This window comes from Variovorax sp. Varisp36 (assembly GCF_047304235.1).
In the GTDB taxonomy this organism is placed as follows: Bacteria; Pseudomonadota; Gammaproteobacteria; order Burkholderiales; family Burkholderiaceae_C; genus Variovorax.
Window position 1 is genome coordinate 1 of record NZ_JBGLYU010000015.1, and the last position, 112,527, is coordinate 112,527.

105 protein-coding genes and 1 pseudogene (1 of these 106 only partly in view) are annotated in these 112,527 nt (G+C 64.4%); 68 read left to right on the top strand and 38 right to left on the bottom strand.

What is annotated here, in order from left to right:
- Positions 1-269: hypothetical protein (locus ACCD11_RS11405; protein ID WP_413313928.1), on the top strand; the 269-nt coding region annotated here is incomplete at its 5' end.
- 13 nt (positions 270-282) lie between these two features.
- Here the strand turns inward: ACCD11_RS11405 and ACCD11_RS11410 are convergent.
- Positions 283-1,926 carry an ATP-binding protein gene (locus ACCD11_RS11410; RefSeq protein WP_413313929.1) on the bottom strand — a complete coding sequence of 548 codons (1,644 nt, stop codon included), beginning with the start codon at positions 1,924-1,926 and terminating at the stop codon, positions 283-285.
- A 224-nt stretch (positions 1,927-2,150) separates the two neighbouring features.
- Between ACCD11_RS11410 and ACCD11_RS11415 the strand changes: the two are divergent.
- Together ACCD11_RS11415 and ACCD11_RS11420 are read left to right on the top strand one after the other, a co-directional pair.
- Positions 2,151-2,363 (top strand): annotated as a pseudogene (locus ACCD11_RS11415) (urocanate hydratase); the annotation flags it as partial.
- Between the two features lie 846 nt (positions 2,364-3,209).
- Complete coding sequence (locus ACCD11_RS11420; RefSeq protein ID WP_413313930.1) at positions 3,210-3,995, top strand: L,D-transpeptidase; 786 nt, start codon at positions 3,210-3,212, stop codon at positions 3,993-3,995.
- Between the two features lie 38 nt (positions 3,996-4,033).
- Here ACCD11_RS11420 and ACCD11_RS11425 read toward each other — a convergent pair whose 3' ends face one another.
- Positions 4,034-4,789: a phosphatase PAP2 family protein gene (locus ACCD11_RS11425; protein ID WP_413313931.1), complete on the bottom strand. Its 756-nt coding sequence runs from the start codon at positions 4,787-4,789 to the stop codon at positions 4,034-4,036.
- Positions 4,790-5,042: 253 nt separating this feature from the next.
- Positions 5,043-6,128 (bottom strand): ABC transporter ATP-binding protein, encoded by a 1,086-nt coding sequence (locus ACCD11_RS11430; RefSeq protein ID WP_413314006.1) that lies wholly within the window; start codon positions 6,126-6,128, stop codon positions 5,043-5,045.
- A 264-nt stretch (positions 6,129-6,392) separates the two neighbouring features.
- On the opposite strand from ACCD11_RS11430, the gene ACCD11_RS11435 reads away from it, so the two are divergent.
- The 30 genes from ACCD11_RS11435 (at position 6,393) to ACCD11_RS11580 (ending at position 35,876) form a co-directional block, all read left to right on the top strand.
- Positions 6,393-7,715: an ABC transporter substrate-binding protein gene (locus ACCD11_RS11435; protein WP_413313932.1), complete on the top strand. Its 1,323-nt coding sequence runs from the start codon at positions 6,393-6,395 to the stop codon at positions 7,713-7,715.
- 48 nt (positions 7,716-7,763) lie between these two features.
- Positions 7,764-9,506 (top strand): ABC transporter permease, encoded by a 1,743-nt coding sequence (locus ACCD11_RS11440; protein ID WP_007835748.1) that lies wholly within the window; start codon positions 7,764-7,766, stop codon positions 9,504-9,506.
- 9 nt (positions 9,507-9,515) lie between these two features.
- Positions 9,516-10,601: an ABC transporter ATP-binding protein gene (locus ACCD11_RS11445; protein ID WP_007835747.1), complete on the top strand. Its 1,086-nt coding sequence runs from the start codon at positions 9,516-9,518 to the stop codon at positions 10,599-10,601.
- A gap of 18 nt (positions 10,602-10,619) precedes the next feature.
- On the top strand, positions 10,620-11,501 hold the full coding sequence (locus ACCD11_RS11450) for a LysR family transcriptional regulator (RefSeq protein ID WP_007835746.1): 882 nt from the start codon (positions 10,620-10,622) through the stop codon (positions 11,499-11,501).
- A gap of 1,496 nt (positions 11,502-12,997) precedes the next feature.
- Positions 12,998-13,264, top strand: coding sequence for a flagellar biosynthetic protein FliQ (locus ACCD11_RS11455; protein ID WP_007835744.1), 267 nt, complete (start codon positions 12,998-13,000; stop codon positions 13,262-13,264).
- Between the two features lie 14 nt (positions 13,265-13,278).
- On the top strand, positions 13,279-14,082 hold the full coding sequence (locus tag ACCD11_RS11460; protein WP_413313933.1) for a flagellar biosynthetic protein FliR: 804 nt from the start codon (positions 13,279-13,281) through the stop codon (positions 14,080-14,082).
- Positions 14,082-15,185, top strand: coding sequence for a flagellar biosynthesis protein FlhB (locus ACCD11_RS11465; protein WP_413313934.1), 1,104 nt, complete (start codon positions 14,082-14,084; stop codon positions 15,183-15,185). Before ACCD11_RS11460 ends, ACCD11_RS11465 begins: the two co-directional genes overlap by 1 nt.
- Positions 15,182-17,269 carry a flagellar biosynthesis protein FlhA gene (gene flhA, locus ACCD11_RS11470; protein ID WP_413313935.1) on the top strand — a complete coding sequence of 696 codons (2,088 nt, stop codon included), beginning with the start codon at positions 15,182-15,184 and terminating at the stop codon, positions 17,267-17,269. The genes ACCD11_RS11465 and flhA overlap by 4 nt, the downstream gene beginning before the upstream one ends.
- A gap of 19 nt (positions 17,270-17,288) precedes the next feature.
- Positions 17,289-18,089: a flagellar hook-basal body protein gene (locus ACCD11_RS11475; protein ID WP_007835740.1), complete on the top strand. Its 801-nt coding sequence runs from the start codon at positions 17,289-17,291 to the stop codon at positions 18,087-18,089.
- Between the two features lie 42 nt (positions 18,090-18,131).
- Positions 18,132-18,920: a flagellar basal-body rod protein FlgG gene (flgG, locus tag ACCD11_RS11480; RefSeq protein WP_007835738.1), complete on the top strand. Its 789-nt coding sequence runs from the start codon at positions 18,132-18,134 to the stop codon at positions 18,918-18,920.
- Between the two features lie 364 nt (positions 18,921-19,284).
- Positions 19,285-19,962 carry a flagellar basal body P-ring formation chaperone FlgA gene (flgA, locus tag ACCD11_RS11485; protein WP_413313936.1) on the top strand — a complete coding sequence of 226 codons (678 nt, stop codon included), beginning with the start codon at positions 19,285-19,287 and terminating at the stop codon, positions 19,960-19,962.
- Complete coding sequence (locus ACCD11_RS11490; RefSeq protein WP_413313937.1) at positions 19,959-20,567, top strand: flagellar basal body L-ring protein FlgH; 609 nt, start codon at positions 19,959-19,961, stop codon at positions 20,565-20,567. Before flgA ends, ACCD11_RS11490 begins: the two co-directional genes overlap by 4 nt.
- Positions 20,567-21,715: a flagellar basal body P-ring protein FlgI gene (locus ACCD11_RS11495; protein WP_413313938.1), complete on the top strand. Its 1,149-nt coding sequence runs from the start codon at positions 20,567-20,569 to the stop codon at positions 21,713-21,715. Before ACCD11_RS11490 ends, ACCD11_RS11495 begins: the two co-directional genes overlap by 1 nt.
- Positions 21,716-21,777: 62 nt before the next feature.
- The gene (locus tag ACCD11_RS11500; RefSeq protein WP_413313939.1) at positions 21,778-22,161 is read left to right on the top strand and encodes a flagellar basal body protein; all 384 of its coding nucleotides are present in this window, start codon (positions 21,778-21,780) and stop codon (positions 22,159-22,161) included.
- A gap of 4 nt (positions 22,162-22,165) precedes the next feature.
- Positions 22,166-22,645 carry a flagellar basal body rod protein FlgC gene (flgC, locus tag ACCD11_RS11505; protein ID WP_007835728.1) on the top strand — a complete coding sequence of 160 codons (480 nt, stop codon included), beginning with the start codon at positions 22,166-22,168 and terminating at the stop codon, positions 22,643-22,645.
- Positions 22,642-23,010, top strand: coding sequence for a flagellar hook-basal body complex protein FliE (gene fliE, locus ACCD11_RS11510; protein WP_413313940.1), 369 nt, complete (start codon positions 22,642-22,644; stop codon positions 23,008-23,010). The genes flgC and fliE overlap by 4 nt, the downstream gene beginning before the upstream one ends.
- The gene (fliF, locus tag ACCD11_RS11515) at positions 23,007-24,503 is read left to right on the top strand and encodes a flagellar basal-body MS-ring/collar protein FliF (RefSeq protein ID WP_413313941.1); all 1,497 of its coding nucleotides are present in this window, start codon (positions 23,007-23,009) and stop codon (positions 24,501-24,503) included. Before fliE ends, fliF begins: the two co-directional genes overlap by 4 nt.
- Positions 24,503-25,168 carry a hypothetical protein gene (locus ACCD11_RS11520; protein WP_413313942.1) on the top strand — a complete coding sequence of 222 codons (666 nt, stop codon included), beginning with the start codon at positions 24,503-24,505 and terminating at the stop codon, positions 25,166-25,168. The genes fliF and ACCD11_RS11520 overlap by 1 nt, the downstream gene beginning before the upstream one ends.
- 353 nt (positions 25,169-25,521) lie before the next feature.
- Positions 25,522-26,058, top strand: a complete 537-nt coding sequence (locus ACCD11_RS11525) for a FliH/SctL family protein (RefSeq protein ID WP_413313943.1) — start codon at positions 25,522-25,524, stop codon at positions 26,056-26,058.
- A gap of 1 nt (position 26,059) precedes the next feature.
- Complete coding sequence (locus ACCD11_RS11530; protein ID WP_413313944.1) at positions 26,060-27,463, top strand: FliI/YscN family ATPase; 1,404 nt, start codon at positions 26,060-26,062, stop codon at positions 27,461-27,463.
- A complete protein-coding gene (locus ACCD11_RS11535) occupies positions 27,460-27,984 on the top strand; it encodes a hypothetical protein (RefSeq protein ID WP_413313945.1) in 525 nt (174 codons plus the stop codon). The genes ACCD11_RS11530 and ACCD11_RS11535 overlap by 4 nt, the downstream gene beginning before the upstream one ends.
- Positions 27,981-28,949: a hypothetical protein gene (locus ACCD11_RS11540; RefSeq protein WP_413313946.1), complete on the top strand. Its 969-nt coding sequence runs from the start codon at positions 27,981-27,983 to the stop codon at positions 28,947-28,949. Before ACCD11_RS11535 ends, ACCD11_RS11540 begins: the two co-directional genes overlap by 4 nt.
- Positions 28,949-29,350, top strand: coding sequence for a flagellar hook capping FlgD N-terminal domain-containing protein (locus ACCD11_RS11545; RefSeq protein WP_007835712.1), 402 nt, complete (start codon positions 28,949-28,951; stop codon positions 29,348-29,350). Before ACCD11_RS11540 ends, ACCD11_RS11545 begins: the two co-directional genes overlap by 1 nt.
- A 27-nt stretch (positions 29,351-29,377) precedes the next feature.
- Positions 29,378-30,562, top strand: coding sequence for a flagellar basal-body rod protein FlgF (gene flgF / locus ACCD11_RS11550; RefSeq protein ID WP_007835711.1), 1,185 nt, complete (start codon positions 29,378-29,380; stop codon positions 30,560-30,562).
- Positions 30,559-31,590, top strand: coding sequence for a FliM/FliN family flagellar motor C-terminal domain-containing protein (locus ACCD11_RS11555; RefSeq protein ID WP_413313947.1), 1,032 nt, complete (start codon positions 30,559-30,561; stop codon positions 31,588-31,590). The genes flgF and ACCD11_RS11555 overlap by 4 nt, the downstream gene beginning before the upstream one ends.
- Positions 31,587-32,018: a FliM/FliN family flagellar motor switch protein gene (locus tag ACCD11_RS11560; RefSeq protein ID WP_413313948.1), complete on the top strand. Its 432-nt coding sequence runs from the start codon at positions 31,587-31,589 to the stop codon at positions 32,016-32,018. Before ACCD11_RS11555 ends, ACCD11_RS11560 begins: the two co-directional genes overlap by 4 nt.
- Before the next feature lie 3 nt (positions 32,019-32,021).
- Positions 32,022-32,609, top strand: coding sequence for a flagellar biosynthetic protein FliO (locus ACCD11_RS11565; RefSeq protein WP_413313949.1), 588 nt, complete (start codon positions 32,022-32,024; stop codon positions 32,607-32,609).
- A complete protein-coding gene (gene fliP / locus ACCD11_RS11570) occupies positions 32,606-33,634 on the top strand; it encodes a flagellar type III secretion system pore protein FliP (RefSeq protein WP_413313950.1) in 1,029 nt (342 codons plus the stop codon). The genes ACCD11_RS11565 and fliP overlap by 4 nt, the downstream gene beginning before the upstream one ends.
- A gap of 52 nt (positions 33,635-33,686) precedes the next feature.
- On the top strand, positions 33,687-34,565 hold the full coding sequence (locus ACCD11_RS11575) for a sigma-70 family RNA polymerase sigma factor (RefSeq protein ID WP_413313951.1): 879 nt from the start codon (positions 33,687-33,689) through the stop codon (positions 34,563-34,565).
- Positions 34,566-34,607: 42 nt separating this feature from the next.
- Positions 34,608-35,876, top strand: coding sequence for a tetratricopeptide repeat protein (locus tag ACCD11_RS11580; RefSeq protein WP_413313953.1), 1,269 nt, complete (start codon positions 34,608-34,610; stop codon positions 35,874-35,876).
- 6 nt (positions 35,877-35,882) lie between these two features.
- On the opposite strand, the gene ACCD11_RS11585 is transcribed toward ACCD11_RS11580, so the two are convergent.
- The 7 genes from ACCD11_RS11585 to ACCD11_RS11615 all read right to left on the bottom strand — a co-directional run bounded on the left by ACCD11_RS11585 (position 35,883) and on the right by ACCD11_RS11615 (position 43,677).
- A complete protein-coding gene (locus ACCD11_RS11585) occupies positions 35,883-36,317 on the bottom strand; it encodes a hypothetical protein (protein ID WP_007835697.1) in 435 nt (144 codons plus the stop codon).
- Positions 36,318-36,360: 43 nt separating this feature from the next.
- On the bottom strand, positions 36,361-36,945 hold the full coding sequence (locus tag ACCD11_RS11590; protein WP_413313954.1) for a hypothetical protein: 585 nt from the start codon (positions 36,943-36,945) through the stop codon (positions 36,361-36,363).
- A gap of 323 nt (positions 36,946-37,268) precedes the next feature.
- On the bottom strand, positions 37,269-37,745 hold the full coding sequence (locus ACCD11_RS11595) for an SMI1/KNR4 family protein (protein ID WP_157632222.1): 477 nt from the start codon (positions 37,743-37,745) through the stop codon (positions 37,269-37,271).
- Positions 37,742-39,085: a hypothetical protein gene (locus tag ACCD11_RS11600; protein WP_042673734.1), complete on the bottom strand. Its 1,344-nt coding sequence runs from the start codon at positions 39,083-39,085 to the stop codon at positions 37,742-37,744. Before ACCD11_RS11600 ends, ACCD11_RS11595 begins: the two co-directional genes overlap by 4 nt.
- Before the next feature lie 171 nt (positions 39,086-39,256).
- Entirely contained in the window at positions 39,257-39,802 is a 546-nt protein-coding gene (locus tag ACCD11_RS11605; protein WP_413313956.1) for a hypothetical protein, read from the bottom strand.
- 3 nt (positions 39,803-39,805) lie between these two features.
- Entirely contained in the window at positions 39,806-42,985 is a 3,180-nt protein-coding gene (locus tag ACCD11_RS11610; RefSeq protein ID WP_413313957.1) for a LysM peptidoglycan-binding domain-containing protein, read from the bottom strand.
- A gap of 23 nt (positions 42,986-43,008) precedes the next feature.
- Entirely contained in the window at positions 43,009-43,677 is a 669-nt protein-coding gene (locus tag ACCD11_RS11615) for a hypothetical protein (protein WP_413313958.1), read from the bottom strand.
- A gap of 281 nt (positions 43,678-43,958) precedes the next feature.
- On the opposite strand from ACCD11_RS11615, the gene ACCD11_RS11620 reads away from it, so the two are divergent.
- Positions 43,959-44,138, top strand: a complete 180-nt coding sequence (locus ACCD11_RS11620; protein ID WP_413313959.1) for a hypothetical protein — start codon at positions 43,959-43,961, stop codon at positions 44,136-44,138.
- Here the strand turns inward: ACCD11_RS11620 and ACCD11_RS11625 are convergent.
- Complete coding sequence (locus ACCD11_RS11625; RefSeq protein WP_413313960.1) at positions 44,135-44,422, bottom strand: hypothetical protein; 288 nt, start codon at positions 44,420-44,422, stop codon at positions 44,135-44,137. The genes ACCD11_RS11620 and ACCD11_RS11625 overlap by 4 nt on opposite strands.
- 7 nt (positions 44,423-44,429) lie before the next feature.
- On the bottom strand, positions 44,430-59,438 hold the full coding sequence (locus tag ACCD11_RS11630; RefSeq protein WP_413313961.1) for a LysM peptidoglycan-binding domain-containing protein: 15,009 nt from the start codon (positions 59,436-59,438) through the stop codon (positions 44,430-44,432).
- Between the two features lie 341 nt (positions 59,439-59,779).
- Here ACCD11_RS11630 and ACCD11_RS11635 point away from each other — a divergent pair, with 341 nt between their 5' ends.
- From ACCD11_RS11635 to ACCD11_RS11645, 3 genes are all read left to right on the top strand, one after another.
- Positions 59,780-60,532 carry a Hint domain-containing protein gene (locus tag ACCD11_RS11635; RefSeq protein WP_007828943.1) on the top strand — a complete coding sequence of 251 codons (753 nt, stop codon included), beginning with the start codon at positions 59,780-59,782 and terminating at the stop codon, positions 60,530-60,532.
- A gap of 181 nt (positions 60,533-60,713) precedes the next feature.
- Positions 60,714-62,618 (top strand): YcaO-like family protein, encoded by a 1,905-nt coding sequence (locus ACCD11_RS11640; RefSeq protein WP_413313962.1) that lies wholly within the window; start codon positions 60,714-60,716, stop codon positions 62,616-62,618.
- Between the two features lie 15 nt (positions 62,619-62,633).
- Complete coding sequence (locus tag ACCD11_RS11645; RefSeq protein ID WP_413313963.1) at positions 62,634-63,644, top strand: hypothetical protein; 1,011 nt, start codon at positions 62,634-62,636, stop codon at positions 63,642-63,644.
- Between the two features lie 452 nt (positions 63,645-64,096).
- Here the strand turns inward: ACCD11_RS11645 and ACCD11_RS11650 are convergent, their stop codons facing one another.
- The 3 genes from ACCD11_RS11650 to ACCD11_RS11660 all read right to left on the bottom strand — a co-directional run bounded on the left by ACCD11_RS11650 (position 64,097) and on the right by ACCD11_RS11660 (position 67,805).
- On the bottom strand, positions 64,097-65,545 hold the full coding sequence (locus ACCD11_RS11650) for an aldehyde dehydrogenase family protein (protein ID WP_413313964.1): 1,449 nt from the start codon (positions 65,543-65,545) through the stop codon (positions 64,097-64,099).
- Between the two features lie 52 nt (positions 65,546-65,597).
- A complete protein-coding gene (locus ACCD11_RS11655) occupies positions 65,598-66,620 on the bottom strand; it encodes an alpha/beta fold hydrolase (protein WP_007828951.1) in 1,023 nt (340 codons plus the stop codon).
- A gap of 240 nt (positions 66,621-66,860) precedes the next feature.
- On the bottom strand, positions 66,861-67,805 hold the full coding sequence (locus tag ACCD11_RS11660) for a LysR family transcriptional regulator (RefSeq protein ID WP_413313965.1): 945 nt from the start codon (positions 67,803-67,805) through the stop codon (positions 66,861-66,863).
- Positions 67,806-67,894: 89 nt separating this feature from the next.
- On the opposite strand from ACCD11_RS11660, the gene ACCD11_RS11665 reads away from it, so the two are divergent.
- Genes ACCD11_RS11665 through aroQ form a run of 6 tightly spaced genes read left to right on the top strand, consistent with a single transcriptional unit; the run spans position 67,895 to position 72,221 of the window.
- Positions 67,895-68,824 carry a ketopantoate reductase family protein gene (locus ACCD11_RS11665; protein ID WP_413313966.1) on the top strand — a complete coding sequence of 310 codons (930 nt, stop codon included), beginning with the start codon at positions 67,895-67,897 and terminating at the stop codon, positions 68,822-68,824.
- The gene (locus ACCD11_RS11670) at positions 68,821-69,204 is read left to right on the top strand and encodes a VOC family protein (protein WP_007828955.1); all 384 of its coding nucleotides are present in this window, start codon (positions 68,821-68,823) and stop codon (positions 69,202-69,204) included. Before ACCD11_RS11665 ends, ACCD11_RS11670 begins: the two co-directional genes overlap by 4 nt.
- A gap of 34 nt (positions 69,205-69,238) precedes the next feature.
- Complete coding sequence (locus ACCD11_RS11675) at positions 69,239-69,691, top strand: MaoC family dehydratase (RefSeq protein WP_413314007.1); 453 nt, start codon at positions 69,239-69,241, stop codon at positions 69,689-69,691.
- A complete protein-coding gene (locus tag ACCD11_RS11680) occupies positions 69,688-70,917 on the top strand; it encodes a CaiB/BaiF CoA transferase family protein (RefSeq protein WP_413313967.1) in 1,230 nt (409 codons plus the stop codon). The genes ACCD11_RS11675 and ACCD11_RS11680 overlap by 4 nt, the downstream gene beginning before the upstream one ends.
- Before the next feature lie 13 nt (positions 70,918-70,930).
- Positions 70,931-71,752, top strand: coding sequence for a shikimate dehydrogenase (gene aroE, locus ACCD11_RS11685; protein WP_007828974.1), 822 nt, complete (start codon positions 70,931-70,933; stop codon positions 71,750-71,752).
- Positions 71,753-71,774: 22 nt separating this feature from the next.
- Positions 71,775-72,221, top strand: a complete 447-nt coding sequence (gene aroQ / locus ACCD11_RS11690; protein ID WP_007828976.1) for a type II 3-dehydroquinate dehydratase — start codon at positions 71,775-71,777, stop codon at positions 72,219-72,221.
- A gap of 652 nt (positions 72,222-72,873) precedes the next feature.
- On the opposite strand, the gene ACCD11_RS11695 is transcribed toward aroQ, so the two are convergent.
- A complete protein-coding gene (locus ACCD11_RS11695; RefSeq protein ID WP_413313968.1) occupies positions 72,874-73,146 on the bottom strand; it encodes a hypothetical protein in 273 nt (90 codons plus the stop codon).
- Positions 73,147-73,191: 45 nt separating this feature from the next.
- On the opposite strand from ACCD11_RS11695, the gene ACCD11_RS11700 reads away from it, so the two are divergent.
- A complete protein-coding gene (locus ACCD11_RS11700) occupies positions 73,192-73,782 on the top strand; it encodes a hypothetical protein (protein WP_413313969.1) in 591 nt (196 codons plus the stop codon).
- A gap of 123 nt (positions 73,783-73,905) precedes the next feature.
- Here the strand turns inward: ACCD11_RS11700 and ACCD11_RS11705 are convergent, their stop codons facing one another.
- From ACCD11_RS11705 to gcvA, 3 genes are read right to left on the bottom strand one after another with little or no spacing between them, the layout of a single operon-like run.
- Positions 73,906-75,048 carry a saccharopine dehydrogenase family protein gene (locus ACCD11_RS11705; RefSeq protein ID WP_413313970.1) on the bottom strand — a complete coding sequence of 381 codons (1,143 nt, stop codon included), beginning with the start codon at positions 75,046-75,048 and terminating at the stop codon, positions 73,906-73,908.
- 1 nt (position 75,049) lies between these two features.
- Complete coding sequence (locus ACCD11_RS11710; RefSeq protein WP_042672740.1) at positions 75,050-75,253, bottom strand: hypothetical protein; 204 nt, start codon at positions 75,251-75,253, stop codon at positions 75,050-75,052.
- Positions 75,250-76,197: a transcriptional regulator GcvA gene (gene gcvA, locus ACCD11_RS11715; protein WP_413313971.1), complete on the bottom strand. Its 948-nt coding sequence runs from the start codon at positions 76,195-76,197 to the stop codon at positions 75,250-75,252. The genes ACCD11_RS11710 and gcvA overlap by 4 nt, the downstream gene beginning before the upstream one ends.
- A 208-nt stretch (positions 76,198-76,405) precedes the next feature.
- Here gcvA and ACCD11_RS11720 point away from each other — a divergent pair, with 208 nt between their 5' ends.
- From ACCD11_RS11720 to ACCD11_RS11735, 4 genes are all read left to right on the top strand, one after another.
- Positions 76,406-76,858, top strand: a complete 453-nt coding sequence (locus ACCD11_RS11720; RefSeq protein ID WP_413313972.1) for an Lrp/AsnC family transcriptional regulator — start codon at positions 76,406-76,408, stop codon at positions 76,856-76,858.
- Positions 76,859-76,862: 4 nt separating this feature from the next.
- A complete protein-coding gene (locus tag ACCD11_RS11725) occupies positions 76,863-77,192 on the top strand; it encodes a hypothetical protein (protein WP_413313973.1) in 330 nt (109 codons plus the stop codon).
- A gap of 132 nt (positions 77,193-77,324) precedes the next feature.
- Positions 77,325-78,401: an AraC family transcriptional regulator gene (locus tag ACCD11_RS11730; RefSeq protein ID WP_413313974.1), complete on the top strand. Its 1,077-nt coding sequence runs from the start codon at positions 77,325-77,327 to the stop codon at positions 78,399-78,401.
- A gap of 103 nt (positions 78,402-78,504) precedes the next feature.
- The gene (locus ACCD11_RS11735) at positions 78,505-78,729 is read left to right on the top strand and encodes a hypothetical protein (protein ID WP_007828990.1); all 225 of its coding nucleotides are present in this window, start codon (positions 78,505-78,507) and stop codon (positions 78,727-78,729) included.
- 25 nt (positions 78,730-78,754) lie between these two features.
- Here ACCD11_RS11735 and ACCD11_RS11740 read toward each other — a convergent pair whose 3' ends face one another.
- Both ACCD11_RS11740 and ACCD11_RS11745 read right to left on the bottom strand, forming a co-directional pair.
- A complete protein-coding gene (locus ACCD11_RS11740) occupies positions 78,755-79,201 on the bottom strand; it encodes a universal stress protein (RefSeq protein ID WP_007828992.1) in 447 nt (148 codons plus the stop codon).
- Between the two features lie 80 nt (positions 79,202-79,281).
- Entirely contained in the window at positions 79,282-79,830 is a 549-nt protein-coding gene (locus ACCD11_RS11745) for a MarR family winged helix-turn-helix transcriptional regulator (RefSeq protein WP_413313975.1), read from the bottom strand.
- Positions 79,831-80,026: 196 nt separating this feature from the next.
- Here ACCD11_RS11745 and ACCD11_RS11750 point away from each other — a divergent pair, with 196 nt between their 5' ends.
- On the top strand, positions 80,027-81,010 hold the full coding sequence (locus ACCD11_RS11750) for a tripartite tricarboxylate transporter substrate-binding protein (protein WP_413313976.1): 984 nt from the start codon (positions 80,027-80,029) through the stop codon (positions 81,008-81,010).
- 120 nt (positions 81,011-81,130) lie between these two features.
- Here the strand turns inward: ACCD11_RS11750 and ACCD11_RS11755 are convergent, their stop codons facing one another.
- From ACCD11_RS11755 to ACCD11_RS11770, 4 genes are read right to left on the bottom strand one after another with little or no spacing between them, the layout of a single operon-like run.
- On the bottom strand, positions 81,131-82,297 hold the full coding sequence (locus ACCD11_RS11755; RefSeq protein WP_413313977.1) for a mandelate racemase/muconate lactonizing enzyme family protein: 1,167 nt from the start codon (positions 82,295-82,297) through the stop codon (positions 81,131-81,133).
- Positions 82,298-82,331: 34 nt separating this feature from the next.
- Positions 82,332-83,033, bottom strand: a complete 702-nt coding sequence (locus tag ACCD11_RS11760) for an SDR family NAD(P)-dependent oxidoreductase (protein WP_413313978.1) — start codon at positions 83,031-83,033, stop codon at positions 82,332-82,334.
- Complete coding sequence (locus ACCD11_RS11765; RefSeq protein ID WP_413313979.1) at positions 83,023-83,994, bottom strand: Bug family tripartite tricarboxylate transporter substrate binding protein; 972 nt, start codon at positions 83,992-83,994, stop codon at positions 83,023-83,025. The genes ACCD11_RS11760 and ACCD11_RS11765 overlap by 11 nt, the downstream gene beginning before the upstream one ends.
- A gap of 49 nt (positions 83,995-84,043) precedes the next feature.
- On the bottom strand, positions 84,044-84,982 hold the full coding sequence (locus tag ACCD11_RS11770) for a dihydrodipicolinate synthase family protein (protein ID WP_007829002.1): 939 nt from the start codon (positions 84,980-84,982) through the stop codon (positions 84,044-84,046).
- A gap of 113 nt (positions 84,983-85,095) precedes the next feature.
- Here ACCD11_RS11770 and ACCD11_RS11775 point away from each other — a divergent pair, with 113 nt between their 5' ends.
- On the top strand, positions 85,096-86,031 hold the full coding sequence (locus ACCD11_RS11775; RefSeq protein WP_413313980.1) for a LysR family transcriptional regulator: 936 nt from the start codon (positions 85,096-85,098) through the stop codon (positions 86,029-86,031).
- Positions 86,032-86,170: 139 nt separating this feature from the next.
- On the opposite strand, the gene ACCD11_RS11780 is transcribed toward ACCD11_RS11775, so the two are convergent.
- Both ACCD11_RS11780 and ACCD11_RS11785 read right to left on the bottom strand, forming a co-directional pair.
- Positions 86,171-86,842, bottom strand: a complete 672-nt coding sequence (locus tag ACCD11_RS11780) for an RraA family protein (RefSeq protein WP_007829004.1) — start codon at positions 86,840-86,842, stop codon at positions 86,171-86,173.
- An 18-nt stretch (positions 86,843-86,860) separates the two neighbouring features.
- On the bottom strand, positions 86,861-88,087 hold the full coding sequence (locus ACCD11_RS11785; protein WP_413313981.1) for an aspartate transaminase: 1,227 nt from the start codon (positions 88,085-88,087) through the stop codon (positions 86,861-86,863).
- A 136-nt stretch (positions 88,088-88,223) separates the two neighbouring features.
- On the opposite strand from ACCD11_RS11785, the gene nac reads away from it, so the two are divergent.
- From nac to ACCD11_RS11845, 12 genes are all read left to right on the top strand, one after another.
- Positions 88,224-89,162 (top strand): nitrogen assimilation transcriptional regulator NAC, encoded by a 939-nt coding sequence (nac, locus tag ACCD11_RS11790; protein ID WP_413313983.1) that lies wholly within the window; start codon positions 88,224-88,226, stop codon positions 89,160-89,162.
- 113 nt (positions 89,163-89,275) lie between these two features.
- Complete coding sequence (locus tag ACCD11_RS11795) at positions 89,276-89,710, top strand: acetyl-CoA carboxylase biotin carboxyl carrier protein (protein ID WP_413313984.1); 435 nt, start codon at positions 89,276-89,278, stop codon at positions 89,708-89,710.
- 13 nt (positions 89,711-89,723) lie between these two features.
- Complete coding sequence (gene accC, locus ACCD11_RS11800; RefSeq protein ID WP_413313985.1) at positions 89,724-91,076, top strand: acetyl-CoA carboxylase biotin carboxylase subunit; 1,353 nt, start codon at positions 89,724-89,726, stop codon at positions 91,074-91,076.
- A complete protein-coding gene (gene pxpB / locus ACCD11_RS11805) occupies positions 91,073-91,744 on the top strand; it encodes a 5-oxoprolinase subunit PxpB (protein ID WP_007829010.1) in 672 nt (223 codons plus the stop codon). Before accC ends, pxpB begins: the two co-directional genes overlap by 4 nt.
- Positions 91,741-92,721, top strand: coding sequence for a biotin-dependent carboxyltransferase family protein (locus ACCD11_RS11810; RefSeq protein WP_413313986.1), 981 nt, complete (start codon positions 91,741-91,743; stop codon positions 92,719-92,721). Before pxpB ends, ACCD11_RS11810 begins: the two co-directional genes overlap by 4 nt.
- A 294-nt stretch (positions 92,722-93,015) precedes the next feature.
- On the top strand, positions 93,016-93,414 hold the full coding sequence (locus ACCD11_RS11815) for an acetyl-CoA carboxylase biotin carboxyl carrier protein (protein ID WP_413313987.1): 399 nt from the start codon (positions 93,016-93,018) through the stop codon (positions 93,412-93,414).
- Between the two features lie 21 nt (positions 93,415-93,435).
- The gene (locus tag ACCD11_RS11820; RefSeq protein ID WP_413313988.1) at positions 93,436-94,200 is read left to right on the top strand and encodes a LamB/YcsF family protein; all 765 of its coding nucleotides are present in this window, start codon (positions 93,436-93,438) and stop codon (positions 94,198-94,200) included.
- A 169-nt stretch (positions 94,201-94,369) separates the two neighbouring features.
- Entirely contained in the window at positions 94,370-95,122 is a 753-nt protein-coding gene (locus ACCD11_RS11825) for an SDR family NAD(P)-dependent oxidoreductase (protein WP_042672747.1), read from the top strand.
- A 38-nt stretch (positions 95,123-95,160) separates the two neighbouring features.
- Entirely contained in the window at positions 95,161-95,862 is a 702-nt protein-coding gene (locus ACCD11_RS11830) for an amino acid ABC transporter permease (protein ID WP_007829015.1), read from the top strand.
- Positions 95,863-95,874: 12 nt separating this feature from the next.
- Positions 95,875-96,633, top strand: coding sequence for an amino acid ABC transporter permease (locus ACCD11_RS11835; RefSeq protein ID WP_007829016.1), 759 nt, complete (start codon positions 95,875-95,877; stop codon positions 96,631-96,633).
- 50 nt (positions 96,634-96,683) lie between these two features.
- Positions 96,684-97,418 (top strand): amino acid ABC transporter ATP-binding protein, encoded by a 735-nt coding sequence (locus tag ACCD11_RS11840; protein ID WP_413313989.1) that lies wholly within the window; start codon positions 96,684-96,686, stop codon positions 97,416-97,418.
- A 43-nt stretch (positions 97,419-97,461) separates the two neighbouring features.
- Positions 97,462-98,304 carry an ABC transporter substrate-binding protein gene (locus ACCD11_RS11845; protein WP_413313990.1) on the top strand — a complete coding sequence of 281 codons (843 nt, stop codon included), beginning with the start codon at positions 97,462-97,464 and terminating at the stop codon, positions 98,302-98,304.
- Positions 98,305-98,408: 104 nt separating this feature from the next.
- Here the strand turns inward: ACCD11_RS11845 and ACCD11_RS11850 are convergent, their stop codons facing one another.
- The gene (locus ACCD11_RS11850; RefSeq protein WP_413313991.1) at positions 98,409-98,648 is read right to left on the bottom strand and encodes a hypothetical protein; all 240 of its coding nucleotides are present in this window, start codon (positions 98,646-98,648) and stop codon (positions 98,409-98,411) included.
- Positions 98,649-98,907: 259 nt separating this feature from the next.
- Entirely contained in the window at positions 98,908-99,699 is a 792-nt protein-coding gene (locus ACCD11_RS11855; protein ID WP_413313993.1) for a fumarylacetoacetate hydrolase family protein, read from the bottom strand.
- A 196-nt stretch (positions 99,700-99,895) separates the two neighbouring features.
- Here ACCD11_RS11855 and ACCD11_RS11860 point away from each other — a divergent pair, with 196 nt between their 5' ends.
- Positions 99,896-100,798 (top strand): DMT family transporter, encoded by a 903-nt coding sequence (locus ACCD11_RS11860; RefSeq protein ID WP_413313994.1) that lies wholly within the window; start codon positions 99,896-99,898, stop codon positions 100,796-100,798.
- Positions 100,799-100,821: 23 nt separating this feature from the next.
- Here the strand turns inward: ACCD11_RS11860 and ACCD11_RS11865 are convergent, their stop codons facing one another.
- From ACCD11_RS11865 to ACCD11_RS11885, 5 genes are all read right to left on the bottom strand, one after another.
- Positions 100,822-101,364: an Rrf2 family transcriptional regulator gene (locus ACCD11_RS11865; protein WP_007828037.1), complete on the bottom strand. Its 543-nt coding sequence runs from the start codon at positions 101,362-101,364 to the stop codon at positions 100,822-100,824.
- 22 nt (positions 101,365-101,386) lie between these two features.
- On the bottom strand, positions 101,387-102,085 hold the full coding sequence (locus ACCD11_RS11870) for a Bax inhibitor-1/YccA family protein (RefSeq protein ID WP_413313995.1): 699 nt from the start codon (positions 102,083-102,085) through the stop codon (positions 101,387-101,389).
- A 175-nt stretch (positions 102,086-102,260) separates the two neighbouring features.
- Positions 102,261-102,578, bottom strand: coding sequence for a hypothetical protein (locus ACCD11_RS11875; RefSeq protein WP_413313996.1), 318 nt, complete (start codon positions 102,576-102,578; stop codon positions 102,261-102,263).
- A 113-nt stretch (positions 102,579-102,691) separates the two neighbouring features.
- Positions 102,692-104,902: a YccS family putative transporter gene (gene yccS, locus ACCD11_RS11880; protein WP_413313997.1), complete on the bottom strand. Its 2,211-nt coding sequence runs from the start codon at positions 104,900-104,902 to the stop codon at positions 102,692-102,694.
- Between the two features lie 48 nt (positions 104,903-104,950).
- Positions 104,951-106,285: an NUDIX hydrolase gene (locus ACCD11_RS11885; RefSeq protein ID WP_413313998.1), complete on the bottom strand. Its 1,335-nt coding sequence runs from the start codon at positions 106,283-106,285 to the stop codon at positions 104,951-104,953.
- Positions 106,286-106,413: 128 nt separating this feature from the next.
- Between ACCD11_RS11885 and ACCD11_RS11890 the strand changes: the two genes are divergently transcribed.
- From ACCD11_RS11890 to ACCD11_RS11900, 3 genes are all read left to right on the top strand, one after another.
- Positions 106,414-107,631 carry an acyl-CoA dehydrogenase family protein gene (locus ACCD11_RS11890; RefSeq protein ID WP_413313999.1) on the top strand — a complete coding sequence of 406 codons (1,218 nt, stop codon included), beginning with the start codon at positions 106,414-106,416 and terminating at the stop codon, positions 107,629-107,631.
- A 279-nt stretch (positions 107,632-107,910) separates the two neighbouring features.
- Positions 107,911-108,444: a hypothetical protein gene (locus tag ACCD11_RS11895; protein ID WP_413314000.1), complete on the top strand. Its 534-nt coding sequence runs from the start codon at positions 107,911-107,913 to the stop codon at positions 108,442-108,444.
- Positions 108,445-108,554: 110 nt separating this feature from the next.
- Entirely contained in the window at positions 108,555-108,734 is a 180-nt protein-coding gene (locus tag ACCD11_RS11900) for a DUF3606 domain-containing protein (RefSeq protein ID WP_007833182.1), read from the top strand.
- Positions 108,735-108,755: 21 nt separating this feature from the next.
- Here the strand turns inward: ACCD11_RS11900 and ureG are convergent, their stop codons facing one another.
- The 3 genes from ureG to ureE form a co-directional block, all read right to left on the bottom strand.
- On the bottom strand, positions 108,756-109,406 hold the full coding sequence (gene ureG, locus ACCD11_RS11905) for an urease accessory protein UreG (protein WP_007833183.1): 651 nt from the start codon (positions 109,404-109,406) through the stop codon (positions 108,756-108,758).
- A gap of 16 nt (positions 109,407-109,422) precedes the next feature.
- Entirely contained in the window at positions 109,423-110,103 is a 681-nt protein-coding gene (locus ACCD11_RS11910) for an urease accessory protein UreF (RefSeq protein WP_007833192.1), read from the bottom strand.
- A 98-nt stretch (positions 110,104-110,201) separates the two neighbouring features.
- Positions 110,202-110,774: an urease accessory protein UreE gene (gene ureE, locus ACCD11_RS11915; RefSeq protein ID WP_007833194.1), complete on the bottom strand. Its 573-nt coding sequence runs from the start codon at positions 110,772-110,774 to the stop codon at positions 110,202-110,204.
- Between the two features lie 71 nt (positions 110,775-110,845).
- Here ureE and ACCD11_RS11920 point away from each other — a divergent pair, with 71 nt between their 5' ends.
- Positions 110,846-111,073: an AbrB/MazE/SpoVT family DNA-binding domain-containing protein gene (locus ACCD11_RS11920; protein ID WP_007833196.1), complete on the top strand. Its 228-nt coding sequence runs from the start codon at positions 110,846-110,848 to the stop codon at positions 111,071-111,073.
- Entirely contained in the window at positions 111,070-111,474 is a 405-nt protein-coding gene (locus tag ACCD11_RS11925) for a type II toxin-antitoxin system death-on-curing family toxin (protein ID WP_413314001.1), read from the top strand. The genes ACCD11_RS11920 and ACCD11_RS11925 overlap by 4 nt, the downstream gene beginning before the upstream one ends.
- A gap of 3 nt (positions 111,475-111,477) precedes the next feature.
- On the opposite strand, the gene ureC is transcribed toward ACCD11_RS11925, so the two are convergent.
- Positions 111,478-112,527, bottom strand: partial view of an urease subunit alpha gene (ureC, locus tag ACCD11_RS11930; protein ID WP_413314002.1) — the 3' portion only. It continues 669 nt past the right edge of the window; the window shows 1,050 of its 1,719 coding nt (coding positions 670-1,719); its start codon lies beyond the right edge, outside the window — the gene reads right to left on this strand; the stop codon is at positions 111,478-111,480.

Sequence of the window (112,527 nt, forward strand, 5' to 3'; positions counted from 1 at the left end):
CCCCCGCCCCCACCGCCGCAGGCCGCGAGCGCCGCAGTGGCCAGGAGAGTGACAAGGTGCTTGTATCGTTGGGGCTGGGACATGATTCCTCCACTTCAATGCTGTCCGGGATCGGTGTGTTGTCCGGACGGCAGGCGTCCGGCGAACGGATCTGCAAGTTAGCCAATGGCAGTGGATCGCGCCATGTACCAAAGTACATGCGCTCGAAGTTGGAGACGAAGCGGTGCGGCATATTGCACGCACAGCGGGGTGAGGTTGCGGCGAAATGAATGTGGCCGTGCCCTAGGCGTGCATCCACGCCCGCAACGCGCGGTGCAACGCGTCGGGCTCCACCGGCTTGTGCAGCACGAGGCAGCCGAAGTCGTCGGCCTCGCCGATCTCCGGCGCCGACAGATCGGCACTGATGAGCAGGCAACCCGCGTCGGGGCAACGGGCTGCGAGAGACTGCAGCAGTTGCCAGCCGTTGTCGCCGCCGCGCAGACGCAGGTCGCAGACCAGTGCCTGCGGCCTGAAGCCCTCGTCCAGGTGGCGGTGCGCCATGTCGACGCCGTCGGCGAACCGCGCGGTCGTTCCCCATGCCTCGAACAGCATGCGCCAGGCACGCACGACGTGGGGTTCGTCGTCGACGATCAGGCAGTGCCCGGGCAGGTGGCGCGCTTCGGCCGGGGCACGCTGAGGTGGTCGTGCCGGCGCGGCAGGCGCCTCCGCCAACGGTAGCTGCAGCCAGAAGCATGAGCCGCGGCCGGGCCTCGAGCGCACGCCATACACGGCCCCTATCAGCATGGCGCTGCGCGCCACCACGGCCAGCCCCAGCCCGTGGGCAGCGCCCTGGCCGGGCGCTGCGGTGGCGGGCCCGCGTTCGAACGGCGCAAAGAGGCTAGCCTGCTCCGGGGCGGCGATGCCGACGCCCGTGTCCCACACCTGCAGTTGCAGCGCCGTCCCTCTTCTGCGCGCGGCGACCAGTACACCGCCCCGGGGCGTGTAGCGGATGGCGTTCTGCACCAGGTTGAAGAGTGCCTGGCGCAGCAGCGCCGGATCGGTGCGCACATGGAGCGTTTCACGGCGCGGCGCGCGCAGGCGCAGAGCGAGCCCGTTCGCGCGAGCCGGTGCCGAGAACAGCACCGGGACATCGGCCATCAGCGCGTCGACGGACAGTGTCTGTGGCTGCGCCGTGTGGTGGCCGGATTCCGCGCGGGCCAGATCGAGCAGCGACTCGAGCATGAAATGGATGCTCTGTCCGCATTGCTCCAGGTGCTCGAGCAGAGGGACCAGACGAGCGTCCTGGCCGTGTAGCTGCAGGCCGGCTTCCACGGCCATGCGCATCGCGTGGACCGGCTGGCGGAGGTCGTGGCTGGCGGCATTGAGGAAGTGGTTCTTTTCCAGCAAGGCCTGAGCGGCCCTTTCGCTCATCTCCCGGTAGCCCTCTTCCAGCGCGAGCTGCCGCTCGATGAAACGTCGATTCTGCCGCGCATGTCGCACGGTGACGCCCAAGAACAGCAGGAGCGCGGCGACCATAAACGGCCAGTCTTGCGGAAAGATCCAATAGGCACCGGCCAGGGCCACGGCCATCACGCTGCCGGAAAAGCACAGAAACATGGCGGGCAGCAAGCTCAGGTACATCGCGCCCGAAGAGGTGACCGCGCACAGCGACGCGTACAGCACCAGATGGAACAGCGGTAGGCGCTCGTGCAACGTGATGGGCACCGGTGCCGCCCAGCCCAGTCCAACCAGCACGGCCAGCAGCATCAGCCCGGCGCGCCAACGCCGATCGGCCTTGTCGGTGCCGGGCGGATCGACGCGCAGGTGGTGCAGCACGAGCAGCATCGCGCCCGCCAGCAACCACATCAGGGGAACCCACGCATCCATGAGCGGCGCGCCGCTGTAATGCCTATGCAGCCACCACAGCAGGGTCGGCAGGGTCAGCATCGCGAGCACCGATATCGGCGCATGGCTGGCTGCGTCCGCCAGGAGGCGACGCTGCCGTCGGGTGGCCGGGAGCAAGGATGGGGACGTCATGGGCAGAGACCTGTTTCCGAGACGACGTCATTTTCCACAAGCGCACCGGGGCTTTCGCCTTCTGCGCGGTAGCTGCCAGCAAGAACTCGTCTCGGGCGCTGCTGAGGCTCCATAGCCGTACGGCGGTCGAGCTTCATGGCGGCGGCGTGGGCATGGGCTACTCGCAGCACTCGGGCGTGGTGATTGTGTGCGACGGCTCCGACGCGGCCGCCAAGCGCATCGAGCGCGTGCTGTTCAACGACCCGGCCACCGGCGTGATGCGCCACGCCGACGCGGGCTACGACATCGCGGTCGCCACCGCGAAGAAGCAGGGGCTCAAGCTGCCGATGATTTGCAGAACGCCTTGATCGTGAATCTGTGCGCAGTAAGGAATCGCGCTGCATCAATACGCTGATTGTGTACATGAGCTGGCCCCATGAATGACAAGACACGGTCTATCGCCTATCTTTAAAGATAGGAGCAAAACAGTGAGTGCGACTGGGTATACAGATACCGTCGAAGTGATCCCTTGCAGAGAAACTGGCATGAGCGTGCATCGAACACCGCGTCGCGCGCGCTTTGCTCCACGATGCGGCTGTGCTCCATCACGATCACGCGGCCGCCGATCTGCTCGACGGCCGCGAGGTCATGCTGATGAATAGGCAAGCCAAGTCGCGGTGCGCCTGCAGGTTCTGGAACAGGCGCAGCATGCTCGGAGCGAGCGAGGCGAATGGGTCCTGGTACTTTGCGGCACGAAGCGTGTCAAATCTCACGATCCACCTGAGTCGCCAACTGCGTTCTGTATGTCCCCGCACAGTCCTTGGCGTTCTTGATCTCAGACTGCGCTCTCGTTGGGAATTGTCCCGCGAGGATTGCCTGTCGAAATGAAGCCCAAGGAGATCTAACAATGAAGACTCGACACGCTATGTATCGCATCCTGGTTGCCACCGCCATGGCCTTCGCAATTGCTCCTACGATGGCGCAAGGGGTGGCACCAGCGGCAAAGACAGATATGCCTCCTATTTCTGGCAACGTACAGTTGCCAGCTGGACAACAAAATCAGACTGGCGGTCCCATGGGCGAAACCGGTACGACGCTGCAATCCGGAACACCTGCCGCACGCGCGCAACAACCTGTTCGCGCGGTTGCCCCGGCAGCCGCACCGGCTCGTGTCGTGACGGCAGCGCCGGCCCCTGAGCCCGCACCCGCACCGCGTGTACGCCGCGCTCGCGCCGATCGAGGCTGATCACCTGCAGTCCTCAAACGCGGTCGCCACGTCCGCATGGGCGGCTGCGCATTTTTCTCTTTTCGTTGCTGACTCATCCAGTCGACCTAGCGTTCTCGCCAGACGGTTCCGGCTGCCTATGAAAAATTCGCTGCTCCTGTCCTTCGTCCTGGCTTGTGCTGCGAGCTTCGGTCAAATAGCCGATGCTGCGGAGCCCGCTGGAGGCGTTGCGGTGCCGGTCGAGGTTCGGCGGCTGGCTCGAGCGGCAATCGATGCACGCGATAGCCAGGGTCTTCCTTTTGCGATTGTTGATAAGAAGAGGGCACGCGTTTTCATCTATGGCGTTGAGGGAGGTCTGCGAGGCGCTTCGCCGGTGTTGCTGGGACTCGCGCATGGCGATGAATCGGTGCCGGGGATCGGGGAGCGAAAGATGTCCGAAATACGGCCTGAAGAGCGCACCACGCCGGCCGGGCGTTTCGTCTCGGAACCCGGAGTCAACTTGCAGGGCGAAGACGTCGTTTGGGTCGACTACGACGCAGCAGTGTCCATGCATCGAGTGCGGACAAGCAACAAGGCCGAGCGGCGATTGGAGCGACTTGCATCGACGAACGCAGAAGATCACCGTATCTCCTATGGATGCATCAATGTTCCAGCGCTTTTCTACGACACGCATGTGAAGCCGCTGTTTGGCAATGCGCATGGTGTGATTTACGTTTTGCCAGAGCGAAGGCCGATGCGCGAGTACTTCAAGTTCCTGCCGGATGGCGATAGATGACGCGTCGACCCCGGAGCCTGCCTGGCCGCGCTCAACGATCATCTCTCCAGGTCGAGCAACGCGCGCAGTTCCTTTCGGGCGGCGGCGAAATCGCGTTGATACGCGGGATTCTGCTGAATCAGGACGGCGATCATCGTCGCCAGGCGACGACCCGCTTCGGTATCGCTAGGGTAGTGAACGCCACCGAGGACGCGGTTTTCGCCGAACTCGCTGGCACGCTCAAAGATTCGCGTACGCTTTTCCGGAACCATGTCGGCCAGCACGATCCCGGCGAGGTAGGCAAAGGTCGAGTGACCACTCGGGTAGGAGCCGCTGGAAGAATACCGTGCCACCGGTTGAATGCGCTGATCGAACAGCGGAGGCCGCGTGCGCTGCCATTTTTCCTTTCCCTGCTTGTTGAGACTGCTTTCGGTTCTGTACAGGGTCTCGAACAGCTGGGCGGTCCGCGGCAGGTCTTCCTTCCTGAACCGCTCGCCCATCACATCGGAAAAACGAAAAATACTTTGTTCTAGGTCGGCGATGGATCGTTCCGCCTGCGCCGGCGTGCGCAGCTGCTGCAGCACGAGCATCTGCTCAATTTCGCGTCGAGTGAACGTTTCATCGGGAGGTGGTGCCAGGAAGCGCGTGGTGTCTATCTGCGCTGGATCGAGGTAGGTTTCGTCCTTGACCGGCGAGGCGACGGTCTTCTCGTAGACCCGCGGCACGCCGGCCGGCGGCGGCATTTGCGTCGTGCAGCCGGTGAACAAGAAGGCGACAAGGGATAGCCAGCAAAGCTTGCGGGTGATGATGCGCATTGAGTATCTCCGTTCGTTGTGCGGAGCGACCGCGGATCGGGCGTCCGGCATGGGCAGGACGATCGGGTTCACGGTGCGCGACCGGTGTGATAGCCCTCGTCAACCGTGGTTGGGGCGGCAGGCGACGCAAAAATAGCAGAGCAGGTGGCATCCTTCCAATCACGTCTTCTGATGACGGCCATAAGGCCATCGCGCTCGGTGCGCTCGGGTCGAGATCAAAGACGCATTGGGGGCGCGAATCCGAGACGAAAAGCTAGGCCGCGAATTGCCGGCACCGAGCCAATTCGATTCCGAGCGTGATGTCGGTACCGACAGCCTGGCGCGATGCGCCGCGATGATGCGGCTCGTCCACCAGCACGGCGTGATCGCCTATTCGCACCCGGTAGCGGATGGCCCTGCCCAGGAATTCGACGTTCTCCACCGTGCCTGCGAGCCATGTGTAGCGGGCGTCGTGCACGTCGTCCTGATGGCCGACTTTCACGGCATGCGGGCGGAAGCCGATGGAGAGCCGCGAGGTGGCGGGTGTGTCCGATCGCAGCGGCACGCGCAGTTCGCCGACACCTTCAACGTCGAGCAGCAGCACGCCACCTTGCCGCGAGCGCACCGAGCCGATGAGCAGGTTCCATTGACCAACGGCACGGGCAACGGTCGTGTTGGCCGGGTAGTCGTACAGGCTGGTGGGGCTGCCGACCTGCTGGACGGCGCCGTTGTCCAGCACGGCAATTCGATCTGCCGAGCCGAGTGCCTCGTCCTGATCGTGCGTGACGAGCACGGTCGTGATGCCAAGGTGTTGCTGCAATGTGCGCAGCTGTTGCCGCAGTCCCAGTCTCAGCGTCTTGTCCACGTTGGAGAACGGTTCGTCCAACAACAGCAGTCGGGGCTCGGCGGCAAGGGCCCGTGCCCAGGCGACACGTTGCTGCTGCCCCCCCGAAAGCTGGTTCGGTTCACGATCTCCTTGGCCTTGCAGGCCGATGGCACTCAGCCACCGGGAGACCGCGATGCGAACGATGGGTGCTTCGACCCGGCGTTCGATCAGGCCGAAGGCGATGTTCTCTGCCACTGACATATGAGGCCAGAGGGCGTGATTCTGGAACACCATGGCGACCTGCCGGGCCCAGGCGGGCTCCTCGGACACGTCGCGGCCGTCCAGAAGCACGCGGCCCAGGTCAGGCGCCTCGAGCCCGGCGATGACCCGCATCAGCGTGGATTTTCCCGAGCCCGACGGCCCCAGCAAGGCAAAGAATTCACCCGGTGCGATGTCGAGGCTGACGTCGGTCAGTGTCTTTGCCGGGCCATGAGAGAAGTGAATGTGACGACATTCCACGCGTACCTTCTTCATGAAGATGTCATTTGGCATGAAAGAGTGGTCCGACGGCGAGTGAAGGGCGGTGCGGCTTCGAGAGTCGATGGTGAACCGGGAAAGAGGGGAGTATGCAAGGCAATGATGGCAAAGGGCCAGATGGTGGCGACCTGTCGCAGCAACTTGCACGGGCAAACCCGAGTGAGGCTCCCGGCAATGCCTCGAATCAAAAACTGTGATTGGAATGCGTTCCGCCTCGGCCATAAGCTCGGGCCCACTATCACCAAGACAACGGAGACTTTCATGCGCATTGACTTTCGGCCCTTGCTGACGCTGGCCGCCCTTGCTGGTTGCGCAGCGCTGCACGCCGGCACCGTGTCGGTCGTGACATCGTTTCCCAAGGAGCTGACACAAGCGTACAAGACGGCGTTCGAGAAAGCCAACCCCTCGGTCAAGCTTGAAATCCTGAACAAGAGCACCACGGCAGGCGTCGCCTATGTCCGCGAAATGCCGGCAGGACAACGCCCCGACGTCTTCTGGGCTTCGGCACCCGATGCCTTCGAGGTCCTGGTCAACGGGAAACTGCTGGAGCCCATTGCGGCGCTTGCGAATCCGTCCGTCCCCAAGACCGTGGGCAGCTACCCCCTCAACGAGGCCTCGGGGATGTACCTCGGCCAGGCGCTCGGCGGGTACGGACTGATGTGGAACACGCGGTACCTGTCGGCCAACAAGCTTCCTGCGCCCGCGGAATGGAGCGACCTCACCAAACCAATCTATTTCAGCCACGTGGCGCTGAGCTCGCCCTCGCGTTCCGGCACGACTCACCTGACCGTAGAGACAATTCTTCAGGGAGAGGGGTGGGACAAGGGATGGTCGGAACTGCTTCAGATCACGGGCAACAGCGCGGCCATCACGGAGCGCAGTTTCGGCGTTCCCGACGGTGTCAACAACGGGCAGTTCGGCATCGGCATGGTGATCGATTTCTTCGGCCTCGCAGGCAAGTACTCGGGCTTTCCGGTGGAGTTCGCCTACCCGAGCGTCACGGCCATGGTGCCAGCCAACATTGCATTGATCGCCGGTGCCAAAAACGCCGAGGAAGCCAGGAAGTTCATTGCGTTCTCGCTGTCGAAGGAAGGGCAACAACTGCTCGTTGCTCCGCAGATCTCCCGTCTTCCGGTGTTGCCACCCGAGCAACTGAAAATGCCAGCCGGCTTTCCGAACGCCTATGAGGTTGCCAGGCGCACCAAGGTCAAATTCGACGCGGATCTCTCCGCCACGCGCTACAACGTCGTCTCGTCTCTCTTCGACCAGACCATCACCTTTCGGCACAAGGAGCTGAAGGCCGCGACCAAGGCCATTCATGGGGCCGAGGCGGCGCTGGCCCGCAAACCTCATGCGGAGGCGGCCGCGCTGATCAAAAGGGCTCGCAGCCTCGCGTTCACGCCGTTGGTGAGTGCGTCGATGGTTGCCGACAAGGCCTTCTTGACGATGTTTGCGGCCAACAAGAAGGATGCCGAGGCGAACAAACGGATCACCGGCCTCGAGGGCGACTGGAGCGGCAAGGCGCTGGAAAACTACAACCAGGCGCGGAGCCTGGCCGAGCAGGCCGAGGCCCTCCTCAAGTAACCACAATGTCGTGCAGCGCGGCAATGCCGGGCTGCCATGGAGATCTTCATGCTCGGTCTTTTTCCATCGGATGTGCGGTCAGGCGCGTGGTGCGCCGCAGGTCTGGTTGCCGTCTTCCTGTTGCTGTTCCTCGTCATGCCCGTGGCATGGGTGTTCTACACCGCGTTCGTGAATGCAGACGGAAGTCCGACGATCGGGCACTTCGTCGCATTCTTTTCCCAGCCGCTGATGCAGGAGGCGTTCTTCAACAGCCTCTATGTGGCGGTGATGTCGACCGTGTTCGCCTCGCTGATCGCGGTGCCGCTGGCCTATTTCACGGTTCGCTTCCAGTTCCGCGGCGCCGCCCTGATCCAGACGCTCGGCGTCCTCCCGCTGATCATGCCGCCCTTCGTCGGTGCGGTGGCGCTGCAACTGATCTTCGGGCGCTCGGGCAGCATCAACCTGCTGCTCAACGAGTACCTCGGGTTCTCGATTCCTCTGATGGATGGGCTGAGCGGCGTGATCTTCGTCGAGTCCATCCACTACTTTCCCTTCGTGCTGATGAACCTCACGCTCGCGCTGCGCAACATAGACGGGGCGATGGAGGAGGCTGCAATGAACCTCGGCTGCCGCGGCTGGCGTCTCTTCTGGCGCGTTATTTTCCCGCTGGCGCTGCCGGGGTTCGTGGCGGGGGCGTCGCTGGTGTTCGTCAAGGTCTTCGACGACCTGGGCACACCGTTGGTGCTGGGCACGACCAACATGCTCGCCCCGCAGGCCTACCTGCGCATCACCCAGGTGGGGCTGGAAGATCCGCTAGGCTACGTGACCAGCGTGATCATGATCGCGTTTTCCATCGCCGCCATGTCGCTGTCTGCACGGATGCTCAAGGGCAAGGACTTCTCGACGATCCAGAAGGGTGGCGGGGCCATTCAGCGGCGCGTGCTGTCGCCCGCCGGATCGCTTCTGGCCTATGGGTGGATCGGGCTGGTCATGCTGCTGGTTCTGTCGCCCCACATCGGCGTGCTGCTGCTATCGTTCGGGAACGTGTGGAGCTTCTCTCCCTTGCCGGACGCCTACACCCTCGCGCACTACGCGACGGTATTCCAGGATGCCGGCAGCATGATTGGCAACACAATGCTGTACTGCGGGCTCGCCGCCGGCCTCGACGTGGTGCTCGGCACGACCATCGCCTACCTGCTGCTGCGCACGCGGCTGCCGGTACGCCATTGGCTGGACGTGATAGCAACGGCGTCGCTGGCTGTCCCCGGCCTGGTCCTTGCCATCGGCTATCTGCGCTTTTTCAAGGGTGTGTTGGTCCCTGGTACGGAGGTGCTTCTCACCAGCACCTGGGTCATGATCATGCTGGCTTACGCCGTGCGACGCCTGCCGTATGCGCTGCGGTCGTGCGTGGCGGCATTGCAGCAGATTCACGTCTCGCTCGAGGAGGCTGCCGAAAGCGTGGGGGCGACCAAGGCACGAACCATCCGGCGCGTCGTGGTGCCGTTGATGGCGGGAGGGATTCTGGCGGGCTTCGTCACCAGTTTCATCACGGCTGCCGTCGAGCTGTCGGCCACCATCATGCTGACCACCAGCCAGTCGCAGGCGCCGATGAGCTATGGCATCTACCTGTACATGCAGAGTGTCGCGGGCCGCGGCCCCGGGGCGGCCCTGGGCGTGCTGGCCATCGTCGTTGTTGCGCTGGGTACCTACATATCGCACGTTGTCGTCGAGCGAACCAGCAGCCGGTTCGTCGCGCGACCTGTGGAAGAGGAAGCACCGCTGCCGTTCGGGGCGGTTCCCGCGAAGATCTGAGGAGACATCATGAAAAAAGTAAGTGTCGAGTGCCGCAATCTCCGGCTCGCGTACGGAGCGACGGAAGTCCTGCGGGACGTCAACCTGCTCATCGAGCCTGGCGAGTTCTTTGCGCTGTTGGGACCTTCGGGGTCCGGAAAATCCACTTTGCTGCGGCTCATCGCCGGCTTCAACCAGCATCAGCACGGCGAGCTTCTCGTGGATGGCAAGGACGTCAGCGGCATGCCCCCATGGAAACGCAACATCGGCATGGTGTTCCAGAGCTATGCGCTGTGGCCCCATCTGAACGTGTGGGACAACGTTGCATTCGGACTGGTGGAACGCCGGGTCGGACGGTCGGAAATCAAGCGCAAGGTGGCGGCCGCGCTCGAGACCGTGGACTTGCTGCGCTATGCCAAGCGCAAGCCGAGCCAGCTCTCCGGCGGCCAGCAGCAGCGTGTTGCGCTGGCGCGCACCATCGTCATCGAGCCACAGGTGCTCTTGCTGGACGAGCCGCTCTCCAATCTGGACAAGTCGCTGCGCGTACAGATGCGCCAGGAGCTCCTGGCGTTGCAGAGGCGGCTCGGCATTACCACCATTTTCGTCACCCATGACCAGGAAGAGGCCATGACGACGGCAGACCGCATGGCAATCCTGGATCGCGGCGTGCTGCAGCAAGTAGGCAGTCCCGCGATGCTCTACGACTATCCCGTCAACCCGTTCGTGGCGAATTTCGTGGGGACGATGAACTGCCTCGCCGGCCGCGTCAGCAGTCGCCAGGGCAACACCGTGACGCTCGACATCGACGGCGTGGGAGGGCTGCCGTTCCAGCTCCCGTCGGACGCTCCGGCCTCTGACCGCGTACTGGCAACGTTCAGGCCGCATTCGCTGCGAGTGGATGTCGTCGACGCGGCGCGCGATGCGCGCTTCGTATGGATGCCGGGAACGGTGGAAGCGAGCGAGTTCCTCGGGGAGTTTTCCCGCTATCGCGTGCGGGTCGGAAACCAGGCCGTCGAAGTGGATCAACCGCACTACGCGGGTCTTTCCAAGTTCCCCGCCGGATGCGCGGTGAGTCTCGGGTTGGAGCCCTCCCAAGTGCGTCTTTTCGCAGCCTGACGCGCTTGTTCGTGAACCATGGAGCTCTACCAGATCCGTGCATTCGTCTCTGTGGCCCGGCTGGGCAACGTGACCAAGGCCGCTGATGCACTCCACGTCACCCAGCCGGCCGTGACGGCGCAGATCAAAGGGCTGGAACAGGACCTCGGCATCGCCCTGTTCGTTCGCGCCGGCGGCCGGCTGAGCCTGACCCGGGCGGGGGAGCGCCTGCTTCCCTGTGCGGAGGCCCTGCTGCAGTCCTCGGCCGAGATGCAAGCAACGGCGCAGCGCCTGAAGGGTGAACTCTCAGGGAGCATCGAGTTGGGGGTGCCGGGCGAGACGCCCGAGTTTCTTCGGCTCGGCGCGTTGCTGGGAGGCATGCAGCAGGGGCTGCCTCTGGTAGAGCTTCGTACGCGCAGCCTGCCTTTGCTGCACCTTCTGGATCAGGTGCGGGGCGGTGGATTGTCCTGCGCACTCATCGTGGCACCGAATCCGCCACGCGACGTGCAGTGGCATCCTCTGCGATCGCTCAGCTATCGCGTGGCGATTCCCAATCGGCTGAAGCCCGAGATGCACAGCTGGGGCTGGCGCTTTCTGGCGAGCCTTCCATGGATCGACGGCGCGATCGAATCACATGTCCATCAGATGCTGCGCTCCTTGTTCGAGCAGCAGGGGCTCGATCCCAATGTGGTCCTGCGAAGCGAGGACACCAGCGGACTGGATGATTTTGTTCGCTCAGGCAGCGGCTGCGCGCTCTTGCGGGAGGAGGTTGCCGTGCTGGGAGCCGAGCGGGAAGACTGGATGGTCTGGAGCGCGGCCAGGATCGACGCGCAGTTGTTCTTTGTCACTTCGGCTGAGCGTGCGAGCGATCCGCTGATCGTGGCGATGTCTTCGGTGATCCAGGCAGTCTGGGCTCAATGAAGACGGCGGCCCACCAATATGCACGGGAAGAAGTATGCGCCACTACCTCTGGATGCTCGTTGTCGGAATCAACGTCGCCGCGATCGCACGGCTCTTCATGCCGGGCTCTGAGCACATTGGCAAAATTTGACGATCGGGACGCTGGGGATCGCTGGATCCCTTGTCGGAGGCGTCATTGCCAATCTGTTCAGCAGGCCTGCCGACGGGGCCCTGGTTCATTCCGGAGAATCTGCTCTTTTCAGCGATCGCGCATTGATCTTTCTGTTCGCCTGGAATCACGTCATCCGCTGACCATGCGCAGGGCACTTCGGCTCTTCGTCCGGCACCGGTGGCCGACGGACCCTCTGCATGTGACGAGCCGTTGCATGCGAGACCGGCAAGGCGTGCATGCAGCTGGAAAGCGAGAGCACTGCGGTGGTGTGGCGTACGGTCGAGCGGCCGATGCGGCGCTTGGTGTGCTGCTAGGCGTGATGCGTGACAAGAGGGTGAAGACCACGATCGGAGGGGCGAGAGCACCATGCCCGCTGGATCGGGTCAACCGGCAGTTCTGAGCGCAGCGCCAAAAACCAGCTGTGGGACAGGGACTTAACCTGAGTGTCCACGTGGCGGGGCTGGTTGTACTTGGCCATCGCGATCGATGTGTGCGCCCGGTGCTTCGTGGGCTGGCTCATCGTCTGGGTAGTCGCACGCTGTTAAACGCCGGCCCAGCTGTACCGAGGTACCACCTATTATGTTTGCGCGCATCGGAGGTACAAGTGAGCTGAGCAGAACAGTGCATGGGAGTGCAGACATGTGAGCCCTGAGTTTCTAGCTCGGCTGGCGCTTGGACCATGGCGCTTCCCGTGCGGCCGGCGCTATGTGGCCATGAAGGAAGGCGATTCCCGAATCTTCTTACTGCTTCAGCCAGGCCCAGCACTGCCTCAATCCGCCGCCACAGGTTGCGCAGGGACGGCATATCCAGCAATTCGTGAGTTTGTTTAGCGATTGCCTGATCTCGTCTAAAGGATTAGTTGCATTAGCCGACCCCGTACGAATCGGCAGCCTTACGCTGACGTCCTTGCACGACGTTGAAATCAGGTCCACGATGCGAACTTCGCGAAATCCCCACACGCCGAAATGTCGCGGCGCTGCGACAGTGACGCGTTCTTTTTTTCGTGATCGTACGGACTGTCGTGATAAGAATTAATTAAATAGTGCTCAATAACTGATGTGCATCTTTTACTTAAGTGCACAGTCGAGAAATAGCCTGGAAACATTTGTTCTTCCTTGTAAGCCGAAGGTGTATCCTTCGCGTAGGAGAAGGACTACGAAGCTTTTCGCGTCAAACGCGGGTTTCGCCGGATAGTTGACAAGCCATCACGCTTTTGATCGGCAAGATCTCTGCAAAACAGCAGCCCTCCCAAGTTTCATGTAGCAAAAATTCAGGAGTGTTTCGGGCGAGGCCACGCCGGAACAAGGCTGCGATCAAGCGATTGCGGTCCAGCGGAGAGACTGAGATGCATGCGGATTTAGCGTTGAAGATGATGTCGGACCTGTTTTGGACCGGCCTGCTCATATGCGTGCCGCTGCTCGGCTTAACAATGCTCGTCGGCGTCCTAATCAGCGTGGTCCAGGTGGTTACGCAAGTGCAGGAAATGTCGCTGACATTCGTGCCGAAGCTTTTCACGGCAGCCGCGGTGATGATCGTGGCGGGCCCGTGGATGCTGCGCAAGCTGACCCAATTCACTGTGCAGCTGTGGAGCGGAATTCCCGCTCTGTTCTGAACACCGCGGCGGCCGTGAACATCGCAACATTGCCCGGGGGCGCCGATGCCTCTTGGATCATCCTTGTCGGGCTGATGGCGCTGCGTGTGGCGGCGACCTTCGCCATGACACCTGTCTTCTATGCCGTACCGTTGCCCGCAACGGTGAGGGTGCTTCTGGTCATGGGCCTTTCCGTGGCGCTGTCGTCTGGCATCACAGCGCCGACCAAGCTGCCATTGGAATGGAGCGCACTCCTGCCGGCCGCCTTGAGTGAGCTTGCTCTGGGCGCTGTGCTGGGGTTGGGCATCTTGCTCGCCTTCGGCGCCTTTTCTGTCGCCGGACAAGTACTCGACGCTCAGCTTGGATACAGCATGGCGCAGATCGTCGACCCGGTCACCCGCAGGCCTGTGCCGATTCTCACGACCGCCTTTGCCTATATCTCGGTTGTGGTGTTCTTTCTGGTCAATGGACATCACGCGTTGTTGCGCGGCATCGCGTACAGCGTGGATCGTTTCCCGGTCGGTGCGCCGTGGTCGATTGCGCACGCTGTAGCGCCTGTGCTCAAGCAGGCGGCAGGGTTGTTCAGCCTGGGATTTGCTCTCGCCGCTCCCGTGGTGTTCTGCATCCTGCTGGTGGAGTTCGCGCTGGGGGTGATCGGGCGGAACCTTCCGCAAATGAACATGTTTGCGATGGGCATCCCCGTCAAGATCATCGTTGGACTTGTGGCGCTGTCGCTCTGGTTTACGGGTGTTGGTAGTGTGATGACGCGGGTGTACGCCAGCATCGCAACGAGCTGGGACGAGATCTTCACCTCGGCGCCACAGCGGGGAGTACGTTGATGGCCGAACAGGATTTGGATCGCAACGAGGCGGCAACGCCTTATAAGCTTCAGCGCGCACGTGAGCGTGGGCAGGCGGCGAAGAGCGCTGATGTTGTCAGTGCGCTGGTCTTTGCCGTAGCTGCTGTGTATCTGACATGGCGCGGGTTGGGCTCCGTCACAGCGCAGTTTCGATTTGATCAAGCTGTGTTGATTCAGGCGGGGCGCATGGACCCTTCGGGCGCAGGGCTGTGGCCCCTGATTGAGCGCGCCCTGCGTGCGGCCGTCGTGCTGTCTGCACCATTCTTTGCCGCAATGATGTTGGCCGCAGTCGTCGCCAACATGATGCAGACCGGGCCAATCATGTCTTTCGACCCCGTCAAGATCGACTTCGACCGCATCAATCCCGTCAACGGATTGAAAAAGCTGTTCTCAATGCGCGTGCTGTTTGACGCTGCTCGCGCGCTGATCAAGCTCTTCCTCTTGGGCTTCGTGGCTATCTTGGCTCTCAAAGCGCTCTTGGGGCAGTTTTACGCGCTGGCGTCTCTTTCCCCCGTGGGCTATCTGCGCACGCTGCTGGACGATCTGTCGAGTGTGGCGCTGAAGATGGCCCTTGTGCTCGGGCTGATCGCGCTGCTGGACCTGATATACACGCGACGCGAGTTCGCCAAGAAGATGCGCATGAGCCAGCGCGAGAGAAAAGAAGAGGCAAAGCAGCGCGAAGGCGATCCTCGCATTCGCGCCCGCTTGCGCGAGCTTCGCCGAGAAACCTTCAAGCGCAGCATGGCGCTGAGGCAGACGCGCAATGCAGATGTCGTGATCACAAACCCGACTCACATCGCTGTGGCGCTCAAGTACGAACACGGCCGCATGGTGTCTCCGCAGCTGCTCGCCAAGGGCGCCGGCCACATGGCGGCGGCAATGCGCGAGATCGCTGCGCGCCATCAGATTCCTGTCGTTCAGAACCCGCCGCTGGCGCGACGGCTTTACAAGGAGCTGGCCGTAGATCATGTGGTGCCGCCCGATCTGTACGCGCAAGTGGCCCGAATCATCGTCTGGGTTTTTGCTATGCGCGAGCAGCGCCAAGGACGCAGTGTCAACGCAACGGTGAGGAGCGCGTCGTGAACGCCATCGGCCGCGTGCTGGGAAAGCACAGCGATATTGGGCTCGTCGTGCTCGTCCTTGGCGTGCTCGTCGTGTTGTTCGCGCCCATCCCTAGCGGGCTGCTCGACTTCCTGATTCTGAGCAATTTTGGATTTGCGTTCCTGGTGTTGCTGCTGACGTTTTACATGGCGCGGCCCGTGGAGTTCTCGACCTTCCCGTCGCTGTTGCTGATCGCGACATTGTTCCGCCTGTCCCTCAACGTTGCTGCCACTCGACTGATCCTCTCGGACGGCGACGCAGGCCGGGTCATCGGTGCCATCGGTGCCTTTGTGGTGGGCGGAAACTACGTCATCGGCCTCATCGTCTTCTTGATCCTCATCGTGGTGCAGTACGTGGTCGTGACCAGCGGTGCACAGCGCGTGTCGGAAGTTGCGGCGCGGTTCACGCTCGACAGCATGCCTGGTCAGCAGATGAGCATCGATGCGGATCTCAACATGGGCTTCATCGATCAGGCAGAGGCTCAGCGACGTCGCAAAAACATCGAGAAGGAAGCTGGCTTCTATGGCGCGATGGACGGCGCCAGCAAGTTCGTCAAGGGAGACGCGATTGCCGGCATCATCATCTTGCTGATCAACATCATCGGCGGACTGGTGATCGGTGTGATGCAGCATGGCCTTCCCTGGGCTCAGGCGCTGCAGACCTATACCTTGCTGACCATTGGCGACGGCATCGTCACCCAGGTGCCCGCGCTGGTGATCGCGGTGGGCACCGGCATCATCGTCACGCGCTCATCATCGGATGTCAATTTGAGCCGTGAAGCACTGCGTCAGGTGAGCTCGTTTCCGAAGACTTTGCTTCTGGTCGCCATGGCATTGGGCGGGCTGATCCTGTTGCCAGGCATCCCAGCCGTGCCCACGCTTGTGCTGTCTCTGTGCTTCTTGTTTGCCGCGATCATGCTCTACCGCAGCGCGCGTCTGAAGGCCTCTGAAAGCGAGCCGACCTCAGATGTCGATGGCGAGAGCGCATCTGAAGGAATTGATGGAGTCGCGAACGTCAAGGGCGACGACCCGTACGCCCAACTGCACGTCGAGCCGATCGAAGTCCACCTAGGCAGCAACTGGGTGCCCGTGGTCAACCAGCCGGGCAGTGTCTTCATGGAGCGGGTTGCTACCTTCCGTAAGCAGCATGCTCAGGAATTCGGCCTTGTACTGCCGCGTGTGCGTTTCAAGGACTCCGCGCGCTTGTCCTCCGACCGATACGAGATACATCTGGATGGCGTCATGGTGGGCAAAGGAGAGGCGCGCGCGGACAGGCTGCTCGCAATCCATCCGTCCGGCGATACCAAGTCCGTGCCCGGAGAACCAACGCGAGATCCCACGTATGGCCTGCCAGCGCTGTGGATCGAGGAGAACCAACGGGAAGCGGCGACCCTGGCGCGCTACACGCTCGTGGACGCCCCCACGGTCTTTATGACGCACCTCACCGAGATGCTGCGTCGGGAATCCGCCACGCTGCTCACCCGCGCGGAGGTTGACCGACTCCTTGCGCGCGTGCGTCAAAGCCAGCCCGGTTTGGTTGAGGAACTGATTCCAACAGTCCTGTCATCAAGCGATGTGCAAAAGGTCCTGCAGAACCTGCTGCGTGAAAAAGTGTCGATCCGCCACATCGATGCAATCCTTGAAACGCTTGCAGACGCCGGTCGTACCACGCGCGAGGCGGGGCATTTGACGGAGATTGTCCGCCAGCGGCTTGGGCACGCGATTTGTCAAGGCCTGCTGGGCGAGGCTACTGCGCTGCAGGTCTTGACGCTCGACCCCTCTATCGAAAGCCAGTTCTTGCAGAGCATTCATGTCGCCACCGCTGATGGCGGGGCACAACCGTTCGTGCTTGATCCACGTATGTCGGAGCAGCTCATGAAGCGTCTGGTGCAGCAAGCCGAACGCATGATGAAAAGCAACCTCTTGCCGGTGCTGCTTTGCGCGCCCGAGTTGCGACGGCATGTTCGGGCCCTCGCTGAACGCGTGATGCCGCACCTCAGGGTGCTCTCGATGGCCGAAGTGCCCCACACAGTCGAGCTGAAGTCGTTCGGCATCGTTCAACTTTAAAGATTATGAGAGACAAGCGATGAGCGACGTACTCGCGATCACTCTGAACGGAATGCAGCAGGACATGGCGCGCGTGGAGCGTGTCAGCATGAACATGGCCAACGCCACAACGCCGGGCTACAAGCGTGAGGTCGCTAGCAGCCTGCCTGTGGGTGCTACAGCGTTCGCCGACGCAATGCGCGGTGTCGATGCTGCACGAGGTGCCGCGCGCTCGACATCCCCGGGGTTGCCGTCTGCGAGCTTGGCTGCAGCTGGCAGCTTGCTGATCCAGACGGATGATCGGGCGGGTACGCTGAAGACCACAGGCCAGAACTTGGACGTCGCGCTGGCCACACCGGGCTTCTTCGAAGTCTCCACCGACGCGGGTTTGGGATACACACGGCTCGGTAGTTGGCAGCTCGACGGGCGCGGCAGGCTCGTTACTGCGCAAGGTAACCCTGTGATGGGCATCGGCGGCGAAATCGTGCTGACCCGACCCAATCCGGTGATCGACGCGTCGGGGCAAGTTTTCGAAAGCAAGCCCGGCGGCGGGACCGAAGCGACGCCGGTCGGGCAACTGAAGGTGGTTCGCTTTGACAAGGGCTCGAACCTCGAACACCTCGGCAACGGCCTATTGCGCACCGACGCAGCGCCGCTGCAGCTGACTGACGCTGAGATTCAGCTGCGCCAGGGGTTCATCGAAAACTCGAACGTCAACTCCATGCAGGAGATGACGCAGTTGATCCAGTCCATGCGCCACTTCGAGTCGATGCAGCGCGTTGCACTCGGCTACGACGAAATGATTGGTGGTGCGGTGCGCAAGCTCGGCGATCTCTCATGAACTGCTGCCCGACAAACGTCCAATCTCTAAAGGCTTTTTCTCATGTTTGATGCTCTCTACATCAGTGCGACTGGCATGCAGGCGCAGCAACTCAACGTCGACACCATCGCGAACAATCTGGCCAACGTCAACACAGCAGGGTTCAAGAAGGGCAAAGTGGGTTTTTCAGACCTGATGGTTCGTGAAGCCGGCCGGCTGCTTCCCTCCCAGGAAGATGCCGGCATCCTGGCTGCAGAGAACCGATTGGGTGCGGGCGTTGGGATTGCAGCTGTCTCCAAGCTCTTCGACATGGGCGAGTTGAAGAAGACCGAGTCTGCCTATGACCTGGCGATCCAGGGTGAAGGTTTTCTCGAGGTGACCATGCCTGATGGATCCAGTGCCTATACCCGGGGTGGCACCTTCAAGATCAACAAAGATGGATTACTGGCCACGTCCGGCGGTTTCCCGCTGAAGGCCAACGTGGCCGTTCCCGACAACGCGCAGAACCTGCAGATTGATGGCGATGGGCGTGTGCGCGTCCAGGTGGCGGGGCAGAGCGCACCCGTGGAGGTGGGTCAGCTCGATCTGGTGCGGTTCACGAGCCCTTCGGCGCTGTCGCCTCAGGGCGATGGTCTTTACCGGTCAAGTACCGGATCGGGCGATGCAATTGCCGGCAAGGCGAGCGAGGATGGCATGGGCAGCTTCGCGCAAGGCTTTCTCGAGGGGTCGAACGTAAAGCTCAACGAAGAGATGGTCAATCTCATGGTGGCTCAGCGTGTGTACGAGGCCAACGTGAAAGTCATGCAGGCGTCGGATGAAATGCTCGGGATGATCAATGGCCTGCGCAAGTAGTCTGCGGCGAATCTGCGGAGGCCTCCTCGGCATGGCGACGGTCACGACGGTCACAGTGGTCGCCGCTGCCGGCGCACCGTCTGTCCCTGCCTCATCGATCCGCGATGTGCCGGTGTCGATTGAACTACGGCCGCGGGTCCAGGTAGAGGGGGCCAGCGTCCGGCTCGGAGATATTGCGTTCCTTACAACGCGGGATCTTGGCACTCTGCGCAAGCTCATGGCAGTCCCTATTGGCGCGGCCCCACGTGCGGGCGCGCCCATTGCCGTAGATCGCAATACTGTCATGCGCTGGGTGGAATCTCGGAGCGCCGTCCAAGCGGGAGATGCAGTCCCGTCGCTCCGTTGGAGCGGCGCCGGCGAAACATTGATCGAAACCGCCGCGCAGGATTTGGCGGGCGAAACCGTGGTTGATGCTGCGCGCTCAGCACTGTTGAAGTGGCTGCAGCTGCGCAGCTTGCATGCGGACGTGCAATCGGTTTCAACGGTTCGTGACCTTGTCCTCCCGGCGGGTCAACCGGTGCTGCGCGTTCGTCCTATTGCTGACCAGACTCAGCCTGCGCGGCGGATGCTGGTCTGGGTCGATGCCTGGGTGGGCGACAGATTCGTTCGCACGACGGCTGTGGCGTTCGAAGTCAACGCCTGGGCACAAGCCACGGTCGCGACGTCGCCGATGACCGCCGGTGCTCAAGTGGACGGTGTGGTACTCCGTGGCGCAACTGAAACCCGCGAAGTGGACCTGACGGCGCTTCCAAGCGGACGCCCAGCTCGCCTCGAAATCGCCGACGGCGGCTCACAACGGCTTCGCAAGCCGCTTAAGCCTGGTGAGGTGCTTACCGACGCGCATCTTCAATCGACCCCGTCAGTGACTCGTGGAAACTGGGCGCAGCTTCTGGCCCGCAGTGGTGACGTGTCAGTGGAGAGCCGCGTGGAGGTGCTCCAGGACGGGCGTCCTGGGCAGTTCGTGCGCGTGAAGGTGCCGGGTTCAAGTGGTGAAGTGCTGGCACGGGTGACGGGTCCTGGGCAAGTCGAGGTGCAACCATGAAGTTGTCGCCACTGCTTCGGCGATCGCAATGCACGCTTCTTGCCGTGCTTTGCATCGCCAGCGCATGTGCTGCGGTGCCGACATTCGCTGAGAGCTTGTACCAAGAGGGCAGCTTCAGGCCCCTGACGGCGGACAACAAGGCCTTCCGCGTCGGCGATTCACTGACCATTCAGGTCTTTGAGAACTCGTCAGCCACCACCAGCGCAAATACCGGAACGCGCCGTGCGAACGACATCGCAGGTTCGGTCACGCAGACGGGAAACCGCATTGTCGGCCAGCTCGGTATTGGCGTGAGCGGCGATTTCGATGGGGGAGGGCGCACGCAGCGAACCAACAAGTTGCTCGCGACGCTGACGGTGACTGTGAAGGACGTGCTCCCGAACGGTGAGCTGCGTGTGGCCGGAGAGCAGTTGCTCACGGTCAATGACGAACTGCAGAAGGTGAACCTGGAGGGACGCGTGCGGCCTCAGGACATCTCTGACGGGAACGTCGTGCTTTCCACAAGGCTGGCGGACGCGCACATCACCTATGTGGGTGAGGGCGACGTCTCCGACCGCGCACGCCGCAGCGCGTGGCGAAAGATTTTCGATTGGCTGGGACTGTGATGCATCGTTCAACTTCCTGGTTCCCAGCGCGTTTGCTGTGCGGCCTATTTGCAGTTGCACTTGGCCTTGGCCCTGCGGTAGCGCAGGCCGCAGCACCCGACACGGTCCGGGTGAAGGACCTGGGCAAGCTCAAGGGGTGGCGCGACAACGCGCTCTTCGGCACCGGCATCGTGACGGGCTTGGCGGGTACGGGAGATTCGCCATCGAACCGGACGACCCGCCAGTCGCTGGCCAATGTGTTGTCGCAGTTCAACCTGACCATCGCGCCGGAGGCCGTCCAAAGCCGCAACGTCGCAGTCGTCATGGTGAGTGCTTCGCTGCCGACATTTGCACGCGAAGGTGACACGCTCGATGTCACCGTGAGCTCGGCTGGCGACGCGCGAAGCCTCGTTGGTGGCACCTTGCTAGTGACGGCACTGAAGGGTGCGAACGGACGTGTCTACGCGTTGGCGCAGGGCGGCCTGTCGGTCGGCGGCTACCGCTACGACGCGAACGGCAATGTCGTTCAGAAGAACCACCCGACCAGTGGAGCGATTCCCAACGGTGCAACCGTGGAGGTCGGCGTGAACGCTTCGATGCTCGATGAGCGCCAGAACGTGACTTTTGTGCTCTCCGAGCCGGACTACACCACGGCAAGTCGCGTGGCGGATGCGATCAACAGGCAGCTGGGCACCGGCATGGCGAAGGCCCGCGACGCCTCCGGCATCGAGATCGCTGTGCCGCCCGCACAGCGTGACGAGCTCGTGACCTTGTTCACGCGCATCGAGAACGTCACGGTCGAGCCGGATCGACGCGCCAAGGTGGTCATCAACGAGCGCACAGGAACGGTTGTCTCAGGCGGCGATGTGCGCATCTCGCGCGTCGCGATCTCGCACGGTGACATCAAGATCGCGATCTCGAGCCAGAACTCGGCCTCTCAGCCCTACAACGTGATCAACGGCGGGCCGGACATTCGAACGGCCATCGTGACCAACACGCGGGTCGATGTCGACGAATCCAACGGCACAGGGTTCGTGACCGGAAGCAACACCGTGTCCGATCTTGTTCAGTCGTTGGCTCGGATGAAGACGAGCACACGAGATGTGATTTCGATTCTGCGTGCTGTCAAAGCGGCGGGTGCCTTGCACGGCGAGCTCGTCGTGCAGTAGCCGCGACAACGCCAGATCCTACTTAGACGTTCAACGCATTTTCCAAGCATGTGGAGACAAGAATGACGGATGGAATTGAGGCCGTGACCCGATCGGCGCTGGCCCTGGCGCTCGATGCAGCCAGCATGCGCCAGCAAGCGATCGCGGCGAACATTGCCAACGCAAACGTCGTGGGCTATGTGCCCCAGAGAGTCAGCTTCGAGGCCCAGATGGTCGAGGTGCAGCGCAGCATGGAGCAGTCCGGACGCATCGACGCATTTGCACTCGCGCAAGTGCGTCCAAATATCGAGCCGGCGGTTGACGATGCTGGCGTGCCCAGACAGGTTCAGCTCGACGTCGAGGCTGCCGACATGGCACGCAACGCCGTGCACTACCAAGCGCTGGTCAAGGGTCTCTCGCGTCATTTTTCACTACTCTCAATGGCTGCCAGCGACGGCAGGAAATAAGGCCATGGACTATTCCCGATCCTTTGCCATCAGCGCCATCGGCATGAACATCGAGCGCACCCGCGTCGACGTGGCGGCGTTGAACTTGGCCAACGCCAACACCGTACAGGGTGTCGGTGGAGTGAACTACCAACCGCTGCGCGTCATCGCCGAGTCACGTGCCGCTTCAGCCGCTGCGACAGGCTCGCGTGACAGCGCGGCCTTTGGCGCGCTGGTCTCCCAGGGACTTGGCGTGCAGGACCTGGCAGCCAGTGGTGCGCCTTTTGTGCAGGTCGTGCCAACCAACGCACCACCGCGGCTGGTCTACGAGCCCGGTCACCCGCTGGCGAACGACAAAGGCTATGTTTCGTATGTCGCCGTTGATACCGCAACCGAGATGGTCAGCATGATGAGCGCGACGCGAGCCTACGAGGCCAACGTGTCGGCGATGAATACGACGCGCATGCTGGCTCTGCGCGCGCTTGATATCGGGAGTAATGCATGAGCGCGTTTCTGCCGGTTGAAGCCCTTTCGGCACTGTCACCGCAGGCGCAATCCATGGTCGTCATCGCGCAAGCCGGCTCGCCCATGCAAGCCGCGGGCGCGACCGACCCTGCGCATTTGGCGAACGCGGCGGACGTATCCGCGACGGGATCTTTTGGAAACATGGTCTCCGAAGGACTCTCGCAGATCAACAGCAAGATGGTGGACAGCGAAGTCGGACTGCAGAAACTTGCGATCGGGGACGCGCAGAACCTGCACCAACTCATGATCAACCTTGAGGAAAGTCGCTTGTCCTTCCAGGTGATGATGCAAGTGCGCAGCCGGCTGCTTGAGGCCTATCAAGACATCATGAAGATGCCGATATGAAATTTTGGCAAGGATTGACACAGCGCGCCCGCGCCGGATTGATTGGTGGCGTTCTGATCATTGTGTTGGGCGTCGCGCTGGCTGCGTGGTGGGTGTTCCGCACTGAGTACCAGGTTCTCTTTTCGGAGCTCAAGCCGCAGGACGCGCAAGCGATGACGACCGAACTGGAGCGTCTGAAGATTCCTTACCGTCTCGGCGACAACGGCACCGCGATTCTGGTGGACAAGACCACCGTGCACGCGACGCGCATCAAACTGATGGGCAAGGAGTTGCCGCTGCAGGGCGCAGTGGGTCTGGAGCTGTTCAACAACACGGACTTCGGCATGACCGAGTTCGCTCAGAAGATCAACTACCAGCGCGCGCTTCAAGGCGAGCTTACGCGCACCATTCAGTCGCTGGCAGAAGTGCGCGAGGTCCGTGTGCTGCTGGCATTGCCCGAGCAGGGGTTATTTAAGCAGGCGACTGCGAAAGCGAAAGCCTCGATCACATTGACGATGCGCCAAGGGCAAATGCTGCGCCCGGAGCAGGTGGCCGGCGTTCAGCGCCTGGTCGCTGCGGCGGTACCGGGCATGGCGACGCAGGACGTCACCATCGTGGATGGTCACGGCGTCGCACTCACACGCGCGGATGCAGGCAACGGCGACGTCGACGCCAATGCTGCGCGGCTGGATCTGAAACGCGACACCGAGGCATATCTGGTGCGTAAGGTGTCGGCAGTACTGGATCGCAGCTTTGGCCAAGGACAGGCGCTTGCCAGCGTTGATGTAACGCTAAACATGGATCAGATACGCACGACAACGGAGGATGTGCTGCCTGCGGCCTCACGCTCAGGCCTGCAGGCAACGGGTGTGGTCGTGCGCGAGCGCGAGGTGCTTCGTGATGGCGGCGGCGCCGACACGCGTGCGATCGATACTGCCGCACCGCGCGCAGGCAGCGCGCAGCGCGACGTGGAGTACGCGGTGGGTCGGCGCGTCGAGCAGGTGGTCAGCCAGCCGGGCTCCATTCGTCGTGTGCAAGTCGTCGCGGTGGTCCGAAAAGCATTGGACGTCGCGCAGGAAGAACAACTGCGAAAGGTGCTCGCGGCGGCCGTTGGAGCTTCGATAGAGCGCGGCGACACCGTGGTCGTCCAATCGCTTTCGTCGCAGGCGATCGCGCTACCGGAGTCTGGCGTGCCCGCAGCTGGTGGCAACCCCGAATCGCCGGCAACGGAGGGAGCGAGTACGGCCACAACCGTCTCACAAGCGCCGGATACAGGTGAGCTGGGCTGGCTTCGGTGGCTTCTGGCCGTTGCGTTGGCCGTTGTGGCAATCGCCTGGATTGTGCGCGCTGCGTGGCGCGACCGGCTGCATGGTGCCGTTGGTGGAGCAGGAGCACCGAGTGCGGCGCTCAGCGACGCCGAACGTGCTGCAGCATTGAGCCGCGTGCGTGATTGGCTGAATGAACCAAGTCCTGCATCCGCCGGCACTGCGGGCAACACGCGAAGGAACGGCTGATGGCTTCGCTGGTTGGTGGCTCGGTCGTTGGAGCGGATATGCCTGCCGGGATATCGGGCTATGGGGCCGCTATGGCGTCGTTGCCTCAGGAAACCGGCGGCGCGCGCCATGCGGCGCTGCTGCTGCACGCGATGACGCCCTTGGACCGCGGATGGATGTTGAATGCGCTTCCGGTTTGCGAGCGCGAAGAAATGCGCAGGCTGCTCGCGGAATTGGAGGCATTGGGCATCGAGCGGGACGCTACGCTTATCGCGGAGGCCACAGCGCACGTACAGGCAGGCTCTGCCGTGTCTGACGAATCCATGCTCATGACGCTCGACGAGTCGGGGGTTCAACGTGCCGTCGAGTATCTTCGCGCAGAGCCCGTGGGGCTCATTGCCCATTGGCTGCAGATAGCAGCCTGGCCTTGGCGCGATGCGCTTCTGCGCGCAATGGAGCCTGTTCAGCGCCGACGCTTGGAGGGCGCAATGGCGGAACAGTCGTCTGCAATGGACGGTTTTGCAGTTCCGTCGGGCTTGCGAGCGGCGCTGATCGAGGGCGTGGCCCAGCATGTCCGTTCAGCACCAGCGGCTGCAAAGTTGCCCCCAGCGCCGTGGAAAAGAATCAGACAGTCGTTCTCGCGCCTTTGGGGCCACGGCGCGTCCGCAAGGAGCACTCGGAAATGACGGCAGTACTACCTCAGCGGGAGGGACCGCCAAGCGGCAGCGAAGAGCTGTCGTCGGTGCGAGTCCTTCGCGATGTTGTATTGCAGGGCCAGGTCTCGCCGGGGCGCCCACGCCCTGCCATCACGCAACCACCTCGCGCGACTACGGAGGCTCCGGTGCGTTTGCCCGCACAGCGAGCACCAGTTGCCGGCGAGGCGGCAGCGTCCGTCCCTGTGTCGGTCTCAGTCGCCGCTAACGCAGTGCCCGCGAGAGACCAAGAGGCCGGATACCGGCGTGGTCACGAAGAAGGGCTCGCCAAGGGGCTGGCCGAAGGAAGAGAGCGAGCGGCAGACGAGGCCCGACAAGCCGGTGAGTTGGCCACTCGCAAGGCACAGCGCGAATTGGCCGAGCGCACTGAAAGCCTCAACCGGGAGCTCACGCAGCAAGCACAGGTCGCTTATCAGGCGCGGGTCAAGGTCCTCGCCCAACTGATCGAGGCGCTGCCTCAGCAAGTCGAGGCACGGCTCGCGGCCGCCGAGGAAGACATGCTTGCGTTGTCCTTCGAGGCGGTCTGTCGGGTGCTCGGCGACCACGTCGTCACAGCCAACGGTCTTCGCGCGCAACTGTTGCAGTCGGTGCGCGCGATGCGCGGGCGCCGGCTGGTGGCTGTGCACCTTCATCCCGACGACTTGGCGACTTTGCAAAGAGAACCCGATGCGGCAGCTGACCTCCTGGCGAACGAGGCCATCGAATGGGTGGCGGATGCAGAGATGACGCTGGGTGGGTGCATCGTGCGCTCTCCGGAAGGCGGCCTTGACGCGCGCCTTGACACGCAGCTGGGCGCTCTGCGCGATCTGTTGCTGCGGTCAAGGGCCGCACCGCCTAGCACTCCTTCGAGCGGGACTGCCTGACATGGATGCACTTGCTGTCAGTCGCCTAGCGCTTCGGGACGTCGATCTGCGTCGTCGGGTCGGCTGGGTGCGTGAGATGCAGGGTCTGGCCATCGATGCGCTGGGTCCGGACGCGTCCGTTGGCGAGCTTTGCCGCATCATGGTCAGGCCAAGCGGGCAAGACCGGATGAATGGTACGCCCGGGCGTGACAGCACCACGGCGCCCAGTGTGCTGGCCGAAGTTGTCGGCTTGAAGCCGGGTCGCGTGACGCTGATGCCTTACGGTTCTGTGGAGGGAATCGCCGCAGGGTGCGAGGTTCATGCGCTCGGCGCCGATTCGCAAATCGGTGTCGGCGACGCGCTGCTCGGGCGCGTAATCGACGGATTTGGCGAGCCGTTCGATGGCAGGCCCAAGCCGGTGGTTGCCGCCCGCCGGTCGTTGAAGGCCTCGCCGATCAATCCGATGCGCCGTCCGCCCATCAATCGGGTGCTGGAGACGGGCATCCGCAGTATCGACGGCCTTCTCACGCTGGGCCTTGGTCAGCGCGTGGGAATATTCGCGGGCAGCGGCGTTGGAAAAAGCACGTTGCTCGGCCTGCTGGCTCGCCATGTCAAGGCACAGGGTGACGCAGAGCAGGGCGGTATCAACGTGATCGCCTTGATCGGCGAACGCGGGCGCGAAGTTCGCGAGTTCATTGAAAAGCAACTTGGACCCGAAGGCCTTGCAAGGTCGGTGGTCGTCGTGGCCACCTCGGATCAGCCGGCATTGGCAAGGTTGCGCGCAGCCTACGCTGCGCTGTCGATCGCAGAACACTTCAGGGATGAAGGTCGTCATGTCCTGCTGACGATGGATTCGATCACGCGCTTTGCGATGGCGCGTCGCGAAGTTGGTCTTTCTGCGGGTGAACCACCCACGGCACGTGGCTATACGCCATCGGTCTTCGCCGAGTTGCCCGAACTGTGCGAGCGCTGCGGCATGGCGCCCGGAGGTGGTTCGATCACGGCGTTGCTCACCGTCTTGGTGGAAGGCGACGACTTCAATGAGCCGGTATCGGACGCCTTGCGCGCGATCCTGGACGGCCACATTGTGCTGTCGCGACAGCTTGCCCACCGCGGCCACTACCCCGCAATCGATGTTCTTAAAAGTGTGAGCCGCCTGATGCCTGACCTGGCCGATGCGGCCCAGCGAGCGCTGGCGGTCGCTGCTGTGCAGCAGTTGGCATTGCTGGAGCGCAACCGGCAGATGATCGACATCGGCGCGTACGAGCGAGGCTCCAACGCCGAGCTTGACCGCGCATTGGACATCGAACCCGCGCTGCAGGCCTGGTTGCGTCAGAGCACTGGTGGCGCGAGCCGTGTCGAAGCCATACAGGCCCTGCGCGGTGCTTTGGCGTCAACCGCCAAGTCGGGCGGGGCGGCTGCATGATGAGTTCGACGGCAACATCATCGACCTCAGGTGCTCGGGATTTCGACGCGCGGGGTTTTGTCTATGCGCTCGAGCCCGTTCGTCAGCGTCAGCAGTGGAATCTGGACAAGGCCATGGCCGCGTTGGCTCAGGCGCAAAAGCAACTGTGGGAGACCGAAGCGAGGCTGGTGCAGCTGATGGCATCGCATGATGAACAGGCTGAGCTGCTTGGCAAAGCTTTGCAGCAACGCCTCGACCCGATTGCGCACCGTCGCAATCTGGCGTACCTGGCGAACCTTCGCGATCAATGGCACGTGCTGGATCGAGCGCGCGAAGAGCAACGCAATCATCGCGACTCACTGCGCGATCAATGCATTCGCCAACAGGTGAAGCTGGATGGTCTCGCGCAACACAAAGAGGACGCGCTTGCGCAGTACGGCGATGAGATGCGCAAGCGCGATCTCAACGAGAAGGACCGTGATTGGCTTGCTCGTTCGGTCACCGCGCGCACGCCTGCCAACGTACAGGAGCAGACTCTATGAGTGCGACGAACCCCGCAGGTGCGGCACCAGGCTTGCCGAGTCTGGTCAGCCGATCATCACAGAACGGCTCCCATCAAGGCGACAACGCCGAGCGTCAACTCGCATGGGCGCGTGAGATGGAACGGGCTCAAATGAACAGTTGGTTCAAGCCCGTGAATACAGCGCGAAGTGGCTCCGGCTCCGGCGGGACTGCCCACGGGCAGCAGCGCACCGAAGACGCTGTTGCAACAGCGCGCGCCCCTCAACTTGGGAAGATGCGCCAAGCGACGTCCATTGCGAAATCCGGGCCGCCCAAGGGGCCAGTTCCGGAGCGTGAGATCTCCGATCGCGGGCAGGGCGCAGAGCAGTTCCTCGCCGATCAATCGGCCGAAGCTGGGGTGGCCGGTGTGCCGAATGGTGTTCGGGCCACAACCGGCGTTGTCACTGGCACTGTGCTCTCTGCACTGCAGGCGACCAACAGCATCTCTTCCCAGGTGCTGCTCACCGCAGGCATGCAAGCATTGATGCCGTCTGCTTCTGCTGCTGTGACGCTCGTATCCACCCCGGTGGGTTTGCGGTCGTCGGACGATGCTGCATCGACGGCTGTGTCTGAGCAGACGAGAGGAGATGAGGCGCAGGGTCAGATGGATTCTGTCGGCGCAGGGACAGAGCCAGGTGCAGGGGCGGGGCGGGCCGTGTCCGGGACCGAAGCGCCGGTCAGGTTGCATGAGGAAAGCACTCCGCGCGGACAGGCGGTCTGGATCGCGATGCGAGCCGACGATGCCACGCTTGCTGCAATGTTGCCGCAGTGGGTCGCCGATTTGCAGCGCGGCATGCGCATACGAGGGGAGCGTCTGCATCAGGTCGTTTGCAATGGCCAGGTTGTCTGGCGTGACGACGTAGCGACCTCGTCGCACATCGCTTCTGCCGCGGGTGGCGATGCCAACTCAAACATGTTCGATTCAATTGATTCCAAGGAGGCGTGATGGCCATTGATGCAGTGAGCGGTTCGGGCGCGACCAACCTACAGGCCAACAGCCTGGGTATGGAAGACTTTCTCAAGATTCTTCTGACGCAACTGACGTATCAGGATCCGCTGAAGCCCATGGACAACCAGCAGTTCATGGCGCAAATGGCGCAGTTCACCAGTCTCGAACAAACGCAGCAGCTCAACACCAAGATCGAAACCCTGATCACGAATCAGGCAGCGCTTCAGTCGGTTGGCCTGATCGGCAAGACGGTCGATGTGAACACGGCAACGGGCCTTGTGACAGGCACGGTCAGTGCCCTGTCGCTCTCGGGTGACGCTCCGCTGCTGACGGTGCAGACACTCGCGGGCGGGACGATGAACAGGGTGTCGCTCAGCCAACTTGCTGCGGTGCGCTGAGCGCGATATCGCTTCGAAGGAAATCCAATGCTTGATTCAATTTACGTTGGCATGACTGGTTTGCTGGGTTACTCGCAGGGGTTGCGCGTCATCGCGAACAACACTGCGAACCTGAATACGCCCGGTTTCAAGAGCTCAAGCTTGCAGTTTGCAGACATGTTCTACACCGGAGGAAATCTCAGCGGTGGCAACGCCGATCATCGCGAGCAGATGGGCTTCGGGCTTAACACTGCAGGAACGTCGATCTCGTTCAAACAGGGCGAGCTTCGCCAGACTGGCAACGATTTGGACATGGCCATCGACGGTCAAGGGCTCTTCGTTCTGCAGGACGAGCAGGGAAAGCTGGCCTACACGCGAGCTGGGCAGTTCAAGTTCGACAACGATGGCATCCTGGTCAGTCGGACCAACGGCGAAAAGGTCATGTCCATGGACGAGAACGGGGGCTTCGTGCCTGTCTCTCTGGCCGGCAAGATGATGAACCTTGGCAAGCCGACATCGCGCGTGGAATTTTCGGGCAATTTGTCCAACACCGTCGCGGAGCAAACAATCGGTGGCATCACAGTCATCGATGCTGGAGGGGCCAGTCACGCACTCACGATGAAATTCTCGGTCAAGTCCGCGGGCGAGTCGGGCACGACCATGAAGCTCGAGTTGATGGACGGCACCACTGTCGTCAACACAAGTGAGATGGTGTTCGTCAACGGCAAGCCGACGCCCGCCACGTCAACGGTCCAGGTCGCCTACACCCCGAGCGGCAAACCGGCGATGGCGCTGTCTTTGGACTTCAGTTCCGATGTCGTGCTTTTCGCCGGACAGACGACGCTCAAGGTCGACTCCCAGAACGGTGTGGGGCCCGGTGCACTCAGTGCCACTGCGTTCGACACGACGGGCACGCTGGTCATGAGCTATTCGAACGGACAGACCCTTAAAGGAGCGAGGCTGGCGCTGGCGCGATTCGATTCGCCTGGCGCAGTGGCTTCGATTGGCAACAACCAGTTCGAAGCACTGGACCAGAACGCCTGGCACTACGGCGGCGCGACCGAGGGCGCCTTCGGCACGGTGCAATCCGGCCGGGTGGAGATCTCCAACGTCGACCTGTCGCAGGAGTTCAGCGATCTGGTCATCATGCAGCGCGGCTACCAGGCCAGTTCGCAGGTCATCTCGACCGCCAACGACATGCTGCAGGAACTCTTTTCGATGAAAAGCAGATGACAGCTGCCGTTTCTCACGAAGGGGAGCCTTCGATGCTGTTGGATGGCAGCGCGTCCGAGCGAAAAGCTCGCGCCTTGCGCAGCTGGTCGCTTGCACAGCGGAACGCGCTGGCACTGCGATTCGTCAATGTTGTTGCGGCATGGCGGGACGAGTGGCTTCCTGCACAGGTCGGTGAAATCTCCAAGCCCAGCGTCGAGGTTTTCGAGCCCAACGGCATGTGGCGGCTTGCATCCGAAGCTTCCGCTTGCTGGTCGTTTGAAGAGCCGCGCCGTGCCTCTTCCGGGGTGCTGCCAGCGCTTGATGGCGCGTCGGCGATCAGCGTCGATGAAAGGACGCCTGCGATGCGCGCGATTGCTGATCGCATGTTTGCGATCGACACGGGGTCTGGTTCGAGCGTCCAAGCAAAAGCTGGCTCGCTCAGCCAGAGCTTGGCGGGGGCATCGGCACGCAAGGCCTGGGACGACTGGATGCGCCGCATCGACATCTTTCTTGATGGCTTTGACCTTGACGCGCGATCCGGTGCGGGCGTTCGGAATCAAGCACCGCCTGCAGCTGCCTGGTCGGGTGCGCTGTGTGTCCGTGCTGCCTGGTGTGGCGGTGAATGGACGCTTGCACTGCCTTGGGAGGCCGTGGTCGCAGCAATCGGACCCGACGCCAAGAGTGCATCCCGGGTGGACACAGGTGCGCCTTCAACGCCGCAGGCGAAGACACGCCTGGATCACGCGCTTGCTGACCGGCGCGTGACTTTGCGCGTGATGCTGGAGGGCGCACAACTCAACCTCGGCCAGATTCAGGCGCTGCGTGTTGGTGATGTCGTCCCGCTATCTCATCGTCTTGACGCGCCCACGTTGGTGGTGGGCTCTGATGGCCACCAAGTGTGCGATGGCTGGCTCGGACAAAGTGGGGGCCATCTGGCAGTGGAACTCTCGGCCCCTTTGTCGTCCGCTCAGGCTGCAACTCTCGCATCGCCACCAATTGGCAACGGCAGCAAACCAAACATTCATTCATCTAAGGGAAGTTTCAAATGACAAAGGCCGTGGAAGGGATCGTGACCGACAACCGCATCGGTGCGACAGAAAGCAGAACTCGTGCAGGACTGGGGCAGGCCGCTTACCCAACCGCCCAGATCATCGCGTTACCGGATCTGCACGCGGGGTCTGATGGCGACACGCTTCAGTCTGATGGCAGCAGTCCCGTTCTCAAGGACTGGAATCCGCTTCACCAGATCAAGGCCAAACTGCAGGTGATGGTTGGCGAGGCCAGCATTTCTGTGGGCGAGCTCCTCGGGGCCAAAGAGCATCAGGTGCTGCGGCTAGACCGGGAAATCGACCAGGCCGTTGATCTCACGATCGAAGGAAAGGTTGTTGCGCGTGGACAGCTGGTGGCAGTGGACGGGCACTTTGCAGTACGAATCACGGAACTGCCCATTGCGTTGGGGCTGACAGCAGGAAACTGACGGATGTACGACGTGGTGCAGCGGATGCAAGTGGAAGATCGAAAGCGTGCCGGGAGCATCTTTGGGCGATGCGATGCGGGACGCATGGCGTTGGCTGCAATCGCATTTGTCGGCGTGACTTTCACCGTCACGGCATGGCCGCAGTCCGTCCTGCCCGCGGCTGATCCGGCGTCCCAGCCTGCTGCGCCTCACGCTAGCGGTGCTCCGCTTCCGTCGAGCATCCCCGTACGGCGCGATGCTACGAGCAGCGAAGGTGAAGGTGCTGGCGACCGCTGGTGGGTTGCAACTCTGTTTGTGGGTGGGCTGTTGGTGTGTGGCGTCATCGCAGCACGTCGTAAGCAAGTAAAAGCCGATGCAGGCGCCAGATCTGTCATGTCGTGGTTTCGGCTAGGTGGTTTGATCGACACAGCGTCTTCGCGCGAGATCGAGCGCGTCTCGAGCGCCCGACTGTCACCGCGCCATAGCCTTCATGTGGTGGTCTGGAACGGCAAGCGGTTGCTGCTAGGCTGCACGGATCAATCGATCCAGGTGCTGTCGGAGGCGCTGGCGCCTGAGTCAGTGGCCCCGAAGTCCGAGCAGGGGCAAGAATGAAGCGGCACGGAACTGCAGGCCCACAGCAGGCGTGGCTTTTCGCATTGATTCAGATCGTCGTCCTTGTGGCGCTCTCAGCTTTCTTCGGCAAGGCGCAGGCCCAAGAAGCCGAGGGGGCGGGTGCACCTGCCATGACGCCACCGAATACCGAACGGGTACGTGACGCAGAGCCAGCATCGGAGGTTGCGCCCCTGCTCAAGCGCGAAGCTGGACCGCAACTGGCGCCGTCGGCAGCGCCTACCGCCGCGGCTGCGTCTGCGCAAGCGCAACCTTCAACCAGCGCGCAAAGCCGATCGGCAGTGGCTCGTCAGTCAACGACCGCGAGCTCTTTGCGTGCGAAACCTGCGAATCTTGGCACGTCCACAAGTGGAACGAACACTGCTATCACTCCCGCTACCGAGACAGCCCAAGCGCTTCGGATTGTCCTTGGGCTCACCGTGCTGGCTGTGTTGCCTGCGTTGCTGGTGTGCTTGACGAGCTTCTTGCGCATCATCGTCGTGCTGTCGATGTTGAGGCATGCGATCGGCATGAACGAGACGCCGCCCAACACGGTGTTGATCGGCTTGGCGTTGTTCCTGACGCTTTTCACGATGTCACCCGTGCTCCAGAAGGTCAACCAGGACGCGTTCGAGCCTTTCATGGCAGGCAAGCTGACCATGGAAGACGGGTACGGCAAAGGCGTGGCGCCGCTACGGGAATTCATGGTGCGGCAAACGCGAGAGGCGGACCTGGCGCTCATGGTCGAGTTGTCGAAAGCGCCGACGCCGAAGTCGATGGACGACATCAGCAACGTTCAGCTCATTCCGTCGTTCATGCTTTCGGAGCTGCGTGCCGCATTTCAGATCGGCTTTGTCATCTTCTTGCCGTTCCTGCTGATCGACCTGATCGTCTCGAGCATTCTCATGGCTCTGGGCATGATGATGATGCCGCCGACGACGATCGCCTTGCCACTGAAGATCCTGATGTTCATCCTCGTAGATGGCTGGAGCCTCGTGCTCAAGGCGCTGGTAGGCAGCTTTCACTGAGTCATGGCCCTCATTTCGCATTGAGACACTCATGGCACGCTTGAGCTCCGCATTGACTTCCACGCTCGTTCGGTTTTCCGGCGCTGCGGTGGATGTTGCTGCGCCGCGTGATGTCCCGGACGCTTCATCGGAGAGTCTGGACCTTGTTGCGCCACTCTGGGCTCGCTGGCGCGCCGACAGCGACGAGGCAGCGCGCGACCTGCTGATCCGGCACTATCTGCCCTATGCGCGGATGATGGCCGCCACCGTCTATGGCCGCCGCACGCATGACGACGTCGAGTTTGAGGACTACCTGCAGCTTGCGAGGATTGGGCTGGTAGAGGCCGTGGATCGTTTCGATCCGTCCCAAGGCGCTCAATTCAAGACCTTCGCATCCAAGCGGGTGCAAGGCTCGATCCTGAACGGTCTCGTTCGCTTGACGGAGAAGAATCAGCAGATCAGCGTGCGCACTCGGCTCCAGCAAGAGCGGATGGCGGCCATCAAGGAAGCCGCAGCTCAAGGCAGCATCGAAGGATCCGAGGGAGAACGGCACTCAGCCGCATCTGATGCGCGTAGCGCCGAAAAATTGTTCAAGTACCTTGCCGAGGTTGGTATCGGCATCGCGCTAGGCGTGTTGTTGGAGGATACCGGCATGGTCGATGCGGAAGCCTTCGACAGCGAAGCTGGCGCGCATGCAATCTCGCCTGAGGTGAGCTACTTCCGCAAGACGGAGATTCGCCAGTTGGGTGCTGTCTTGCGGGGCCTGGTGGATCAGCTGAGTGACCAGCAAAAGACGGTGATCCGTCACCATTACCTGCAAGAGATTCCGTTTGACGAGATCGCCGCGCGAATGAACGTCACGCGCGGTCGCATTTCTCAGTTGCATCGCCAGGGGCTCCTGCGCCTGCGCGAACTTCTGGACAAGGACTCCAGGCTCGATGTGTCTCTATGACACGCGAGTCACTCATCCACTTCTTGACATCGCATTGCTGCCATGACCGATACCTCTGAAACCCAAGCCAAAACCACGGCCGAACCTTCGCAGCGCGACGATCCGCGCGTGGTCGACTCACTGCAGCGCCTCGACCGTATGGAGAGATTTCTTCGTGAGGATCCCTCGAACAACTCACTGCTCATCACCGCCTTCGAGGCGGCGCTGTCGTGTGGCGAGTGGGAGCGAGCAGAGCTGCATCTGCGCCGAGCCCACTCACTGTCCGAAGATGTGCTGGGTTGGCGGCTGCGAGAGGGTGATTTTTGGCTGGCGCAACAGCGCTACGACGAAGCACTGTCGGTGCTTGATGCGCTCACTGACACGCAGGATCCGCCTCCCGGCTTCCTCGATGTCTTGATGCACAACATCGCCTTCATCGAACTGCGACGCGGCCGGCATGCTGAATGCGTGGCACGACTGGCGTCAGTGCTCGAAGCGGGTAGCGCAGCATCCGCGTCCCAGACGGCGACGGGTCAGCCGCCGGTCGCTGCACGTGCGTTGCAGCAGCTCTGGCTGCGCGCGCTGCACCACGACAGACAGCTCGACCGGGCGATGGAGTGGACCCTTGGCGCAGAGCAGCAACGAACGCTTGACCCACAAGCTGCCGGTGTTGCCAGCCTGATCGCGATCGACGCATCGAATTTCGAGGCGGCACAGCGTTGGTGCGTGCTGAGCCTGAGCAACGGCACGCCGCCCGAGCAACCGGTTGAAGCGTTCGTGACGCGCGCGACCTTGGCTTTGGCGCAACGTGACGCGGCTGCGGCAGGTCAATTTGCGGATGCAGCGCTTCAACGTCACCCTGGAGATGGCCGAGCCTGGTCGACGCGTGGCTTCGCGTCTCTGCTGGCGGGCGATCTGGGGAACGCATTCAGAGCGTTTCGACAGGCCCTCTCGGTCATGGGGCAGCACATTGGTACGTGGCATGGCCTCGGGTGGACGCAGATCCTTCAAGGCGACCTCGCGGGCGCGCATGAAAGCTTCGAAACAGCGCTCGCGTTGGATCGGAACTTTGCCGAGAGCCACGGTGGCTTGGCTGTGGTTTTGGCGATGCAGGGACGTCCGGGCGAAGCGGGCGAACACGCGGAACTGGCCTTGAGGCTCGACCGGGCCAACATGTCCGGTCGCTATGCGCAGGCGCTGCTGACGGGGGACGTGAAGGATGCCAGCGACGTGCAACGTTTCGCGCGCCGAATTCTGGGTGGCATCGCCGCGCCACTCGGGGGCGATCTTGCCGATCTGGTTGTTGCGCCAGGCGCGAAAGCCAACGGCTGAAACGCGTCAGCGCTTGGCGGCAATGGTCGGCTGCGAGTCGGCCAGCAGGAGGTCGCCGGCTTCGCGCAGCGCTGCGTGGAGTTCCTCGTCACCTTCCATGCGCTGCATCACGGCATCGACCATCTGATCGAAGGCGATGCCGTCGATGCGCTCGCGGCCGAAGGTCTGCATGAGCACCGACTCGAGGAACAGGCGGAAAGCTTTTCGTTGGCGCTGCGGATCATCAGGCGATAGTGCCCGCACACGCAATGCGACCATCTGCTGGATTTGAGCATCCGTGCTGCCGGCGACATGGGCGTCAGGCTCACCCTTTGGTTTGGCGAGTCGGCCATCGCTTGGTGTTTCACGCGCTGCCAGGCCGCGGGCTTTGGCCTGCGCCTGAAATTGCGCGCTGAACTGCGCGCGAATCATGGCGGCGAGCTGCGTGGTCGAATCGATCATGAAGGCGGCGGTATCTGGCTATCAGGCGAGTTCGGGCCTCGGGTCAGTGCGCGTGGCCCTGCTGCTGATAGTTTGCCAACAGGATGTGTGCTGACGAATCCTCGGGCACGTCCGCGGCACTGTCGGATGGCACTGTGGAGTGCTTCAATGAGCGAATGCCGTCGATCACCTTTTGGATGTCGCCTGAAAGGGCGGCGTTCGTCGTATTTAGCGTGAGGCCGTGTTCGTAGTGGGCCAGTGCCTCGTCGAACTGATCCTGTGCGAGCGCCGCGAACCCCTGGATGAAGTGGGGCAGGGGATCCGTCTGTGGGAGTTCCAGAAGCGGTTGCCAGGTCAACAAAGCTACAGCTGCGCGCCCTGAGCTGAACTGCAGCAGTCCCAGTTGGTAGCGTGCCATCGGGAAATCAGGTGCCAGGCGCGTGGCGTTCGCAAATGCAGTCTCGGCTTGGCTCATGTCGCCCAACGCGGCGAACTCGGCGCCGAGCATGAACTGGGGCAGTGCTGCATTGGGCTGGACGGCACTGGCTCGCTGAAAGCCCTCGATTGCGCGGTTTGCCTCGTCGGCCCGGCTGGCGGCCATGGCAACGGCCATGAGCGCATCAAACGAATCGGAATCGGAGGTTGGCATGGTTTGCTTTCAAGCGCGTGGCTCTGTGAGCGATGTTGAGCAGAGTCGACATTGTCGTTGGCTGGAGTCGGTGCGGAAATAGGCGTCCTTGTGCGCCCGTGGGACATGAGGGAACCGTGCTAAACGGATCAGTACTCGGCCGGATATGTTGCCAAAGGCATTTATCTTGGCGAGACGAGAACGATTTCCCAATGCCCCAAGCAATCAACGGCGTCGCGCTGCTCCGTCTACAAAAGGGCCTGTGAGATTCTTGGTGTGCTGCTTCTACAAGCCATGCACTCGCATCCTAAAAAGATCTTGAGTACCACACCTGTCCACCAACCTCAGGCAATCCCAGAAGCCCTCAGGTCTTCGAGCCACTGATCCCCCATGAATTCAGCGGCATCTTTCCCAAAGACCAGTCTTGTAAAAAAATCATCAATGTTTCTCGCCTTTTCCTCCACTTCCCCCGAACTGGAGTCAATCGATAAGACCTCCCCATTTTGAGCTTCAGCATAGAGAAATCCCGTAGGATCATCTGCAAACACAATGGCGTCAGGCGCGGGAGAAAATGACTGCGATGTAATTATTTTTTTTACGCCCAAAACATTGGACGTCACCCCATAAATCCTGATTACATCAAGATTAATTCCATCCCATTTTTTGAGAATTTGCTCATGCATCATCGATAGAGATCGATTTAATCGCGCAGACAGCTCCTTCAGAGCATCATTATCAGCGCCCACTGTAGGCAGGTGAACTAACGCCTTGGTTAAAACACCAGATGCAAGAACGTTTTCTATTACCTCCACCGAAGTCATCGATTTTTCACCTCAAGGTTTGTGATTGGGATTTTAGCATTTCTTGGGATTTGCCGCGAGAATTGGCGGCCAAGCTCCTGATTTACATCAGAGTCCAATGATTTAAAGTTTCGCCGCACATTCTTCCCGCTCAATTGAAGGTCTCGAATATGGTCCATGTCCGTGGTGGCCAGCCTATTGAGAGCATTGGCCTTTGCCTCGGGATTGTTTTCGTACATGCGCTCAATACGCTCAACTACTGCTTTTCTGTATGCGCGCGTTTCTGCCCTGCGAGCAGCATCGCTTACTCCATGTGGGATATTGCTCGTCAACTCGCCATTGTTGATGGCATTTTTTATGCGATTCACCTTTCGATCAAATTCTTTTGTATTCAATCCTTCTTTGTACTCGGCCGTCAAGGATTGAGTACTCTCAAGATTTGAGCCAATCACCGGCGTAGTGACCTTGCGCGAACGGCCTGCCATCCCCATCGCGTTTCCGAGCCCATCGCCGATGCGCTTGCCAATCCCCCGCACAAGGGCTGACCCAACATCAGCGTGAGCGGCCGGGGTGTTTGCCTCTATCCCGACACCTGCAACCTGATCCCAGATCCCACGATTGTTATTACCAGCCTCGATGTCAAGCTGAGCACCCTTGGTCCACAGCCCGTTGTAGACGCTGTCACGCGAGAACCCGGTCCCCATGTACTTCTTGAAGTTGCTCGCCTCGCTCTTCCATTGCTCGGCGGTGTATGCCCCTGCCGGCTGGTTCGACATGTCGATCCATCGCGACATGGGCGAAGTCGCGTAGTTCGACAACCTTCTCGCCTCGTTAGCGTAGTCGTCGGCCTGCGCGGCTTGCTCCGCGGCATTCGAGCGATCACCCGCGAACGCCCCCGGCATCGCGCCGTTGTTGCTCAGGTTGAAGCCGATATCTGCCCGAACGACGCCAGTATTGGCATCCCAGCTCGTGCGCGCACTCCACGGACTTGCGCTTTCCGCAGCAGCCTGCGTTGCCAGACGTTGCGCACGCGCAAGGTTGTCCTCGCGCATCGATTCAATCTCCGTGCCGCTAAAGCCATCCGTACCCTGCGAATCGAAGGGCGACTTGGAAGCCTCTACGACGAATTCCCCTCCCCTGCTGTAGCTGCGCTCATAGTCAAAACCGCCGTTATCCGCCCCAGCGGCGCCGGCATCCGTCATCACGCCGGTGCGCAGCACCTGTGCATTTGCGTACTGCGCGCCCCCGCCGTAGACGGGCTGGTCACCCATACCGAGATCCGACAAGAGTTGGTCTGCCGTGGTCGCCGAAATGTCCGGACGGAAGGCGGCGGAGCCATAGTCCGACCCATCGGCAAACATCCCTAGGATGCTGGCCCGCTCGTCTGCGCCAACCGGCCCCGGAACGTTGCCGAAGCCACTACCCTGCCCATTGGCTGCTGCGACGGAATCCCCCAATGCATTGCCAAAGGCATCTGTCGCTGTCGGAGTAACGTCAATCCAAGCAGCATCCCTCCTCTGGCCAGCAATTTCTTACTGGTTCGCAAAGGCAGGCCGATCCTGCATCAAATAAGCCGCGGCAAAATGCAAGGAGAGTTCTCGAATCAGGTGAAGATCTTGCTCAGAGATTTCGGGGTCAGCCCACTGGACAAGGATCATTAAAGGGCGATCATCAATGGAGAAAATTTCCTCAAAAGGCTCTGAAGATTTTGCGCTATTTTTTACAATTTCAATTCTTCTGAGCGAATTGGCAAACATCTTCAAAACTAGAAGCTCGGCTTCTTTTGAGAATCCTGTGCTTAGTGCAATTGAGCTTGCAATCTTTCCATCAACACTAAATGTAGCCAGCGCCGCACCAGCCTCGGATGTGAATTTTGTACGAATATGCGAGAGATTTCCACTCCATGGCACATCAAAATCTTCCCCATAATGCCTTAAATAATCTCTGCAAATATAAATCCACTTATCCGACAGCGAATCCAAGCTCTCTTTTTTTATCCCGACAAATTCTCCATCTATGCCAAATGCAGCAACAAAAAAACTCGTCGCAATGAAAGGCTCTTTATTTTTTTCAGTCATTTTTTAATCAAATTTAGGTATGAGCCGATGCTCTCTACCCGGGACAATCTGCTCAACCCTAGTGCGCCACAACGCTCCGATTCGTTGTTGAACAGGATCTCTAAATCCTGCAAATTCATGAATATATCCACCCGCAACAGAGTCCAAGCGATGCGCGGCATCCATGCCCCGGCCAGAACCTTCTAGAGTCGCTCTCGCCAATCGTCTCGCTGCGTCAACTTGTGGCTTGACATTCTGATAGTTTGCGAGGTTTAGCTCAAGATCACTGGTACGGGTAATCGATAGCCGATTCAACGTCATCTCTTGCTCAGCGAGGTGCGCGGCAAATCGCCCTTGCTTTACCGGAGACAAGCCCGCCGCAGGAAATTCGATCTCGATGGGCCGCAGAATCAGTCTTTGTCCCTGCGGCACAGTATCAAACCTTTCGACTACAGTCCGCGCCCCTGCATCCACAGGCGCCGCCCCTGGCGCTCTCAACTCGAACGGTAGTGGATTCGAGTACAACGTCCCCGGCGTTGAAGCCCGCAGTCCTACGGTGTAGTTGCCAAACCGCGCCGCGCTGTAGCCAATCGCCAAATCGCCAAGGAACGCCCCACCGATCTGCGCATCGTTGTCATACGTGAACAGCGGCGTGACGTGATACGGCGCCTCCCCGGTAAGGCTGCGACTGATCGTGTTGATCAGCCCAGTGATAGGCATGACCTCCATCACGAGGTTGTAAGCCTCCGGCCCGAAGTTCGCGATCTTCTTGCCAACCCCTACCGCTGCTTGGCCCGGGTTTTCGATCACTGCAGTGCCGATGTCGACCGCACGCATCGTGGCGCCTGCGATTGACCGCGCAACGCCTGCCACGACCGGATTGCCCAAGCCCGCTGCCATGTAGGGATCGTCCACAAACATTGGCACGCCTGCGCCACCACCGGAGGCGATGGCGATGGCTAAGCCACGCTGACTCGCCGCAGTCTCGGCCTGGCTTCGCGCGATGTAGGCATCGCTCGTGGCCATGAGCCGTTGGTCGTAGCCCACGTTTTGATATGCCGCGTAGTCGTCTGCGTTGTAGTTGACAACCCCTCGACCGGCGCCAACACCCGCGTACGTGTTGCTGGCCGCCTGCGCCGCTTGTGCCTGCCTCAATGCCACACGCCGGCTGTCGATGCTGCTCTCCGTGCTGGTCATCTGACGGCCGGCTTGGTCAAGCTGTGCAATCTGGTCTGCACTCAGGCCCGACAGATCGCCGTTGTAGGTCTGCCCCGCTGTCGTGATCCAGCGATTGGCGCTGGCGCTGTACGAAGCCTGCCCGGAGCCTGCAATCAACGCCGCAATCGCGTAACGGTTGGTCGGGTCGATTCCATCGGCAATCGCCAGCGGTCCATCGCCCGCTTGGGCCGTGTAGCTCGTCGGTGGCGCACCTGCAGGCATGCCCCCACTGGCGTACCAATTGGCTGAAGCCTGCCTGTTGGCCGCCCGCTGCGCCATGGCGATGATGCCGTCTTCAGATCCTGTGTAGCTGTAGCCGGATCGGCCGTTGCTCGACGCTGCGTCGCTGCTGTCCAGCACCCAATCAGCGTTCGAGCCCGGGGCGACCTCCATGGCGAGAGTCAGCGGATCGGCCTGCGGCGTGCTGTAGCTGCTCTGACCATTGGCCGCTGCCAGGGAGTCCCCCAACGCATTGCCAAACGCATCAGTTGCCACCTGAGTCACGCTGACCTTGCCGCCTCTGAGCGCTGCCGTTGCCAAGCCTCCGGCAAATCCAGCCACCGTGCCAGCAGCAAACTTGCCACCAAAGGCCCCGAGGCCTTCAAAGGCCTTTGTGCTGCCTAGTGCGTCGCCGACGGCGTTGCCTACCGCAGAGCCTGCCGCGGCCGATGCAACACTGCGCCAGTTGAAGCTCTTCTGCAAGCCTGTCGCGATAGCAACGCCTTGAGTCATGGCGTTAGAGGCAGCGGAACGCACAGCAAAGGCGCCGAGCTTTTGCGGGGCGTCGAGTTCGCTGAGGTCGCCAAAGGCGCCGCCTACCCCAGAAGACACGCCCGCGCTCAGCGCGCTCAATGCAACGCCCTTCCAGCTGAAGCTGTTTTGTGCACCGATCGCAATGCCTACACCCTGGCTGAGGATGGAGCCCACGGCGCCGCCAACCACTGCAGCGCCGATTGCCGATGCTGCACCAATACCTGTCAGCGCGACAGCGCCCCCCATGCCGGTAGCGCCAGCGGCAACGCCGCCAGCCATAGCCGCGCCACCTGCGGACATGATGCCGGCCAGGCCGGCGTCCGCCAGCGCCACACCAGCTCCCACTCCAGCCTCGACTCCAGCCATCGCGACAGCTGCAGCCCCGGCGGTGAAGACTGCCGCGACCACAGCCACGACAGCCACAATGATTTGTCCCAGACCACCACAGCCACCGCCTTGAGCCTGCGGCATCGCCATCATGGTCGCCGAGTCATTGGCGATCTTGCTGGGGTCGTAGGGCTTGAAGGAGTTGACGTTGTTCGCGCCGCTGGTCGCCGCTGGAATGCGCAGCACCTGACCCGCACGCAGGTCCGCATTGCTGCTCAGCCCGTTGGCATCCGCGATCAGGTACCACAGGCTCGAGTCCCCGTAGGCACCCTTGGCAATGGTCTGCAGCGTGTCATTCACGCCCACCGAGTAGCTGCCCGGCGTGCCGGCAGGGTAGTTGCCGTTGATCGGCTGATACCCGAAGCTGAAATCGCTCTGAGCGGTGAAGATCGGCCCGTTCTGCGCCAGCGGTGTGCCGTCGAAGCGGTTGTCCGTCAGCAGGCCATAGCGCCCGAGGACTTCACCGTTGACCACCATCTGGCGCTGCGCGTTCACGCGCTTGTCCGGGGTCCCTTCGTAGGCGTAGTAGGCATACAGCGCGTTGCCGTTGGCGTCGCTCACGTAGTTGTGGGTGCGCAGGTCCAGCTGGTTGACCTGGCCGGCGTCGCCGGTGGACTTCAGGTGTCCGTTGGCGTCGTAGTTGTAGGCCAGGATGCCTTGGGACAGGATCTGAGTGGTGCCGGCGCGCGCGGTCACGCTGAAACTCGAGCCGGTGCGATAGCCCTCGGCGCGCTCCACGGTGACGGCGGTGTTCGTGAAAGTGCCGTTGAGCGTGTCAGCCACCAGGTACGAGGTCGCGTTGCCCACGGCGTCATAGGTGTAGTCGACCGCGCTCGCGGAGACCATGTACTCGGCGGTCGTCTGGTGGATCAGGCGGCCGTTGGCGTCGTACTGGCTGCTGCGCCCCTGCAGGCGTCGGTGCCGTTGAGGCCGCGATACATCCGGTGCAGGTTGACGTAGTCCACGCCGAGCGCGCCGGGCGTGCTCGAGACGACACGGCCCGCGCCGTCATAGCCGCGCGCCTCCACGAGGGCGCCGTCGCGCACCGTGGTGGCCAGGCGGTTGAGGTTGTCGTAGCCGTAGTCCTCGACGATGTTGCCGCCCACGGCCGTCCACTGACCGTTCGCCTGCACGATCCGCACGCCGGCGTGCTCGTCGCGCGTGCGGTTGCCGTTCTTGTCGTAGCTCAGCCGGTGCCCTTCGGTGCCCAGCACGCTGCCGTCGGCCGTGGCCGAGTCGACCAGCGTCTGGCGGTTCATCTGGTCGTAGGCGAAGTAGCGGTCGGACTCTTCTGCCTGCTCCACCTGGCCGGCCTGGACACTCAAGCCGCTGTAGTTCAGCTTGGTGGGGATGTGGGTGCGGTTGCCGGCCTTGTCGTAGTCGATGGAGATGTACGCGTTGGTGTCGGCCACCCAGCGCAGGCGGCCCAGCGCGTCGTACGCCATCTGGTTGTCCTGGTAGGCGACGCCGCCTTGCGTCGTGGTCTCGCGCACGTGGCGGCCTGCCAGGTCATAGGCGTAGGTCGTGACCTTGCCCACGGCCGCATCGTCGATGCGAAGGAGCTGGCCGGCACTGTCGTACGAAAATTGGAATCTGACCCCGAGTTATGACCCCGAGTTATGTGATCGAGTTGTGTGCGCTCAATCACGTTGGGCGTTTTGCAGCCCACGGTGAACGCCTGCGAGCTGGGGCAGCGACGCGTTCCGGTGTCGGCGTTGCCGCTGTTGGCACGCACGTTGGGGGTGAGCGTGGAAGAGTTGATTGGCGAGCCGCAGACGGTGGCGCGCAAGCGCGGGCCGGCACCCAACTGATGCAGCACGTGGAGCGCATCAGCGCACTGCCCAAGGCGCAGCAGCGCACCGTGATGAATGTGATCGAGGCCATGCTGGCTCAGCAGGAGCGCTGGCTGACAGCGACGAACGCGTCAACGAAGAAGCCCTCACGAACCTCCGCTTCAGCAGCTAGGGTGGTGAGGAGTTTTTTGAAATACGAGGCCTAGCTCGGAGCACGTTGCCACTCTGAGTCCTGCGAATCACGCCAAGCCTTCCACCCCAGTGGCAAATCAGCGAGGTCCGTTAAGGAGTCATCAAGCTGAAGAGCTTCATCCAAACGAATCATCATCACATCATCAGATTCATCAGATTCGCTCGATGCACCATGAAACTGCCATGCCCCATCATCGGCATCGTGGAATGCGTACGCAATCCAGTTCATTTTCTCGACCACAGTACGGGTCGTGAAGACGGCTGCGGCAGGAGGATCAACAAACTTCCATTCAGACATAGTTCACCTACTTATTAGATTTAGCTCTATTCTCTCCGCTCGTGAGAATAGCCAAATTCTTGTAGCTGTTACTCCCCGGAGACACGCTGGGATCTGCAGGACGACGAGGAGTCTTGTGGTCGAACTGTGCGGCATTGACTGGTGTTGTCACTCCAGATTGGCTTTTTAGACTCCTGTCGACCAACTTACCGCTCCCATCAGAGCGTAGTAACCCATCGTTGATGATCCTATTTTGTTCTTCGGCTTTTAGCTTTTGCGCCGCTGTAAAGGGCTTTCCTGATCCAACCTTTGGCCCGTCCTTCAAGAGAGATCCATAGTCAATAGGCCCCTTCCAAGGCGGGAGCTGTGGTCCGATCAACTCTGGTGACGGTCCGACAAGTTCGGGATTGGGTTGAACATTGGCGCCGATTGCCACAGCTCCAACTCGGTTCTTCCGCCCCGCCATGCCCACGACGTTGCCGAGCCCGTTGCCGATGCCTTGCCCGATCCCGCGCCCAACTGCCAATCCCACATCCGCATGCGCCCCTGCCGCACTGGCAACGCCAGCCATCTCATCGAAGATCCCTCGATTCGTGTTGCCAGCTGCAATGTCCAACTGCGCCCCCTTGGTCCACAGCCCGTTGTAGAAGCTGTCACGCGTGAAGTTGGAGCCCTGGATCGCTTTGTACTCCGCAGCGAACCCCTTCCACTGCGCCGCACTGAAGTCCGAAGCCTGTTGGTTCGAGTAACCCACCAACTGCATCTCTCGCGAGGGATAGTTCGACAGCCTTCTTGCCTCATTCGGCGAGTCGTTGCCTAGCGGCTCCCAATGTCCCACAGCAAAGGAGCCGTTGATCATTGCAGGGTTGACCCATCGGTCCGGGAAAGGCGCCAATGGTGTGCCGGCTGCACGACCTTCGTTGCCCATCACTCCGCTGCTGTATGCCGTGGCGTCTTGCGCAGCAAGAGCTTGACCACGCGCCAGGTTTTCAGCGCGCATCAAAACGACTTCAGCATCCGTAAAGGCAGGTGACTCATCAGCCACCCCGTTGATTTGCACTCGGTATGTGCCATCCGGCTGGCGCAGCGACTCGACCGATCCAGGATTGATGCCCCCGCTTCCGGCGTCCGTCATCACGCCCGTGCGCAGCACTCTCGATGAATCGGCGTACTGGGTACCCGGTTGACTTGTGCCGCCAGCAGCTTGACTAAAGGCCCCCACCACTTGCTGGTAATTCGCATACCGCTGGTCCCAAGCTCCTTGGCTCTGCGAAATGAAGTCGCCCAGACGGTCTTCTTGCTGTCCCCCGCTGTTGCCACCGCTCTGTCCGTTGGCCGCAGCCAGCGAGTCACCGATCACATTGCCAAAGGCGTCGGCGGCCAACGTTGCAGCACTCACCTTGCCGCCGCGCAGCGTCTGCCCCACCACGCTGCCCCCGATGCCCGACACCAGGCTCATGCCCAGGTTGAAATTGGTGGTTGCTCCAAGCGGTAGATTGGCGATGTTGGCCTGCTGGCCCGGGTAGTAGTCCATGGCTGCATTCAGCCCCTGGGCCACCCCCGCACTCAGCGCACTGGCCGCCACGCTCTTCCAGTTGAACTTGTTCTGAAGGCCAGTGACCACCGCGATGCCTTGCGACGCGGCATTGGCAATGGCTCCGCGCACGATGGCATTGCCCACCACGTTGCCCGTGAAATCCACCCCGGAAAGCCCCGCCGTCACGCCGCCTCCGATGGCCGCAAGCCCCACCTGCTTCCAGCTGAAACTGTCCTGCGCTCCAATGGCAATGCCCACAGCCTGGCTGGCAATCGAGCCCACCGCTCCGGCAGCTGCATAGCCCGCGACGCTCTCTGCGCCGATGTACACCCCCGTGTAGTAAGCCACCACGACCGCGACCACGGCCATGATGACCTGTCCAAGCCCGCCGCACCCACCGCCTTGGCTCTGCGGCATGGCCGTCATCGTCGCCGAGTCATTGGCGATCTTGCTCGGGTCGTAGGGCTTGAAGGAGTTGACGTTGTTCGCGCCGCTGGTCGCCGCTGGAATGCGCAGCACCTGACCCGCACGCAGGTCCGCATTGCTGCTCAGCCCGTTGGCATCCGCGATCAGGTACCACAGGCTCGAGTCCCCGTAGGCACCCTTGGCAATGGTCTGCAGCGTGTCGTTCACGCCCACCGAGTAGCTGCCCGGCGTGCCGGCAGGGTAGTTGCCGTTGATCGGCTGATACCCGAAGCTGAAATCGCTCTGAGCGGTGAAGATCGGCCCGTTCTGCGCCAGCGGTGTGCCGTCGAAGCGGTTGTCCGTCAGCAGGCCATAGCGCCCGAGGACTTCACCGTTGACCACCATCTGGCGCTGCGCGTTCACGCGCTTGTCCGGGGTCCCTTCGTAGGCGTAGTAGGCATACAGCGCGTTGCCGTTGGCGTCGCTCACGTAGTTGTGGGTGCGCAGGTCCAGCTGGTTGACCTGGCCGGCGTCGCCGGTGGACTTCAGGTGTCCGTTGGCGTCGTAGTTGTAGGCCAGGATGCCTTGGGACAGGATCTGAGTGGTGCCGGCGCGCGCGGTCACGCTGAAACTCGAGCCGGTGCGATAGCCCTCGGCGCGCTCCACGGTGACGGCGGTGTTCGTGAAAGTGCCGTTGAGCGTGTCAGCCACCAGGTACGAGGTCGCGTTGCCCACGGCGTCATAGGTGTAGTCGACCACGCTCGCGGCGGCCATGTACTCGACCGTGCTCTGGTGGGTCAGACGGCCGTTCGCGTCATACTGGCTGCTCCGACCCTGCAGGGCGTCGGTGCCATTGACGGCGCGGTACTGGCGGTGTAGGTTGACGTAGTCCACACCCAGCCCATCGGGCATGGACTGGATGACGCGGCTTGCGCCGTCATAGCCACGCGTCTCCACCCGCGCGCCGTCGCGCCAGGTGGTGGTCAGGCGGTTGAGATTGTCGTAGTCGTACGTCTCCACCACATTGCCGCCCACGGCCGTCCACTGGCCGTTCTGCTGGATGATGCGCACACCGGCGTGCTCATCGCGCTTGCGGTTGCCGTTCTTGTCGTAGCTAAGGCGGTGGCCGTCTGCGCCCAGCACGCTGCCGTCGCCGGTGGCGGAATCCACGAGCGTCTGGCGGTTCATCTGGTCGTAGGCGAAGTAGCGGTCGCTCTCTTCGGCTTGCTCGATCTGTCCCACCAGGCTGCTCACGCCGCTGTAGTTCAGCTTGGTGTGGATGTGCGTGCGGTTACCGACCTTGTCGTAGTCGATGGAGATGTACGCGTTGGTGTCGGCCACCCAGCGCAGGCGACCGAGGGCGTCATACGCCATCTGGTTGTCCTGGTAGGCGACGCCTCCTTGCGTGGTGGTCTCACGGACGTGACGGCCTGCCAGATCGTAGGCATAGGTAGTGACCTTGCCCACGCCCGCGTCGTCGATACGCAGGAGCTGGCCGGCCCTGTCGTACGAGTACTTGAGGTTCTGGCCCCGAGAGTTGGTCTGCTGCGTGAGCTGCCGCGCATTGTCGTAGGTGTAGCTGTAGCTTGCCCCGCCGATGTCGACGTGACCCGTGAGCTGCCCGAAGTAGTTGTAGCTCCAGGTGGCCAGCGCGCCGTTGGCGTCGTATTCGCCGACCTTGCGGTTCATCGAATCGAAAGCAGCGCGCGTCACCTGCCCCAGAGGCTGGGTGGTGCTGATGACGTTGCCGCGCAGGTCGTAGGCATAGCGCAGGATTTCGCCCGCGCCATTCATCTGGGTGAGTTTGCGTCCCGCTTGATCCCACGTATTCGCCTCGATGATCGCCGTCGTCGAGGTCACCGATGGGCCGAACGGGCTTGCCCATCCCCAGATGTCGGCGGCCATGTGCGTGGTCGTCAACAGCCGGCCCAGGTTGTCGTAGGTAAAGCTCGTCGAGCGCCCCTCGGCGTCCACCGTGCCCACCTTGTCGCCGAAGACGTTGTAGTTGTTGTTGATCACACCGCCGTCGGCGTGCACTTCCTGAATCAGGTTGCCGCGCGCGTCGTAGACCTGGCCTTGCACATTGCCATTGGCATCCTTGACCGCCACCTGGCGGCCGAGCTTGTCGTAGAACAGCTGAGTGGTCGCGGCACCCGCTGTATCTTGGGCGCCGTTGGCGTCGGGTTGCTTCTGCTCGACGAGCTGATTGTTGGCGTTGTAGCGGTAGGTGGTGACCCAGGCGGCCGAGCGAGGGTCGCTGATCGAGACTACGTTGCCCCAGCGGTCCACGTTCTGGTTGACCGCCGGGCGCGTGGTGGTGCTCGCGCCCTGGATCGTTGGCGTCTGAGTTGCCGCCGCACTATCGGTGTTGTTTTCACTGGCTGCGGCGCTGCCGGCTCCGGTGGTGTTCTGCGAGGCGAACAGCGGCGGAATGGCCGGCGTCCAGTACCCCGGCGTGTAAGGCGGCGTGGTGTCCTGGACCGAGATCGGCGTGGTCCCGACCTGCACTTGGTAGGAGTAGGGCACATAGTTGTAGCGCCACTCGTACACCGGCTGATATCCCGTGATGACGGGACGCTGCACCGGCACCTGCACTGGAACGGTTGTCGGCTGCCAGCCGACAACCGTCCAGACGTTGTCGTAGACCACGCGGTATTGCGTCTGATAGACCGTCTCGTACTGGATGTTGCCCCAGGCGTCGCGCACATAGATGGGGTTGTTCGACTCGTCGTAGCCGGAAATCATGGGGCCGCCCTGGACAGCGACTTGATAGGCCTCCACCCGTGGCACTTGTACCCATCCCCACACGGGCACTTGCTGCGTCTGGTACTGCGTCTCGTAGACGGTCTCGTAGATGATGTTGCCGCCTTCGTCCCTCGCGTAGATCGGGGTGGAGCCCACCTGGACCTGATAGGGAATCACGTTGACGCCCGAGCGCGTCTCCATGATGGGGGTGCGGGTGTTGTCCAGGATCCCCGTGGCCTGAGCAACCGATTGCGTGGTGCCCAGGGAGGTGTAGGTCGCCAGGATCTGGAACTCATAGCGTCCCGCTGGCAGGCTGGTGACATCGACGTTTTGCGTGCCAAGCGGCTGGCTTGACTCGTCGCTGCCGGCAACACCCTGAATAGGCAGTGTGCTCCAGGCACTGTTGCTGCCTTGGACACGGTACCGGAACGTGACCGCGTTGCCTGCGCCGTCCGAGGCGACGTAGGGCCACTGGATCTTTGTCAGCGGGGTGCCGATGGGATTGTTGGACTCGTCGACTCCACCGGTACCAACGATCTGGACAGAGACCCCGGTGATTACAGGCAGGTTGACCGGCGGGACCCACTGAGGAAGCACCCAGCCCGTCGAACTGATCGGGCCCGTGGCGTGCGCATACGGCACGCCTTCGCCCGAACGGGTCCACAGCAACTCGTACTCGTAGTTGCCTGCGGCGATGGCCGACAGGTCGATCCCGTCGCGGCCGTTGCCGCGGTCGGAGACTGCCACCGTGGTCCAGGCACCGTTGCCGCCTGCGGCGCGGAAGCGGAACGTCTGCTCCACCGAGGCGCCTGGCGAGGGCCAGGTGAACAGCCCGCCCGTGTACAGGCTCGTCTGGTAGAAGCCCATGGGCACGCTGATCGTGGCCAGGGGAGGGGAGGTCAGCACCACCGTGCCGCGAGCGGTCACCGTCGCGACGCCCGCACTGGTCGTCTGGGTGACGCGGTACTCGTAGTTGCCCGGCGGCAAAGCGCTGGCGTTGTAGCGCAGCATGTCGCCGAAATTGACCATTGGCGCGTCGCTCCAGCCGGTCTCGCCGGTGCTGCCTGCGGCGCGGATCTGCAAGCGCATCGAACTGGACGGATCGGTCGGTGCGTCGATGTCGATCACCTGACCGCTGTAGCCCACCGTGCCGTCGGCGATCACGGGCTGCCAGTTGCCGTAGGTGTCCTTCTTGTAGATCGTGATCTTGGTGACTCGCCCGACGCCGCCATTCGCATCGTTCGCGGCGTCGTCCCAGCGCATCGTGAGGCTGTTGGTGTTCTCCGCCAGGTTGGTGACGATCTGCGTGCGGCTGCGCGGCTGGCCCGCGACCATTTGTGGCGGCGGCAAAGGCTGACCGTTCTCATCGGTCATGACGGGATTGCCGTTGGCGTCCAGCGGGACGGGCGTGACGGAGTACGGCTTTGTCGTGTACTCCATGACGACCTTGATGTCGCCGCTGCCGAGATTGCGCAGCGCCGACCAGGCCAGATTCACGACGTTCGTTCCAACGCTGCCGTTGGCCATGCCGCTTTCGTCGCGGGTGGGTGCGCTGGATCCGGCAATCGTGCCTTGGGTGAACAGACGGCTGACCTGCGCGCCACCGGTGGCGTCGCTGCGCTGCGGCGCGATGGTCGACGCCAGGTGACCCAGCAGGTCATAGACCATGTCGGTGCGGCGCAGATCGGCTGCCGCCACGGCGTCAGGCGTCGAGTAGCTGTTGAGCAGGTTGACATCGCCAGCTGTGCTGCCGTAGCTGGTGATGTTGGCCGTCTGGTTGCCTACGAGGTCGTACAAAGCGACCTTGTCGACCCCGTCGCCCGAGTTGGTGCGCCAGATGTGCCCGGCGTTGTCGTAGTTGAAATACTCCTGGCGCCCGCCGTTGACGCCCTTGCGGGTGACCTCGCCGAAGCCGTTGTATTCAAGCGCCGTGTCCACCAACCCAGCTTGGGCTTGCGTGACGGTCGTGACAGTGCCGCCGCTGACCTGACTGCGGGAGGCCGGGTCAATGACGTGCGTCTGCTGGCCCAACTTGTCGTACTGGTACGCCCGGAACAGCGTGCTCGAGGCGTTGTTTCCGTCGGTCACCAACTGCCATTCCTTGGCAATGTTGCCGCGCGCGTCGTACGAGCTGTAGTGGCTGTAGCCCGCAGCGTCTGTGCTCTGTGTGGCATGCCCAAGCTTGTCGTACTGCGTGTAGGTCACGCGGTCGGCATTGATTGCGGCATTGTTGTCGCCCCCTGTGTACCAAACTGCCGCACCGGCTGCGGTGTAGAGGACCAGGTTGCCATCGCCCTGCATGACCAGGCTGGCGCCACCCTTGGTAGCGGTCCCGGAGGACCAGATGGTTCCGCTCGGCCCGCTCAGAACCAGGTTGCCATCGGTTTGGAAAGTGAAACTGGTGGCAACCCTTCCGGAGGTCTGCGAATTCCAGACCGCCTGGTTGTTGTCGTGGCGATCGTAGACCACCAGGTTGCCGTCGGTCTGAAGCGTGAAGTTGTAGCGGCCGTCGGGCGAATAGATGCTCTGTCCTGGCGTCAGACTCTGACCTGGGGCCAGCGTCGTGGCGCCAACCGATGCATATGCGTCTGCGGAGGCGCTTGACTTGTAGACGTGCGTCTCGGTCTTGACGACGACGTTCCCATACGCATCACGCTGAAATCTCGTGCCGGCCACGAGGTTGCCGTTGGAGGTGGACGGCGAGACCGTCGCGCTCACTCGTCCGAGCGCGTCGTAGTAGCTGTAAGTGGCTCCGCCGTTCGCATCGGTGGTGCGCGTGAGGTTGCCGACCGCGTCGTACGCGTAGCTGGTCACCAGGTCCGCCCGTGAGGTGGTGCCGTTGCTGCTTGCGCTGTACTCCACATTGGCACGCGTCTCGCTGAGCTTCTGGCCCATGCGGTCGTACGCGTAGCTGGTCTTGCGGTCGTTGAGCACATCCGCGGTGGTTGTGGGCGGCGTCGCAGGCGCGCTGGCGGCGTTCCAGTTTGCGACCGCATTGGCGAACTCGGTGTGGACGCTGACCTTGCCGAAGGAATCAAAGGACTGGGTGGTCAGATAGCCCAGCGCGTCGACGCTGGCGATCTGCTGCCCGTTGAGGTTGTAGTAGTTGTTTGTGTAGATCCAGGTGTTCTGGGTCGCGTTCTTGAGCAGGCCGACGCGGGTGAGGTCGCCGAAGGCGTTGTACGTGTTGACCGTGGTGCGACCAGCACTGGCGTACTGCGACCCTGCCGGGGCGGAGGAGTCGTAGGTGTAGGTCTGAGGCTCAACGACCTTGGTCGCCCGCCCGGCACGGTCATAGGTCGTCGTGATCTTGCGGTCGGGGCCATGGTCGATGCCAGCCGCGTTCACTGCGGTGGTGACCTGTGTCGCAGTCAGGCTCGCTGGTGAACTGTCGGCCAGGGTGGTGGCGTTGGCGAAGCGCGTCAGCTCGATGACTTGCCCCCAGGTGTTGTAGACGTACCCGGTGACGAAGCCCAGCGCGTCGACGTCGTACTTGACGCGGCCCAGCACATCGTACGTCTTGTAGCTATAGCTGCCAGCCACGTCGCGGTTCGTGATGGCGTTGCCGAACACGTCGTATGTCGTGCGTGTCTCCAGCGTCGTAGCCACTTCGGTGCGCGAAGCAAGGCCGCCCGCGCCGTTCGTGGCGAGCGAATCGCCGGCGGGGCTGTACACGTTGACCGTCGGGAAAACCGTACGGACCTGATGTCCCACCGCGTCGTACTCATAGCTGGTGACGCGCTGCTCGGGGCGCCCCACAGCTTCTGTGCGCGACTTGAGGTTGCCCAGTGCGTCGTAAGTCAACTGGGTGATGACGCCCACGGTGGCGGAGTTCGCGGCATCGACGACCAGGTTGCCGTTGGCGTCCAGCTTGACCGCCGTCACTTCGACGGCTGGCGCGGTCTCCGTGGTCATATGACCCGCCGCGTCGTACACGTACGACCACACCGAGCTCTTCTTGTTGGTGAAGGTGACCTTCTGGCCCAGGCCGTTGTAGGTGTAGCTCTCGGTGTAGCCGAGTGCGTCGGTGGTGCTCAGCAGACGACCTGCGGCGTCATAGCTGAAGCTGGTGGTTCGGTCCGAAGTGGCTTGCGGCACGATGGCCGCAGCCACGGCGGCGGTCGTGCTGGCCGTGGCCGCCGGGATGGCATACCAGTAGTTGACCGTCTGGGTGATGCGATCGACGCCGTCGTAGACGTTCTTGCTCACGAAGCCCATCGGGTCGACGGTATAGACCAGGCGGCTGGCACTGTCGTACGTGCGTTTGACCGTGCGATCGTTGGCCGTATCGAGCGCGAGTAGTGCCTTGAGTGTGGCGTAGCTGGCGGTCCAGTTGTTCTGCAGCGTCGTCAGAACGATCGGCTTGGCATAGCTTGTCGTCTTGATCGCGTTGCCCGCGGCGTCGTAGAAGGTCTCCACCATCGCGCCTGTGGCGTCGACGTTCAGGATGAGGCGATTGGCGGCGTCGTAGGCAGCACGCGTGACGCGATCGCCGCCCGCGTAGTCGTAGACGCGCGCAGTTCTGGCCTGCGCGTCGGTCAGCTTGCTGGTCGTCGTAGGCACGGCCACCGGCTTCGAGTACGCATAGCGCGTGGTGACGTTGCCGTTCTTGTCGTAGACCGTCTCGGTTAGCGTGCCGAGTGCGTCCGTGACGAATGTTTGGCGGTTTGCCGTGTCGTAAACCGAGTCCGTGATCCGGTCGCCTGCAGTTGTAGTAACCGTCGTGAGCGACGCCGCGCCGGTGATGGCCGTCGCGTACTGAATGGTCTTCAGTACATTGCCGTTCTTGTCGTAGACCAACTGCGTGACCGCGCCGACGCCATCGGCGCGCCAGGTCAGGCGATTGGCACGGTCATAGACGAAGCGTTCGCGCACGCCGGTCGCCACTTGAACCACCGCTGCCGTGGTGGTGGTCGTGTAGCGGCTGGCAACTTCGGCCTGTTCCACCTGGAAGCCCGAGACGCGGAAGGCGCGAGCGTCATTCCCCGTGTACTTGACTACGCCAAAATATGCATTCGCAGCCGGTGGCGCCACGCCAGTCACGGACACACGATAGCGCCCGCCCCCGAGGTCCTGGACCACGTATTTCAGCGGATTGGTTGCACCCGAGAACAACGCCAGCCCGAAAGAATTCGTGGCTGTGCTAACACTGGCACTGCCGAAGGAGGGCGGCAAACCGTCTTCCATTTCCACGATCACCGACAGCGTGTAGCTCAATCCTGAGATCGGCGCTGGAGTCAGTGACTTGTAGGCGTAGGTGCTAACGCTCGGGTCCTTGTCAAGCCTGATGGCACCCGCCAGCCCGGTCATTGTCGCCGTCGTTACAGCGCCGCCCTTGGCTTGCAGATCGGTCACGCCATTTGCGAACTCGCTCTGCGTCAGGAGGTTGGTGCCTGCTTGCTGAGGATTGGTCGCCAGCAGAACGGCCGCGGCAAGAGCGCTGGCGGTGGCTGCGGTCGCGACAGGGACCGGGGTCGCGTACGCAAGGTGCTCGACGACATTGCCGTTGGCATCATAGATATTGCGCGTAACGGCGCCCGTGCCGTCGATCGTGTAAATGGCCCGATTGAGCTGGTCGTACACCGTGCGCAGGCGTAGATCTCTCGTGGCATCGGCCGTGGGGGCGGGCACGCTGCCCACTGTCCAGCTCGCAAGCGTGATCCTGTTGGCGTAGGCCGTGCGGTCAATGACGTTGCCATTGCCGTCATAGACGAACTTGACGACCTCGCCCAAGCCGTTCACCGTCGCGACGATGCGCCCGTTCTTGTCGAGAACACGGTATTCGATCGCATCCTTGGCCGTGTTGACGATCGCGGCGACCTTGGCTTCGATCTGTGCGACCGTCGGCGCTGCTCCGAGCCCGGTGACGTCTATGGGGGCTGCGTAGCCGACGGTCTGGATGACGCGCCCCTCGGCGTCATACTTGGTCCGTTGCAGGTTGCCTAGCGGGTCCAGCGTGAAGATCAGTTGATCTTCTGCGTCATACGCGTAGCGCGTGACTTGTAGATTGGGATCCGTGCGACTCGTGACATTGCCATTCTTGTCGTACGCATAGGCCGTCGTCAGGTTCAAGCCGGCGGGGTCCACGCGCGTCTGCGTGCGGCGACCGAGCTTGTCGTAGACGTACTGGGTCGTCACGCCGTTCGGATCGATGACGGTGAGGGTGTTGCCCACACCGTCATAGGTGTACTGCGTGAGAAGGTTAAGCCCTGCGGGGTCGACCGCACGGCTGAGGACCTGACCCTTGAGGTCGTAGGTGATGCGCGTGACGACACCGTTGGGGTCCGTCACCGTGTATTGCTGGCCCTTGGGGTCGTACGCGTACGTGGTGATCAGATTCAACCCGGTCGCGTCGACGGTGCGCGTGAGCACTCGGCTGGCGGCGTCATACCCCAGCGTGACAACCGTGCCATTGGCGTCCTTGGTGGTCGCTAGGCGACCGGCACGGTCGTAGGTGTTTGCGGTGGTCGTCAGCGCCGTCACCGCGGTGAGCTGATTGCCGTTCTTGTCGTACGTGTAGGTAGTGGTGTTGCCGTTGCCATCCACCACGCTCTGGGTCTGGCCCAGCCGGGTGTACACGGTAGTGACCGTGATGTTCTCGGGCGTCTTCACCGCCACGCTGCGCAGTGTCTGGTTGTAGGTGAAGGTGGTGACCTGGTTGAGCGCGTCGGTCTGCGTCATCACGCGCCCGAATGCGTCATAGGTGCTGGAGCGCACAGCAGCGAGCGCGTCGGTCGTGCTGACGGTACGCCCGAGCCGGTCGAAGCTTTGCTGGCGCACGTTGCCATTGGCGTCGGTGCTGCTCTTGACGCGTCCAAACGCGTCGTAGACGGCGCTCGTGATCGCGTTGATTCCAGAGGCATCGGAGACCGTGCCGGTGACCAGCCCGCGGCGGTCCACCGTCATCGACTGAACCAATTGCTGTCCGCTGCCCAGGGCTTGCGTACGGCCCGTCAGTTCGCCGAAGGCGTTATAGCTCGACTGGGTGACGTTGCCGAGGGCGTCCGCGGCGCTCGCGACCTGACCGGCCAGCTTGTAGCTGAAGGTCTGTGTGGTGTCGAGCGTGGTGTTCTTGATGCCGGTGACGGCCGTGGTCAAGGCCAGGGTGACGAGCCCGCCGCTCAGGTCCGTCAGGCTGGCCAGCCGGGTGCCATAGCGTGTAGTTGAATCGAGCTGGCCGAGCGCGTTGTAGTGCTGCTCCGTGACCTCGCCCAGGGCGTTGATCGTGTGGGTGAGCCGGCTGTCCTTGTCATAGAAGTACAGCGTTCTGTTCCCGTACGCATCCGTCGTGCTGACGCGGCGGCCGGCCGCGTCGTAGGCGTGGGTGAGGCCGTACTGCGACCAGATCGCGTCAATTTGTGCTTGCGTCTGCCCGGCCACCAGCAATGCGCCGCCTTCGGCCGTCAGCTCGCCCGTGAGCCGTCCCTGCAGGTCGTAGCGCGCATTGACTGTTTGCACTTCGGCCGTGCCCACGGCATTCGTCGTCTTCACGAGGTTGCCGACGTTGTCGTACTCGTATTGGAAGACGGTGCCTTCGTAGTTCGTGCGCTGGGTGACGCGGTTGAGCTTGTCGTAGACGCTGGCGGTTGTGCGTACGCCGCCAGCCGTGGCCGGCCGCAGGGTCGCCACGGTGGTGGCCGTCGTCATCTGTGACAGCAACGTGGCGTTGACCTGCGTGGCGTAGCGAGTGGACGTCGTGACGTTGCCGTTGGCGTCGTACACGAATTCCGTCATGTAGCCTTCGGCGTCGATCTGCGCCAGCACGCGGCCCTGATCGTCATACAACCAACGCGAGGTCTGATCCTGCGCGTTGCTGCCCGGAATCAGCTGCGCGATGCTTCCGTTTGCACGCAAGGATGCCGTCGTCGCGGTCGCGTAGGCAATCTGGGTGATCAGGCGCCCCTTGCCGTCGTAGCGCGATTCGGTGAGATAGCCTTCTGCGTCCAGCGTGCCCAGCAGCAGGCCATCGTTGTCGTAAAAGCGCCGCGTGACCCGGTCCTTGTTGGCGTCCGCAGTAGGTGTCGTGTTCTCGAGCGCAGGCGCGCTGGTCAGCGCACCTGTGGCGATGACCTGATCGTACTGTGTCGTGCCAGTCAGACGGGATGCCCCGTCGTAGCGCAGATCCGTGACGGCGCCAGCGGCATCGACGGTTCGTACCAGGCGTCCGGCGCTGTCGTAGATGCGCCAGGACTTTTGGTCGGCGGTAGTGCTTGCCGGGCGGATGTTGTTCAGGTTGCTCGCCGGCACCGAACTCGGGTCTGAGTAGTAGTTGCTGACAGCGGTCGCGTTGGCGGCCGTCGCATAAACGATCTTCTGCGTAAGTTGGTTGTTCCTGTCGTAGAAGTACTCGGTGACGCGGTTCGTTCCGTCAATCTCTGCGACCAAGCGACCGGCGAGGTCATACACGCGGCCTGTCACAACGCCAGTTGCATCGATTTGCTGGATCAAGCGACCGGCGTCGTCATAAGTGTTGGAGGCCGTGCCGAGGTTGGTCGACTGCGCCGAGCTCTGCGTGATGCTGGTCAGGCGCCCGTTCTTGTCGTAGGCGCTAGTTGTAATCAGCCCGTTGGCGAGCGTGACGACGGTCTTGTTGTTCGCGTCGTCATAGCTCGTGAGGGTGGTCTGCCCTAGCGCGTTTTGGCTCGAGAGCTGGCGACCTTTGCCGTCGTAGGTGAACTGGGTCGTGCCATTGGTGGCGCTGATGCTGCTCAGCAGCAGGCCTGCGCGGTCGTAGACATACTGGGTGATCGATTGGGTGGCGTCGGCCACGCCGTTGCCGCTGACGTCGACCGTGCCGAACACCGTCACCTTCTGCACCTGGCCGCGCGCGTCGTAGACCGTGTCGGTGCGGCTGGCCTGTGTGCGGTCCTGGGTGCCGCTCCAGGTGACCAGTTGCGCCTCTGTCGGCACGGCGGTCGTGGTCAGGGCAGAAACGTCGTATTTGCCGCCGGCATACTGCAAGGCCGACGTGCGCTGGCCGTAGCTGTCGTAGCGATACTCGGTGACTCGGCCTTCTGCGCTTACGACAAAACGCAACTGGTTCTTGCCCGCGGCGTCGTAAATGTAGCGCGTCGTCAGCGGTTGAGTGGGCGGCGCGGCGCCTGCACCGTCGGGATCGGGTGTCAGGTAGACCGTCTCGGTCAGCAGCTGATTGCGCGCGTCGAACGTCCGGGTGATCGTGTTGCCCGCGGCGTCGCGCTGCAGCGTCTGGTTGCCGTATGCGTCGTACTGCATCGTCACCGTGAAACCTTGGGGATCGGTGACGGAGGTGATGTTGCCGGCGGCGTCGTAGCTGAACAGCGTCGTCTGCGAGACGCCACCCACTGTGGGCGCCTGGATCTGCGTGAGTTGGCCCGCGGCGTCGTAGGTGTAGACCGTTTGAAGACCCATGGGGTCGATCACGGTCGTTGCACGGTTGGTGGTGTCGTACGAATAGAGCGTGGTCCGCCCGTCACCGGTCTTGACGCTGGAGACGCGGTAGTCAGCGCCGACCAGTGTGTACTTGAAAGCCAGGCTGGTGCCGTCGCTTTGCGTGACGGATGCCACGCGCTTGCTTGTGCCGTCGTAGGTGTAAGTCGTGACGTAGGTCTTTTCATCCGCCACGACGTTATCGTCCGGCGTGAGGTCCACGGTTACGCTCGTCAGCCGATTGGACGCGTCGTAGGCGTAACGCACCCGGGTGAGGACGACGTTGCCGGTTGCCTCGGTGCGGATCTGCGTGAGGTTGGTTCCGGTGTAGTCGAAGTAGGTGGTCTCGCCGTTGGCGTCGGCGATCTTCTGCAGGGTGCCGTTGGCGTTGTAGGTATAGCTGAGCGTGTTGCCGGCAGGATCCTTGGCCGTCAGCAGGCGCCCAAGGGACGTCGACTCGTAGCTCTCCTGCAAGCCGGTGTCGCCGTCGGTCCAGTTCAAGCGCTGGGCAGTGGCGTCATAGGCGATCGTGTCGAACGCCCCCGCGCCCGCGGAGCTGACGTAAAGACTTCGCGCTGCGTCCCAGGTGTAGGTTGCCGCGGCGCCATCTCGGTCCACGCGCACCAGCGTGCTGCTCGCGGCGCCCAGCGTGCCGCTGAGCAGTTTGACGCTCTGACCGTAGGCGCCAACCACCCAGTTGTCGCCGTTATCGTCGTTGAGCAGCCCCTGGCTGTTGTAGGTCCGCGCGGCGCTGATGTCCAGGCCGCGCCCGACTAGCTTGTCGTCGAAGTCCTGCAGGACCAGGTTGCCGTTCGTAAGGTTGACGAACGCCTGCTCGCCGTTGCGCCCTTGGCCGGCTGCACCTTGCGTGCCGCGCTGCCCAAGGGTTGCCAAAGACGTCAAACTCAGGCCGAGACTGTTGCCGCTGACGATCGCTACCATTTTTATACCCGTGTCTTGGATGGATCCACTCCGCGCGCATTCGGCCTGCCTTGCGCCCGCTGCCTGGCAGATCGGATGCAATATCCAGGGCTATGTCCCTGGTGGCTGCCCATCCGACCTGCAGGTCGAGGATCGGCGCACGGTTCCTGGCAATACATCCACGCGCCGTGACATTTGTTTAGCGGGCGCCAAAGTGTTCGGCGCCGCTGGGTCACTAAACAACTTTGCGAAGCGACGGATAAGCTCCATGCAAGCCACATCGACTGGGGCTGCACAGGTCGCGAGGACGGTCGGGCTCGCGGATGTCCGTTGCGATTCGAATGAATACGAAAGGCTGAAAAATGGGATCGATTCAAAAGGAAATGCCGCTGTTCGTTGATGGTGCGGAAAGCTGTGTGAGCAGCAGAGCGCCAGAGCAAGATGCCAAGGAGGGCTGGTCGGTCACGGTTCGCCCCTACCGCAGCAAGCCTGCCGAAGATCTGCTGACCGATTACTCGTGCAACAGCTGCACTTGCTTCCTGGCCGGCAACCGTGTGCTCATGGCCGACGGTTCGCAAAAAGCGGTGGAAGACGTGCAGGTGGGCGACATGGTCATGACCATGTCGGGGCCCGATCGCGTTCGCATGCTTGAGCGCCCGGTGCTGGGCATGACACGCCGCGTACTGGAAATCCGCGGCGTGGGCGACGAGTGCCTGTTTGTGACCGACGAGCACCCGCTGTGGACGAGTCGCCGCACAGACGATGGAACAGTCGAGAACTGGGGTGTGTACAACCTGAGCCACTACCTCTACGAGCAGCGCAATGCCGTGGAGCCCAAGATCGAAGGTGCGCCCCATGCACTGGCCTTCGATCTGCCGGAGCAGGTGGCACATACGACGGGCTGGCTGCACGTGCGTCCGATCTACCATCACATGGAGCCGTCGACGCAGCTGTACAACATCGTGACCACGAACGCGTGCAGCGTGTTCGTCGAAGGCTTTGCTGCCTATTCGCACGGAACGGGCAGGCAACGGCCTGAAGCAGGCTGGACCGGAATGCAGGCCGACTCGCACGCTGAATCGTTCGTGCGCAAGTTCAGCCTGCAGAGTGCCTGACTGCGGTTCCTTGAAACCACGGGAGAAAGATGCGGCCGGACATCCGCGGCCGTGTCTTGCTGGCTGCGTGCAGATTCGAGGCGGCCTCCTTCGGTTGCGCAGCCAGGGGGGCGAGCTAGAGGTAAAAGCGCCCGGACGATTCCTCAAAGGGTTGGTCGACTGGTGCGACGGTGATCGCTCCTTGAGCGAGGTTGAAGCGTTGGCGCAGAGGAAGTGGGGCGCCAGCTCGTTCGCAGGGTTCCTGCGCGCAATGCTCTCGTCGGGGGTGTTGGTCGACGCCTCGACGGTCGCATTGCGTGCGCTGGCCTCATCTTCGGCGGCAGCAGTTCAAACTTCCGCAGGCGAAAACGAGCTTGATTGGCAGGCGGTCAGCGAGCCGGCTCGATGGCCCAAGTCGCGCGTTGCTGGTCTGGAAGAGGCGCTGGAGCTCGTCGCGCATGCGCTTGCGCCCTACATTGCTGAAGGCTCAGCCGCGATGCGTGTGGCAGCCGTTCGATCCTTCATTTTTGCTCCTGAGGGCTCTCGAGGTGAGTCATTGACTGGCGCCGACTTGGCCCGGATCGCAGGGCGAGAGGTGGAGGTGCATGCGCGCTCGTCGTCCTTGATGTGGCGCGACATTTATCGCGCCATTGCGAATCCAGAAAGCCTGCAACATGCGCACGCTTTAGTGGTTGTTGCTGCGATTCGTTCTGAGGAGCACGATGAAGACTCTCGATCGCGTACACGTCGGCAGTTGCTCACCACCGGAGCGGCTTTGCAGCGCGCAGAAGATGCACTGCGGCAGGTGCCCTTTGAGCTCTCGCAAGATCTCGAATTCGAGTCAAGTCGCCTGAGCCTTCTCTGCGGCGTCGAGGCGCACGAAATCATCGGTTGCGCCACCATTCGGTCACGTGTGCCGCAGCGTTCGGCACCCGAGCCCTCGTTAAAACTCCGCTGGATGCCTGCGGCCCCTGTTCACGGCAGCGAACAGGTCACCCATGTCGTACGCGCAGAGCTTTTGGGCGCCAATACAGCAGGCATTGTCGGCTGGGGTCGCTCTCCTGATGCGAAGACAGCATGTGACATCGCTGTGTCCGAAATCGTGGAGCGCTACAGCTATCGAAGAGTGAGCCTGCCGTTGACCCGCGCGACTGGCATGGCGATGAGGCTAACGGTGGATCCGCGCCGCTGGGGATGCTTTGCGTCTGAGCAGTACGCGAATGCTGTGCTGGGCGTCGCAGCATACGACCCCAATGAGGAGCGACATTGGGTCAAAGGGCGGAGTTTGGAGAAGGCCGGTGACGTCTGGCTGCCCGCGGAATGCGTCTTCAGCATTGGCAGCTTGCCCGCAAAAGCGCGTATTTCGCCGTTGATGAAGGTGACATCCTCGGGCTGCGCAAGCGACGTCGACGTTGCCGTGGCGCGCGAGCGCGCCGCGTATGAAATCATCGAGCGAGACGCGTTTCTGCGCCATTGGTTGGCGCAGCGACCGTGCTCTGAAGTCTCTCCAACTTCGCTTTCGGTTGACCTCGCTGCGCGAGTTTCTTCCTTGTCCAAACTGGGTCTGCGGGTCGTTCTCGGGGCGGTACAAGGTGATTTGGGGCCTGTGGCGATCGCAGGGGTGATCTCGCCAAAGCAAGGCTTTTTCGTTTTGGGCTCTGCCTGTGCTGGCAGTGCTGAAGAGTCGCTCGGCAGAGCTTTGACGGAAGCATCTGTGGCTGCGAATGCGCGCCTGCTCGGTACGCCGCGTCGGCCCATCAGTCCAAGCGCCATCCATTCACCAAGCGACCATGGTGACCTCTACGCGCAGCGCAGGTATTTTGAGAAAGCGCTAGCGCTCTTTGCGGACGCAAGCAGCGAAACTATGGAGGCGCTGGAAGCCAGGTGGCCACGCAGTGTGAAGCAGCGGCTACGCAGTGCCGGCAAGCCCGCATGCTGGGTTGATCTCAGCGCAAGCGAAGCTCCTGCGTCTTTGGATGGACGGCGAATTCATACGGTGCGTGTGCTGATCGCCGATACGATTCCGATCGCGTTCGGACGAGACGCCGTGCCTCGCGGCATGGCGCACTTTGTGAAACGTGGTCTCTTTCCCCATCCTCTGGCCTGATAGCAGGTCCCTCTCATGGCGATTTCGACTGTTCTTGATCACTTCCGCACTGTCATGCAGTGGGCGACGGCAAACGATGCTGAAGCGCAACTGGACATGCGCACATTCGAATTACGTCTGCAACGCCAAGGCGCTGGATTTCGGCTTCACCCCATGTTTCCGGCACGGGTGGGCGGCCAATTCGTTCACTCGCAGGTTCTCACGGAGCATGCAGTAGGGTTCGGTGGCTGGTTGCCGTATCGGCCCTACACGTCTCGCTGGTCCACAGACAAGCTGTTGTTCAAGCGGGATGCCGCGGCTCAGGGAATTCGAGTTCCGACTCAATGGAAGCTTGGCGAGCAGCCCGATGCCGACTTCATCCTGAAGCGATCGGAAGGTTCGTTCGGCTATGACATCAGTGGTCCGTATCAGGCAGGCACACCGATCACCGATGCGGTGCAGCCGAATCTCGCCGCCGGTCGAGGTCAGGCGTTCCCCGAGCAGTTCATAGCTGGCCGCATGGCCAAGATTTGGTTTTGGGGTTCACAACCATTCTTTGCGCATGTGCAGGACTATCCGGTTGTTCAGGCCGACGGCGTTCATACAGCCATAGCTTTGGCGAAAGCAAGAATTGCTCAAGACATCGGCGCGGCGGGACTGGTGAGCGATGAGATCGTGCGCTCGACGTTAAGGTTCCAGAGCATCGACCCGGATGGCGTTCCAGAGAACGGCCGAGCCTTTTGGATCGACTTCCGCTACGGGCGTACCTTTGAAGATCGGCGAAAGAGCGTCGACGTGAACGGCTTGCCGGATCTTCTGCAGTCAAGTTCCTCTCAGCTGAATGAAATGGGGGAGTTTGCGGCTCAGATACTGCAGCAAACCGCGAGCGTGCCGTTGATGTGCAGCGTGGACGCGGTTGTTGACGCGGAGCAAAGACTTTGGTGGCTCGAGATGAACACAAATTCGATTCTTCCGCACCAAGGTTATGAGCTAATACTCTCGACTCTTTTCGAACTCCGAGCAGATCGCTCGACTGCACCGAGTTGACGTCGATAAGAGGATTGCCGTCCTGGGCGTGATCCTCACCCTGAAGGAAGTTGGTCATCCAGGCGCGGGAAATGGAGCTGTGGGTTCTAGGATCGGCGTGCTCCAAGGCATTTAGCGGTCCATTTCCTGGATAGAAAGTTTGACGTGGTTCAATTGGTTATGCGGCACCGTGGGTTGAGTTCTCATCGAGGACCGCCGTAAATAGGAATTGACGGAGTCGCGTGCGGGAGGCGATTTCGTCATGCAATAGGGTGTTCGGGCGGCTTTAGCTATCGCGAGTCTGGATCTGAGATGTAAACGTACGGTCTGGGCTCGCGGGCGTCCTCGCTCGCTACACCGAAGGCTTCGAGACTGCAGATCTGCAAGCAGCCCAACGGTTGCTGGGAGACTCGGCGGCGTAGGGCGTGCCCCCGGCGCGCGGGGCCGTGAACCCAACCGGCGAGCGATCGTGCTCAAGCTGCCTGACGGGGCAGCACAAGGCCGTTCGGGATGGCAATGGTCTTGGGCTCCAGGAATGCTTCCATGCCGAAGATGCCAAATTCTCTGCCGATGCCCGACTGCTTGACGCCGCCGAATGGCGCGATCAATTCGGGCGTGATGCGATTGACCAGCACCGTGCCGGCGCGCAGCCGCGAGGCCACACCGAGGGCGCGCATCGGCTGCGACGAGAAGACGTAGGCCTGCAAGCCGTACACGGAGTCGTTCGCGATGGCAACGGCTTCATCCTCGTCGTCATAGCCGATCACCGAGAGCACCGGCCCGAAGATTTCCTCGCGTGCGATGTCCATGTCGTTGCGCACGCCGGCGAATACGGTGGGCCGCACGAACCAGCCCTTGTCAAGACCGTCCGGGCGGCCTTCGCCGCCGGCCACGAGCGTCGCGCCCTGCGCCAGACCGCGGCGGATGAAATGCTGCACGCGCTCGAACTGCGCCTTGCTCGCGAGCGGCCCGACGGCGGTGGCGGCGTCGCGCGGATCGCCCACGCGCATGGCGGCCACCGTGGCCTGCAGGCGTTCGATCGCCTGCGTCATGTGCACGTTCGGGATCAGCAGTCGCGTGCCGGCCACGCAGGCCTGGCCGTTGTTCGTGAAGGCCGCGTTCAGCGCCATGGGCAACACGGCGACCAGGTCGGCGTCGTCCAGTATCACGGTGGCCGACTTGCCCGAAAGCGCCAGGCTCACGCGCTTCATGGTATCCAGGCCCGCGCGCGCAATGAGCTTGCCGGTCTGCGTGGAACCGGTGAATGAAATCTTTGCGATTCCCGGGTTGGTAGAGATCTCGTCGCCGACATCGCCGCCGCGCCCGAGCAGTACATTGACGACGCCGGCCGGCAGGCCCGCGTCATGCAATGCCTCGGTCACGACCTGCGCCTGCAGCGGGCCCAACTCGCTGGGCTTGACGACCGAGGCACAGCCCGCGGCGATGGCCGATGCCAACTTGCTGCAAATGCTTCCGGCCGTGCTGTTCCAGGGGGCGATGAGGCCGGCGACGCCGACGGGCTCCATCACCACAGTGGCGTCGCCCAAGCGGCGTTCGAAGACGTAGTCTTGCAGCATCCGTGCCGTGCTCGCGAAGCACTGCGAGGCGTAGTTGCTGACCCATTGCGAGCGGGCCAAAGGGCCGCCGTACTCCTCGATCGTGGCCTCGCAGATCTGGTCGGTGCGCGCCAGCACGGCCGCCTCGAGGCGCTTGAGCATCTCGATGCGCTGTGCCTTGGTGCTGCCGGCCAGCCCCGGCTGTGCCCGATTGGCCGCATCGATCGCTCGCTTCGCATCGTCGCGGTTCGCCAAGGTCACTGTGCCGATGACCTGCTCGGTTGCGGGGTTGACGATCTCCAGCCGCTCGCTGCCCTGTACGGGCACGAAGGTCCCATCGATGTATGCCTGATGGATGTTCCACATGGCTTGTATTCCTGTGCCTTGGGGGTGATTGCTCGACGACGGCGGACGCGACTCACCCGCGCGCGACGTCGATCACGGCCTTTGCGAAGGCCTCGGGTGCTTCCTGCGGCAGGTTATGGCCGATGCCGCCGCTCACCAGCCGATGCTCGTAGCGCCCCGAGAACTTCTTCGCATAGGCGCTGGGCTCGGGGTGCGGCGCGCCGTTGGCGTCGCCCTCCAGCGTGATGGTCGGCACGCCGATCACGGGCGCCTTGGCGAGCCGGTCTTCCAGTGCCTGGTACTTCGCCTCGCCGTCGGCCAGGCCCAGGCGCCAGCGGTAGTTGTGCACGGTGATGGCCACGTGATCGGGGTTCTCGAACGCGACGGCGCTGCGATCGAAGGTGGCCGCATCGAAGTTCCACTTGGGCGATGCGATCTGCCAGATGAGCTTGGCGAAGTCGTGGCGGTTCTTCTCGTAGCCCGCGCGGCCACGCTCGGTCGCGAAGTAGTACTGGTACCACCATTGCAACTCGGCCTGCGGGGGCAGGGGGATCTTGCCGGCCTCCTGGCTGCCGATGAGGTAGCCGCTGACCGACACCAGCGCCTTCACGCGCTCCGGCCACAGCGCGGCCATGATGCATGCCGTGCGTGCGCCCCAGTCGCAGCCGGCAACGGTGGCTGACTGAATTTTCAGCGCATCCATCAGCGCGATGATGTCGACGGCGACGACCGACTGCTGGCCGTTGCGCGGGGTGTCGACCGACAGGAACCGGGTGGTGCCATAGCCGCGCAGGTACGGCACGATCACGCGGAAGCCCGCGGCGGCCAGTTGTGGTGCGACGTCGACGAACATGTGGATGTCGTAGGGCCAGCCGTGCAGAAGAATCACAGGCGCGCCGTTGGCCGGACCTGCTTCGAAATATCCGATGCTGAGGCTGCCGGCGTCGATGCTCTTGAGCGGCTCGAGGCGTCTGACGGCGCCTGTGCCGGCAGATTGGGCGAAGGCGGGCACGATCGAAGTCAGCTGGACGGCAGCTACGCCGAGCGCCGCCTTGGCCAGGAAAGAGCGACGGGGCAACTGAGAGGAATCGGTCATTTGAAATTTCCTTGAATCCGAAGTGATTGATGAGCACCGGAATGGTGGTCAGCCGGATCCGCATGCGCCTTCCGGACTGATGGGAAGATTGTTCGGCGCGCGGAGCGTCTGGAGCCCGGTTTGCGTATGCCTCTGTATCTGGGCCGGCTTCGTCAACACTAAATTTCAATCGGAGCATTCGCGCAGGCCAGTCGTTTGCAAAGTAAGCGGGTACTCGTTGCCACCAGGCGCGCACGGTCTTCACCGAGCCTTTCGCAAATTTCGCGCGAACAGGTGCTCGCACAGGCCTCGCAGCCAGCGGTTTGCCGGATCCTGGTTGTATCGGGCGTGCCAGTGCTGCTTGACTGTGAAAGGCGGCACGGGCACGGGGCAATCGAACACCGAAAGGCCGGTTGTCCGTGCCAGCGTCTCGCCGATCTGTCGCGGCACCGTGGCGATCAAGTCGGTGGTCGACACGATCGCGGCCAGACCGAGAAATCCCGGGAGTTCCAGCAGGATGCGTCGCACCACGCGGTGACGCTGCAGCGCGGCTTCCAGCAACTGAACGCCAGTTCCACCGGAGATGCCGATGTGCGCTTCGGCCCGGTATTCGCGCAAGCCCATGCGCTTGCCGTTCACACGCGGATGCTTGGCGTTGACCAGGCACACCCAGTCCTGCGGATAGAGCACCTGTTGGAAGAAACCTGACTCGAGCCAAGGCACAAGGCCGATGGCCAGGTCGGCTTGGCCCGATTGCAACGCCGGCCCGGTCTGCTCGTCGATGCGTGCGGCCTCCAGGACGATGCCCGGCGCAGCCGCGCGCACGTGCGCCAGCAGTTGCGGCAGCAATGTGATGTGGCTCGCATCGGTCATGCAGATGCGGAAGCGCCGCGTGGCGCTGGCCGGCTCGAAGGCCGGCTCGGGCGCAGCGACACGACGCAATGCCGCCAAGGCTTCGCGTACAGGAACGATGAGTTCCGTCGCGCGCGGCGTTGGCTGCATGCCGTCGACCGTGCGCACGAAGAGTTCGTCCCCGAGTTGCTTTCTCAAGCGGCCGAGCCAATTGCTCACGGTCGGCTGGCTCTGCCCCATCTGCTCACCCGCGCGCGTCACGCTGCGTGTGCTGTAGACGAGGTCGAACAGGCACAGCAGCTTGACGCTCACCATGCCGGTCCCCGTATCCGTCGGATAGTCGTTCGCTTCCATTTCAAAACGGAATGTAGACCATTTCATCCATGTCATTGGCGACATGGCCTGAAAAAACTATCGTTGTGTCATTCCATCAGGAGACACGCATGAAGATCTACTTTCTGGGCGCAGGCGCCCTCGGATGCGCCATCGGGGGCACCCTCGCGGCGGGTGGCTCCGATGTGACGCTCATCGATCCGTTCCAGGCCCACGTCGACGCCATCCGACGCGATGGCCTGCGCATGAAGGACGGCGACAACGAGCGCATGGTGAAGGTGCGTGCCGTCACCAGCGTCGAAGGTTTGCCTCCGGCCGATCTGGTGATCGTGCTGGTCAAGTCCTTCCATACGCGTGCAGCCATCGAGGGCGCGTTGTCCGTCGTCGGTCCGGACACCGCCGTGATGTCGTTGCAGAACGGAATGGGGCATGAAGACATCCTGGCGGAGGTCGCCGGCGCGGAGCATGTGCTGGCCGGCAAGACCTATGTCGGCGGCGTGTTCCTCGGGCCGGGCCATATCATCGCGGGCACACGCAACAAGCGCACGGTGATCGGCGAACTCGATGGCCGCATCAGTGCACGGGCTGCGGCCATTGCCGCCGAATTCGAACGCGCTGCGCTGCCGTGCGAGGTCAGCGACAACATCATGGGCGTGATCTGGGACAAGCTCCTCATCAACGTCTCCACGGGTGCATTGAGTGCGATCACGGGGCAGGTGTACGGCAGCCTCTACGCAGTGCCGGAGATCGAGACAGCGGCCCTTGCAGCAGTGGGCGAAGCAATGGCTGTTGCCGAAGCGGGTGGCGTGAAATTGTCCATCGGCTCGCCGCGCGACGCCTGGATGATGGCTGCCGAAGGGCTTCCTTACGAGTTCAAGACCTCGATGCTGCAAAGCCTGGAGAAGGGTTCCATCACCGAGATCGACTTCATCAACGGCGCCGTTGTGCGCGCGGGCCTGAAACACGGCGTGCCGACCCCCGTGAATCAGACGCTGGTCGCTGCCATCAAGGGCATCGAACGCCGTATGGAGGCGAAATGACCCGTCCGCGCGCTTACGTCGAACATGTCGCCATCTGGGTGGCAGACATCCATTGGCACATCCGGTTCTTTCACGATGTCTGCGGCATGACGATGCGCGAGGTGCAAGGCACCGTCGAGGAGCCCATCCAATACTGGACGCTCGGCGGCATGCAGTTCATGGCCAAGCCTGACTACGCCGGACCCGAGGGCCGCCTCGGCCACATCGGCGTGATGTGCGAAGACCTCGAGGCCGCACTCGCCGCTGCACAAGCCTTCGGCGTCACCGAGATGCCGCAAGGCCGCAACTGGCTGCGCCTGCCGGATGGCCTGGCCGTCGAATTCATCCAGGCCAGCGCAGGCACCGTGGCCCGCGCGCTTGCCATCGATCCACGCGCCTGAACCTTTCAATCCAGGAGAGACACCCATGACATCACTGACCATCGAAGACAAGTATTGGGACGACGCCGTCGTCGGCGCCACCTGCGTCAGCCCGCCCTACGAAGTGACGGAGGCGCGCGTGATGGCTTACGCCGACCTCAGCGGCGACCACACCCCCGTGCACACAGACGAGGCTTATGCCCGCACGACGCCGTTTGGCACCCGCGTGGCACACGGCCTGTTCGGCCTGTCGATCGCCGACGGGTTGAAGACCAGGAGCGACATGCGCTTCATGCCCGGCATGTCGCTGGGCTGGGAATGGAGCTTCGTTGGCCCGATCAAGCTGGGCGACACGGTGCGAGTGAGGTTCCACGTGGGCACCAAGCGCGAATCGAAGAGCAAGCCGGGCTGGGGCATCCTCGTGCTGCCGTCCGAACTGATCAACCAGCGCGATGAGGTCGTGCAGAGGGGCGAGCACCGTGTGATGGTGCCAAGGAGGCCGGCATGAGCGCGTCATCGCAACAAGCGCTGCCGCTGGCCGGCATGCGCGTCATCGACTACAGCCACTTCCTGGCCGGTCCGTATGTGGGGCGCTGCCTCGCTGCACTGGGTGCGGAAGTCATCAAGGTCGAGCGCCCGGGGTCGGGCGACGCAGGCCGCCAGCATGCCTGGTTCGTCGGTGACCACAGCGGCTACTTCCTGCAGCAGAACATGGGCAAGAAGGGGTTGAGCGTCAACACCAAGGATCCCCGCGGCCGCGCACTGATGAAGAAGCTCGTCGACAGTGCCGACGTGTTCGTCGAGAACTACCGGCCCGGAGCACTCGACAAGCTCGGCCTGGGGTATGCCGAACTGGCCGAGACCAACCCCGGCCTCGTCTACTGCTCGATTTCGGCCTACGGCCATACCGGCCCCGACTCGCACCGCGCCGGTTTCGGCCTCATCGCCGAAGCCAAGAGCGGGATCATGCAGATGGTCGGCAATCCCGGTGAAGCGCCGCCTCTGCTGCGGATCTCGCTAGGCGACATGTACACCGGCATCCATGCGGTGGCGGCCATCAATGCGGCCCTCCTCGGTCGGGTGAAGTCCGGGCGCGGGCAGCACATCGACATGGCGCTGTACGACACGTTGGTGTCGATGCACGAATACGCGGTGCAGTGCTACACGCTGTCGGGAGGCAAGGAAGTACCGGTGCAGACAGGGCACGACATGCCCAACTCGACGCTCTACGGCGTGTTCCGCGCGCAGGACGGCGACGTCGTCATCGCGGCGCAAGTCGACGACGCCTGGAAGAGGTTCGCTGCGTTGGTGGAACAGACAGGTGGCCCGGCAGGCTTCGGCACCGACACGATGTTGCATACCTCGGCGGGTCGCAACGCACAGCGCACCGGCATCCTCGAAGTGGTGAAGCCCTGGGTATCGGCAAGACCGGTGGCGGCACTTCTGAAGATGCTGGACGGCATCGACGTGCCGGCCGCGAAGGTCCAGCGCATCGACGAAGTGCTGGCCGACCCACAGATCCAGGCGCGCGGAATGGTGGTCGAGCAGGACCACCCGGTGCTCGGAAAGATCCGCCTGCCGAACCTGCCTTTCCGCATGTCGGGCGGCGATACCTCGATCACGCAGGTCGCGCCCGAGTTGGGCGAGCACAACGCGGAAATCGCAGCCAGCCTGGGTTTCGACGCCGCACAGATCGCAGACATGCAGGCCGACGGCGTGCTTTACAGCGCATAAGGAGTTTCTCGAGATGACCGACAAGTACGCCGTCATCGGCAACCCCATTGGGCACACGAAGTCGCCCTACATCCACGGCAGTTTTGCAGCCTCGACCGGACAGGACATCGACTACAGCGCGATCGAAGGATCTCTCGATCACTTCGCCGACGATCTGCATGCATTTCGCAGCGCTGGCGGACGCGGCATGAACGTGACGGCGCCGTTCAAGCTTCAGGCCTTTGCCTTGGCCACGGAAAGGCTTGAACGCGCGCAACTTGCAGGCGCGACCAATGCACTCAAGTTCGAGGGTGACCGTATCGTGGCCGACAACTTCGATGGCCTGGGGCTCACCAATGACATCCAACGCAACCTTGGCTTCGCGCTCAAGGGGGCGCGCATGTTGGTGCTCGGCGCCGGTGGTGCGGTCCGTGGCGCACTGCTTCCGTTTCTCGAACAGCAACCTGCGGTGCTGGTGCTCGCAAACCGTACGCAGGGCAAGGCGGACGATCTTGCAAGGCAGTTCGCGGCTCACGGCAAGGTCGAGGGATGCGCCTACGGTGATCTTTCGGGCGAAAAATTCGACATCGTCATCAACGGCACCTCGGCCAGTCTCAGGGGCGAGTTGCCGCCCTTGCCGGTCGAGGCCCTGCAGGGCGCGCGCCTGGCGTATGAACTGGCCTACGGCAAAGGGCTCACTCCCTTCCTGCGTTTGGCGCAAAACGCCGGCGTGCCAAGGCTGGCCGATGGTGTCGGCATGCTGGTCGAGCAAGCCGCGGAAGCCTTCGCATGGTGGCGCGGCGTGCGCCCCGACACCCGCGCCGTGATCGACCGCATGACCATTCCCTTGGTCTGACAGCTCATTTCGGAGACGCATCATGAAGATCCTCATGCTTCACGGCATCAACCACAACATGTTCGGCAAGCGCGATCCGAAGCAGTACGGCACGACAACCCTCGAGGAAATCGACCAGCGGCTGCAAGCTCTGGGCAAGGAGCTGGGTGCCGGGATCGAGAGCTTTCAGACCAACAGCGAGGGCGAGATGTGCGAGCGCATCCATCGCGCCTTCTCGGAGGGCGTGGACGCAGTGCTCATCAATGCCGGTGCATGGACGCACTACAGCTACGGAATCCGCGATGCGCTGGCCATTCTGACGGTGCCCGTGGTGGAGGTGCACATGTCGAACATCCATGCGCGGGAGAAGTTCCGCCACCACTCGGTCTTCGCAGAGATCGTGCGGGGGCAGATCTGCGGTTTCGGCGTAGACAGTTATGAGTTGGGGTTGCGCGCAGCCGTTTCCGCCGCGACGCCAGCGCAGAACTGATCCTCAGCTTGTGTGGGAAGCGGAGGTCGGCTTTGCAGCGGAAGCCGACCTCCGACCGCCTGCGGCGAGTGCCCGGTACCGCGCGTGCAGGAGCTGAACGGCCTTGCCGAAAGCGGTTCTGCACGAAGGCAGACTACCCAGCGAGTACGCTCCAGCGACAAGGATGCGCGCCGATGCGCGGCCCATCCCCAGGCCCCTCGGGAATCCGTCGATCCAGGCCCCTGCGCCGTGTGCGCGGCACTGGCGCGCAGCGGTGGCGCAGCTTCAGGGCGCCAGGCGGATGTTCGCGTCCTTGATGATCTTCGCGTAGATGGCGGCGTCCGCCCGTACCACCTTCTGGAACGCTTCGGGCTTGCCGCCGGCCACCTGCAGGCCCAGCGCCTCGATCTTGGCACACCACGGGTGCCTCGCGGCAATGGCAGCAGTACTCCCGGCGATTGGCGAAAAGCGTCAGGCGGCTGCGTTGCACGGCCTCGGGAGGTCGCTGAGATATTCGACTCCGACCAGGGCAGCCAGATCATGAGTGCTACAAGCGCAGTACATGCGACACAACGAAATACAAGCAGGATCGAAGTTGCCTTCACAGTGCATTCCCGCGATCTCCGGCGTCTTGCGAAGTCGCCTCCGACCGCCATCTCAGACCGCTCTTCGGTCACTCACCGAAGGGCAATCGGAGCACCGTTGTGTCATTGCTGAAATCGAACACCGCCTTTGTCGATCCGCTTTCTGGCCACAACCGCCCCGAGAGGCCGTGGAAAGCAGAAAAAAGCAAGCCATATTCCTGCGCATGGGTCTTACCCAATGCACCGGACAAGGGTACTTTTTGGTTAATGCCCTGTAACGCCATTGAAGTCGATGGCTCGCATCGCGATGCGTGCCGGCTTCCTGGAATGCTGGCGGCAAAACGAGAACGTTCATTGATCAAGCGGTGCACGCACCGAGGGGCGCCGGCTCCCGCATGCAACCGTACATGGATGCATTCACGCATGCGTTCAAGCGAACCTGGCTGGATGACAGCCGACCACTACTAGAGGAAATGATTCAACTGAGCAGACTTGTCGAAGAACAACTTCGCCACCGCGCGCACCTCAGCGCGACGGGCCAACATTTTGGCCGAGCTTGCCCCCTCCGAATGACGTTTTCGGCGACGTCAGAAGGGCATGTCATGTTCACACGTTACGCCATCCGCACGCTGCTTTGCATTGCTGCCGTCCCCGCCATCTCCGATGAGTCGGCGCCCACTCATGATCGCGTGTTTCTGAGCAAGACCGAGATCGAGAGCACCTTGATCGGCAAACCCATCGTTTCAAACAATCTCGCGACCGGCATGGTCTCGAGCTGGCAGTTCTACGCCGACGGCCGCGTGGACTTCGCCAACCGGAGCGGCCCCGGCCGAGCGTCGGGCAAATGGTTTCTCAACCCCGATGGTGCGATGTGCGTGACGATGATTTCGCGAACCGGGTGCCGCTACTGGTTCAGGATCGAAAAGGACGGCGCCCTCGCGAACGCCAACACCAGGGAACCGAATGCGCCTACGGTGGCCGAGATACGGTTCGAGTAACGGTACGAAGCGACAAACCCCAAGCCAGGTACGCGACGTCTCCGGGCCTCGGCGCCAGCGGATCGAGCTCCTTGCTGGCGAGCCAGGAACACACCGGCAGCACGCGGTTGGCCAGAGAGGCGGTCAGGCGTGCGCGGGCTCGCCCTTGGGCCTGGGCGCAGGTGCGGAAGACGCCACGCCGAGCCCCTGGTAGTAGTGGCCGACCTTGGTGGCGAGGAACTGCCCGAGCGGCACCTGCTCCTGGCCGACGAAGCCGAGCGCGGGAAGCTTGCCTTGCCGCAGCAGCTCGAACACGCCGACGACGCCGGCGGCGGTGGTCAGCTCGATGGCGGTGCGGTCCTTGCCGCGCAGCGGCGCTCCGAACACCCGCGCGACGCGCGTCTCCTGCTCGAAGCGGCCGTCGCGACGGCCCGAGGCCGAGGCGAACAGGATCACCACGTCTTCGCGGCTGTGCGGAACGGCATGCTCCAGCACCTGGCGCAGCAGGTCGCGGCGCTCGATCAGGCGCAGGTCGTGCAGCAGGAAATTCATCGCGTCGCAATGGCCGGGATAGCGGATCGTCTTGTAGTCGAGGTTGCGCACCTTGCCCGCGAGCGTCTCGCACAGCGTGCCCAGGCCGCCGGAGGTGTTGAAGGCTTCGAAGGCCTCGGCGTCGAGCGTGAAGGTCTCGTGCCCTTCCATCGGCTGCACCGACACCAGCTGGCCGTTCACGATGGCGTCGCACGGGTTGCAGTACTCGTTGATGACGCCGTCGATGCTCCAGGTGAAGTTGTAGCGCAGGCTGTTGGTGGCATTGCGCGTGAGGGCGCCCACGCGCAGGCGCAGGTCGTAGAGTTCGTCGAAGCGGCTGGCAAGATAGCCGCCGAGCATGCCGATCACGCCGGGCGCCAGGCCGCTCTGGGGCATGAGGACCGAGGTGGCCGTCTTCGATATGTCGCGGATGGCTTTCGTTGCCGCCACGTCCTCGGTGAGGTCGAAGTAGTGGACGCCGCATGCCGCCGCTTCGGTGGCCACGCGCTGCGCGAGGAAGAACGGCAGGCAGTTGATCACCACCGAGTGCGCGCGCAGCGCGGTGCGCAGGTCTTCGTTGTTTTCGACGTCGAGCGCAATGCGCCGCACCAGCGGGTCGTTTTCATCATTGCGGCCCGGTCTCACGTCGGCCAGCGTCACGGGCAGGCGGTGGTACTCCGCGATCATGTCGGCCACGGTGCTGCCGACCTTGCCGGCGCCCAGGACCAGCACATTTTCGATCTTCACTTTCGTCATTTCATTTCTCCTGCGGGGCACCGTTGCCCTGTGAAAAGAACTGTAGAAGCGAGTCTTGACGGATGGTAGAGAGCAGATCGGCGAAAGGGCTGAACGCTTCGTCGTTTCGACGACGCGGTTCGTCAGGTTGGGCGCTTCCAATCTCGATCTCGAATGAGTGCTCCTTGTGATCCTGCTTGCCCAGCCGCTGCTCGAGGCGATTCAACGTCCGGCGGCCGCAGGCGGAGTCGATTTCGACGAGGCACCCGACGGCCGCGACGCGGCCGCCTCGGCCACCAGCCAATCGCGAAACGCCAGCACCAGGCGATTTTCGGCGGCGACTTCCGGCACCACCACGTAGTAGGCCCGCTGCGTCAGCAGCGCCTCGCGGAACAGCACCACCAGCCGGTCGGAGGCCAGCTCTTCTTCGATGAGGAACTTCGGCACCAGCGCAACGCCGAGGCCATTCGCCGCCGCTTGCGCGAGCATGGCGAAGTGCTCGAAGCGCGGGCCGCGCATCGCATGCGCGGCGCTCACCTTGACCTGCTCGAACCACTCCGACCACTGCATGGGGCGCGACGACTGATGAAGAAGGCACTGGCCCGCAAGGTCCTCGCGCGTGTGGATGCCACTGCGGCGCTTGAACTCGGGGCTGCACACCGGGACCACGCTTTCCCCGAGCAGATAGTCGCAAGAAGCGCCCGGCCAGAAATCGGCGCCGAAGTGAATCGCCGCGTCGAAGGGCTCGCGCGCGAAATCGAAGGGCTCGGTCCGCGCTGCGAAGTTGACCGTCACGCCTGGATGCAGCGCGGCAAAACGCTTCATGCGCGGGATCAGCCATCGCGTTGCGAATGTCGGGAGCACCGCGAGGTTGAGCACCTCTCCCATCCCGCCCATGGTCACCACGCGCTGGGTGGCGTTGGACACGCTGTCCAGGCCGCCGCGAAGCTCGGCCGCATACACGCGGCCGGCTTCGGTGAGCACCACGCGCTGCCGTACGCGATGAAAAAGCGCCGTGCCCAGTTGCTCTTCCAGCAGCTTGATCTGCCGCGAAATGGCGCTCTGCGTCAGGTGGAGTTCCTGCGCGGCTCGCGAGATGCTGGCGTGGCGCGCCGCGCTTTCGAAGGCCAGCAGCTGGCCCATGGGGGGAAGAAATTCGCGTCTGAACATGATGACTAAAACGTAAGATCGCTGGCGTCATTCTCTAATAAAGCGTGGCAGATGACGGCCCGCGTTGATTCCAGTTTGACATGAAATTGTTCCGGCTTCTCGCTGTCCATCGACCGCTGCGTTGACGATGGTGATGCTCCGGACACCGGCGCCCGGGCATTCGCTTCGCGCGGGTCACAATCCACTCATTTCCGCTGCAGGGGCCGCCATGGACCTACGACTCGACGACCTGGACCGCCATCTGTTGACGCTGCTCCAAGCCAACGCCCGCGAGCCTGCCGCCAACCTCGCGCGCAAGCTCAAGATCGCACGGACCACCGTGGTCGCACGCATTGCCCGGCTGGAGCGCGAGGGCATCGTCTCGGGATACGGCGTGCGCCTTGGCCAGCGGCTCGAACAGGCCGCGGTGCGAGCCTTCTGCGGCCTCAGCGTCAATGCGAAGGGCGCCCCCGCGACCATCAAGGCGCTTGAGCGGCTGCCCGAGGTGGAGGAGGTATGGGCCGTGAGCGGCCAGTTCGACTACATGGTCCTGCTGCGCTGCGGCACTCCCGAACAGCTCGACAAGCTCCTCGACCAGATGGGGCAGATCGACGGCATCAACCAGACGCACACCTCCATCGTGCTGAGCCGCAAGATCGACCGCCGCAGCACGGTGGAATGAATGAATGGCCAGCCCCACGGACAGGACCCAAAATGCCGGCGCCTTCCTCGGCGTGCTGATGCTCGACACGCGCTTTTCGCGGCCGACGGGCGACATCGGCAATCCCGAGACCTTTTTCCGCCATGGCATTCCGGTCCGGTTCCATGTGGTCACTGGCACATCGCCCGAGGGCATCGTGAAGCAGGCCGACCCTGCGCCGCAGGGCGCCGCGTACACGACATCGAGACGCTGCTGGCTACGCGATGGGCGAGCCGGGCTGGAGGGTGAACTGCGCCAGGGGTCAATTTTTCCTGCGCTTATAGACAAGTCCATCGCGGAAAAATCGATTTTGTGATTATTCTCTCGCCCGAAAACCGAGTGAAGGGAGGGCGGGGCGAAAGAGGAAATATCGGGCACACCCTGCAATGGCCGTGATTCCGATGCCGGATCGAAAACAGATCGCGGACCTCGATCGCCCTGCTGCGCGATGATTTTCAACCGATGGTCGACGCTGCACATCGAGCCGAAGCGCCGAGCGGAATTCTGGCGCGAGGCGGGCCAGAAGGCGAAGACGCCGGTGACCCCGAACGTGCCGTGGCCCGACGATTTCGAAGCCACGCTCACGACGCGCGGCTTCGAGGAGCTGGCGCTCAACCATGTGCAGGTCTGCTCGCCGCATGACGTCGAGTGCACGGCCTCGGACCTGGCACGCCTCGAACGGCCGTTTCTCTTCATCGATCTCTATACCTCGGGGAAATGCGACGTCCTGCAACTCGAACGAGGCATGCAGGCGGCGCCCGGGCAGCCATTCCTGATCGACGGCAGGCGTGAATACCGGCTCGACCATCGGCAGTCGGTCAGCATGCTCGCATTGGCCATACCCTTTGCGGCGCTGGGTCCTCACGCGAGTGCCGTTGAAAGCCTGATTGCGCGCCCCCAGCCACAAAACGCCGCACTCCACCTTCTGGCCGGCCAGATGCGCATGCTCAGCGCGTGGCCGCATGCGTTCGAAAAGGCCGAATCCGAGAGGCTGTCCGACCTGCTCGTTGGAGCCGTGCACGCTGTTCTTCTTGGCGCAAGGGAAGGGGAGCTGACGACGGTTCGCAGGGAGCGCAGCTTCTTCAGGCGCAAGGTGCGGCAGGTCGTCGAACAGATGTATGCCGATCCCGCCCTGAATCCCCAGGTCGTCGCCGAGAAGCTGGGCATCTCGGTGCGCAGCCTGCATGCGCGGATGGCCCAGGACGGAATGACTTTCGGCGCCGAGCTGATGGCGCACAGGCTGGAGCGGGCCCATGGCCTGTTGCGAGGAGCCCGGCGCGGCAGCGCCACGATCGGCGAGATCTGCGCCCGCTGCGGCTTTGTATCGGCTGCGCATTTCTCAAGGCGTTTTCGAGCTCGTTTCGGCATGGCGCCGAGCGCGGTCAGGGCCGATGGCGGGCGTGAATGCGCGGTCGGGCACGCGGAATGCGCTGCCGAGCATGAGGAGCCGGTGGCTCAGCCTCAAACGTATTCATGCTCGAGTCCTCCCCGCGACCCATCGTCTGCGGAACCCAATCCGGGATGACGCATCCGCGATGCAGCCTCCGGCTGCTTGCCCCCTACGAAATGACCAGACCACACAACCATCACCGCGGTTCTCCGGCCAACTGCTCACAGGAACCCCTGCGATGAATATCAAGGAAATCTACGCCCAGTTCAGGGCCCCCGTCCGAAGAGGGGCGCGGGTGGAGTTTCAGGGGAAGCCGGGAACGATCACCAAGGTGTATGGCCTGGCCGTGCGCGTCCGGCTGGACGGAATGACTCTTTCCAGGCCGTACCTCCTGAGTGAATTGCAATGGCTGGATCAGGAGGCTCAGCAGCCCCAGGCAGGCGGCGAACCGAGCCTGGCCTGAACGGGCGCCGCCAGCGGCGAGCTGCCTATCGCAGCACCAGCACCGGAACGTGCGAGTGCGTCAGCACATGCAGCGTCTCGCTGCCCATCAGCAGGCGCGCCAGGCTGCGCCGCCCGTGCGAGGCCATCACGATCAGGTCGCACTGCTGGTTCTTCGCGGTCGCGATGATGGCTTCGGCGACCTGGTTCGACTTCATGACGATGGCCTGCGCGTTGCGAACCCCCTTGCCGAGCGCGAGGGCTGCGACCCTGTCGACCAGGTGCTGCGCGGCCTGGTCCGTCTGCGCCTGAGAGGCCTGGATGTCCCGCTGGCTCAGCATCATCGAGCCTTCGAAGTAGCCGACGGGCTCGATGTGCGCGACGGTGACGCCCACCAGTTCCGCATTGGTCAGCAAGGCCAGCTCGATGGCGGTGTTGACCGCTTGCTCCGAGAGCGCGGAGCCGTCGGTCGGGACAAGAACACGCTTGTACATGGCACGCTCCTTGGCCCCCGGCACCGCGGGTGCCCTCATGCTTCAGTCTAGTTCGCGATTGCGGCCATGCAAGGGCGCCGTCAGCTCCCGCGCTCCGGCCACCGATGCCGCGTCCCCCCCGAACGGCGGTCCGCCTTCTCCGCGACCACCCCTTGTGCAAGCAACTGCACTCCACGCTGTTCCAGATGCCGCAGGCACCGCAGGAAGATGTCGAGGTGCGCAGGTTCGATGCCTTCCAGCAGTTCCGTGTTCAGCTCTGCGATCCGCGGAAACAACCGGTCGAACAGTTGCCGGCCCGAAGCGCTCAGCTGCACATGCACCTCGCGCCGGTCCTGCGAGTCCTGCCGCCGCTCCACCAGCTTCTTCTCGACCAGGCTGCGCAGTCCGCGCGAGGTGCGCACCCGGTCCAGGTGCAGGTGTGTGGCGAGCGTCGACGAGGTCATCTCGCCCTCCTGCGCGAGCGTGGCGACCATGCCCCACTCGCGGCGCGTGATGCCGAAGCCCCCTTCGACCAGGCGGGTCGCCATGCCGCTGCCTGCGCGCACGGCACGCGACAGCCGGTACAGCAGCAGATCGTCCAGGGAGCGGGGCGAGCGCAACGCTGCTGCATCGGGAAAAGCTTGTTGCATAGGAATGACGGAAGGGAGAAGGGGCAGGAAATGTGGTTCGCCCGCCTCGGCGGACGGATAGTGAATTAGATCAACTGTTTGTGTATGCGTATAAACCGGTAACAAATTTGAACGAATGGAAACAGTCCGGGCACGCGATTTTCGCCGTGAAAGCCGTGCGTGCCCCCGTTCACGACAACTGCCCGCAGGAGAACCGATGCCCGTATTTCTTTCCAGGCGCAAGCTCATGGCGTGGGGCGTCGCCCTGGCCGCTTGCGCCCCCTTGGCCCATGCCCAGGCGCCCGCCGCGCTCGAGGGCGGACCGCTCACGCTCGTGGTCGGCTACGCCGCGGGCGGCAGCACTGACCGCATCGCGCGACTGATCGCCGAGCGGCTGACGCCGAAGCTCGGCATCCAGGTGAGCGTGGAAAACCGTCCGGGCGAGGGCGGCCGGCTCGCGGCCAGGGAAGTGAAGCGCGCCCCCGCGGGGCAGAACGTGCTGATGCTCGGCAACCCCGCCGTGATGGTGGTCGCGCCGCTGGTGTTCAAGGACGCGGGCTACGATCCCGACAAGGACTTCGTGCCCGTCTCGCAAGTCAGCAGCTACGACTTTGCGCTGGCGGTCGGCAACAAGCTCCAGCTCGACCGCGCGATGTTCCTCGTGGGCCGGCTCTGGGCGCACCCTGAAGAAGCGGTCTTCGGCGTGCCGGCCACGGGCAGCCTGCCCCACTTCTTCGGCCTGATGGTGGGCGATGCACTGAGCGTGCAGCCGGAGATCAAGGGCTATGGCGGCTCGGCGCCGCTGTCGGCCGACCTGAGCGGCGGCAGCCTGCCGATCGCGATCGACACGCTCGACTCGCTCTATCCGCAGCACGTAGCCGGCAAGATCCGCATCCTGGCCACGTCAGGCAAGAAGCGCGCGAGCTTCGCGCCCAACGTCCCCACCTTCCGCGAAGCCGGCATGAAGATCGATGCCGACGGCTGGAACACCTTCTTCGCGCCCAGCACGATGGCGCCCGCCAAGGTGCAAGTGCTGTCCAACGCGATTCGCGACGTCATGAAAGACCCGGGACTGCAGAAGGCGGCCGACGCGCTCTACATCACGTCCGTGGTCAGCAACGCGTCCGAGACCGCGCAGATGCTCAAGAACTATCGCCAGCAATGGGAGCCGGTCGTGCGCCGCTCCGGCTTTCATCCTTGATACTCCCCCAGGCTTCGCGCACTTCGTGTCGCTTCGCCTGCCCCCTCGCCGGGGGCGACACCTGCGGCCCGGCAAAGCCGGTTCCGCGGTGCCCCACGAACAGACCGGCCGTGCTTGCTTTCAGGCTGCTAGTGCGCGCATCTCGGTGATCAGGTCGGCCTTGCCCTCGAAGCCGATGCCCGGCAGCGGCGGCAGCGTGACGTAGCCGTTCTGTACCTTCACGCCGTCGGGGAATCCGCCGTAGGGCTGGAACAGGTCGGGGTAGCTCTCGTTGCCGCCGAGCCCGAGGCCGGCCGCGATGGCCAGCGACATCTGGTGGCCGCCGTGGGGAATGCAGCGCGAGGGCGACCAGCCGTGTGCCTTCAGCATCTCGAGCGTGCGCAGGTACTCCACCAGCCCGTAGCTCAGCGCGCAGTCGAACTGCAGCCAGTCGCGGTCGGGCCGCATGCCGCCGTGGCGGATGAGGTTGCGCGCGTCCTGCATGGAGAACAGGTTCTCGCCCGTGGCCATGGGGCCGGCGTACACCTCGCCGAGCTTGGCCTGCAGTTCGTAGTCGAGCGGGTCACCGGCCTCCTCGTACCAGAACAGCGGGTACTGCGACAGCGCGCGGCCGTAGTCGACGGCCGTCTGCAAATCGAAGCGACCGTTGGCGTCCACCGCGAGCTGCTGGCCGGGGCCGAGGATCTTCAGCACCGACTCGACGCGCTCGCAATCTTCGGCCAGCGTGGCGCCGCCGATCTTCATCTTCACCACCGAGTAGCCGCGCTCCAGGTAGCTGGTCATCTCGCGCTGCAGGCCTTCCAGGCCCTTGCCGGGGTAGTAGTAGCCGCCGGCCGCGTACACGAACACGCGCGGGTCCGGCGTGCCGGTGCCGTAGCGCTCCGCGAGCAATTGGTACAGCGGTTTGCCGGCGATCTTGGCGGTGGCGTCCCACACGGCCATGTCGATGGTGCCCACGGCCACCGAGCGCTCGCCGTGGCCGCCGGGCTTCTCGTTGATCATCATGCGGGCCCAGATCCTGTGCGGATCGAGGTTGTCGCCGGTCTCGTCGAGCAGCGATGCCGGCTCGGCCTCCAGCAGGCGCGGCAGGAAGCGCTCGCGGATCAGCCCGCCCTGGCCGTAGCGGCCGTTGGAGTTGAAGCCGTAGCCGATGACCGGCTTGCCGTCGCGGATCACGTCGGTGACCACGGCAACGAGGCTCAGGGTCATCTTCGAGAAGTCGATGTAGGCGTTGCGGATGTCCGACTTGATGGGGCGGGTGGACTCGAGGATGTTGACGATTTTCATGGTCGGTGGTTCTGGAGAAAAGAAGGAGGAAAGTTCAGCGGTGCAGCGACGATCCGCCGCAGATGGCGATGTCCTGCCCCGTGATGGCCGCCGCGTTCGGCGACAGCAGGAAGCCCGCGAGCGCGGCGATTTCCTCGGGCTGTATCAGCCGGCCGATGGGCGGCAGGCGCGGTGCGCTGCCTGCGCGGGCCGGGTCCTGCAGCATCGAGGTCTGCGTGGCGCCGGGCGACACCACGTTGACGGTCACGCCCTGCGCCGCGACCTCCGCGGCCCAGCTGCGCGCGAGCGCGATCAGTGCTGCCTTGGTGGCTGCGTACTGGCCGCGGCCGGGCAGGCCCTGCGCGACGCGGCTGCCGACGAACACGACGCGGCCGCGGCCGCGCGCGGCCATCGCGGGCACGAGCGCGTCGGCCAGCCGCGTGGCCGCGTCGACATGCAGGCGCCACATCAGCTCGCCGCCTGCGTGGTCGAGCGCGCCCAGCGGGCCGACGCGCAGCACGCCCGCTGCATGCACCAGCGCATCCGCGTCCTGGAGCGCGGCGGCCGTGCGCGCGATGGCGTCGGCATCGCACAGGTCGACGGCTACATGCACGAAGCGCGCGTGAGACAGCGTCGGCGCGGCGAGGTCGAGTCCGCTCACGTGCCAACCCGCCTCCAGCAGGTGGGACGCAATGGCGCGGCCGATGCCGCCGCTGCTGCCCGTTACCACTGCGTGCGGGGCAGCTTCATTCGACATGGATGTTGCCCTCCACGATGATCTTCTTCGAGCGCGCCATGTCGTCGGCCTGGAACTTCACGAAGTCTTCGACGCTGCCCGGCGTCAGCAGCAGGCCCTGCGCATTCAGCGTCTCGCGCATGTCGGTGCCCAGCGCCTTGTTGACCTCGGTGTTCAGCCGCTGCGTGACGGCGGCCGGCAGCTTCGCCGGACCCCACAGGCCGTACCAGCTGTAGAACTCGTAGCCCGGGATGCTCTCGCCCACCGTGGGCACGTTCGGCAGGCTCGCGGCGCGCGCGGCCGAGGTGACGGCGATCACCTTCAGCATGCCGCTCTTGTGGTACTGCAGCGAACCGAGGATAGGGTCGATGAAGCCGTCGATCTGCCCGCCGATCAGGTCCTGGAACGCGGGCGCGGTGCCCTTGTACGGCACGATCAGGTAGTCGAGCCCGCCGCCCGCGCGCTTGAGCAGCTCGGTCGACAGATGGCCCGCCGATCCGATCGAACCCACCGCGAAGGTCATCTTGCCGGGGTGCGCCTTGGCATACGCGATGAGCGACTTCACGTCGCTCACCGGCAGGTTCTTGTTCACGGCCACCGACAGCGGCGCCTTCGCCACCAGCGCCACCGGCGTGAAGTCCTTCACCACGTCGTAGGGCACGGACTTCATGGTCATCGGCGCGGTGGTGAAGGTCGAGGCGTTGAACAGCAGCGTGTACCCGTCGGCCGGCGCCTTCGACACCACGTCGGCACCGATGATGCCGTTGCCCCCGGCGCGGTTCTCCACGATGAAGCTCTGGCCCGTCTGCTCGCCGAGCTTCTGCGCCAGCAGGCGGCCGATGGTGTCGAGCGTGCCGCCCGGCGGAAACGGGATCACCATGCGTACCGGGCGGCTGGGCCAGGTCTGCGCGAAGCCGGTGGTGGACGCGGCGGCCAGCGCGAGGGCGGCCAGCGCGGTGCGCAGGAAATGATTGCGTTGCATGTCTCTTGTCTCCTTGTGTTTTTCATCGGGGCACCGCGGCCCCGTGGGCTCAGCGCTTCGAGAGGCCTGCCTGCTCGACGGCGGCGCGCAGCGCATCCATCTCGCGTGCATTCGGCGCCTCGGTGGGCGGGCGCACGGTGGCGTTGTCGAGCACGCCGGCCAGGAACATGCCGCCCTTCATGCGCGCATGCGCCTCGCCGGTCGGCTCGCCGCCGCCGTACACCGCGTCCTTCAGCGGCGTGATGAGTGCCTGCACCGCCATCGCCTTCTTCAGGTCGCCGGCCTTCACGGCGTTCCACAGGTCGATGATGAGTTGCGGTATGAAGGTCGCGAAGCCGACCAGCGCGCCGTCCACGCCTTGCACCATCGAGGCCAGCAGGTATTCGTCGTGGCAGGTCAGGATGGCCTTGGACGCATCGGCTTCGCGGATCGCCTGGATGTCGCGGGCGTACTTGTTCATGTCGCGCTGGCCCACCTTGAAGGCCTGCAGGTAGGGCAGGCGAGCCAGCTCCGCCAGCAGCTGCGACGAGTACGAGGCGCGCGTCCAGGCCGGATACACGTGGCAGACCAGGTCCAGCTCCGGCGCGGCGCGGTGGATGGCCTCGAAGTACTGCAGCGCATGGCCGGGCGTGAAGCCGAAGCGCAGCCAGTGGTGCGGCGGCATCACGTCGAGCGCCACCGCGCCTGCGGCCTGGGCGGCGCGGGCATGCTCGGCGGCCTCGGCCAGGCCTTCGCACACGATGGACGAGATCACCGGCATGCGGCCGCGCAGCTCGTCGGCCACGATGCGCGTCACCTCGGCGCGTTCGGAAGGCGTCAGCGAGAACACTTCGCCGGTGTGGCCGTTGGTCATGATTGCCACCACGCCGTCGTGCCCCGCGAGCCACGAGGCCAGCTTGCGCAGCGCGGGTTCGTCGATGCGGTGGTCGGCCGTGAAGGGGCAGGAAATGGCGGGAATGATCCCGCGATAATTCGCGATGGAAGGCATGCTGTGTCTCCGTGGTGGTTCAAGGTGCAGGAATGGGGTGCATCTTTTGCCGGCGGGGCATGGGCCGTCCAATACTCGAATCGCATACAACTATTCAACCGACCGCGCTGCGCATGGGCCCTGGCAACCGACCGCTCGACCTGGAATGGCTGGAAGATTTCATGGCCCTGGCCGAGTCCGGCAATTTCTCGCGTGCGGCACAGGCGCGCTCCATCGCGCAGCCCGCGTTCAGCCGGCACATCCGTTCGCTGGAGGAGTGGGTCGGCGTCGATCTGTTCGACCGCAGCGCACACCCGACGGCGCTCACGGCGGCGGGCAAGCGCTTCCAGCCCCTGCTGCAGGAAGTGCTGGCCGGCCTGCAGGCCGCGCGCATCAAGGCCCGCGCCGCGCACGACCTCGACGCAGCCAGCCTGAGCTTCGCAGCCACGCACGTGCTGTCGCTGACCTTCTTCCCGCGCTGGCTCGGCACTGTCGAATCGCGCCTGCACACGGGCCCGATCCAGACCGTCTCCGACAGTTCGTACGCCTGCGAAGACCTGATGCTGCAGCGCCGCGTGCAGTTCGTGCTGTGCCACGGCCATGCGGGCGCACCGGGGCGGCTCGACGAGGCGCAGTACCCGGTGCAGCGGTTGAGCGAAGACGTGCTGGTGCCGGTGTCCGCGGCGGACGCGAAGGGCGCGCCGCTGCACGTGCTCGGCACGGGCCGGTCGCCCGCCGTGCTGGCCTACAGCGAGGCCTCGGGCCTGGGGCGGATCATGCGGGCGATCCAGGACAGCGAGTTCGGCAAGGACTTCGCCGCGTCGCTGTCGGTGGTCTTCACGGCCCACCATGCCGCGCTGCTGCGCACCATGGCACTCGAGGGCCGCGGCCTCGCTTGGCTGCCGATGAGCCTGGTGGCGGAAGACCTGCGCAGCGGCGCGCTGGCCGATGCCGGTGCGGGCGGCTGGCGCGTGCCGGTGGACATCCGCCTGTACCGCCAGCAGGCGCAGATGGCGCCGGTGGCCGAGGCGCTGTGGAAGCTGGTCAGCGAGGGTGCCTCAGCTACCTGAGCCGCTGCTGCCAGCAACGCTTGAGACTGGCATGGCTTGTTCGGGGGACACCGTGGATCCGGCTTTGCCGGGCCACCGGTGTCGCCCCCGGTGAGGGGGGTGGCGCAGCGACACGAAGTGCGCAAAGCCTGGGGGAGGTCTAGTTCGCGCAGCGCGCTTCCAGCACGTCGAGGAACGAGCGGTCCCAGCGGCCCTCCTTCATCGCTAGGATCGTGCGCGCTTCCGTCTCCAGGTGCGCACGGGCCTTCTCGATCAGCAGCTCGGCCTCGTCGGGCGAGAAGGCCATCAGGCCGTCCTGGTCGCCCACCACGATGTCGCCCGGGTTCACGATCATGCCGCCCACCGACACCGGCACGTTGATCTCGCCGGGGCCGTCCTTGTACGGGCCGCGGTGGTTCACGCCGCGCGCGTACACCGGGTAGTCGCGCTCGCGGATCTCGGCCACGTCGCGCACGGCGCCGTCGAGCACCAGGCCCACGGTGCCGATGGTCGCGGCATAGAACGACAGGATGCCGCCGATGACCGCGTTCGTGACATCGCCGCCCGCGTCGATCACCAGCACGTCGCCGGGCCGGCAGAACTCGAAGGCGCGCATCGGCGTGAGGTTGTCGCCGCCGCGCGTCTTCACGGTCACGGCCGTGCCCGCCATGGTCTTGTGCCCGGGGCGGTGGTACGGCTGCAGGCCCACGCTGCCGATGTTGCGGTGCATGTTGTCGCTGAGCGCAGCCACCGGGATGTCGTGCAGCGCGGCGATGATGTGCGGCGCAGCCTGCGGGGCCGACGGGTTCTTGCGGATGGCTTTGTAGGGCATGGGTTCGTCCTTGTGAATTCAGTGCAGTGCAGCCACGGCGCGCGCGATGCGCTTGCAGCCTTCTTCGAGCGTCTCGATCGACGTGGCGATGGACAGGCGGAAGTACGGCGACAGGCCGTATGCGGTGCCCGCGACCAGGGCCACGCCCTCGCTTTCGAGCAGGTACATCACCACGTCGCCGTCTTCTACCAGGCGCTTGCCCTCGGGCGTGGTCTTGCCGATCAGGCCGCCGCAGTTGATGTAGAGGTAGAAGGCGCCGGGCGGCGTGGCGCAGCACAGGCCGGGAATGGCGTTGATGAGCGCCAGCGTGCGGTCGCGCCGCTGCCTGTACACGGCCACGCTCTCGGCCACGAAGCTCTGGTCGCCGTTCAGCGCGGCCGCGGCGGCTGCCTGGCTCACCGAGCAGCAGTTGCCGGTGGATTGCGACAGCAGCGTGTCCAGCGCCTTGATCAGGTCCACCGGCCCGGCCGCATAGCCGATGCGCCAGCCCGTCATCGCGTATGTCTTGGAGACGCCGTTCACGATCAGCGTGCGGTCGCGCAGCGCGGGCGCCTCCACGAGGATGTGGGGCGTCGTCTCGCCGTCGAAGCGGATGTGCTCGTAGATCTCGTCGGTCATCACCATCACGTGTGGATGGCGTTGCAGCACCTCGGCCAGTGCGCCGTATTCGGCCGCCGTGTAGCTGGCGCCGGTCGGGTTGCTCGGCGAGTTGATCAGCAGCCAGCGCGTGCGCGGCGTGATGGCCGCCTCCAGCTGCGCGGGCGTCAGCTTGAAGCCGTTCGCCTCGGGGCAGGCCGCGGTGACGGGCGTGCCCTCGCAGGCCAGCACCATGTCGGGGTACGACACCCAGTAGGGCGCGGGAATGATCACCTCGTCGCCCGGCTCCAGCGTGATGGCGAAGGCGTTGTAGATCGCGCTCTTCGCACCGCTGGTCGCGATGATCTCGTTCATCGCGTAGCGCAGGCCGTTCTCGCGCTCGAGCTTGGCGGCGATGGCTTCGCGCAGCTCCACCGTGCCCGCCATCAGCGTGTAGCGCGTGGCGCCGCGCTCGATGGCGGCGGCCGCGGCCTGGCGGATGTGGGGTGGCGTGTCGAAGTCGGGCTCGCCCACCACGAGGTTCACGATCGACTTGCCCTGCCTGCGCAGTTCGTTGGCGCGGTCGGCGGCCGAGGTGCTGGGCGAGGGCTTGATGCGCCGCACGCGGGCGGCAATGCGGGAGGCAACGTGGGAGGTGGTGGCTTGCATGGACCGAACGGTACGCACATCGATCGGGCGAGGCCAAGACGACTTTTCACTGGTCGTATAGGCGCAGCTTATGGTGAGTCCCCCTACCGGCCGCGCAGGGGCGGTGCTAGGCTTGGCTTTTGCTTGGGGACAAGGCGTGAACCTGCGACGCCTCAAATATTTCGTGAAGATCGTGGACATCGGCAGCCTCACGCAGGCCGCCGAAGTCCTTTTCATTGCCCAGCCCGCGCTGAGCCAGCAGCTGGCCACGCTCGAAGGCGAGGTGCGCCAGCAACTGCTGGTGCGCACCAAGCGCGGCGTGACACCTACCGAGGCCGGCAAGGTGCTGTACCGCCATGCGCAGATCATCCTGCGCCAGTGCGAGCAGGCCCGCGTCGACATGGAGGCGGCCGGCGAGGGGCTCTCGGGCCAGGTGTCGGTGGGCCTGGCGCCCGGCACAGCCGCATCGGCGCTGTCGCTGCCGCTGCTGCGCACCGTGCGCGCGCGCCACCCCGGCATCCTGCTGTACCTGAACGAGAACTACGGCACCACGCTGAGCGAACTCATCATGAACGGCCGCATGGACCTGGCCGTGCTCTATGGCGACAAGGCCATCCATGGCCTCACCTTCGTGCCGCTGCTCAAGGAGCCGCTGTTCCTGGTCGGGCCGGCCTCGATGCCGGTGCCCGCGCAGCCGGTGAAGCTGGCCGACCTGCGCGACATCGAGCTCTTTCTGCCGCGCCCGTACAACGTGGTGCGCAAGCTGGTCGACGCGGCCTTCGTGCGCGCCGGCATGGTGCCGCGCGTGGTGGCGGAGATCGAATCGGCCTTCACGCTCACGGCCGCCATTGCCGACGGGCTGGGCGCCACCATCCTGCCCGCGTCGATGGCGCGCGAGGTGGTCGCGAGCTGCGGAGCCTGGCAATTCCCCATCGTCGACCCGGTCATCGAGGCGCCGCTGGCGCTGTGCCAGTCCGACCACCTGCCGCTGTCCGAGCCCGCGCAGGCCGTGAAGGACATCCTGCTCGAACTCGTGGTCGACCTGGCCGGCAAGGTTGCGTCGACGCCCGAACCCGAGCTTGCCGCGCTGTCATAAGCCGGCCTTATCCCGGCACAGCCATTCCGTCTTGGGCTTTGTGTCCATGGCCCGTTACCTTTCATGCATGCCGTCACGCGTTCGCGGAACGCGTCGGCCACCACAGCCCCGGCATGAAGCAGGAACAGATCAAGACGCTCATCGACGCTTTGGCCGCATCGGACCTGGCGGAACTGGAGTTCAGCGAGAACGGCAGCACGCTGCGGCTGGTGAAGCTGTCGGCGCTGGCGGGCGCGTCCACTGCGCCGAGGCAGCCTGCCGCGCGCAGGGCGCCAAGGCACTCCCCCGAAGAAGCAGCGCCGATCGACGCTGCCGCTGCCGAATGCCTCGCCCCATTGCACGGCGTGGTGCACCTGCAGCCCGCGCCCGGCGAGCCGCCTTTCGTGCAGCCTGGGCAGGCCGTGGAAGCCGGCCAGCTGCTGTGCGTGATCGAGGCGATGAAGATGTTCAACGAGGTCCGCGCGGAGCGCGAGGGCACCGTGCGCCAGGTGCTCGTGCAATCGGGCCAGGAAGTGGAAGCGGGGCAGCCCCTGTTCCGCTTCGCATGAGGAGGCACGCGCGATGTTCGATACCGTGCTCATTGCCAACCGCGGCGAGATCGCCCTGCGCATCCAGCGCGCCTGCCGCGGGCTCGGCCTGCGCACCGTGGCCGTGCACTCCGAGGCCGACCGCGACGCGATGTACGTCGCGCAGGCCGACCAGGCGCTGTGCATCGGGCCGGCAGCGCCGGGCCTGAGCTACCTGAACCAGTCCGCGCTGCTGTTCGCCGCCGAGGTGAGCGGCGCGCAGGCGATCCATCCCGGCTACGGCTTTCTTTCGGAGAACGCGGGCTTCGCCGCACGCGTCGAGGAAGCGGGCCTCGTGTTCGTCGGGCCCAGTGCCGCCTGCATCCGCACGATGGGCGACAAGGTCTCGGCCAAGCGTGCGATGCGCAAGGCCGGCGTGCCCTGCGTGCCCGGTCCCGACGAAGGGCTGCCCGAGGACCCGGCCGCCGTGCTCGCCCTGGCGCGCGGCATTGGCTACCCGGTGATCGTGAAGGCCGCGGGCGGCGGCGGCGGGCGCGGCATGCGCGTGGTGCACGAGGAGGCCGCGCTGCTCGACGCCATGGCCCTTACGCGCGAGGAAGCGCGCCAGGCCTTCGGCAACCCCGAGGTCTACATCGAGAAGTTTTTGCTGCACCCGCGCCACGTCGAGATCCAGGTGCTGGCCGACAGCCATGGCAACGCCGTTTGGTTGGGCAGCCGGGACTGCTCGCTTCAGCGCCGCCACCAGAAGGTGATCGAAGAGGCGCCCGCGCCCGGCATCGACGACGCGCTGATGGCCGAAGTGGGCGAGCGCTGCGCGGCCGCGTGCCGCCAGATCGGCTACTGCGGCGTGGGCACCTTCGAGTTTCTCTACGAGAAGGGCGCCTTCTATTTCATCGAGATGAACACCCGCCTGCAGGTCGAGCATCCGGTGACCGAGATGACCACCGGCATCGACATCGTGCAGCAGCAGCTGCGCATGGCGCGCGGCGAGCGCCTCTTGCTCGCGCAGGCCGACGTGCGCTGCCAGGGCCACGCCATCGAGTGCCGCATCAATGCCGAGAACCCCGACACCTTCGCGCCCGCGCCCGGCCGCATCACCGGCTGGCAGGTGCCCGGTGGCTTCGGCGTGCGCGTCGATTCGCACGCGGGCACCGGCTACCGCGTGCCGCCGTACTACGACTCGATGATCGCCAAGCTCATCGTGCACGGCGACACCCGCGCCGATGCGCTCGACCGCATGCGCCTTGCGCTGGCCGAGACGCGCATCGAAGGCATTGCCACCAACGTGCCGCTGCACCGCGCGCTACTGCGCGACGAGGGCTTTGCCGCGGGCGGTGTCGACATCCACCACCTCGAACGCTGGCTGCAGCAAAGGAGCGCGGCGTGAGCGCACAGACATCTTCGACCTCGCCGTCCACCAGCCTGCTGGGCACCACCGCGCTGCTGTTCGAAGCGCCCGGCGACATGAGCCTGCCTTCGCAACAGCGCATCTGGGCGCTGGCCCGCGAGGCCGAGACCTGGCCCGAAGTGCGGGAGGCCGTGCCGGGCATGAACAACCTGATGCTCACCTTCACGCGTGCGCCGCGCCACCTCGATGCGCTGCGCACGCGCCTGTGCGACGCCTGGGACTCTGCTACTGCCTTGCCGCGCGAAGGCCGCGTGGTCGAGCTCCCGGTGGTCTACGGCGGCGAAGGCGGCCCGCACATGGCCGACGTGATGGCGCACACGGGCCTGGGCATCGATGCCGTCGTCGAGCTGCACAGCGCGCCGCTCTACCCGGTGTATGCGCTCGGCAGCCATCCCGGCTACTGCTACCTGGGCGGCATGGACCCGCGCATCGCGACGCCGCGGCGCAAGGTGCCCGTGCTGAGCATCCCGGGCGGTGCGGTGTCGATCGGCGGCGCGCAGACCGGCGTGTCGGCCTCGGCCGGCCCCAGCGGCTGGAACACCATCGGCAGCACCTCGATGGTGTTCTTCGATCCGGCGCAGGACCCGCCCGCCATGCTGCAGCCGGGCGACATGATCCGCTTCCGTGTGGAGGGCATCGTCCGATGATCGAGATCCTTTCCTCGGCCGCGCTCGCCACCGTGCAGGACCTGGGGCGCACCGGCAGCCTGCGCTGGGGCGTCGGCACCTCCGGCGCCATGGACAACCTCGCGCTGGCCGCGGGCAACCTGCTGCTGGGCAACGAACTGGGTGCCGCCGCGGTCGAGGTGCCGGTGTTCCCGTTCAAGGTCCGTTTCGCCGAGGATTGCGCGTTCGCACTCACGGGCGCCGACTGCGCCGCCCGCCTCGACGACCAACCGCTGCTGCCCTGGTGGGTGCACCAGGCGCGCGCCGGCCAGGTGCTCACGCTGGGCCTGCCGCAAGGCGGCGCGCAGCGCGGCAGCCGCGCCGTGCTGTGCGTGGCTGGAGGCATCGACGTGCCCGAGGTACTGGGCTCGCGCAGCACGCAACTGCGCGGTGCCTTCGGCGGGCACGAGGGACGCGCGCTGCGCCGAGGCGATGTGCTTCGCGCAGCGGCCACGGGCAGCACTTTCCGTACCGGCTTCGGCCTGGTGCCGCCTGCGATCGCGCTGCCGCTGGAGCGCGACGGCGTCGCGGCCGTGCGCGTGCTGCCCGCCGCCGAGTACATGGCTTTCGAGCCGGCCTCGCGCGAGGCCTTCTGGGCCGGCGAATGGAAAATCACCCCGCAAAGCGACCGCTACGGCTACCGCCTCGAAGGCGAGCCGCTGCGTCCCATCGCGCCGATGGAACTGCGCTCGCACGGCATCGTCCCCGGCGTCATCCAGGTGCCTCACAGCGGCCAGCCGATCATCCAGATGCGCGACGCCCAACCGTCAGGCGGCTACCCCAAGTTCGGCACCGTGATCGAGGCCGACATGTGGCGCCTCGGCCAGGCGCCCATCGGCAGCCGCATGCGCTTCATCGAAACCACGTGGGACGAGGCGCTGGACGCGCTCGACGAAGTGCGCGCCTGGCTCGACAAGGTGGCGCGCGTGGTGGAGCTGCATCGGAGTGCGCCTCGATGAAAAGCTGTCTTTCTGTTCGTCGTGCTGCTTGTTCGGGGCGCGCTCACGCCGACGGGGTACCTTGCTCCGCGAATGTCCCCCGCCCTTCGGGCTCCTCCTTTATTTCGCTGCGCAAGGCCCCCCGCCGGCGTGAGCGTTCGGCAGAGCGGTTGAACGGCCAGCACAAGCAGAGCGCCCATCGTGCACAGGGCACCGGGTGCTCCCCGCAGCGAAATAAAGGAGGAGCCGAAGGCGGGGGACATTCGCGGAGGGGAGTGCCCGGTGGCCTGTGCACGCACCCCCGAAGGAACTGACATGCAGGACACCGCACTCCGCATCCCGCAACTGGCCGCTTGGCTGTCCGGCACCGACATCGGCCTGCTCGAACTGCGTACGCCCGAGGGCACGCTGCGCCTCGGCCGGCTGGGCGACAGCATCGTTGAACTGCCGGTGGAAGAAGCAGAGGAGCCGGAACTCCTGCCGATCCATGCCCCCTCGCTCGGCGTGTTCCTGCACAGCCACCCGCTGGCCGCCGCACCGCTGGTGCGCATCGGCCAGCGCGTGGAGGTCGGCCAAACCCTCGGCCTGCTGAAGATCGGCCCATTGCTGCTCTCCGTGACCGCACCGCAGCCCGGCATCGTCGAAAACATCCCTGTGGACGATGGCGCCACGGTCGGCTACGGCACGCCGCTGGTCGACCTGCACCCCCTCTGAAAAGACGTGAAGGACACTCCCATGGACATCGACCTGAACGCCGACCTTGGCGAAGGCTTCGGCCCCTGGCGCATGGGCGAGGACGAAGCCCTGCTGGACATCGTCTCCTCCGCCAACGTGGCCTGCGGCTTCCACGCGGGCGACCCGGTCATCATGGACCGCACCGTTCGCATGGCGCTCCAGCGTGGCGTCGATGTGGGCGCGCACGTGGGCTTTCCCGACCTGATGGGTTTCGGCCGCCGGCAGATGCAGATCGAGACGAAGGAACTGGTGGCCTGCGTGCTCTACCAGCTCAGCGCACTCGATGGCATGGCCCGCACCGCCGGCCACCGCATGACGCACATGAGCTTCCACGGCGCGCTCGGCAACATGGCCGCCGCCGACGCCGCGCTGGCCGATCCGCTGGTGCGCGCCGTGGCCGACTTCGACCCCACGCTCACCGTCAGCACCTCGGCCAGCCGTGCCATCGAAGGGGCCGCCGAACGCTGCGGCCTGCGCGTGCGCACCACCTTCCTGGCCGACCGCGCCTGTGGCGACGACGGCCTGCTGGTGCCGCGCAAGCTGCCCGGCGCCGTGATCCACGACCGCGACGCGGTGCTGGCGCGCGTGCGCCAGCTGCTCGAAGAAGGCATCGTCACCAGCGTCACCGGCAAGAAGATCCCGATGCGCGTGCATTCGATCCTGCTGCACGGCGATACCCCCGGCGCGGTGGAGCTGGCGCGCGCCGTGCGCGGCGTGGTCGAGCAGGCGGGGCGCGTGGTGCCGATCTCCAGGCAATCGATCTGACGAGGCGCAAGGGCACGAACATGGTGCTTACCCTTAGTCATATGCACGGATGCCGGGCGACATAAGGGCGGCTTATCTCTCCACAGCCATTCCGTCTTGGCGCCGCGCACGGGCGCTGGCTACAGTGAATTCCAGGCAGACGTCTGCCGTCTCAATGAAAGAACACAACATGCCGTTTTCCGACTACAAGACCGCGCTGGTGACGGGAGCCTCGTCGGGCATCGGCGCCGCCGTGGTCGAGCGCCTCAGCAAGGAAGGCCTGCAGGTGCATGCACTCGCGCGCAGCGCCGACAAGCTGGCCGACCTGGCCGCGCGCACCGGCTGCGTGCCGCACGCCATCGATGTGAGCGATCTCGCGGGCGTCACGCGTCTCGCGCAGGAGATCGAGTTCGACGTGCTGGTCAACAACGCCGGCGTGGACCGCCCGGGTTCCATCCTCAAGGCCGACGCCGAAGGCATCGACCTGCTGGTAGACGTCAACCTGCGCGCCGTATTGCACCTGTGCCGGCTCGTGGTGCCCGGCATGGCCGCGCGCGACCGCGGCCACGTGGTCAACATCAGCTCCATCGCCGCGGCCTACAACTTCGGCGGCAACAGCACCTACCACGCGACCAAGGCGGCGGTGAGCATGCTGTCGCGCCAGCTGCGCATCGACTGCTTCGGCAAGCGCGTGCGCGTCACCGAGATCTGCCCGGGGCGCGTGGCCACCGACATCTTCGCGCACGTGCACGGCGACTCCGAGGACACCTACAAGCGCTTCGTCGAGGGCTTCGAGCTGCCGCAGGCCGAGGACATCGCCAACGCCATCGCCTTCGCCATTGCGGCGCCCATCGCGGTGAACGTGGGCCACATGGAAATCACGCCCACGCTGCAGGTGCCCGGCGGCCTGTCGACCACCCGGCCGGAAGCGCCGCAGGCCTGAGCGGCAGCAGCCCCGGCAGCCACGCAAAGGAACAGCCCATGAAGGACTTCGACCTGCTGGCGATCCTGCTGAAACCGGAGTTCGGCGCCATGCTGCTGCACGGCCTGCAGGAGACGCTGAAGATCGCCGCGGGCTCGTGGCTGCTCGCCATGACCATGGCCATCGTGCTGCTGGTGGTGCGGCTCACGCCGAACCGCATCGCAGAGCGCGTGGTGGCCGGCTACGTCTCCTACCACCGCAACGTGCCCACGCTGGTGCAGCTCATGTTCTGGTACTTCGGCATCTTCAGCCTGCTGCCCGATGCGCTGCAGGGCTGGCTGTCGGTGCACAACGCCGAGCGGCTGCTGTCGATCGTCGCGCTCGGGCTGTGCCAGGCCGCGTATTTCAGCGAAGACATGCGCTCCGGCCTGCGCGCCATTCCCGCCGGGCAGGCCGAGGCGGCGCGTGCGCTGGGCCATGGCTACATCGGCTCGATGCGCCACGTGATGCTGCCGCAGGCCATCCGCAACGCGGTGCCGGCGCTGGTCAACCACAGCGTGTCGCTCTTCAAGAACAGCAGCCTGGCCATGGCCATCGGCGTGGCCGAGCTGACGCATGCGGTGAAGGAGATCGAGAGCCAGAGCTTTCGCACCTTCGAGGCCTACAGCGTCGCGACGGTGCTGTACCTGCTGTGCTCGCTGATCATCATGGCCGTGGGCGGATGGCTGGCGCGGCGCTACCGCATCGCCGGCGCAAGGTAAGCGAGGACCCCGATGTACAGCGTCTACGAAATTCTTCGCGACAACTGGCTGCTGTTGCTGGTCGGGCAGTACCCCACCGGCCCGCTCGGCGGCATCGTCGCCACGCTGATCCTGTCGGTGCTCGGCATCGTGCTGGCCTTTCCGCTGTCGGTGCTGCTCGCGCTGGCGCGGCTGTCGCCCTGGCGGTTGCTGAACTGGCCCGCTGCGGTGCTGGTGTACGTCGTGCGCGGCGTGCCGCTGCTGATGGTGATCCTGTGGGTCTACTTTCTCGTGCCGATCCTTATCGGGCGGGACGTGTCGGGCTTCACCACCATGCTGTGCACGCTGGTGATCTACGAAGGCGCCTACCTCTCGGAGGTGGTGCGCGCCGGCATCCAGTCGCTGCCCAAGGGCCAGGGCGAGGCGGCGCGCGCACTGGGCCACAGCCACCTGGGCACCATGTGGTACGTGATCCTGCCGCAGGCGCTCTACAACATGCTGCCGAGCATGCTGAGCCAGTTCATCTCCACCATCAAGGAGACCACGCTGGGCTACGTGATCAACGTGCAGGAGCTCACCTTCGCGGCCAACCAGATCAACAACCAACTGCTGACCAAGCCGTTCCAGGTGTTCTTCATCCTGGCGATGACCTACTACGTCGTGTGCTTCAGCCTCACGCAGCTTGCGCAATGGCTGGAGCGGCGCATTGCGCACAAGCGGCTCGGCGCCGTGGCGGTGAAGTCCACCGAAGACGGCGCGCCGCTCCCGACCCCGGTGGTGACGCAGCCATGACGCCCGTTCCACACCCCGCAGGGCAACCAGTGCCCGCCAAGGACGACACCATGATCCTGTTCTCAGACATCAACAAGTGGTACGGCGACTACCAGGCGCTGGCCGACATCAACGCCGAGGTGAAGAAGGGCGAGGTCGTGGTGGTCTGCGGACCCTCGGGCTCCGGCAAGTCCACGCTGATCCGCACCGTGAACCGGCTGGAGGAAGTGAAGTCGGGGAAGCTGCTGTTCGACGGCCACGACATCCATGCGCCCATGAGCAGCAAGGCCCTGAACAAGCTGCGCAGCCGCATCGGCTTCGTGTTTCAGAGCTTCAACCTGTTCCCGCACCTGTCGGTGCTGGAGAACATCATGCTCTCGCCGATGCGCGTGCTCGGCGTGAAGCGCGCCGACGCGAAGGCCAAGGCCGGGCAGCTGCTCGAACGCGTCGGCCTGTCGAACAAGGCGGGCGCGTACCCGGCGCAGCTGTCGGGGGGGCAGCAGCAGCGCGTGGCGATTGCCCGCGCGCTGGCGATGGAGCCGCCCGCCATGCTGTTCGACGAGCCCACCAGCGCGCTCGACCCCGAGATGGTCGGCGAGGTGCTGTCGGTGATGCGCGGGCTGGCGCACGACGGCATGACGATGATGTGCGTCACGCACGAAATGAACTTCGCCCGCGAGGTGGCCGACCGCGTCTGGTTCATGGACGCGGGGCGCATCCTCGAGAAGGCCGACCCCGTCACTTTCTTCGGCAGTCCGCAGCATCCGCGCGCGCAGCGCTTCCTGTCGGACCTGCGTGCGCACTGAGCCCCCACCCGCGTTTCCCTTCGCAATCTCCCAGGAGTCCACCATGTCGAACAAGACCGTCTTCCGCCTCGCCGCCATCGGCGCCTGCCTCGCCGCGTCGTCCCTGCTGGCGCATGCCGACCAGTGGAGCGACATTGCCCAGCGCAAGGAGCTCAAGTGCGGCACTTTCGCCGACGTTCCCCCGTTCGCCGCACCCGACCCGAAGACGCGCGAGATGGTGGGCCACGACGTCGACCTGTGCAATGCGCTCGCCAAGGAGCTCGGCCTCACCGCCAAGGTCACGCCGCTGTCGGTGGAGGCGCGTGTCCCTGAAGTGAAGCTCGGCCGCGTCGACGTGACCATCGCCAACCTGGCCTACACCAAGAGCCGCGGCGAGCAGATCCAGTTCAGCGACCCGTACTACGTGGCCAAGGAAATGCTGGCCGTCAAGGCCTCCGATCCCGGCACGGCCAAGGCCGACTTCAAGGGCAAGCGCCTGAGCTCGACCAAGGGCTCCACCTCCGAGCTGTCGATCAAGATGAACGGCTCGGAACCGGTCACGTTCCAGGACACGGGCTCGGCCTTCATGGCGGTACAGCAGAACAAGTCGGTCGGCATGGTCGCCAACACCATGACCATCACCAAGCTGGTCAACCAGTCGAAGACCGAAGGCGTAGCGCTGAAGATGATCAAGGACCCGATGGTGCTGCAGCCCATCGGCATCGGCATGAAGAAGGACGAGCCCGCGCTGCTGGCCAAGGTGAACGGCGCGCTCTATGCGCTGGAGAAGTCGGGCGAACTCGACCGGATCTGGGCCAAGTGGCTGGGACCGAACACCGAATACAAGATGGTGCGCGAGGAGAAGGTCACGCCGCTGGCTGACCTGAAATTCGAACTTCTGCCTTGATCTAAGCTGTGAGGGTTCAGGGAGCGCTCACGCCGATGGGGACATTCGCGAAGGGGAGTACCCGGTGGCCTGTGCACGCGTCCTGAACAAGAGCACAAGAGCACTCAGTCGCAGTTGGTGAAACGGCTGGGTTGCTGCGTCTGCGGATTCCGCGGCTGGTAGCCCTGTATGTTCTGCAGCAGCGTGCTCGTCGGGTTCGAGCCGACGTTGCCGAAGCCGTTGAACTGGATCTGGAACATCAGCCGCGTGTCCGGCGTCGTGCGGCCCGATACCGAGCGCTCGAGCACGACGCGCCCGACCCAGCAGCAGGCGTTGTACTCAGCGCCGATCAGGCTGTCCGACATCGCGCGGTCGTGCAGGCTGTAGCTCAGCCGCCCCACCGCATACCAGCGCCCGGGGTCGCCGTCTCGGACAGGAACGCGGCGCGGTGAGCGGTCGATAGCTGCCGAAGCGCGGCGCGGTCCATGCGGCCAGTCGCCGCTCAGGTGGCTTGCGGAGGCTGGGACATGGCGGCTCGGGAGATGCGGGAACCCCGATGATCCGCATCGATCCGGCAGGAAAAATGGTCCCGCGGCTCCCGCGCCGGCACCTCTCCCGCAGCCCTCAGACGATCCGCACCGACAGCTCCGGCAGTCGGTCGATGTGGATCTCGATCAGGTCGCCGCGCACCACCGGCCCGACGTTCTCCGGCGTGCCCGAGTAGATGATGTCGCCCGGCTTGAGCTCGAAGGCTTGCGACAGCCGGCTGATCTGCTCGGCCACCGACCAGATCATGTGCCTGAGCGTGGCGTTCTGCTTCGTCTGCCCGTTCACCTTGAGCCAGATCGCGCCATCGGTGAAGTGCCCGACCTTCGTCACCGGGTGGATCGGGCCGACGGGCTCCGAGTGGTCGAAGCTCTTGCCGATTTCCCAGGGCTTCTTCTGGTCGCCCATCTCGCGCTGCAGGTCGCGGCGCGTCATGTCGAGGCCGAGCGAATAGCCGTACACGTGGTCCAGCGCCGAGCTCGCCGGGATGTTGCGCCCGCCCTTGCCCAGCGCCACCACCAGCTCCACTTCGTAGTGGTAGTTCTTCGTGAGCGTGGGGTAGGGGTGGTCGGCCACCACGCCCGGCGTCACGACCTGGATCGCGTCGGCCGGTTTCTGGAAGAAGAAGGGTGGCTCGCGGCTCGGGTCCGAACCCATCTCGCGCGCATGCGCCTCGTAGTTGCGGCCGATGCAGTAGATGCGGCGCACCGGAAAGACCTGCTCGCTGCCGACGATCGGGATGGTCGATGCGGCGATGTCGAACGGCGTTGCCGCCGCGCGGCCGGCCCCGGCGGGCAGCGCGCAACCTGCGATGGCGCCCGTGGCCATGGCAGCAGAACCGGCCAGCAGGCCGCGACGGGAAGTGATCATGAGCGTCTCCTTGGTTTTATGGAATGCGGGTGCCGTGCCCGTCTGTTGCGTCGAGCATTTCCGATCTCCGGTGACGAATGGGCGTTGACGGTTTTTTTTCAAAGGCGGCTGGCAACTGTTTCCTTGTTAAAAGCATATCCAATCCGCGCGGGACGTGGCACGCTTGCTCCTTCTTTCTACCGTTCGGAACCGAGACATGCAGACGCAGTTGCGCGGCGCGCTGGAGATGAGCGTGGCCATGGTGATTTCCGGAACCATCGGATGGTTCGTCGTGCGCTCGGGCCAGCCATTGCCCGACCTGCTGTTCTGGCGCTGCGTGTTCGGCGCGGCGACGCTGCTGGTCGTGTGCCTCGCGCTGGGCCTGCTGCGGCGCGGCCTGACGGTGCGCAGCTTTGCTCTGGCCGCACTCGGCGGCGTGGCGCTGGTCGTCAACTGGGTGCTGATCTTCGCGGCCTTCTCGCATGCGTCGATCTCGATCGCCACGGCGGTCTACAACACGCAGCCCTTCATGCTGGTCGCGCTCGGCGCGCTGCTGCTGTCGGAGCGGCTGACCGCGATGAAGGCCATCTGGCTGTGCATCGCGTTCGCCGGCGTGGTGCTGGTGGCGCAGGCCAAGTCCGGCGGTGGTGCCGACGGTTCCTCTTACTTGATCGGCGTGCTCATGGCGCTGGGCGCGGCCTTCTGCTACGCGGTGGCCGCCATCGTCGCGAAGAAGCTCGACGGCATCGCGCCGCACCTCATCGCACTGATCCAGGTCTGCGTGGGCATCGTGCTGCTCGCGCCCTTCGCGCACCTGAAGACGCTGCCCGCCGACGCCGCCACCTGGGGCGTGCACCTGACGATGGGCGTGGTCTACACGGGGTTGGTGTTCGTGCTGCTGTACGGCGCACTGCAGAAGCTCTCGACGCCGGTGGCGGGCGCGCTGTCGTTCATCTATCCGCTGGTGGCCATTGGCGTCGACTACGTCGCCTTCGGCCAGCGGCTGGGCGCGCTGCAGCTGGTGGGCGCAGCGGCCATTTTGATCGCGGCGGCGGGCATGACCTTCGGATGGACCCTGCCGGGCCTGCCGCGGCGCTTGCCAGCTGCCGAAGAGCGCTGAACCGGGAAGCCGCCGCGACGCCGTCAGCTGGCGCCTTGCTGGCGCCGTCCCAGTGCGAACACCGAGTTCGGCGCGTCGACGACAAAAGGCTTGCGCGTGGACGGCTGGCCGGACGGCGTGCGCCGGCTGTCGCTGCGTGCCGCGGCCTGCACGCCCTTGGCCTTCTGCTCGTCGACCAGGCTTTGCAGCGAGATCGACCTGAGGAACTCGACCGCCCGCAGGTTCACGGTGGCCCAGAGCTCGTCGATTTCGCAGCGGCCGGCCTCGCCCGGCGCGTCGGCATTGCGCCGGCGGGAGGATTCCGCATCGTGTTCCTCGATCGAGAGGACGATGTCGGCCACGGAAATCTCCGCCGCCTTGCGGCTCAGAGAGTACCCGCCGCCCGGGCCGCGGGTCGATTCGACGAGGCCGGCGCGGCGCAGCTTGCCGAACAGCAGCTCCAGGTAGGACAGCGACACGCGCTGGCGCAGGCTGATCGAGGCCAGCGTGACGGGGCCCGAACGGCCGTGCAGAGCGATGTCGATCATCGCGGTGACCGCGAAGCGGCCCTTGGTGGTGAGGCGCATGTCAGTTCTCCTTTTCGGGGGATTACTCGTCGCGGCCGCCGGCGATGCCCAGCAGGGCCAGCAGCGACTGGAAGACGTTGTAGATGCTGAGATACACACCCAGCGTGGCGGAGATGTAGTTGGTTTCCAGGCCGTCCTTCACGCGCTTGAGGTCGTGCAGGATGAAAGCCGAGAAGATGCCGATGGCCAGGACCGACAGCGTCATCATCAGCGCGCTCGACTGGATGAAGAAGTTGGCGATGCCCGCCACCAGCAGCCCGATCGCGCCGATGAAGAGCCACTTGCCCATGGAAGACAGGTCGCGCTTGATGACCGACGACAGCGTGGCCATGCCGAAGAAGATCGCGCCGGTGCCGGCGAACGCCGTCATCACCAGGCTCGCGCCGTTGGCCAGGCCGAGCACCGAGCCGACGAGGCGCGACAGCATCAGTCCCATGAAGAATGTGAAGGCCAGCAGCACCGGCACGCCGGCGGCCGATTCCTTGGTCTTCTCGATGGCGTACATGAAGCCGAAGGCGCCGCCGAGGAACACCATCAGGCCGATGCCCGGCGACATGGCGCGCGACAAGCCGGTGGCAACGCCGATCCAGGCGCCGAGCACGGTGGGCACCATCGACAGCGCGAGCAGCCAGTAGGCGTTGCGCAGGACGCGGTTGCGCTCCTGCGGCGATGCGAGGGGCAGATCGATGCTGTCGTGATGGGCGATAGGGCTGTTGTTCATTGTGTGGATTCCTTGAAGCCGGACCTGTGCCGGCTGCGCGCAATGGCGCGTGCAGTGGCGGCGCAGGGCCTGAAAATGAGAGGTGTCGTTGCCGCGATGCGGGTACCGCATGGGGCGGGCCCGGATCGCAAGGGCGGGAGCCATGGCGGCTCCCGGTCGCGCAGGCTTTGGGGGCCTAGGCGACGAAGGCAGCGGCCCGGGGTGGCCGCTTGGGTCGCGCGAGGAACGGCGAGACGGTGGTGGTCAGGCCGAGCTTCGGCGGCTGTTCCGTGAAGCGCAGCAGCGCGGGAGCGTCGTTGCGCGCGTTGACCAGTTCGGCGTGTTCGGAACCGGCCTCGTCGAGGGAAAGGGCATCGTCCGAGGCCTCATCGGCAGCCCCTGCCGGAGCGTCGGAGAGCGCCACGACCAGCGTGGCGGCCTGCGGCTCGCCGTGCGAATGGCCGGCACCGATCATGCTGTGCGCAAGCACGGCAAAGCCGTAACAGGACAACATGATGGAGAGGACAGCAGCGGCAAACCAGCGGGACATGTAGGGGCAATTTTACCTGCCGCGGTTTGCGGCGCTCGCCACGGGGGTTTCAACCGACCGGATCGCATGGATGTTCGTCAGGCCGGCGCGGCCGTGGTTTCGCTGCCTTCGGACTGCAGCCATTCGCGCGCGTGGGTGCGCAGGGCGTCGATCTGCAGCCAGATCAGGCCGAGTTCGGTGTGAAGGGTTCGCGCCTGCGGGTCGTTGCTGGTGGCGACGGCCTGCGCCAGTGCGGCCCGCGCGGCAGGCTCCGCGGCGGCATCGCCCGGCGCCTCGATCAGGCCCTTCTCCAGCCCGGCCGCCAGCCCTTCGAGCGCCGCGATCGCTCCTTCCGCCGCCGTTTGCAGCAGTGCCATCTGCGCCGAGTCGGGCAGCGCCGCGCGGTGGGCGCCCAGGGCCGAGAGGTAGCTCAGCAGCGTGTGCGAGCGGATCAGGAAGCGCAGCGCCACCCCCGCGCGCGGCCGCACATAGCCCGGCTCGCGGAACATGTCCGACACCGCCGTGGACAGCGCCGCGTCCGCGTTGTGGTCGTTGCGCCGCGCCAGCCGGTAGTCGAGGTGGTCGCGCGCGCCGGTGCGGTACTGGCCGACGATCTGCCGCAGGTAGCCGGCATGGCCGCGCATCGCGGCTGCGGCCAGTTCATTGATGCGCCGCGCCTGCCAGTGCGGCAGCACCAGCAGCACGGCCAGCCCGGCGATCGCGCTGCCGATGGCGGTGTCGACCAGCCGCGGCACCAGCAGCACGCCGCTGTCGCCGACCTGGTTGAAGCACATCAGCACCAGCAGCGTCATCGATGCTGTGGCCAGCAGATAGCGCGTGGCGCGGGTCGCGAAGAACAGCACGCCGGCAGCCACCGCGATCACCGACTGCACCAGCGGCTGCGGAAACAGCTGCAGCAGCGCCCATCCGGCCACCACGCCGAGCGCGGTGCCGGCGATGCGCTGCCCCATGCGCGAAATGGTGTCGCCGTAGGTCTGCTGGCAGACGAACAGCGTGGTCAGCAGGATCCAGTATCCCTGCGCCGGGTGGATGGCGCGCATCACCCCGTAGCCCGCAACCAGCGCGATCGACAGCCGCAGCGCGTGGCGAAAGAGCGGAGAGCGCGTCGTGAGCTGCCGCCGCACGCGCTCGACCGCATCGCGCCACGAGCGCGGCGAGCGGTCGAACAGGCCCATCTCGGTACGGCCCGCGCGCGCCGACGGCTGGCTGGCACCCGCGAGCTGGCCGTCGAGCAGCGCGAGGTTGCGCGCCAGTGCCTCGACCGATGCCAGCAGCGCCAGCCCCGCGGGCGTGTCGGCCCGCGCACGCTCGTGCTCGATGGCGCTGCGCAGGTCGGCCAGCGCCTGCACGGTCTCCGGAGCGACCTCGAAGGGTTCGCGCCGCGCGATCGAATCGGCCAGCCGCTGGCAGGCCAGCCCCTGCAGGCCCAGCACGCGCTGGCAGCGGTAGAGCAGGTCGCTGTGGAAGAAGGCATCGGCCAGCGCGTTGTAGTCGTCGTGCGAGGAGCTGGCGCGCTCGTGCACGTCCTGCGCGATCAGGTAGAGCCCGCGGTAGCGCGAGAGCCGGCCGGTCGGCGCGCGCGCGCCGATGCGCAGGAAGATGCTTTCCTTCGCGGCGTTGAGCTCCGCCACCACCTCGGCATTGAGCTGCGCGAGCGCGAGCCGCTTGCGCTCGATGTCGATGCCGCGCAGCGGCTCGAACAGCGAGGCCTTGAAGCGCACGAAGCTGCCCAGCACCGTGAACAGCGTCACCAGCCGCGCCTGCACCGGCTGCGCCGGAAAGGCCGCGCACCACAGCACCGAGAACACGCCGTACCAGGCCGCGCCGGCCAGCAGCAGCAAAGGCTCGCGCCCGCGCTGCACCACGCCGTGCGCGCCCAGGTTCTCGATGCCGAGCGTGGCGTACATCGCGAGGATCAGCGTCGCGTACGCGATCGCCTTGTAGCGCGCTCCCACCGCACCGAGCATCGTGAGGCAGAAGGCCGCGAGCGCCAGCCCGGCGATGAACAGCAGCGGCAGGCCGAACGCCGCCTCGACCGCGAACGCGATGGCGGCGAAGCAGCCCAGCGTGACCACCTGCGCGCGCAGCCGGCCGCGCCAGCTGTCATCGGTCTCGGCAAGCGCGCTGGCGATGGCGCCGAGGAACAGCGGGATCACCGCATCGGGATGGCCAGTCCAGGCGCAGCCCGCCATGAGGCTGCCGAGGGTGAGAAGAATGCGCACGGGCTGCGCGCGGGAAGCGAAGGACCGCAGCCGCTGGCGCAGCGCGTCGGGAGACAGGGGAAGCATGGGGTCGATCTTGCACGATGCATGCCACCGCCATGTGGCACTCCGCCGCTAGGGGGTGGGCCGGCTGCGCAGGAAGCCGTGGCGCAGCGCGATCCACCTGGCCTGGCCGTCGTCGGCCGCGGGGCCGGCGTCGAGGCCCGCGAGCAGCATCCGGTCTTCGACCTGCAGGAACTGGCAGGTCGGCGCGCCGCCGGTGCCGGGCAGCACGCGCAACGTGGCATCGCCGAGATCGATCTGCTCGCCCGGTGCGGGCGATGCGATAGATGCATCGGGCCAGGCCTCGCGCAAGGCCTGCTTCTCTTCTTCGGTCGTTGCCTGCGTCGACAGGAGCCATCTCACCCGGCCAGGTGCCGCCGCGACGAGGGCCGCGAGATGCCCGGGGCTCGCGGGCAGCGCGTCGACCAGTGCGCAATCGCCGCCCGCGACGCCCACGAAATAGCTGTGCGCCAGCGCGCCCGATGCATCGGCCTCGCCCGTGACCCGCAAGACCCGCGCCGACAGCCGCATCACCAGTCCGGCCTCGTGCGCATAGCGGCCGCCGCCCTTGCCGTCCGGATCGACGTGCCCGACTTCCTCGTACGCCGGCTCTTCCATGTTCACTGGCCGCCGGCCCGCGGGACCGTCCGCCAGCCGCGGCATGACGCGCGGGATGTGCGTCAGGCCGCGCGCATGGGTCATGAGTTCGGCCGTGCTTGCGAAATGCGCGAGCTGTTCGAGGATGCGGCGCGTCACGTTCATCAGCTTGAGCCCGCGCGCGGGCGCCACGGCCTCGGCCGGCCGCAGCCACATGTGCTCGACCGTTTCGCGCCCGTCGGGCCGCACGCTCTGCGCCTCGGGCATCGGCGCGAGAAAGAAGCGGGTGTCGAAGCGGCGCGGCATGCCCGGCGGCGTGAGCCAGTGGGTGAAGTAGGCGAGCCGGTCGGCCGCGAGCTGCCAGCCGTGCCGGTCGCACAGCGAAATCAGCGCGTCGGTGCCTTGCTCCGCCTCGTCGCGCATGGCGGCGAGTTGCGCGGGCGGCAGCTTGTCGAGCGCCACCAGCCGGCCCGTGCCGTCGGTCGCGAACAGCACGCCGGCTTCCTCGAAGCATTCGCGGATCGCGGCCGCGTAGTAGTCGAGGCCGCCCTGCGGCACCGCGAGGCGTTCGCTCGCCGCGCTGTCGTCCAGGCCGCCGCAGTGCCCGTGCAGGCTGCGGTCGTGCGCGTCGATCACGCCGCCCGGAAACACGCTGGCACCGCTGTTCTGGTCGTCGGCCTTCTCGGCCCGCCGCAGCATCAGCACCTCGAGCCCGTGGCTGCCGTCGCGCAGGACGATGAGGGTGGCGGCCGTGCGCACGGGGCGCGGCGAAGCGGGGCGTGGCGTGGCGTCGGAGGTGCTGGCGGTCATGCGCACATTGTCGCGCCGGCGGCTGCTGCGAAGGCGACAGCACAGGCCCTCGGCTGTCGCATGAACGACCGTGCGAAACACCATGCGCCGCGTACCTTCAATGCACATCGACTGTTGAAGGACGCACCATGCATTTCGAATTCACCCCCCGGGCGATCGCGCTGCGCGACGAGCTGCTCAAGTTCATGGACGAGTTCGTCTACCCGAACGAGAAACGCCGCGAGGAAGAGCTGGCCGCCAACGCCCGCGCCGGGCGGGCATACGCCGAGCTGCCGATGATGGCCGGCCTCAAGGCCAAGGCGCGCGAGCGCGGCCTGTGGAACCTGTTCCTGCCCGAGGCCGAGCACGGCCCCGGCCTCACCAACGTCGAGTACGCCCCGCTGTGCGAGATCATGGGACGGCGCTACTGGTGCGCGGAAATCTTCAACTGTTCCGCGCCCGACACCGGCAACATGGAAGTGCTGGCCCGCTATGGCACCAAGGCGCAGCAGGAGCGCTGGCTCACGCCGCTGCTCGCGGGCGAGATCCGCTCGTCGTTCGCGATGACCGAGCCTGAAGTCGCATCGAGCGACGCCACCAACATCCGCTGCAGCATCCGGCGCGAAGGCAACGAGTACGTCATCAACGGACGCAAGTGGTACATCACCGGCGCGATGAACGAGCGCTGCGAGATCTTCATTCTGATGGGCAAGACCGACCCCGACAACGCCGACCGCCACAGGCAGCAGTCGATGATCCTCGTGCCGAAGAATACGCCGGGCATCACCATCGTGCGCGACATGCAGCTGCTCGGCATGTACGACCCGCCGTTCGGCCACCCCGAGATCGTGTTCGAGAACGTGCGCGTGCCGGTCGAGAACATCCTGCTCGGCGAAGGCCGCGGCTTCGAGATCGCGCAGGGCCGCCTCGGCCCCGGGCGCATCCACCATTGCATGCGCGCCATCGGCATGGCCGAGTCCGCGCTCGAGATGATGTGCCGGCGCCTGGTGTCGCGCACCGCCTTCCACAAGCCGCTGTCGGAGCAGGGCGTGTGGCGCGAGCGCATTGCCGAGTCGCGCATGCTCATCGAGCAGTCGCGCTGGATGGTGCTCAACGCGGCTTACCGCATGGACACCGTGGGCAACAAGGTCGCCGCCAAGGAGATCGCGATGATCAAGGTGCTCACGCCCAACAACTGCGTGAAGGTGATCGACTGGGCGATGCAGGCCTTCGGCGCGATGGGGCTGAGCCAGGATACGCTGCTCACCCACTTCTACGCGTACGAGCGCCACCTGCGCGTGGCCGACGGCCCCGACGAGGTGCACCGCAACGCCATTGCGAAGCAGGAGCTGGCGGCCTACCAGTAAGAAGAGGAGGAGCGCGAAAGGCGCTCAGCGCGCGGCACCACACGGCGGCAGTCGGTGCCAGCGCCCGGACCTGCGAGCGCATCGCCAGCCACCATGGCGGACGCATCTACTCGGCGCCGCATGCAGGAGGCGTGCTGGGGCTGACGCTGCGCCTGCCGCTGCTGGCTGGCGAGCGCGTTCAGGGATTGATCGGCTGACTGATCGACGCCGGCCGGAACGGGCCTCCTGGAACTCCGCGCCATACTCGCGGTCCCACGGTGCCGCCGCCTTTCTTTCCCGATGCCGAACGTGCGATCCATTGCTTCTCTGACCTCTTTTCTCCGTGCGCTCGCCGCGAGCGCGGCCCTTCTCGCCGCCGGTGCACTGCATGCGCAGGCCTTGCCGGCGGGCGTGCACCTTGGCATGTCGGCCGAGGAACTGCGGGCCGTGCTGCCCGCGGCCGAGCGTGTGCAGCGCCCGCAGCGGCTGAGCGGCGGACTGGCCGGCAGCTGGCGCGCGGCCCCGGTCGAGATGGCGGGGCTGCTGTTCGAGCCGACCTTCTTCTTCGCCGCCTCGGAGTTGCGCCGCGTCGAATACGTGGCGACGGCGCAGGCCACGCCCGACAACGGCGCGGCGGCCTTCGCGGCGCTCGTGCGATGGGGCCGAGGGGCGTTCGGCAATGAACTCGCATCGCACGACCCGGGCAGCGTGTACGCCGCATGGGTGAGCAACGACACCGACGTCTACGTGCAGCAGCAGGCCGGCGATCCGCGCCGCGCGAGCGTGCGGCTGGTCTACAAGGCGCGGCAGCTGCGCGACGGCAGCGAACTCTGAGCGCCGCCGCGCCATGGGAAGTTGTCCTGCAAGCCGATTCGAATCCGTCCGGCCGGCGGCGCCCGGCAGGCGGAGAGACTGCCGTCTCCAAATTCTTCATGGAGACGACGATGCCCGAGGCCAGCGAGGTCCGCATTCCGCAGGACGATGAGCAGATTGATGTCACCGACCTGAAAGAGGTCGACTACTGGACAAAATGGTTCGGCGTGACCGAGGCTCGCCTGCGCACGGCCGTGGCGTCTGCCGGCACGCGCAGGGACGATCTGCGCGTCTACCTCGGGCTACCCTGAAGCGGCTGCAGCCGAGCTGCTTCAGGCGGCGGCCAGCATGCCCCGTTCCTCGATGAACGCGACCACCTCGGCCACGCCGGTGAGCGTCTTGAGGTTCGTCATCACGTAGGGCCGCTGGCGGCGCATGCGCTGCGTGTCCTGCTCCATCACGTCGAGGTTCGCGCCCACGTAGGGGGCGAGGTCGGTCTTGTTGATGACGAACAGGTCGCTCTTGGTGATGCCGGGGCCGCCCTTGCGCGGAATCTTTTCGCCGGCCGCCACGTCGATCACGTAGATCGTGAGGTCCGACAGCTCGGGGCTGAAGGTGGCCGCGAGGTTGTCGCCGCCGGATTCGACGAACACGATGTCGGCGTCCGGGAAGTCCTCGAGCATGCGGTCGATGGCTTCGAGGTTGATCGACGCGTCCTCGCGGATGGCGGTGTGCGGGCATCCGCCCGTCTCGACGCCCATGATGCGTTCAGCCGGCAGCGCGCCAGACACCGTCAGCAGGCGCTGGTCTTCCTTGGTGTAGATGTCGTTGGTGATGGCGATCAGGTCGTACTTGTCGCGCATCGCCTTGCAGAGCATCTCGAGCAGCGTGGTCTTGCCCGAGCCGACCGGGCCGCCGATGCCTACGCGCAGCGGGGGCAGTCTCTTGGTGCGATGGGGGATGTGGTGCAGGGCGGAGGTCATGGAGGGTGTGTCCGGTTCAGCTTCGGAAGAGGCGGGAATATTGTGTTTCATGACGGGCCGACAACACCGCCAGCAGGGGCGCGAAGGCCTGGCGCTGGTCGTCGCCGAGGGCCATGGCGCGGGCCACGGCATCCGGGATTTCCTGCGCCAGCCGCCCGAGGATGCGCTGGCCCGCGCTCTGGCCGAGCGGCACGGCCTTGACGGCGGCAGCGACCATGTTCTCGGCCCAGCCGAAGGCGAAGGCCAGGCAGCCGTCGTGCACCGTGGCGCCGGTGCGGCCGACCGCGAAGGCGAAGGCGATGGGGTAGCTCGCGGGCAGGTCGGTGAATACTTCGGCCGTGTCGGCGTGGTGCAGCTTGAGCCACTCGACGAAGGAGCGGCCCATCTGTTCGGTCTGCAGGAAAAATTCGGCCGATTCGCGGGTGCTCATCACCCACTGATTGAGTTCGCGGATGCGCGGCATGTCGTTGGCGCGCCAGGCCGCGATGGCCTGCGCGAAGGCCGCGAGATCGCCGCGCGCGAAGCTCAGGTGCAATTGGTCGGCGAGCCATTCGGCGGCCTTGGCCTCCGAGTCGACGCCGGCCCATTCCACTGCCGCCTCGATGCCTTCGGAATACGAGAAGCCGCCCACGGGCAAGGCCGGCGAGGCGAGCCAGATGAGCTGCAGCAAGCTGTTGGCGCTGACTGGGTTGGGCATGTCAGTTCTTCACTGCGCGACTTTGTTCGGGGCGCGTGCACAGGCCACCGGGCACTCCCCTCCGCGAATGTCCCCCGTCGGCGTGAGCGCGCCCCGGATCACGCATGGCCATGCTCGTCGAGCAGTTCCGGCGCGAGCACGAGCGGCTTCGGGCCTTTGCTGCCGCCATGCGAGTGCCCATGGCCGTGGCTGTGACCCCCGCTGTGCGAATGCTCATGCGAACCATAGGCGCCGTTCTCGGGTTCGAAGGCTTCTTCCACCGCCACGACGATCAGGTGCATCGAACGCAGCATGTCGGCCAGCACATGGTCGGGCTCGATCTTGAGATGGTCGGGCCTGAGCTCGATCGGCACATGCCGGTTGCCCAGGTGATAGGCCGCGCGCGTCAGGTCGAAAGGCGTGCCGTGGGCCGTGCAATGCGTGATGCGCAGCACGGGCTGCGGCGCGGCGATGACGCGGACCAGCGAGCCGTCTTCGGCCACCAGCACATCGCCGCCCCGCACGGCGGTGCCGCGCGGCAGGAACACGCCGATCTGGCGGCCCTGCGAGTCGGTGGCGTCGAAGCGGCTTTTCTGGCGAATGTCCCAGTCGAGCTCGATGGTGGCGGCGCGCTTGAGCAGAACGGGCGCAAGGCCGCGGCCCTGGGGCATGAGTTTGTTGGCGGTGAGCATGGTGGCTTGCGGCTCCAAATGAGGCGGGCTAATATAACGTTCGTTATAACTTCTGTTCAACGGAGCGTTCAATGTCCGCCCTCAAACTGACTCAGATCGGTAACTCTGTCGGCATCATCCTGCCCAAGGAAGTGCTGGCGAGCATGAACGTGGGCAAGGGCGACACCGTCTACCTCACGCAGGCCGCCAACGGCGGGGTCACGATCACGCCGTACGACGACGAGTTCGAGCGGCAGATGGAGGCGGCGCGCCGCGTCATGAAGAAGCGGCGCAATGTTCTGCGCGAGCTTGCCAAGTGAGCGCCGCCAACCAACACTGGGTCTGGCTGAACCTGAGTGTGATCCAGTTGGTCCATGAAGAACAGCTCGCCGAGCATGGTGGTCCCGCCGGTGTGCGTGACGAGGGAATGCTTGCATCCGCCATGGGCCGACCGCAGAACCGCGCGATGTACGAATCTCCCGATGCGGCCACGCTGGCCGCGAGCTACGCATTCGGCATCGCCCGCAACCACCCGTTCGTGGACGGCAACAAGAGAACCGCATTCGTTGCGATGGAAACTTTCCTCGATCTCAACGGATTCGAGCTCCTCGCGTCCGACGAGGACTGCGTACTGAAGACGCTCGGCCTCGCGGCGGGGGAGATCGACGAAGCCTCCTTTGCCCAATGGATTCGCGAGCACCTCGCACCGCGCAGCCCCTGACATTCAAAACAGGAAATACCGCTGCGCCATCGGCAGCAGCTTCGCCGGCTCGCAGGTCAGCAGGTGCCCGTCGGCGCGCACCGCGTAGGTCTGCGCATCGATCTCCATCCTCGGCGTGTAGCCGTTGTGGATCAGATCCTTCTTGCGCACGTTGCGGATGTTCTTCACCGCGCTGAGGTTCTTGCTCAGGCCGTAGCGTTCCTTGATGCCCGAGGCCAGACCGGCCTGCGAGACGAAGGTCAGCGAGCTTTTCGCGAGGGAACCGCCGTACGCGCCGAACATCGGCCGGTAGTGCACCGGCTGTGGCGTGGGTATCGACGCGTTCGGGTCGCCCATCGCAGCCATCGCGATGGTGCCGCCCTTCAGGATGGTGAAGGGCTTCACGCCGAAGAAGGCCGGCTTCCAGATCACGATGTCGGCCCACTTGCCGACTTCGAGCGAGCCGACCTCGTGCGCGATGCCGTGCGCGATGGCCGGGTTGATCGTGTACTTGGCGACGTAGCGCCTGGCGCGGAAGTTGTCGTTGCGCTCGTTGTCCTCCGGCAGCGTGCCGCGCTGCAGCTTCATCTTGTGCGCGGTCTGCCAGGTGCGGATGATGACTTCGCCCACACGCCCCATGGCCTGGCTGTCGGAGCTGAACATGCTGATCGCGCCGAGGTCGTGCAGCACGTCTTCGGCGGCAATCGTTTCCTTGCGGATGCGCGATTCGGCAAAGGCCAGGTCTTCGGCGATGCCGGCGTCGAGGTGGTGGCACACCATGAGCATGTCGACGTGCTCGTCGAGTGTGTTCACGGTGTAGGGCATCGTGGGGTTGGTGGACGAGGGCAGGAAGTTGGCCTCGCCCACCACGCGCAGGATGTCGGGCGCATGGCCGCCGCCCGCGCCTTCGGTGTGGAAGGCGCAGATGGCGCGCCCGCCAACGGCCGCGATAGTGTTCTCGACAAAGCCCGATTCGTTGAGCGTGTCGCTGTGGATGGCCACCTGCGTGTCGGTGGCGTCGGCCACGTCGAGGCAGTTGCTGATGGCCGCGGGCGTGGTGCCCCAGTCTTCATG

What these genes read in the sequence shown, in the direction of transcription:
- ACCD11_RS11765 (WP_413313979.1), bottom strand. Translation starts at nt 83,994, where the DNA reads ATGCAACGCAATCATTTCCTGCGCACCGCGCTGGCCGCCCTCGCGCTG.
- ACCD11_RS11855 (WP_413313993.1), bottom strand. Translation starts at nt 99,699, where the DNA reads ATGATCACTTCCCGTCGCGGCCTGCTGGCCGGTTCTGCTGCCATGGCC.
- fliE (WP_413313940.1), top strand. Translation starts at nt 22,642, where the DNA reads ATGAGCGCGTTTCTGCCGGTTGAAGCCCTTTCGGCACTGTCACCGCAG.
- ACCD11_RS11660 (WP_413313965.1), bottom strand. Translation starts at nt 67,805, where the DNA reads ATGGAAGCGAACGACTATCCGACGGATACGGGGACCGGCATGGTGAGC.
- ACCD11_RS11875 (WP_413313996.1), bottom strand. Translation starts at nt 102,578, where the DNA reads ATGTTGTCCTGTTACGGCTTTGCCGTGCTTGCGCACAGCATGATCGGT.
- ACCD11_RS11590 (WP_413313954.1), bottom strand. Translation starts at nt 36,945, where the DNA reads ATGCCAACCTCCGATTCCGATTCGTTTGATGCGCTCATGGCCGTTGCC.
- fliP (WP_413313950.1), top strand. Translation starts at nt 32,606, where the DNA reads ATGAAGCGGCACGGAACTGCAGGCCCACAGCAGGCGTGGCTTTTCGCA.
- ACCD11_RS11425 (WP_413313931.1), bottom strand. Translation starts at nt 4,789, where the DNA reads ATGCGCATCATCACCCGCAAGCTTTGCTGGCTATCCCTTGTCGCCTTC.
- ACCD11_RS11795 (WP_413313984.1), top strand. Translation starts at nt 89,276, where the DNA reads ATGAAGCAGGAACAGATCAAGACGCTCATCGACGCTTTGGCCGCATCG.
- ACCD11_RS11890 (WP_413313999.1), top strand. Translation starts at nt 106,414, where the DNA reads ATGCATTTCGAATTCACCCCCCGGGCGATCGCGCTGCGCGACGAGCTG.
- ACCD11_RS11540 (WP_413313946.1), top strand. Translation starts at nt 27,981, where the DNA reads ATGAGTGCGACGAACCCCGCAGGTGCGGCACCAGGCTTGCCGAGTCTG.
- ACCD11_RS11645 (WP_413313963.1), top strand. Translation starts at nt 62,634, where the DNA reads ATGGCGATTTCGACTGTTCTTGATCACTTCCGCACTGTCATGCAGTGG.
- ACCD11_RS11655 (WP_007828951.1), bottom strand. Translation starts at nt 66,620, where the DNA reads ATGACCGATTCCTCTCAGTTGCCCCGTCGCTCTTTCCTGGCCAAGGCG.
- ACCD11_RS11555 (WP_413313947.1), top strand. Translation starts at nt 30,559, where the DNA reads ATGACAGCTGCCGTTTCTCACGAAGGGGAGCCTTCGATGCTGTTGGAT.
- ACCD11_RS11825 (WP_042672747.1), top strand. Translation starts at nt 94,370, where the DNA reads ATGCCGTTTTCCGACTACAAGACCGCGCTGGTGACGGGAGCCTCGTCG.
- ACCD11_RS11625 (WP_413313960.1), bottom strand. Translation starts at nt 44,422, where the DNA reads ATGTCTGAATGGAAGTTTGTTGATCCTCCTGCCGCAGCCGTCTTCACG.
- ACCD11_RS11465 (WP_413313934.1), top strand. Translation starts at nt 14,082, where the DNA reads ATGGCCGAACAGGATTTGGATCGCAACGAGGCGGCAACGCCTTATAAG.
- ACCD11_RS11780 (WP_007829004.1), bottom strand. Translation starts at nt 86,842, where the DNA reads ATGCCCTACAAAGCCATCCGCAAGAACCCGTCGGCCCCGCAGGCTGCG.
- ACCD11_RS11870 (WP_413313995.1), bottom strand. Translation starts at nt 102,085, where the DNA reads ATGAACAACAGCCCTATCGCCCATCACGACAGCATCGATCTGCCCCTC.
- ACCD11_RS11665 (WP_413313966.1), top strand. Translation starts at nt 67,895, where the DNA reads ATGAAGATCTACTTTCTGGGCGCAGGCGCCCTCGGATGCGCCATCGGG.
- ACCD11_RS11700 (WP_413313969.1), top strand. Translation starts at nt 73,192, where the DNA reads ATGGATGCATTCACGCATGCGTTCAAGCGAACCTGGCTGGATGACAGC.
- ACCD11_RS11860 (WP_413313994.1), top strand. Translation starts at nt 99,896, where the DNA reads ATGCAGACGCAGTTGCGCGGCGCGCTGGAGATGAGCGTGGCCATGGTG.
- flgC (WP_007835728.1), top strand. Translation starts at nt 22,166, where the DNA reads ATGGACTATTCCCGATCCTTTGCCATCAGCGCCATCGGCATGAACATC.
- ACCD11_RS11730 (WP_413313974.1), top strand. Translation starts at nt 77,325, where the DNA reads ATGATTTTCAACCGATGGTCGACGCTGCACATCGAGCCGAAGCGCCGA.
- ACCD11_RS11720 (WP_413313972.1), top strand. Translation starts at nt 76,406, where the DNA reads ATGGACCTACGACTCGACGACCTGGACCGCCATCTGTTGACGCTGCTC.
- flgF (WP_007835711.1), top strand. Translation starts at nt 29,378, where the DNA reads ATGCTTGATTCAATTTACGTTGGCATGACTGGTTTGCTGGGTTACTCG.
- ACCD11_RS11840 (WP_413313989.1), top strand. Translation starts at nt 96,684, where the DNA reads ATGATCCTGTTCTCAGACATCAACAAGTGGTACGGCGACTACCAGGCG.
- ACCD11_RS11535 (WP_413313945.1), top strand. Translation starts at nt 27,460, where the DNA reads ATGATGAGTTCGACGGCAACATCATCGACCTCAGGTGCTCGGGATTTC.
- ACCD11_RS11845 (WP_413313990.1), top strand. Translation starts at nt 97,462, where the DNA reads ATGTCGAACAAGACCGTCTTCCGCCTCGCCGCCATCGGCGCCTGCCTC.
- ACCD11_RS11885 (WP_413313998.1), bottom strand. Translation starts at nt 106,285, where the DNA reads ATGACCGCCAGCACCTCCGACGCCACGCCACGCCCCGCTTCGCCGCGC.
- ACCD11_RS11750 (WP_413313976.1), top strand. Translation starts at nt 80,027, where the DNA reads ATGCCCGTATTTCTTTCCAGGCGCAAGCTCATGGCGTGGGGCGTCGCC.
- ACCD11_RS11445 (WP_007835747.1), top strand. Translation starts at nt 9,516, where the DNA reads ATGAAAAAAGTAAGTGTCGAGTGCCGCAATCTCCGGCTCGCGTACGGA.
- ACCD11_RS11520 (WP_413313942.1), top strand. Translation starts at nt 24,503, where the DNA reads ATGGCTTCGCTGGTTGGTGGCTCGGTCGTTGGAGCGGATATGCCTGCC.
- ACCD11_RS11900 (WP_007833182.1), top strand. Translation starts at nt 108,555, where the DNA reads ATGCCCGAGGCCAGCGAGGTCCGCATTCCGCAGGACGATGAGCAGATT.
- ACCD11_RS11475 (WP_007835740.1), top strand. Translation starts at nt 17,289, where the DNA reads ATGAGCGACGTACTCGCGATCACTCTGAACGGAATGCAGCAGGACATG.
- yccS (WP_413313997.1), bottom strand. Translation starts at nt 104,902, where the DNA reads ATGCTTCCCCTGTCTCCCGACGCGCTGCGCCAGCGGCTGCGGTCCTTC.
- aroQ (WP_007828976.1), top strand. Translation starts at nt 71,775, where the DNA reads ATGAAGATCCTCATGCTTCACGGCATCAACCACAACATGTTCGGCAAG.
- fliF (WP_413313941.1), top strand. Translation starts at nt 23,007, where the DNA reads ATGAAATTTTGGCAAGGATTGACACAGCGCGCCCGCGCCGGATTGATT.
- ACCD11_RS11785 (WP_413313981.1), bottom strand. Translation starts at nt 88,087, where the DNA reads ATGCAAGCCACCACCTCCCACGTTGCCTCCCGCATTGCCGCCCGCGTG.
- ACCD11_RS11595 (WP_157632222.1), bottom strand. Translation starts at nt 37,745, where the DNA reads ATGACTTCGGTGGAGGTAATAGAAAACGTTCTTGCATCTGGTGTTTTA.
- ACCD11_RS11745 (WP_413313975.1), bottom strand. Translation starts at nt 79,830, where the DNA reads ATGCAACAAGCTTTTCCCGATGCAGCAGCGTTGCGCTCGCCCCGCTCC.
- ACCD11_RS11635 (WP_007828943.1), top strand. Translation starts at nt 59,780, where the DNA reads ATGGGATCGATTCAAAAGGAAATGCCGCTGTTCGTTGATGGTGCGGAA.
- aroE (WP_007828974.1), top strand. Translation starts at nt 70,931, where the DNA reads ATGACCGACAAGTACGCCGTCATCGGCAACCCCATTGGGCACACGAAG.
- ACCD11_RS11600 (WP_042673734.1), bottom strand. Translation starts at nt 39,085, where the DNA reads ATGTTTGCCGATGGGTCGGACTATGGCTCCGCCGCCTTCCGTCCGGAC.
- ACCD11_RS11670 (WP_007828955.1), top strand. Translation starts at nt 68,821, where the DNA reads ATGACCCGTCCGCGCGCTTACGTCGAACATGTCGCCATCTGGGTGGCA.
- ACCD11_RS11770 (WP_007829002.1), bottom strand. Translation starts at nt 84,982, where the DNA reads ATGCCTTCCATCGCGAATTATCGCGGGATCATTCCCGCCATTTCCTGC.
- flgG (WP_007835738.1), top strand. Translation starts at nt 18,132, where the DNA reads ATGTTTGATGCTCTCTACATCAGTGCGACTGGCATGCAGGCGCAGCAA.
- ACCD11_RS11650 (WP_413313964.1), bottom strand. Translation starts at nt 65,545, where the DNA reads ATGTGGAACATCCATCAGGCATACATCGATGGGACCTTCGTGCCCGTA.
- ACCD11_RS11835 (WP_007829016.1), top strand. Translation starts at nt 95,875, where the DNA reads ATGTACAGCGTCTACGAAATTCTTCGCGACAACTGGCTGCTGTTGCTG.
- ACCD11_RS11705 (WP_413313970.1), bottom strand. Translation starts at nt 75,048, where the DNA reads ATGACGAAAGTGAAGATCGAAAATGTGCTGGTCCTGGGCGCCGGCAAG.
- accC (WP_413313985.1), top strand. Translation starts at nt 89,724, where the DNA reads ATGTTCGATACCGTGCTCATTGCCAACCGCGGCGAGATCGCCCTGCGC.
- ACCD11_RS11910 (WP_007833192.1), bottom strand. Translation starts at nt 110,103, where the DNA reads ATGCCCAACCCAGTCAGCGCCAACAGCTTGCTGCAGCTCATCTGGCTC.
- ACCD11_RS11560 (WP_413313948.1), top strand. Translation starts at nt 31,587, where the DNA reads ATGACAAAGGCCGTGGAAGGGATCGTGACCGACAACCGCATCGGTGCG.
- ACCD11_RS11565 (WP_413313949.1), top strand. Translation starts at nt 32,022, where the DNA reads ATGTACGACGTGGTGCAGCGGATGCAAGTGGAAGATCGAAAGCGTGCC.
- ACCD11_RS11450 (WP_007835746.1), top strand. Translation starts at nt 10,620, where the DNA reads ATGGAGCTCTACCAGATCCGTGCATTCGTCTCTGTGGCCCGGCTGGGC.
- ureG (WP_007833183.1), bottom strand. Translation starts at nt 109,406, where the DNA reads ATGACCTCCGCCCTGCACCACATCCCCCATCGCACCAAGAGACTGCCC.
- ACCD11_RS11410 (WP_413313929.1), bottom strand. Translation starts at nt 1,926, where the DNA reads ATGCTGACCCTGCCGACCCTGCTGTGGTGGCTGCATAGGCATTACAGC.
- ACCD11_RS11735 (WP_007828990.1), top strand. Translation starts at nt 78,505, where the DNA reads ATGAATATCAAGGAAATCTACGCCCAGTTCAGGGCCCCCGTCCGAAGA.
- ACCD11_RS11820 (WP_413313988.1), top strand. Translation starts at nt 93,436, where the DNA reads ATGGACATCGACCTGAACGCCGACCTTGGCGAAGGCTTCGGCCCCTGG.
- ACCD11_RS11495 (WP_413313938.1), top strand. Translation starts at nt 20,567, where the DNA reads ATGCATCGTTCAACTTCCTGGTTCCCAGCGCGTTTGCTGTGCGGCCTA.
- gcvA (WP_413313971.1), bottom strand. Translation starts at nt 76,197, where the DNA reads ATGTTCAGACGCGAATTTCTTCCCCCCATGGGCCAGCTGCTGGCCTTC.
- ACCD11_RS11630 (WP_413313961.1), bottom strand. Translation starts at nt 59,438, where the DNA reads ATGGTAGCGATCGTCAGCGGCAACAGTCTCGGCCTGAGTTTGACGTCT.
- ureE (WP_007833194.1), bottom strand. Translation starts at nt 110,774, where the DNA reads ATGCTCACCGCCAACAAACTCATGCCCCAGGGCCGCGGCCTTGCGCCC.
- ACCD11_RS11895 (WP_413314000.1), top strand. Translation starts at nt 107,911, where the DNA reads ATGCCGAACGTGCGATCCATTGCTTCTCTGACCTCTTTTCTCCGTGCG.
- ACCD11_RS11760 (WP_413313978.1), bottom strand. Translation starts at nt 83,033, where the DNA reads ATGTCGAATGAAGCTGCCCCGCACGCAGTGGTAACGGGCAGCAGCGGC.
- ACCD11_RS11435 (WP_413313932.1), top strand. Translation starts at nt 6,393, where the DNA reads ATGCGCATTGACTTTCGGCCCTTGCTGACGCTGGCCGCCCTTGCTGGT.
- ACCD11_RS11740 (WP_007828992.1), bottom strand. Translation starts at nt 79,201, where the DNA reads ATGTACAAGCGTGTTCTTGTCCCGACCGACGGCTCCGCGCTCTCGGAG.
- ACCD11_RS11500 (WP_413313939.1), top strand. Translation starts at nt 21,778, where the DNA reads ATGACGGATGGAATTGAGGCCGTGACCCGATCGGCGCTGGCCCTGGCG.
- ACCD11_RS11440 (WP_007835748.1), top strand. Translation starts at nt 7,764, where the DNA reads ATGCTCGGTCTTTTTCCATCGGATGTGCGGTCAGGCGCGTGGTGCGCC.
- ACCD11_RS11580 (WP_413313953.1), top strand. Translation starts at nt 34,608, where the DNA reads ATGACCGATACCTCTGAAACCCAAGCCAAAACCACGGCCGAACCTTCG.
- ACCD11_RS11830 (WP_007829015.1), top strand. Translation starts at nt 95,161, where the DNA reads ATGAAGGACTTCGACCTGCTGGCGATCCTGCTGAAACCGGAGTTCGGC.
- ACCD11_RS11815 (WP_413313987.1), top strand. Translation starts at nt 93,016, where the DNA reads ATGCAGGACACCGCACTCCGCATCCCGCAACTGGCCGCTTGGCTGTCC.
- ACCD11_RS11585 (WP_007835697.1), bottom strand. Translation starts at nt 36,317, where the DNA reads ATGATCGATTCGACCACGCAGCTCGCCGCCATGATTCGCGCGCAGTTC.
- ACCD11_RS11610 (WP_413313957.1), bottom strand. Translation starts at nt 42,985, where the DNA reads ATGGTCTCCGCGAGCGCGGTCGACTACACCTATGACGCCGTGGGCAAC.
- ACCD11_RS11490 (WP_413313937.1), top strand. Translation starts at nt 19,959, where the DNA reads ATGAAGTTGTCGCCACTGCTTCGGCGATCGCAATGCACGCTTCTTGCC.
- ACCD11_RS11680 (WP_413313967.1), top strand. Translation starts at nt 69,688, where the DNA reads ATGAGCGCGTCATCGCAACAAGCGCTGCCGCTGGCCGGCATGCGCGTC.
- ACCD11_RS11545 (WP_007835712.1), top strand. Translation starts at nt 28,949, where the DNA reads ATGGCCATTGATGCAGTGAGCGGTTCGGGCGCGACCAACCTACAGGCC.
- ACCD11_RS11775 (WP_413313980.1), top strand. Translation starts at nt 85,096, where the DNA reads ATGGGCCCTGGCAACCGACCGCTCGACCTGGAATGGCTGGAAGATTTC.
- ACCD11_RS11865 (WP_007828037.1), bottom strand. Translation starts at nt 101,364, where the DNA reads ATGCGCCTCACCACCAAGGGCCGCTTCGCGGTCACCGCGATGATCGAC.
- ACCD11_RS11455 (WP_007835744.1), top strand. Translation starts at nt 12,998, where the DNA reads ATGCATGCGGATTTAGCGTTGAAGATGATGTCGGACCTGTTTTGGACC.
- ACCD11_RS11920 (WP_007833196.1), top strand. Translation starts at nt 110,846, where the DNA reads ATGTCCGCCCTCAAACTGACTCAGATCGGTAACTCTGTCGGCATCATC.
- ACCD11_RS11755 (WP_413313977.1), bottom strand. Translation starts at nt 82,297, where the DNA reads ATGAAAATCGTCAACATCCTCGAGTCCACCCGCCCCATCAAGTCGGAC.
- ACCD11_RS11725 (WP_413313973.1), top strand. Translation starts at nt 76,863, where the DNA reads ATGGCCAGCCCCACGGACAGGACCCAAAATGCCGGCGCCTTCCTCGGC.
- ACCD11_RS11430 (WP_413314006.1), bottom strand. Translation starts at nt 6,128, where the DNA reads ATGAAGAAGGTACGCGTGGAATGTCGTCACATTCACTTCTCTCATGGC.
- ACCD11_RS11530 (WP_413313944.1), top strand. Translation starts at nt 26,060, where the DNA reads ATGGATGCACTTGCTGTCAGTCGCCTAGCGCTTCGGGACGTCGATCTG.
- ACCD11_RS11850 (WP_413313991.1), bottom strand. Translation starts at nt 98,648, where the DNA reads ATGTCGGACAGCCTGATCGGCGCTGAGTACAACGCCTGCTGCTGGGTC.
- ACCD11_RS11810 (WP_413313986.1), top strand. Translation starts at nt 91,741, where the DNA reads ATGATCGAGATCCTTTCCTCGGCCGCGCTCGCCACCGTGCAGGACCTG.
- ACCD11_RS11605 (WP_413313956.1), bottom strand. Translation starts at nt 39,802, where the DNA reads ATGACTGAAAAAAATAAAGAGCCTTTCATTGCGACGAGTTTTTTTGTT.